The organism is Pseudomonas fluorescens (assembly GCF_001648775.1).
GTDB classification, from domain to species: domain Bacteria; phylum Pseudomonadota; class Gammaproteobacteria; order Pseudomonadales; family Pseudomonadaceae; genus Aquipseudomonas; species Aquipseudomonas fluorescens_M.
Window position 1 is genome coordinate 57,333 of sequence record NZ_LVEJ01000007.1, and the last position, 94,895, is coordinate 152,227.

The window sequence follows — 94,895 nt, forward strand, 5'->3', positions numbered from 1 at the left end:
GAAGAACACCTGATCCGTTTGCAGAAGCAACTCGAAGAGTATTCGTTTCAGGATGGCCTCACCGGCATCGCCAACCGACGCATGTTCGACACCGTTCTCGAACGCGAATGGCTCAGCGCCCAACGCACGGGATTGCCGCTGTCGCTGCTGATCCTCGATATCGACTACTTCAAGCAGTACAACGATCATTACGGCCACATCAAGGGCGATGAGTGCCTGCGACAGGTAGCCAAGACACTGTCACTGGCGGCCAATCGACCACGGGATTTCATTGCCCGGATTGGCGGTGAAGAGTTTGTCTGGCTACTGCCGGAAACCGATGCCGAATCGGCGCGTCTGGTGGCACGCAAGTGCCTGCACCTGATCCGCCAGCAGCAGATCGCCCATGCGCATTCAGCGGTGTCGTCACTGGTGAGTTTGAGCCTCGGCGTCGGCACCACCCAGGCCGGTGTCGAAGACGATCCGCTGCACTTCATCGAGCGCGTCGACAAATTGCTCTATCAGGCCAAGCACAACGGACGGATGCGCGCGGAGTTCGCTGATTTTCGCACTGAGCGTTAATCCCCTGAGCGGCGTAACATAGCGCCATTCACAATCGCGTCAGGGAGACGACATGCTGTACCGAATCGCAGCCGACGGGCTGGTGCTGTTTCATTTGTGCTTCATTCTGTTCGTGCTGTTTGGCGGGCTGCTGGTCCTCAAATGGCCACGGCTGATGTGGCTGCATTTGCCGGCCGCCGCTTGGGGCGTCGCGGTCGAGGTTTTGCACCTGACCTGTCCGCTGACCTACTGGGAAAACCTCATGCGCCACGCCGCCGGGCAAACCGATTACGCCGGCGGTTTCATCGAGCACTACATCTGGCCGATCATCTATCCGGCCGGGCTCACGCCACAGATTCAACTGGCACTCGGCAGCGTGGTGCTGGCGGTCAACTTGCTGGTTTATGGTCGTTTGATCCGTTCGTGGAAACTGCGTCGAGCGCTGTGATCAGCGCGACGTCTGCTTCACGGCGTCCAGCCAGGCCGGATCCAGGCGCGTCTGCTCGGTGTCGAGCCCCAGCGCCTGCATCCGCTGTTTATGCGCTTCGACTTCACGCCACAGTTGCCCATGATCGCTGGAGTTGCCGTCCAGTTCATGCATCTGTGTCAGCCCCAGATGATAGAAGCGCAAGATCTTCATGGCCGTCGGGTCGCCCTTCTCCACCGCCGCCGTGACTTGATGCATCACGTTGGTGACGCTCATCAAACTGCGCTTGAGCCGCCAGCTGTAAACGGCCGGCGCCATCCACGTCTGATGCCAGAAGCGCCCGCGCAATAATCCCGCCGTCAGCAGAAACGCGACGAACACCCCGCCGACATTGAAGCGCAGGTTGTCAGCCCCGGGCGCGCCGAACAGCGCCACCGCGACGCTGGAAAACAACATCGCCAGCACCAGAAACAGCACGGCGATGATGATCGTGCTGCGGCGGGTCTGCTGGCGAAAGCTGGCGGCGTCCATCGGCTGAATCTCGAACATCACAAATGACTTCCTTGAGCGACAAAAGGGCTTACTGAAAAAACCGGCCGGCGCATTATCGCCTCTACGGCGGATTTAGCTATGCTGGGGCTCCTTTTCATCTTTTCAGCGTCCAACGGGGACATGGCGGTACAGCGCAGATCGTGCCATCTTCATTCATGGATACACACTATTCGGATGCCATTCGCCTGGTTTTGGGATGACATCGTTTTAAGGATCATTGCATGACCCAACGACACGTAATCAATGCCTCGGTCAGCCCGAAAGGCAGCCTGGAAACCCTTTCTCAACGTGAAGTTCAGCAACTGAGCGAAGCCGGATCCGGCAGCACCTACACCCTCTTCCGCCAGTGCGCCCTGGCCATCCTCAACACCGGCGCCCATGTTGATAACGCCAAGACCATCCTCGAAGCCTACAAGGACTTCGAAATCCGCATTCACCAACAGGACCGGGGCGTGCGCCTGGAGCTGCTGAACGCGCCGGCCGACGCTTTCGTCGATGGCGAAATGATCGCCAGCACCCGTGAAATGCTTTTCAGCGCCCTGCGCGACATCGTCTACACCGAAAACGAACTCGACAGCCAGCGCATCGATCTGAGCACCTCGCAAGGCATCAGCGACTACGTTTTCCATCTGCTGCGCAACGCGCGCACCCTGCGCCCGGGCGTCGAGCCGAAAATCGTCGTCTGCTGGGGCGGCCACTCGATCAACACCGAAGAATACAAATACACCAAGAAAGTCGGCCACGAACTGGGCCTGCGCAGCCTCGACATCTGCACCGGTTGCGGCCCGGGCGTGATGAAAGGCCCGATGAAAGGCGCGACCATCGCCCACGCCAAACAGCGTATTCACGGCGGTCGTTATCTGGGTCTGACCGAGCCTGGCATCATCGCCGCCGAAGCGCCGAACCCGATCGTCAACGAGCTGGTGATCCTGCCGGACATCGAAAAACGTCTGGAAGCGTTCGTGCGCGTTGGCCACGGCATCATCATCTTCCCGGGCGGCGCTGGTACGGCGGAGGAATTCCTCTACCTGCTCGGCATCCTCATGCACCCGGACAATAAAGGGCTGCCGTTCCCGGTGATCCTTACCGGGCCGAAACATGCCGCGCCGTATCTGGAACAGCTCGACGCCTTCGTCACCGCCACCCTCGGCGAAGCGGCCAAGCAGCATTACGAAATCATCATTGACGACCCGGCCGAAGTGGCGCGGCAGATGACTCAGGGGCTGAAAGCGGTGAAGCAGTTCCGTCGCGAGCGCAACGATGCGTTCCACTTCAACTGGCTGTTGAAGATCGACGAAGGCTTCCAGCGCCCGTTCGATCCGACCCACGAAAACATGGCCAACCTCAAACTGCACCGCGACCAGCCACCGCACGAACTCGCGGCGAACCTGCGCCGGGCGTTCTCGGGCATCGTCGCCGGCAACGTCAAGGACAAGGGCATTCGCCTGATCGAAGAACACGGGCCGTACCAGATCCGCGGTGATGCGGCGATCATGCAACCGCTTGATGCGCTGCTCAAAGCCTTCGTCGCCCAGCACCGGATGAAACTGCCGGGTGGCGCGGCGTATGTGCCGTGTTATCGAGTGGTGGCGTAACTCTTTCGGTTACCACGCTACAAATGTAGCAGCGAGCTTGCTCGCGATAGCGGTGTATCAGTCACCTTGATTTCGACTGACACACCGATTTCGCGAGCAAGCTCGCTCCCACAGGTTCTGTTGTGTGGCGCAAATGGTATTTACAACCTGGGTCCCTGTGGGAGCGAGCTTGCTCGCGAAGAGGCCCGAAAGACCACCAAAGACCACCATCAACCTTATCCAACCAACCGCACCGCCAATGCCTTGGCCTGCAACGCCACATCCGTCACCGCAGTGCTCTCCCACCACATCCCGCGCAACGGCGGCCCCATCGCAAACAAGCGGTCAGCGGCACGCCCTTCGACATCCAGCACCGCGCCATCCACCGCCGCCGCAATCCCCAATGCCAATGGCCCCGGTTGTATCAGACCGCGTGCCAGTAGCTGCTGCGGCAACGGTCGCGCCACGCGGCGCCAGTCATATTCGATGCCACTGGAGTTGATCAGCGCGGCGCCCTGCACCACGCACGTTTGCGACTCACCGCGACGTCGAATGCGAATCCTGACGCCAGCCTCCGGACTAGGCTCAAGCGCTTTGAACGACGCTGCCTGAATCCGCAATCGACCTTCGCTGTGCAAGCGCTCGACCAACGCGGCACTCAGCGGTGGCGAACGGTGGTGATGACTCTCCCACCACGGCCGCACATGGCGGACGAATTGTCGACGCTGCGCGTCCGTCGCCTGACTCCACAACCGTGGGATGTGCATACGCACCGTGTCCAGTGGCGCCTGCCAGTCGATGCCTTGGGCGATAGCGTTGCGGCACTGCCGACGCAGTTGCCGCAGCAACTGTCGTGGCGTACGAATGCCATGATCGGCGCCGAGAAAGTCCGTCCATGCCGGCGGTTGGCGGCGCACGTGAGGTAACAGTCCGTGCCGGGAAAACACCTCAATCGGCCCGCGATGCCCGGCCTGCTGCAGCGACACCACGGCATCGACCATGGTCAGGCCGGAACCAATGATCAGCACGGTCGATTGCGGGTCAAGCTGGCGCATGGCCGCGACATCCCACGGATCGAGTGCGGCCGCATTGAGGCCGCTGGATTGTTTCTGTGGCGTTCTGGCGGCGGCAAACATGCCGGTGGCGAGCACCGAATACGCGCCCTTCAGTCGCTGACCATCGCTCAAGCTGAGTTGCACCGAATCGCCGTCAATCTGCAGATCAATAACCTCCGCGCAGATATGCTCGACGCTCGAACCGTGTCGCACCCCGACAGTTCGCGCCTCGGCCAGACGCTGCTGCACATACACACCAAACAACCCGCGCGGCGGGAACAGTTCGCTGACCGGCACATCCTGCTCGGCCGATTCCGGCCAGCCGCCGCCCGCGATGTGCGCGGTCAGCCACTGGGTCAAGTCATCAGGGTTATCCGGGTCAACGCTCATCCGCGCCGCATTGCCGTTGAGCGTATGGCCCAACTCGACAGCGCTGTACGCTTCGCCCCGACCCAGCTCGGCGCGAGGCTCGATGATAAAAATCTTGCGCTGGCCTGGCAGACGCAACAGTTGCACCGCCAGCATCGTGCCGCTGAGGCCACCGCCGATGATCAGGATGTCCGCGTTTTGACTCATTCAAATCACCACATTGCGTACGAAACGCGCCGCCACCTCGCCGTCATTGCGATAGCTATGCGGCTGGTTGCTGGCAAACATGAAAAACTCGCCCGTGGCGATTTGCTGGCGTTGCTCGCCGAGCATCAGCGTCAGGCATCCTTCGAAGACGTAGATTTGCTCGCTCCAGCCATCGGCATCCGGTTGCGAAGGATAGACTTCGCCCGGTTGCAGGCACCACTCCCATTGTTCGACTTCGCGGGTGGCCGTGGCTTTGGACAGCAACACGGCCCTGCTCCCGGGAATGCTCCCCGCCCAAGCCACTTCATTGATCCGGCTCGGATCACGCGCATCCGGCGCCTGGATCAAATCGCTGAACGCCACATCCAGCGCTTCGGCGACACGATCAAGAGTGGTCAGGCTGACGTTCTTCTCGCCCGCCTCGATCGCCACCAGCATGCGTCGGCTGACACCGGACTTTTCCGCCAGCGCGGTCTGGCTCAGGTCAGCGGCATGCCGCAGACGCCGGACGTTCTGGCTGACGTGTTGCAAAACGGAGGCCCGTTGCGTCGAATCTTTGTGCACTATATTGCTCACTCGCTGAGGTTGGGCAGTATACTGCGCAACGTTGGGCGCATTGTGCGTCCTCCTTTTTATAGTGCGCAAGGTCATGACGTCGCAGAACAGCTCCCCCACTTCTCTCCATTTCTCTCGTTTCAGCAAAGCCGAGTGCGTGCTGGTACTGATCACCATGGTCTGGGGCGTCACCTTCCTGCTGGTGCAGCATGCAATGACCGTCAGCGGGCCGATGTTTTTTGTCGGACTGCGTTTTGCGGCGGCGGCTTGTATCGTTGCACTGTTTTCCTGGCGTCATCTGCGCGAACTAACCCTTTTCGAACTCAAGGCTGGCACCTTCATCGGCGTGGCGATCATGCTCGGTTACGGTTTGCAGACGGTCGGGTTGCAAACGATTCCGAGCAGTCAATCGGCGTTCATTACTGCGCTGTATGTGCCATTTGTGCCGCTGCTGCAATGGCTGGTGCTTGGCCGGCGGCCAGGGTTGATGCCGAGCATCGGGATCATGCTGGCGTTTACCGGTTTGATGCTGCTGTCCGGGCCGTCCGGGGCTTCGCTGAATTTCAGTCCCGGTGAAATTGCCACGCTGATCAGCGCCATCGCTATTGCTGCGGAAATCATTCTGATCAGCACCTATGCCGGGCAAGTCGATGTGCGCCGGGTGACTGTGGTGCAACTGGCAACCACCTCCGTGTTGTCGTTTCTGTTGGTGGTGCCGACCGGTGAAATGCTTCCGGATTTTTCCTGGACCCTGCTGGTGACCGCGCTGGGGTTGGGCGCAGCGAGTGCAGCGATTCAGGTGGCGATGAACTGGGCGCAGAAGAGTGTTTCGCCGACTCGGGCAACGCTGATCTACGCCGGTGAGCCGGTGTGGGCCGGGATTGTCGGGCGGATTGCCGGCGAGCGATTGCCAGCGATTGCACTGGTGGGCGCGGGGTTGATTGTGGCGGCGGTGATTGTCAGCGAGTTGAAGACCAAGGGTAAGGTTGCAGAAGCTGAAGCTGAGTTGGAGCGAGAAGCGCAGGGTTAATCCGCAACATCTTCAGCGTCTGACCCGACGCTTTCGCGAGCAGGCTCGCTCCCACATTTTGAAATACATTCCAATGTGGGAGCGAGCCTGCTCGCGAAAGGGCCATCTGCCACAACATCATCGCCCTGAAACAATGCCAAACAGAAAATTCCAGACTACTTTGTAGGATTCTGAGACATCCTGGCGTTTGGTGATCGGGGAGCTGGCACGTATGATGCTTCACAAACTTCCGCAGATTAGAAGCCTATGTCCCTGATAGTTCTACTGCTTCTGCCATTCGTTGGCAGCTGTCTGGCAGCGGTGCTGCCACACAACGCGCGTAATACCGAATCCCTGTTGGCAGGTCTGGTCGCTTTGATCGGCACCGTCCAGGTCGCGCTGTTGTACCCGCAAATTGCCCACGGCGGCGTGATCCGCGAAGAGTTCATGTGGCTGCCCAGCCTCGGTCTGAACTTCGTTCTGCGCATGGACGGCTTCGCATGGCTGTTCTCGATGCTGGTGCTCGGCATCGGCACGCTCGTCTCCTTGTACGCCCGTTATTACATGTCGCCGGATGACCCGGTGCCGCGTTTCTTCGCGTTTTTCCTGGCGTTCATGGGCGCCATGCTCGGCCTGGTAATCTCCGGCAACCTGATTCAGATCGTGTTTTTCTGGGAGCTCACCAGTCTCTTCTCGTTCCTGTTGATCGGTTACTGGCACCACCGCGCCGACGCCCGTCGCGGTGCCTATATGGCGTTGATGGTCACCGGTGCCGGCGGGTTATGCCTGCTGGCGGGGGTCATGATTCTCGGCCATGTCGTCGGCAGCTATGACCTCGACAAGGTCTTGGCCGCCGGCGATCTGATTCGCGCAGATGCCCTCTACCCGATTCTCCTTCCTCTGATTCTCATCGGCGCCCTCAGCAAAAGCGCCCAGTTCCCTTTCCACTTCTGGCTGCCGCACGCCATGGCGGCGCCGACACCGGTGTCGGCGTATCTGCACTCGGCCACCATGGTCAAGGCCGGGGTGTTCCTGCTTGCGCGCCTGTGGCCGTCGCTGTCCGGCAGTGAAGAATGGTTCTACATCGTCAGCGGCGCCGGCGCGTGTACGCTATTGCTCGGCGCGTACTGCGCGATGTTCCAGAACGACCTCAAGGGTCTGTTGGCCTACTCGACCATCAGTCACCTCGGCCTGATTACCCTGCTGCTCGGCCTGAACAGTCCGCTGGCCGCCGTGGCTGCGGTGTTCCACATTCTCAACCACGCGACGTTCAAAGCCTCGCTGTTCATGGCCGCCGGCATCATCGACCACGAAAGCGGCACCCGCGATATCCGTAAACTCAGCGGCCTGATCAAACTGATTCCGTTCACCGCGACGCTGGCGATGGTTGCCAGTGCCTCGATGGCCGGGGTGCCGTTGCTCAACGGCTTCCTGTCCAAGGAAATGTTCTTCGCTGAAACCGTGTTCATCAATGCCACGGCATGGGTCGAAGCGGCGTTACCGATTGTGGCGACCATCGCCGGTACATTCAGCGTGGCCTACTCGCTGCGCTTTACTGTCGATGTGTTTTTCGGCCCGACGGCCACCGACTTGCCGCACACCCCGCACGAACCACCGCGCTGGATGCGCGCACCGGTCGAATTGCTGGTGTTCACTTGCCTGGTCGTCGGCATCTTCCCGGCACAAGTGGTCGGCCCGTTGCTCGCGGCGGCGGCACTGCCGGTGGTTGGCGGCACATTGCCGGAATACAGCCTGGCGATCTGGCACGGCCTCAATGCGCCGATGATCATGAGCCTGATCGCCATGTCCGGCGGGATCGTCGTCTATCTGCTGCTGCGCAATCAGCTCAAGCGCGGCCGCTTCAAATACCCGCCACTGATTGGCCGTTTCAACGGCAAGCGCCTGTTCGAGCGCAGTCTGGTGGTGATGATGCGCATGGCCCGCCGCGTCGAGCGGCGACTCGGCACCCGACGCCTGCAAATGCAATTGTTCCTGATGGTATTGGCAGCCGTGCTCGCCGGCCTGATCCCGATGCTGCACAGCAGCCTGAGCTGGGGCGACCGGCCGAAGATCCCCGGTTCGATCGTCTTCGTGACCCTGTGGTTGCTGGCAATCGCCTGCGCCCTCGGCGCTGCGTGGCAGGCCAAGTATCACCGTCTCGCGGCACTGACCATGGTCAGCGTCTGCGGCTTGATGACCTGCGTGACCTTCGTCTGGTTCTCCGCGCCGGATCTGGCCCTGACGCAACTCGCGGTCGAGGTGGTCACCACCGTGCTGATCCTGCTCGGCCTGCGCTGGTTGCCACGCCGTATCGAAGAAGTCTCGCCACTGCCAAGCAGCCTGCGCAAGGCACGCATCCGTCGTCTGCGCGACTTGCTGCTGTCGATTGCCGTCGGCGCTGGCATGGCGTTGCTGTCCTACGCGATGCTCACGCGGCAGACGCCGAACGACATCTCCTCGTTCTACCTCAGTCGCGCCATGCCCGAGGGCGGTGGCAGCAACGTGGTCAACGTGATGCTGGTGGATTTCCGTGGCTTCGACACCCTCGGCGAAATCACCGTGCTGGTCGCCGTGGCGCTGACCGTGTTCGCCCTGCTGCGGCGCTTCCGTCCACCGAAAGAAAGCCTGCAACTGCCTGCCCAGCAGCGCCTGCTGGCACCGGACGTGGTCACCGACCTGGTCAACCCGCGTTCGGCCAGCGACACCGCGCTCGGTTTCATGATGGTGCCGGCGGTGCTGGTGCGCCTGCTGCTGCCGATTGCGCTGGTGGTCTCGTTCTACCTGTTCATGCGCGGGCACAACCAACCGGGTGGCGGTTTCGTCGCCGGCCTGGTGATGTCGGTGGCGTTCATCCTGCAATACATGGTCGCCGGTACGCAGTGGGTCGAGGCGCAAATGAGCCTGCGCCCATTGCGCTGGATGGGCACCGGATTGCTCTTCGCCACTGCCACCGGGCTTGGTGCGATGGTCGTCGGCTACCCATTCCTGACCACGCACACCTGGCATTTCAGCCTGCCGCTGCTGGGTGACATCCATGTCGCCAGTGCGCTGTTCTTCGACATTGGCGTGTACGGCGTAGTGGTCGGTTCGACGCTGTTGATCCTCACCGCCCTCGCCCACCAATCGGTGCGGGGCCACAAGACCGCATCGCTGCCCAAGTCCGTCGCCAGCAAAGGAGCCGTCTGATGGAAGAAGTCATCGCAATCGCCATCGGCGTACTTGCCGCCTCCGGCGTCTGGCTGATCCTGCGCCCACGGACCTTTCAGGTGGTCATGGGCCTGTGCCTGCTGTCATACGCGGTCAACCTGTTCATCTTCAGCATGGGCAGCCTGTTCATCGGCAAAGAGCCGGTGATCAAGGACGGCGTCACCCAGGACCTGCTGCACTACACCGACCCGCTGCCACAGGCACTGGTCCTCACCGCGATCGTCATCAGCTTCGCCATGACCGCGTTGTTCCTCGTCGTTCTGCTCGCCTCGCGCGGCCTGACCGGCACCGACCACGTCGACGGCCGGGAGCCTAAAGAATGATGGCGATGACTCACCTGATCGCCGCACCGATCCTGCTGCCGCTGCTGACCGCTGCCATCATGCTGATGCTCGGCGAACGGCATCGGCCACTGAAGGCGAAGATCAACCTGTTCTCCAGCCTCGTCGGTCTGTTCATTTCGGTGATGTTGCTGCAATGGACACAGACCACGGGCGTGCCCGGTTCGATTGGCGTGTACCTGCCGGGCAACTGGCAGGCGCCGTTCGGCATCGTGCTGGTGGTCGATCGATTGTCAGCGCTGATGCTGGTGCTGACCGGGATCATCGGCGTCAGCGCCCTGCTCTTCGCCATGGCCCGTTGGGATGGTGCGGGTTCAAGCTTCCACGCCCTGTTCCAGATTCAGTTGATGGGTCTGTACGGCGCGTTCCTGACCGCCGACCTGTTCAACCTGTTTGTGTTCTTCGAAGTGCTGCTCGCCGCCTCTTATGGCCTGTTGCTGCACGGCTCCGGTCGGGCGCGGGTGTCTTCGGGGCTGCATTACATCTCGATCAACCTGCTCGCATCGTCGCTGTTCCTGATCGGTGCGGCACTGATCTACGGTGTCACCGGCACACTGAACATGGCCGATCTGGCGCTGAAGATTCCGCTGGTGCCGGAAGCCGATCGTGGTTTGCTGCACGCCGGTGCGGGGATTCTGGCAGTCGCGTTCCTGGCCAAGGCCGGTATGTGGCCGCTGAACTTCTGGCTGGTACCCGCCTATTCCTCGGCCAGTGCGCCGGTCGCGGCGATGTTCGCGATCATGACCAAGGTCGGCGTCTACACCCTGCTGCGCCTGTGGACCCTGTTGTTTTCCGGGCAGGCCGGTGCGTCGGCATTCTTCGGCGGCGACTGGCTGATCTACGGCGGCATGGCGACCATGGCGTGCGCGGCGCTGGCGATTCTCGCCGCGCAACGCCTGGAACGCATGGCCAGCCTGAGCATTCTGGTGTCGGCCGGCATTCTGCTGTCGGCGATCGGTTTCGCTCAGCCAAACCTGATCGGCGCGGCGCTGTTCTATGTGGTCAGCTCGACGCTGGCGTTGAGTGCGCTGTTCCTGCTGGCCGAGTTGATCGAACGTTCGCGCTCGGCCAACGAGATCCCGCTCGAAGACGAAAGCGAACTGCTGCCGCGCCCGCAGGAGTCGCTGCAACCGCCCAAAGGCATCAACCTCGACGACGAGCAGAAAGCGGTGGTCGGTCAGGTCATCCCGTGGACCATGGCGTTTCTCGGTTTGGGTTTCATCGCCTGCGCTCTGCTGATCATCGGCATGCCGCCGCTGTCCGGGTTCATCGGCAAACTCAGCCTGATCGGCGCCCTGCTCAATCCGCAGGGGCTGGGCACTGGCGCGCCGATTTCCATGGCGGCATGGGCGTTGCTGGCGCTGCTGATCCTCTCCGGGCTGGCGTCGCTGATGGCATTCTCGCGCCTCGGCATCCAGCGTTTCTGGACGCCCGAAGAGCGCCCTTCGCCGCTGCTGCGCAAACTCGAATGCGCGCCGATCTTCCTGCTGCTGGGGTTGAGCATCATCCTGACTTTCAAGGCCGAACCGCTGCTGCGCTACACCCAGGCCACCGCTGATGCGCTGAATAATCCGCAGCAATACGTCATGGCGGTGCTCGGCACCCGCGCGGTACCTAGTCCGGAAGCCAAAGCCGCGATGCTGGAGGTGCAGCCATGAAACGGGTGTTTCCTGCACCGTTGTTGTCGCTGGCACTGTGCGCCTTGTGGCTGACCCTGAACCTGTCGATCAGCCCGGGCAACCTGCTGCTCGGCGCGATACTGGGCTTTGCCGCACCGTTGATGATGCGCAAATTGCGCCCGAAACACGCCCGCATTCGCCGACCGGGGACGATCCTGCGCCTGTTCTTGATCGTGGGTCGTGACGTGGTGATGTCCAACCTGATCGTCGCCTGGGGCGTGCTCAACGCCGGCCGTCGCCCTCCGCGCTCAGGCTTCGTCAAAGTCCCGCTGGACCTGCGCGACGCCCACGGTCTGGCGACGCTGGCGATGATCTGCACGGTGGTCCCCGGTACGGTGTGGTCGGAGCTGGCGCTGGATCGCAGCATTCTGCTGCTGCACGTTTGGGATCTGGATGACGAAGCGCAATTCATCGAGCACTTCAAGAGCACCTACGAGCGGCCGTTGATGGAGATTTTCGAATGAGCCCATTACTGTCGAACGCGATTCTGCTGACGCTGTTCCTGTTCTCGCTGGCCATGGTGCTGACGCTGGTGCGCCTGTTCAAAGGCCCGTCGGCGCAGGATCGGGTCTTGGCGCTGGATTACCTGTACATCGTCGCCATGCTGATGATGCTGACCCTGGGCATTCGTTATGCCAGTGACACTTACTTCGAAGCGGCGCTGCTGATCGCGCTGTTCGGCTTCGTCGGCTCGTTTGCCCTGGCGAAATTCCTGCTGCGTGGCGAGGTGATCGAATGAATGCCGAATTGTCTCTGTGGGTCGAGATTCCGGTGGCGATCCTGCTGGTACTCAGCGGCCTGTTCGCGCTGATCGGCGCGGTCGGATTATTGCGCATGAAGGACTACTTTCAGCGCATGCACCCGCCGGCATTGGCGTCGACGCTGGGCGCATGGTGTGTGGCGCTGGCGTCGATCATCTGCTTTTCGGCGCTGAAGTCCGGGCCGGTCATACATGCCTGGCTGATCCCGATTTTGCTGGCGATTACCGTACCGGTGACCACATTGCTACTGGCGCGGGCGGCGTTGTTCCGCAAGCGCATGGCTGGGGATGATGTGCCGGCAGAGGTCAGTAGCCGACGCACCGAGAGTGGTAGCTAGTTCAGAGCCTTCAGCGTCCGGACCGGCCCCTTCGCGAGCAGGCTCGCTCCCACAGGGTTTTGGGTGAAGTCACATATCTGTGGACACCCTCAATCACTGTGGGAGCGAGCCTGCTCGCGAAGGAGCCGGCCGGGTCATCGCAAATTTCAAATCTGATCTCAAACCCAAGCCACCGCCAACAACCCCGCCCCCAGCACCGCACACAGCGGCGAATACACCCAGGTGTCCAGCCGCGCAAATCGCGAATCCTTCACTTCCTTGAAAAACCCGACCAGATTCGAATCGCCAATCGCCCGGGCAAACATCAACAGCGCAATCGCGCTGATCACCCACTGCAGCGCCTTGTGCGTCACCGCCGGCATGCCCCAGCCCACCCGCATGCACACCAACGCAGCAATCACCAGCAATGCCGCTGCCACAATCAACGTGAGCCAGCCTGAAGGCTTGAACGCCGGCCGCACCGTTGCGACAAATCCGCGCACCGGCACCTGCGGCACGACTACTGCCGCCGCCCATTGCCCACCCAACGCCCAATACACGTGCATCAAGGCGATTACCGCAAACGTTGTCACCAGCCATTGAGCCAACACAAAGGTCATGGTTGAAATCCTTGAAAGGGATTTGAACAAATCATCCTAGTCGCATTTTTTTCAAGTGCACGACCGATCAGCGGTACGGTAAAGTGCCGCCCCATGAAATTCTCCCGTTCCGATCGCTCACTGCTGGCCTGGATGCTCTATTGCTGCGTCCTGTTCAACGTGTTCGCCTGCAGCATCGGTCACGGACAAATGGTCGGCATGCAGCTCAACGGCATCGGCGGCCAGTTCTGTACAGTCGACCCGACTACTCAAGCGCCGCTCGCCAGCAACCCCACCGAAGAAAAACTGCCAACCCTGTCCAAAGCGTTCGGCTGCCCGCTGTGCTCGGTCGGTGGTGGCATGGGCCCGGCGTTCAACTCCAGCCTGACCCTGGCGATCCTGCCGGAGCAACACAGCCCGCCGCTGGCGCCCATCGTCAGTGCCGATCTCCCTGCCCGCTTCACCTGGCCTTCAGCCAACCCACGCGCCCCACCGCTCGCCTGAGTGTCTCTGCCTTTTTGATTTGTCAGCCCACTGTGCCCACGCGTGGCGTGCGCCCGTGCGCTGACTCCTAGACAAGCATTCAGGATTCAATGATGAAACAACTCACTCTGCTGGCGAGCCTGTGCGGCTGCCTGTCCGTTAACGTCTGGGCGCAATCCACCGTGGATCTGGCGCCGATCACCATCGATGGCGAATCCGGTGCCGAGCCGGGCCTGAGCCTCGACCAATCCAGTGGCATGGCCTCACGCCTCGGCCTGAGCGTGCGCGACACGCCCGCCTCGGTGGCGATAGCCAATCGCAACGACATCGAGCGCCACGGCGCACAGAACTTTCAGGACGCCGCCAACACCCTGCCCGGGGTCAACGCCAGCGCACCGCCGGGGTTTGGCGGTTTCGTCTCCTACCGTGGCTTCACCAGCAGCCAGATCACCCAGATGTTTAACGGCATCAACGTTTCCGGTGGCCTCGCGCGGCCGGTCGACTCGTGGATTTATGATCGAGTCGAACTGGTCGGTGGCCCGTCATCGCTGATCAACGGCGCGGGTTCGGTCGGCGGTTCGCTGAACTACGTGACCAAACTGGCGACCCGAGATGAGCAGGCAGTTGAAGGCCGGGTCAGCTACGGCACCTACGACACCACCGAAACCGCCTTCGGCCTCAACCACGCGCTGACCGAGCCGAGCGCCGACGTCCAGCACTACGCGCGCCTCGACGTCAGTCACAACACCAGCAACGGCTACATCGACCGCCAGGAACGCGATGCCTGGAGCGTGGCGTTCTCGCTGTTCAGCGACCTCACGCCGAATCTGTCGCACACCCTGGCGCTGGAATATCAGGACGAACACGAAGACAGTCCGTATTGGGGCACGCCGGTGCTCAACCCCAAGGCCGGCGAGTTGAAGATCGATAAACACAACCGCTTCAACAACTACAACGTCGAGGACGGCCGCTACGAACAGCGGACGATCTGGGTGCGTTCGATCATCGACTACCGGATCAACGACAGCACCACGCTACGCAACACGCTGTATCACCTCGATAGCCAACGTGATTACCGCAACCTCGAAACCTATCAGTACAACGCCGACAACACGGCGGTGAACCGTTCGACCGCGTATCAGGTGCGTCATCAGGGCGAGCAGAACGGCAACCAGTTCGAACTGCGTCACGACAACACGCTGTTCGGGCTCGAGACAACGTGGTCGGGTGGTTTCGAATACAAGGTCAACCAGACCACCAATTCACCACTGAACATCAAAGGCGCCAGCACGGTCGATCCGAACAACTTCCAGCCGGGGCACTTCTACGACATTCCGGGGACCAATCCGAAGTTGATCAGCGACAAGACCAACGAGGTCACCACCAAAGCTCTATTCGTTGAAAACCGCCTGGCGTTGACCGACAAACTGTCGTTGCTCACAGGTCTGCGTTACGACGATATCGACCTCGACGTCACCAACCATCGCACGGTGACCGCCGCCAACCCCAAACACCTCAAACGCAGTTGGGAGCCGGTCACCGGACGCGCCGGTTTGACCTACCAGTTCATTCCCTCAGCCAATGTCTACGTGCAGTACAGCACCGCCGCCGAGCAACCGAACGGCACACAGGACTTCGACGTCTCCACCGGCAAGCAATGGGAGATTGGCAGCAAATTCGACTATCTGAACGGCCGAGGATCAGCCACCGTCGCGGCTTACACCATCGAGCGCAAAGACTTCGCCGTGACCGATCCGCTGGACCCGACCAGCAGCATTCCGGTCGGTCAGCAGACGTCAAAAGGCATCGAGATCGCCAGCTCACTGCGAATCACCGACAAGCTTTTGGCCGAAGGCAATTTCGCCTGGGTCGATGCGCAGTACGACGATTTCACCGAGAAAAATGCCGCCGGTGTGGTGGTGTCGCGCAAGGGCAACACACCGACCAATGTGCCGGATCGGGTGGGCAATCTTTGGCTGACTTATGACTTTTCGCCGCAATGGCAAGGTGGCGTGGATGCGCGATATGTGGCGTCGGTGTATGCCGATACTGCCAACACCATGACCGTGCCGTCGTACACGCTGTTCGGCAGCTTCCTCAGCTACAAGGTGGATTCACACACGACCGTCACCGGACGCGTGCGTAACCTGACCAACGAGGTGTATGCCGAGTTTGCGCATGTTTCGCCGGCGTATTACCTGGGTACGCCGCGTACTTTTGAGTTGGCGGTGATGACGAAATTTTAAGAGCTTCGCGAGCAAGCTCGCTCCCACATTGTTGTGAACGACACATATACACTGTGGGAGCGAGCTTGCTCGCGAAGAGGCCGGGCACTACAGCCTCTATTTCAGATCAGCCGAAACCTTCTCCGCCACATCCTTCGGCAACCACGCCTGCCACACCTCCGGGTGTGCCTTCATGAAGGCCACCGCCGCCTCCCGCGGGGCGGTGTGCTTCTCGCTCATCTTCGCCAGCGCCTTGTTCAAAGGCTCGATCGGAAAGTCGACTTTGCTGAAGAACTCGGCAATCTGCGGATACTGTTTCTGAAACGGCGTAGACACGCCAATCGACAACTTCGACGCCAGCGAGCGGGTCGGTTTCGGATTGGGATTATCGGCATCGGTCAGCGTCTTCCACGCCTCGGCATCGAACGCCGGCTCTTCCAGCTGCACCAGTTTGAACTTGCCGAGCAACGGCGTAGGTGACCAGTAGTAGAACAACACCGGTTTGCCGCGACGAATCGAAGAGCTGATTTCGGCATCCAGCGCCGCGCCCGAGCCACTGCGGAAATTGGTGTAATCGTCCTGCAACCCATAAGCCGTCAACTTCTGCTTGTTGACCACTTCCGACGTCCAGCCAATCGGGCTGTTGAGGAAACGGCCCTTGCTCGGGTTCTCCGGATCCTTGAACACATCCTTGTATTTTTTCAGATCGCTGACACTGCGCAGGTCCGGTGCCAAAGGCTTGATGCCCTTGGCCGGGTCGCCCTTGATTACGTACTCCGGCACCCACCAGCCCTCGGTGGCGCCCTTGACCGTATCACCGAGGCTGACGACTTTGCCTTCGGCCTCGGCCTTGACCCACACCGGACTGCGCCCCGCCCACTCTTCGCCTATGACCTGAATGTCATTGTTGGCCAGGGCGGTTTCCAGGGTGATGGTGGTGCCGGGCAAGGTGTCCGTCGGCAAGCCATAGCCCTTTTCGACAATGATCCGCAGGACATCGGTGATCAGGCTGCCGCTTTCCCAGTTCAGGTCGGCGAAATGGATCGGCGTCTGCGCCGCCATCACCGAGGGTGCCGATGCCAACAAGCCGAATGCGGCCACGCTGGCGGCCAATAACCGTCGAAATCCGTTCATGCATTGCACCTCGTGCTGTTCACAGCAATAGCAGGATGGCCTGATGGAAGACCGCAAGCCTCTGAATACTCAGTCAACTGACTGTAGCCGAGGTTCCTGCTTTTTCCGGGCTCAGGCCCGGACGAGGTTACGAATCAGATTTTTCCTGCAAGCTTTGCAGCTCGCGTCTGACCATGCTGGCGTATTCCGCCGGACGCAGCATGTAGATCTGCGCAGCCACCCAATTCAACCAGGCGCCTTGTAGCTCGGCCTTGGCTGCGATCATTCGCCGGGCCTCCTCGCGCGCGGTGTCGAGGTTCTGCGAATGGAAATCCGAACGGCTCACTCGCTGGCCTTGAAGGTCACCAACTCACCCTTGCGCCATTTCGCGGCTTTGGCGGTGACGGCTTTCAGGGTTTTGGTCAGGCCTTCCTGCAGTTGCTGGTTGGCGGCGAACACGGTCACCACGCTATGGCCTTCCTTGAACAGGATCGCGTGACCGTCAGCGGTATCGACAAAGGCGTAATCGCCCAGGCCATAAACCGTCAGTTTGATTTCGCGAAAGCGGATATCCATCTTGCCGCCTTCACGGCTGGGCAAGACCGATGCGCTGAAATGATCGCCAACCTTGAGCTTGAGCCCCGGTTTGTCATCGACCACCAAGGCACTTTCTGTGTCGATTTCAGCGACGTAAACACCTTCAGCGTTTTGCTCGGTGATGTAAACGAAACGCGACTGGAACAACTTGACCAGCTTTGCGCGCAAATCACCCAGCACGAACAAAGCATGCATATCGAGGTTACTGACTGCCAAAGAAACATCCCCACATCTGGAAAAACCGAGCACGGAAAACGCGCACGGCAAAAAAAACGGCCAAGCCGACAGAACTGCCAGGTGACTCAAATAAAAGTTCGAAGTGAGCAGAGCGCTCATTCATCGCGAGGTGCGTAAGACTACTGGAATGTCACTCGCGAAACTTGCTCCGATGTCGCCAAAGCTTGCAGGAAAACTCCTCACTGGCGTTCCGAGAAAGCTGACTACGAACTTTAGGGAAAATTCTCACGAAAAAAAGCACTTTTCCGACATATCGCACGTGAAAAATTGCTTTAGATAAGCCCTGTCGTCAACAGGTACTGGCGATTCTAGAGCAGCGATGCTCATTACGACTACCCGAAACGGCCTGTAAATATCGGCCGACTGATGAAAAGGACTTCATATGTGCACTTTGACTCACTTTGCCATGCCCGCTGAGGCCAGACTTGAATCGACATTGGTCCTGCATGTCAGTGCGATGCCTGACCAGAGCCCACGCTTTCAAGTCGTGCCCGCGGGCAATGCGTTTTTCCACATCAGGGAAAAATCGACCGGTCGCGTAAGAGGTTTCCGCGAACACCATAACGAAGCCTGCGCCCTCGCCCGGTCACTTGAAGCACAAATCGAACTCCCGGCGAGCGGATGCCTCAGATAAGGAGAGTGATCAATCGCGCCCCTCGGCGCTAACCCAAGGAGCACACGATGGAACTGCCAGCATACAATCTGAAAACCCTGTTTGATCAACTGGGCCTGCCTTCGGAAGATACGGCAATCGACGACTTCATCGAAGAGCACCCATTGGACAAAGACACTAAGTTGATAGATGCCGACTTCTGGTCACCGCAACAGGCGCAATTGCTCAAGGAATGGTTGCGTGCCGACGGTGAAGAAGCCGTGATGGTCGATGAACTGAACGTGCGCCTGCATCGCGGCAAGTAACCCTGATCAGTGCAGGCTGTCACCCGGCTCCGATTGCAATTGCGCGAGCCACGCAGCCCTGCACTCCTCGGCTTCACCGCGACTGGCAAACGCGGTGCCGCGTCGTTCACCATTGAGTAGAACCACCCAGCAAACGCTTTGGCCCATTGCGCGCAACCCGGCGGGTACACCACTGCCGATCATCACGGCGACATCAACCCGGCACTGCATGCCGACCTCCTGAAATAATTAGCTGCCTAACTAAGTCGGCAGGTTAATGCTTTCTTTCAGGGGGAAACAGCAACGCCGGTGCACAGAACCCTTGCCGCAACGGTAACAATCAGCGCGGATTCTCGGGTTTGTAGCCCAAACGCAAACCGCCCCAGTGCCGGCCCTTGATCATGATCGGCACCGATAAATCGTGCATCAGCTCACCGGTGTCGCGCGTGTAAGTCTGCAACAGCACCGGTTGTTGATGGCTGCCGCAACGGATCCCGGTGCGATCGGCAAATTTGCGTTTGGTGCGGTTGTTCACCGCATCGACCTGCGCGTCCCCGGTCAACGGCTGACTGAACGCCTGATTATGCGTCGGCACATAACCCTGCTGCGTGCAGGCGATGGCAAACACCAAACCTTCGTGACGCGGTAGCAACGGCTCTTGAATCGCCGGCAGCACCTGATCGGTATAGCGGTCAAAACGGGTTTGATATTTCGCCGGCTGAGTCTTCGGGATCGGCTGATACTGACGGTCGAACAAGTCTTCGAGGCTGACCCGCCCCTGCTCGACATCCGCCTCGAACCGCGCCGCGATCTGGCTGGCACCTTCGCGCGCCAAGTCATAGATGCGCTGGTGATAGTCGTCCAGACCGACTTCGGCCAGACGCTCGCTGATGGTCTCGGCCTGGCCTTCCATCTGCACCGCCGCTTCGGCAAGGCGCCGGGTTTGCTGATCACTGATCGCCAGATCGCTGCGCATCTGCTCGATAGCCTTGAACAGGCTGTCGAGTTGCTCGCGATTGGTTTCGGCGCCGCGGGCGATTTCACCGACCTGACCTTCCACCCCAGCCGCCAATCGCGCGATGTTCTCCAGATGCTGACCGGTGTGCTCGACCTGCTCGACGCCGGTGTGCAGATCGCTGGACAGCTCGCGAATCTGCTCCACCACCTGCGCAGTACGTTGCTGAATATCGGCGACCATCTCACCGACCTCGCCGGTCGCCGACGCCGTGCGCGCCGCCAATCCGCGCACCTCATCCGCCACCACCGCAAAACCGCGCCCATGCTCACCGGCGCGCGCGGCTTCAATCGCAGCGTTGAGGGCGAGTAAATTGGTCTGGCTGGCGATCGACTGAATGACCAGAGTCACGCGCTGAATGTCATCACTGCGCAGGCTCAAGGCCTCGATCAGCTCGCGACTGGCATTGGCGCGCTGACTGAGTTGATGCATGCGTGCGATCGAATCGACCAGCTCAGTGCGCCCCGCCGCGCTGCTGTGATGCGCCTCGCTGGCAGCGGCGAGCGCTTCTCGGCTTAGCTGCGATGTCGCGTGTTCGGTGGCGATCATCACCTCGGCGTTGCTGACAATCCGTGCCGCCGCATCGAGCTGTGATTCGAGTTTGCTTGCCAGTTCCTTGACCGAAAACGCCACGCCGGCCGCCGACAACGCGTTGTGGCTGGTGGTGTAGGAAAGGTCTCGGGTCAATTCGGAAATGGCGCTGCCAGTGTCGGCAGGCTGTGCAGCGGGGACGGCTCGGGAGCGCAGGCGCGGCAACCAGACAATCAGCACCGCCAGCGGCATGCCAACGTAAAGCGACCACTCACCCAGCGTCATGCCGACCAACAACAGCATCAGGGCGATGCTTTGCAGGGTCGGTGCGATCCAGCGGTTTTTCGGCAAAAGCACTGGTGCAGGCAAAGCCCCAACCAGAGATCCATCTCTCGTCATATCAACACCCCACGCTTGTTCTCATTGTTGTGACTGCATTAAACGCCACTACAACGCCATTATCTATGGTCCGTTAGTCGTGGGGTCTGTGGCAGGTCAATGGAATGGCTCGGGCTTATTGCAGACGTGCAAAAACAAAGATCGCAGCCTTCAGCAGCTCTATATAGAAGCTGCCGAAGGCCGCGATCTTTTCGGGGCAACCCACATTCATGGGTTACCGCACAGAATCAGGCCTGACGCTGGTGCTTGTCGATCTGCTCGTGACGCTCTTGAGCTTCGATGCAGTACTTGGTGGTCGGGCTGATCAGCAGGCGTTTCAGGCCAATGGCCTCGCCGCTGTCGTCGCACCAGCCAAAGCTGTCTTCCTTGATGCGCTCAAGGGCTTGTTCCAGTTGCGGCAGCATGCGCTGGTCGCGATCGATCGCGTTCACCAGCCAAGTGCGCTCTTCTTCAACCGAAGCCGCGTCCGCCGGGTCAGCCGGGGTGTCCAGGCTTTCGATGGCGATACGATTTTGCTCAATGCGCTCGTGGGTTTCGACTTTCATGTTCTGCAACAGCTCAGTGAAGAAAGCGTGTTGCTCTGCATTCATGTAGTCATCTGCCGGCATGGCCAGCAACTTGTCCTTTGTCATTGATATCTCTATAAAAAAACGTGCATTAAGGCGAATTAGGGAGCGTTTCGGCGAACCGTGTCCGGTCGACGAAAAGGCATCGTTTATTGCAAACGCCACCCGGCACTCAATTTACGAGGGGCGGCAGTCTAAGGCCCGAATGAGGCCTCAGCAACTGTAAATACAGGGAATTTGTCCGACAAAGCCCGGAAAGTGCTCTGACACCGGAACCACAGCGGTTATCGGAGTGCGTTTATAGCAAGAAATTCAGTCGAGCGGAGGTATATAGAAGACAAACGGCTAACCGGGCGGCACGGCATCGGCATCTTTTCGCCCTTTAGTGCATCGTTTCAGCCAGGCAGAACAGCAAAAGCCCCCCTAATATCAGGCCCAAAGCATGATCAATCAGCCTGAAGGATAACTTATGCCCCGCCCCGATCTGCCGGCCACCGACGAGGTTTCACTCGCCAGCCCTCCGATCAATGCCGAGCGCCTGCTGCGACTGATCACCGACGAATACGATGCCCTGCCGCGCCAACTCAAACGCGTCGCCAGCTACATCAGCCAGCAGAGCGACCGGATCATGGTCGACCGCATCAGCGACATCGCCCGGGAATGCGAAGTCCACCCGTCCGCCATCGTCCGCTTCTCGCAGCGCTTCGGCTTCAGCGGCTTCAGCGAAATGCAGGCGCTGTTCCGTAGCGCCTACACCCACAAAGCCTCGCCGGTGCAGAACTACCAGCAACGCATCCGCAGCATGATCGCCAACCAGTCGCAGCAAGCCAGCGCCGGCGACCTCGCCCGCGAATGCATCGACGCCACGCGTTCAAGCATCGAACGTCTGGGCCGCGAGCTCGACGACACCGCATTCGAAACCGCCGTCGACCTGATCGTCAACGCCGACAACATCTACGTCGTCGGCGTGCGCCGCTCCTTCGCCGTCGCCGACTACCTCGTTTACAACTTGCAACACACTCACAAGCGCATTCACCTGGTCTCCGGACTTGGCGGCAGCTATCGCGAGCAAATGCGCAGCGTGCGCGCGAACGATCTGGTGATCGCCATCAGCTTCACGCCCTACGCCAAAGAAACCCAACACTGCCTGCGCTACGCCCGCCAGCAACAGGCCAACACCCTGATCCTTACCGACAGCCACCTCTCGCCACTGGCCAAACACGCAAACAGCGTATTGCTGGTCAACGAAGGCAGCGCCCTCGCCTTTCGTTCATTGAGTGCGACGTTGTGTCTGTGTCAGGCGTTGTTCGTGGCGGTGGCGTATCGGCTGGAACTGAATGTTGATGAGATTCACGAACAACCCGGCTTCGACGACTGACAATTGCCTCAGCGTCGGCTAGGTTATGCCTTCCCACCGGTTTGACTTGAAGGAACGCGTCATGAAACTGATCGGCATGCTGGACTCCCCTTACGTACGCCGCGTGGCGATCTCCGCCAAACGCTTAGGCATCGACCTCGAACACGAGTCAGTCTCGGTGTTCCGCCACTTCGAGCAATTCCAGCAAATCAACCCGGTGGTCAAAGCCCCGACACTGATCCTCGACGACGGCGTCGTCCTGATGGACTCAACGCTCATCCTCGACTACCTCGAAGCCAGCTCCGGCAAAAGCCTGCTGCCGACCGAATTAGGTCAGCGAGCCCAAACCCTGCGCCTGATCGGCCTCAGCCTCGCCGCCTGCGAAAAAGCCGTGCAGCTTTATTACGAACGCAACCTGCGCCCGGCCGACATTCAATACCAGCCGTGGGTCGAACGCGTCGAAGGCCAACTCGCCGCCGCCTTCACCGCCCTCGAGCAAGAACTGGAAAAAACCGGCCTGCCCACCGACGGCACCCTCACCCAGGCCGGCATCAGCCTCGCCGTCGCCTGGAGCTTCACCGACCTCGTCGTCCCTGACCAGATCGACACCCGCCGCTACCCCCACATCGCCCAATACACCGCCTACGCCGAAACCCTCGAAGCGTTCGTCAGCACCCCGATGACCTGACCATGAGCACCACCGACACCGCCGCCCCGGCGTTAAAGGAAATCTTCAACGCCGAGCGCCTGCAGCACATCGCCTGCGAAATGAGCGCCGTGTACCCGGCGTTCAAGGCCAAGGCGTTTCTCAAACATGCCCAGGACGGACTCGCTGAACTATCAGTGATGCAACGCATGGCGCGGGTTAGCGAAAGCCTGCACGCCGTGTTGCCGCTGGATTACCAAGATTCCCTAGAAGTGCTTTTCGAACTCGCGCCAAGGCTGAACAGTGGATTCGTCAGCATGTGCCTGCCGCACTACGTCGCGAGCTACGGCGGTCACGCGTTCGACACCTCCATGGACGCCCTGAAGTACTTCACCCCCTTCGGCTCCTCCGAATTCGCCATCCGCCACTTTTTGCGCAGCGACCTCGAGCGCTCGCTGGAACGAATGCACGACTGGACCCGCGACGAAAACCACCACGTTCGACGCCTCGCCAGCGAAGGCAGCCGCCCTCGCCTGCCTTGGTCGTTTCGGTTGGAAGCGGTGCAGGCGGATCCGAAGTTGGCCGCCGGGATACTCGATCGGTTGAAGGCGGATGAGAGTTTGTATGTACGCAAGTCCGTGGCGAATCATTTGAATGATGTGACGAAGGTGCATCCGGAGTGGGTGTTGGACACGATTGAAGGTTGGTCGTTGGAGAACAAGCACACGGCGTGGATTGCGAAGCATGCGTTGCGGAGTTTGATTAAGCAGGGGGATTTGCGGGCGCTGACGGTGATTGGTGCCGGGGCGAAGGCTGAGGTTGAATTGTTAGATGTGCGGGTTGAGCCGGCGGTGGTGCGGTTGGGGGAAGCGATTACGTTGTCGTTTGTGGTGAAGTCCACGGTGGCGCATGAGCAGCGATTGGTGATTGATTATGCGATTGACTATGTGAAGGCGAATGGCGGGGTTTCGGGGAAGGTTTTTAAGTTGAAGACTGTGGGGTTGGCGGGATTTGAGAGTGTGGTTGTGGGGAGGCGGCAGGTGATTAAGGATTTTACGACGCGGAAGCATTATAAGGGTCGACATTTGGTATACATCATTATAAACGGCGAACTAGTCGCAAACACAGAGTTTGAAATCACATCCTAAAGTCCGGCACTTCTTAACGTAGCCACAGACCGAAAGCAGTGTAATCAGCCTGCTTACCATGAGATCAATAACTCAGCCCAATAAAAACCAAGAAAACATTCTTCACTATTAAGGAAATACTATGAGCATAGATGAAAAGTTATTTGAAGAGGTTATGCACTCCCTTAAGCTAGCCCGTGATCTTCGAGAAGCACGAACGATAGATTCCGAAACCATTAGCGATGCCCTAGCCTTTAAACTTTCACATCATTTCGATCCTGAAGGCGATATAAAAGACCATTTAAGTGACCTCCTAGAGTCAGTAGATGAACAGTACGAGAATGCTATACAACGTTTTCTCGGCGTAAACCATACCGTAGCCGACTTCAAAAAAAAGATAAAACACAATCCGGAATTCAAAAAAATTATTGTTAGTGGAAAACAAGCAAGAAGCAGCATCGAAGCTGTAATTGAACACATCGAGGAAAACTATATAGATGATGACACAAGAGCCTTCGCCTCACTCTGCCTCAATGCCTTCACAGACATCAATTCAATGCTGCTAGAAAAAGATGTTGTGCCACTAATTAAGAGAGGAGTCTATTCCGAGGATCTGGCATCGGCCATTCAGGTTTGGCAAGATTCAGCAAATAAAAAATCAAAAGACGAAAACTTCTGGCAGCAGGAGTTATCGGCTAGAAAAGGAATATTAGAAAGACTCATCGGCGGATACGCATTATTTCTTCAGAGAGAATTTCACGTTGGAATTACAAATACGAAAGGAAAAGGAAGTAAGCGTTCTGACTTTGCGCTGATCGACAAACTATCCAACAACCTGACACTTATAGAAATAAAAACACCCGACACTAAATTATTAGGTTCTTCATACCGCGATACCTATCCACTTTCAAGAGAACTCTCTGGAACCATAAGTCAAGTCCTCAACCAAAGAAACGAACTAATCATGAATTTTTATTCAAAGCGACACGATTCCGAAAAGTCCTTTGAAGTCTTTTCACCGAAGTGTTTTATTATTGCAGGACACACTAAGTGCTTAGACGAAAAAACAGACAAGAAAAAAGCTTTTGAAGTTCAAAGACAAGCTGTAGCCGCCCATGTCACCATCGTAACTTTCGACGAGCTATATCATCAGTTCTCCACTTTCAATCAAATATAAAACCGATCTTACGCGCAACCCCTAAAGTCGATAAAACAATCTTAATACCCCCTCACCACCCAACTATGACAACGAACGTTTCGATAAATGCCACAGCCTTCAATCGATCCCTAAGATAAAGGTTAGGCAAGCCACCATAAAATAAAGGGTAAACACAATCGACACCCACAACTTCATCCGCACCAATTTTTAACCGCTAGGGCTTTTCGCTGACGGGATACAATTGGCGCCCTTGATTCTTAACTTGGCTAGGCCCTAGGCATGCATTTAATCTCTCCCTACGCTCTGGCCTGTGCTCTGGTGAGTTTTGATTTGAGAAACAGATTTATTCTTCATTTTGCCGTGAGACTATCGTTCGCCCTTCGGCTTTATTGTCAAGCACAACGCTCCGCCACAAACGACTTGAAAGCGCGCAAAATTCAGCTACAGTTTTAGCCGTACTTAACATCGATTTAAGCCACGAGCTTGATCAACACAAACAGAGCTGTACTTCAAGGAAGTAGTATGATTGATTTCGAACATATGCGCGGGGCGGATGACTTTAAGAAGCATGCATTACCTTATCTTCTCGGAGCCACCAAGCGTTTCTTTGGCGGGTCGGTGAAATTTGATCACAACCCCCTTAACACAATAAAACATCAATACGGCATCAACGTTCTCGAAAACCCAAAACGCGGAGTCTATATAATCAATAGTTCCTGCGCAGTTGTATTGGGACGGGTTCTTGATGGAAAAACTGTAGTCGCTGCATTTTCACTACAAATTACCAACACCATATTTACCGGACTAGAGAGACTGCTAAATGTCTTTGAAGGTGTCCTCGCCATTACGCTAAGCCATAGCGTGAAAGAGAAATTCTCTCTAAAACCACATCAATTTGGCGATGAACTGCTTGAGTTAACGATATCAAAATTCTTCAGTCGCGGCCACTATGACTACAGAAAATTCAAACAACTAATCGAACTCTTTCACAAACTCGCAAACACTCGATTCGAAGGTAGAAACTTTACTACAGGACTCGTTCTAACTCGATCATTTTACGCATACGCTAACATGCGCCAACATACAAGAGCAGGCACCCTACTACCCCTTAAAGAAACTCGAAAACTTTCCCCAATAGATCCTATAGATAAGCGTTTCTGGTACTTGGCAGATGGTCAAACGTCTTATTTTCTCGCAAATCCCGCATTAGAAATTGCGAACGCATTCCTTGCAAATTCCAGCAGGCAAGCGTTAGCGTCTTTTGTAGACGATTATACATTGAGCAAAACCATAAAAGGAGGAGACGCTCTTTTTCGGGTCACTAGCCAATCAGAGTATTCCATTACTGGCTCCGAAGGCATTGAATTCAACTTCAAAGAAGGGCAGTGGCGAATCCGTAGCCTCACACAAATAGCGGACTTGATAAGATCAACGCTTCACGTTAAGGAGAATTTCATTCAAAGCCTTCTTTACTATGTATTTTATCTGGCTCGCCGCAGATTGAGTTCAATTATATGGATCCCCTTGGACGCCACCAAATTTGACGAAATGCTACTATCAAAAAATTCGCTCACTACAACCCCTTTTTCATTACTTGACGAAAAACACACTCAAACACTTGTTAGACTTCTCTCTAGCGATGGAGCGTCTATTTTTAATACGGACGGCACCCTTTTGTCTTATGGCTCAGTCATCGACATTTCAAAGGTAGTCATAACTGGTGTAAAAGGGACGGGCGAATCAGTAGCATCTATACTCGCAAAAAATGGATTATCTATAAAGATATCCCAAGATGGCACAATCAAAATGTATTCTACGGATAACGCCAATCCCACCATAATATAAAAACATTAAAAAACGGGACGGACCACCATTAATTAGTACGGTATTCCCCGTCCCCCCTTATTTAATCGTCGCTTTACCAACTCCCATATGGAATACCGAATTTCTCGATATACTGCTTGGACTTTTCACTAATGGGATAAGCGTATCGCCCTTGGGTTTTCCCCTGACTCGGCCCCAGCGGTTCAATTTCGGCCTGCGCTTTCGCCACTTCGACCGGATGGTGACATGAATCTCTTACCCAAACCTGGATGGCACCGCCGGGAGCTAAACCCAGATAGATCGAAGATATATAGGTAGCTGTCTGGTCTGGAGTTTTCGCGCAGCGTTGATTCACCGATGTCAGTATCAGTTGTCTGGCTTCTTCGGGTATATCCACCCAGGCTCGATAGGTCTGAGGTTCTACGATGGACTGCCAGCGAACGAAGATCCGTTTCGGGAGATCAGCAACCACTACTGCTTTCGCGGAACTGCCCACACCGTGCCAACCTCGCGCCGACGCTGTTCCATCTTCTGGCTGCCCACCCGATGCGGATCCCTTTCCCGTACGAAGAAACGTCTTTCCTTTGATGTCTTCGACGGAAGTGTCTTCAACCCACACCTTCATGTAGTCAGGTTCGGTGAAGCCTAGCTCTCACCACGGAGTTTTTGGATCGTTTTTGACTGATAGTGAATTGCTTGACTGGCAACCGGTAATCAACAGGGCAACAAGTATCGTTATCAGCTGTTTCAACGGATGACGATTACCAACTCCCATAGGGAATGCCGTACTTGTCGATATACCGCTTGGCCTTTTCACTGATGGGATAAGCATATTGACCACCATTCTTACCCAACTCGGGCCCCAGCGGCTCCAACTCAGCTTGAGCACGAGCGACTTTCACTGGGCGCCGGCATAAATCTCTTACCCACACTTGCACCACACCACCCGGAGCGAGTCCCAAATAAACTGAGGCCATGAAGCGTGCTGTTTTCTCGGGGGTTTCCGGGCAGCGCTGATGGGTAGACGTCACCATCACTTGCCTGGCTTCTTCAGGGATATCTACCCACGCCCGGTAAGTTTTTTGCTCTGGAATCGATTGCCAGCGGACAAAGATCCGCTTAGGTAGCCCTGACCCAATAACCGGTTTGCCTGTACCACCAACACCTATCCAACCGCGCGCCGATTCTTTGTCGTCATTCGGCTCTGCACCGCTGGCGTTCCCTCCTCCGGCTCGCAGAAAGGTCTTACCGTCAATATCCTCCACGGAGCTGTCTTCAACCCACACGTTCATAAAATTGGGTTTGATGAACGCCAGCTCCCACCACGGGTATTTGGGATCATTTTCACCTGAGTTGGAGCTTGTTGCGTGACAGCCTGTGAAGGCCAAAACGCCCAATAGAGCTACGAGTATTCTCATTACCAAAGCTTCCAATCAGCTACGTGAGGATGCTGCACGCGAATGCCATCCTCCGTTGGTGCATTGATGTAAACGGCTCTCAAGCCGCTGCCGTCACGTCTCCCTTGCGGGTGATTCCAGTTGGCAGAGGTATGGATGTATTTCAGTTTCAGCAATTGCTCTTCTTCTGCGGTGGTGCTGTAGTCGCCGGCGATGAACCTGTCACAAAGCGATTGCAGTTCCTGGGGAACGGCATACTCGGTTCGTCCAGGAATGTCGGTGAACGGCACACCTTTTTCTTTGGCCAACTGATACATCACTCTCAAGTAAACCGTTGAGAGTTTGCCACTAACCGGGCGTTTGAGTTGTAGCCCAGCGTATACGCGTTTTTGCTTAGGCCCGAAACGATCTTGCGGATCGGCCGGCAAAGCAAGCGCAGCGGGCGTTACGATTTCCAACAGATGAGCAGGCCAGCCTTTGGCTACCCACTGACTTTTTACCCGAGCGGCATCCTGATAGATCGAGGTTGTTTTCACGTCAGTGTTGCTCCAAACATCAAGCGTTTGCATGGGACTGACCAAAACACACTCTTCGACTTCATCGAGGTAGCTGCCCCCGATATCCGAGTGGACACCTGGAAATGCGTATTCTGGATAGTCGGGTTTGACGTTACTGAGGGCGAAGTTGGCCCGACATTCGTCGCGAGCAACCAAGTGGACGACGTCCTTGAAAAAACGCGGATCAAGGTACAGTTTTATGCCCGGTGCTATGGGGCTTTTCACCCTGCCAAAATTCGTGAAGCCAGCAATTGACGGCACTGTATCGAACAGCCCAATGAAGCCCATTCGGATGCCGCCACCGTACTGGTCGACAAAGGTACGGGAGAAATTATTGGCGTAAGTGGCCAATAGATCCCTAAGCGGCCCCTGCTTACCTCTTACGATTTCATTTGAGAAATGGCGAGCTGCCGCTGCGCCTCGACTGAATCCGAAAGTATAAAAGGTGATCGATGTAATTTCACTGTTCGGATTCTCTTGAAGGGCATCCTCAAGGACTTGTTTGATGAAGGTAAACGAAGTCTGAACACGCCCTGCGACTCCAGTCTCTCCACGCCCCATGCCTTGACCGACCAAACTGTCTTCTTCATTGGATTGAGTGCCAATTCCTTCAATGTACAAAGGGCGGGATACTTGTTTTATCGAACCCTCTCCTTCAGCAATCGGAGCTTTGTAATACAGGTCGGCAAGCTTCTTTATGTTGGTCGCGCCAGCGCCATAACTGCTGTCCGGGTTCCCCATATAGGGCTGACAACTAGCAGGAATATCTTCCGGCGCAATCGGATGCTGCGCCCCACACAGCAATCCCGCCGCCGTGTTGTTCGCATTATTCCCAGTGCCATCAAAGAAAACCCCAATCCTCAACGCGATCCCGATTTTCTCAGGTTCGCGCGCAGGCTCTTTCCCATGCTTCTCATATTCCGCCCAACGCTGGGCGTGAATATCGACGGGTTTGGCTTCTTCGTAGCGGTAGTTTTTCGGGGGGTTGGGTACGTAGCCACTCATCCGTGATTCCTGGTTCTGATCCTTGAGAACGGCCCGAAGGGTGACAGGCGTGGATGGGGGGCGCAAGCCGTGGCCGTGTGCCAGCCAGGGTGTGACCGCGGGGTTCGACGAGGGTTTCCCCTCGTCGGGGTGGGATTGGTTAGCTAGCGATTTCGACGTTATCCAGCGCTTGGTTGACGGCGATTTCGCCGAGCATCACGACTTGGGCGATGCCCAGTGCGGTTTTGCGCTGGGAGGTGTCGAGCATGGCGGCGAAGTTGAGGAGCATTTCGCTGGCGGAGCCGAGGGTTTCGCTGGCGTTGGCGAGCAGGGATTCGCTGTTGTACTTCGGGTTGGCGAGGTACATCCGTTCGGGTTGTTGGGTGCTGGCCATGATTTGGCTGGCGGGTTTGAGGTAGTGGTCGAGGGCGCGTTCGGCGGCTTCGTGGAATCGCTTGGAGTCGGGGGTTTCGTAGGGGGATGTGGGGTCGGTTTCGGGTGGGTTGGGTGTTGGTTTGATCATTGATGAAGCTCCTACGTCAAAAAAAGGAGCCATCACTCTCGCTACCAAACGAGGGTGGCGGCCATGCGCAGGTTGGTAGACCGGGACGTAGAAAACCGGCGCGCCCGAAGACGCCCTGTGCATGACCACCATAAAAGCCGTGTCGAACAGACACTGCGAATGATGATGCTTATGCAATCTACGAAAACTCAGGGCTACCAAACCCGATCACTGTTTTTCAGCGACCGACAGACGATAGAACCCGCGACCTAGACGCACAAGCCGGCGGATTCTGGCTTAGTCGTAGGTAACGGCGCAAGGCGTTGTAGGGTTTCGGTGGTTACTTGAGGCTTCCTTTAAACAGTGGTGGTTTTTACTGTTTATTTCGGTCAGTGGTTGATGGGGTGACTGGGTGGGTGTCTTCGCGAGCAAGCTCGCTCCCACAGGGGATATGTGGTGGGTTTGGGGTTTGCGGTGACTGGGCTGGCGTCTTCGCTAGCAGGCTAGCTCCCACAGGGTTATGTGGTTGGATTGGGATTGGTGGTGGCTGGGCTGGCGTTATCGCGAGCAGGCTCACTCCTACAGGGGATCGTGGTCACTTGAGGTCGAGTTGGGTGTCTGGGAGGGTGCCGGAGAAAGTGGGTTCTACCGGGCCGCTCAGGGTTACGGAGCCTGAGCCATTCCAGTGGACGGTGACGGGGCCGCCGTCGCATTCGACGTTGACGGTGTGGTCGAGCAGGCCTCGGCGGATGCCGTTGACGGCCGCGCCACATGAGCATGAGCCGGAGCCGAGCGGGATGGCACCGTTGCGCTCCCAGATGCGCAGGCGGATGTGTTGGCGGTCGATGATCTGCACGAAGTGGACGTTGGTTTTGTGCGGAAACAATGGGTGGATTTCTAGACTCGGGCCGAGGGCGGCGATGTCGACGGTGCTTAGGTCGTCGACGAAATAGGTGCAGTGCGGATTGCCCATGTTGCAGGCGGTTGGGGCGCCGGCGAGCGGTAGAAAAAGTGTGTCGTGTTCTTGCGCCAGAGGGATGTCTTGCCAGTCGAACAACGGTTCGCCCATGTCGACGGCGATCAATCCGCTGGGCGTGCGTTCGCAGGTGAGCAAGCCACGGTTTGTGCGCAGGATGATCGATGTTCGGCTGGCTTCGCGCATCAACCTGTCCGCCACGCCACGGGTGGCGCTGCCGCACACATCGAGCGGCGAGCCGTCGGCGTTCCAGAACTCCACGCGCGCATCGGCGTCTGTGCAATCAAGGACCACGGCGAGTTGGTTGAAACCGATGCCGCGATGGCGATCGCCCAGGCGCCGGGCGAGTTGGCCGGTGACGGGGTTGGTGACGTTGCGTGAGTCGATCACGACGAAGTCATCGCCGTTGGCGTGCATCTTATGGAAGGTGAGTGGCATTCGCTGCGTCTCTGGTGTGCGTCATGTTGATCAGCGCTGAACGTTTGCCACCCGGTGCCGGGCGCTCTTCAATGGAGAACGGTACGAAGCCAAGTTTCGGGTAAAGCAGCAGGCCGGCGGTGTTTTCGTTGAAGCAAGACAGTTGCACTTCCTTGGCCTGGTACTTTTCGAAACCCAACGCGGTCATGGTTTCGACGATGTACCGCGCCACACCCTGACCTCGGGCATATGGCGCGACGATGACGTTGCCAATACAGCAGATGCCATCGTGCTCAGCGCGGTAGAAGTTGGCGAAGCCGACGAACTCGCCGTTGGCCAGAAAAGCCGTGGACTCGAAGCGTTGGCTGATTGCGCTGTGCATCTGTTCTTCCGTCAGCGGGAAGTTGGCTTTCGGGAACATGAAGAACAACTCTTGTTCGCCCTGGGGAAAGCTGCAGATCATTTTGACGTCGTCGGCCGTCACTGGCCGGTGGGTGAAATTCATCGCTGCCCTGCCCTCACTTTTTACCCGCCAGATGATGCGCAACCAAGGCGTTGGCATGACCGTGGCCCATGCCGTGTTCCTCCTTGAGCCACGCCACCAGTTCCATGTGTTTCTTGTCGCTGATGCCGGCGAGCAGGTTTAGCCAGTGATCGATGGGCTGGCCGTATTTCTTTTCGATGGAGGGAAAGTACGACGCCGGGCCTTTTACCTTGTTGTCTTCGCTCATGCTGCAAGCTCCCTGGGATCGCGACGGAGGGTCGGATAACGCTCCTTGTCGTCAGGGCATAGAGTGGCCGGGAAGTGGCGTTCCGGCAACCACTGCCGCTGCATCGGTGTCACCACCACGGGTGATGCCGATACTTGAGCAACCTGTTTCAGGGCACAACCGCTGGCGGTGAAATGCCTTGCAGCTCGCCGGGTTGCGCCGATGAACACGCCAAAGTTTCTGGCACCGTCAGCCACAACAGCATCAATGCAGCAGCCGCGACCGCCGCCAACGTCAGGAACGCCGCGCTGTACCCAGCCGCCTGCACCACAAACCCTGCAAGGCCGTTACTCAACGCCGCGCCCAATCCGAACACAGTCGACAGCGCCCCCAGGCTGATATTGAAGTGCCCGGTACCCAGCGTCAGATCTTTCACCACCACCGGAAACAACGCACCGAAAATCCCCGCGCCGATGCCGTCGAGCAACTGCACCGAGACCAGCCACCAAGGGTCGTTGGACAACACGTAAAGCACGCCACGCAATGGCAGGATCAGAAAGCCTGCGAGCAACAACGGCTTGCGTCCCCAGACGTCCGCTTTCGCCCCGACCAGCAACGCGACGGGCACCATGACCAGTTGCGCGGCAACAATGCAGGCGGAGGTCAGGGGCGTGGCCATCTGTAAATTGGCCTGCGCCAGTTTCTGGCTCACCAGCGGCAACATCGCGGCGTTCGCCAGGTGGAAGAGCGCGCAGCACACGGCAAACATCAGCAGCGGTCTGTTGGTGAGCAGTACTGACAAACCTGATGGTTGCGCGCCATGTCCGCTGCCGCCGGAGTCGAGGCCGCGCGCGAGATCATGGTCGATGGCTTTGGGTGAAACAAAGGAGACGGCGATAACGCTGGCAATCGCCATCGCCGCCATCAGATAGAACACGGCCACTGGGCCGAACAGGTAGGCAAACAGCCCGGCCAACAGCGCCGCGCAAGCATTGCCGGCGTGGTTGAAGGTTTCGTTGCGACCGGTGCGGCGGGTGAAGGCGCGCGGCCCGGTGATGCCCAAGGTGATCGCTGAAATGGCCGGAGCAAAAATCGACGCGGCGACGGCGCTCAGGGCTTGAGTCAACGCCACCAGACTGAATGACGTGACGAACGGCAGCAGCAGACAACTCCCGGTCACCAGCAGCGCGGCAATCGCGATCAGCGCGCGTTTGTAGCGGGTGTTGTCGACCAGAGCGCCCGCCGGTGTCTGGGTGATGAGCGCGGCGATCCCGGCAATGGTCATGACCAGACCGATGCTGGCCGGGTCCCAGTGGTGAACCGCCAACAGGTAAATCGCCAGATACGGGCCGAGCCCGTCCCGCACGTCGGCAAGGAAGAAATTCAGGCTATCGAGTGACAGGTTATTCCGGCGATCGAGGTGAGTGGCCACGGGCAGCGTCTTCAATGTTCGAGGTCGTGCGAATTGAATCAACCTCCGCAGATTGAGTGACCTGTCGCCCGTATATTTAGTTGCATGGAGCGGCTGCAATCAGCCGCCCGGCAACACGGCCAGTCGCGCTCAGATCGATCGCTGGTTGACCCGCGCCATCAATTGCTCGGCGCTTTCCTTGCGCTCGGAATAGCGGTCGACCAGATGCGCCTGTTGATCGCGCAGCAGCACGGTGAACTTCACCAACTCTTCCATCACATCAACCATGCGATCGTAGAACGGCGACGGCTTCATCCGCCCCGCTTCGTCGAATTCCATATAGGCCTTCGGCACCGAGGATTGGTTGGGGATGGTGAACATGCGCATCCAGCGCCCCAGCACGCGCAACTGATTGACCACGTTGAACGACTGCGAACCGCCGCAAACCTGCATCACGGCGAGGGTTTTGCCCTGGGTCGGACGCACCGCGCCGAGTTCCAGCGGGATCCAGTCGATCTGCGCCTTGAACACGGCCGACATCGCGCCATGGCGTTCCGGCGAGCACCAGACCTGGCCTTCCGACCACAGCACCAGATCACGCAGTTCCTGCACTTTGGGATGGTCGACTGGAGCGTCGTCGGGCAGTGGCAGACCGGACGGATTGAAGATGCGTGTTTCGGCACCGAAGTGTTCGAGCAGGCGCGCGGCCTCCTCTACCAGCAAACGGCTGAAGGAGCGTTCGCGGGTCGAGCCGTAGAGCAGCAAGATGCGTGGTTTGTGCGCGTCCGGTGGCGAAGGTTTGGCGTTATCGAACAGATTGAGATCGAGGTTGGGCAGTTCGGACATAAATCCTCCTTAAAGCGTGCCGATTCGGTCGAGCGCGGTTTTCAGTTCATCGCGGCTGAGGGTTTCAAAGGGCAGGTCGAGGAAGGCCTGGCAGCGTTGGCCGATGCGCGCCAATGTCGCGCGAAAGGCTGCGTCAATCGTGGACTCATCACCCGTCACATCGGAGGGATCTTCCAGCCCCCAGTGGGATTTGAGCGCCGGGCCGAAATACACCGGGCAGGCCTCGCCAGCGGCTTTGTCGCACACGGTGATGACGATGTCTGGCGGGTTGCTTTCGAAGGCGTCGTTGCCTTTGCTGTGCAACCCGTCGATGGCGATGCCATGCTTTTGCAGGATCAACAGGCTGCGCGGCAAGACTTGGCCTTTGGGAAAACTGCCGGCACTCACCGCTTCAAACCCGGCAGGCGCCAAGTGATTGAACATGGCTTCAGAGAGGATGCTGCGGCAGCTGTTGGCCGTGCACATGAAAAGAATTCGCATGGTTTTTGCTCCCTCAGCAACAGGCGGCTTCGCGAACCGGACGACCGTCCATGTTCTGCAGGCGCGCGGCGTTGTCTTTGAGCCAATCGGTGTTGGCTGTGGAGGTCACTTGCAGGATTTCCCGAACCCAATCGGGCAGGTCCGGATTGAGCCGGTAATAGACCCACTGCCCCTGACGGCGATCAAGCAGCAAACCATTGCTGCGCAGTTGCGCGAGGTGGCGACTGATTTTCGGCTGGCTGTCGCCGAGTGCGCACATCAACTCGCAGACGCAGAGTTCACCTTGATCGGCGATGAGCAGCATGGCGCGGACGCGGGTTTCGTCGGCGAGGCTCTTGAAGACGTCGGTAGGGGTGATCATGGGACGGGCTCAATACATATGGAAATTCGAATATACGGATATCCATATATAAATCAACCCGGAGATGACACACATCTCGCGAGATATACGCATACCCCTTGTGGGCGCGAGCCTGCTCGCGAAGGCGGTGGGTCAGGCGAGATTTGCGTATCAGATATACCGCTTTCGCGAGCAGGCTCGCTCCCACAGGGGATTTGGGTGCGCCTGGTTTAACCGCGTAAAAGCCCCTGCTCCGCCTCACACAACCCCACCACATAATCCCAAACCACCCGCAACCGCACCGACTTGTGCAACTCGCGCCGCGTGCTGATCCAGTAACTGCGCTCGATGCTTTCATCCGGCAGCAACGGCACCAGTGCAGGATCCGACTCGGCCATGTAGCAAGGCAGCACCGCAATGCCCAATCCCGACCGCGCCGCCTCCTGTTGCGCGATGACGCTGGTGCTGTGAAACACAACCCGAGGGCTGCGGCAGAAGCTGTTGAGAAACATCAATTCCTGGCTGAACAGCAAATCATCGACATAACCAATCCAGGCATGCCGCCCAAGGTCTTCGCGGCTGTGCAGGGGCGGAGCTTTATCGAGATAGCGTTGGCTGGCATAGAGCGCCAAGCGATAGTCCGTGAGCTTGCGCGTGACGAGCATGTCCGCCGCCGGGCGCTCCAGATGAATACTGATTTCCGCTTCACGGTTGAGGATGCTGACAAAGCGCGGCACCGCGACCAGTTCCACTTCCAATCCCGGATAACGCTCGAACAAGCCGATCATGCGGCTGGCCAGGAACTTGATGCCCAGCCCTTCCGTCACCCCCACGCGAATCTTGCCCAGTGGCGCGGTGGATTGAGTGATCTCTTCCTGCGCCAGCAGCGCAACGTTTTCCATCGCTTCAGCATGTTTAAGCAGCGCTTCCCCCGCCGGGGTCATTTCGTAGCCTTGCGCATGCTGGACGAACAGCGCGGTGCCGAGGCTCTTTTCAATGGCTTCGATGTGGCGGGCGACGGTGGCGTGGGTGGTGTTGAGGCGGCGGGCGGCGGTGAGCAGGCGGCCGCTGCGTTGCAGTTCGAGAAAAAACCGCAGGTCGTTCCAGTCGAACATGGCGTGTCCTTGTCAGCTATGGTCTATGCAGGCTGTTTGAAAACGCACAGCGGCTGCGCAAAAACTAACATTCTTTTAACGAAAGCTAACAACTAGAGTGTCCGACAATAAAAACAAAAAGCGAGGTCAGGGAATGCAGACTTCCCTTGATGAATACGACTACATCGTGGTCGGCGCCGGCCCTGCCGGGTGCTTGCTGGCCAATCGGCTGTCGGCGGATCCGCAGCAGCGCGTGCTGTTGCTCGAAGCCGGCGGGCGCGACAACTATGCGTGGATTCACATTCCGGTCGGCTACCTGTTCTGCATCGGTAACCCGCGCACCGACTGGTGTTTCAAGACCGAAGAACAAGCAGGCCTCAATGGCCGCGCGCTGAGTTATCCGCGTGGCAAAGTGCTGGGCGGCTGTTCTTCCATCAACGGCATGATCTACATGCGCGGCCAGGCCAACGACTACGACGGCTGGGCGGCCGAGGGCAACCCGGGCTGGGCCTGGAACGACGTGTTGCCGCTGTTCAAGCAAAGCGAAAATCATTTTGCCGGGGATGCTGAATTTCACGGCGCCAAGGGTGAATGGCGCGTCGAACAACAGCGCTTGTCGTGGCCAATTCTGGATGCCTTTCGCAGTGCCGCCGAGCAGAGTGGTATTGCCAGCATCGATGACTTCAATCAGGGCGATAACGAAGGTTGCGGCTACTTTCAGGTCAATCAGAAGGCCGGGGTGCGTTGGAACGCCGCCAAAGCGTTTTTGAAACCGGTGCGTAACCGCCCGAATCTGACGGTGCTGACCGGGGTTGAGGTGGATCGTGTTTTGCTCGAAGACGGTCGCGCTTCAAAAGTCAGTGCCCGTCATGAAGGTCAGGTCAAACAGTTCAAGGCGCGCAAAGAGATCGTCCTGTGCGCCGGCGCGGTCGGTTCGCCGAGCATTCTGCAACGTTCCGGGATTGGCCCACGGCCGCTGCTCGAACGCTTGGGCATCGGCGTGATTCATGAGCTGCCGGGCGTCGGCGGTAACCTGCAGGATCACCTGCAACTGCGCCTGATCTACAAGCTGGAAAATGCGCGCACGCTGAACCAGATCGCTGGCAGTGTGTGGGGCAAGATGGGCATGGGCCTGCGTTATCTGTATGACCGCAGCGGGCCGTTGTCGATGGCGCCGAGTCAGTTGGGCGCGTTTGCGCGGTCGGGGCCGGAGCAGACCTCGGCGAATCTTGAATACCATGTGCAGCCGCTGTCGCTGGAGCGTTTTGGCGAGCCGTTGCACAGCTTCCCAGCGTTCACCGCGTCGGTGTGCGATCTGCGTCCGCAGAGTCGTGGGCGGATTGAAATCCGTTCGGCGGATCCACAGGAAGCGCCGCTGATTCAACCCAACTATCTGAGCCATCCTGAAGACCTGCGCGTGGCGGCCGATGCGATTCGCCTGACTCGCCGTATCGTCAGCGCCCCTGCCCTGCACGCCTTTAAACCAGTGGAATATCTGCCCGGCGCCAACCTGCAAAGCGAAGAACAGTTACAGGAAGCAGCAGCGAAAATCGGCACGACTATTTTCCATCCGGTCGGCACCTGCCGCATGGGCAATGACAGTGACGCGGTGGTCGATGCACAACTGCGCGTACACGGCGTGCCCGGTTTGCGCATTGCCGATGCGTCAATCATGCCGCGCATCACCTCGGGCAATACGTGTTCGCCTACGCTGATGATTGCGGAAAAGGCTGCTCAACTGATCCTCAATTCCAAAGCTGTAAACACCGTACCTGTGGGAGCGAGCTTGCTCGCGAAAGCGGTAGATCATTCAACATAGAGGTTGACTGACAGGACGCCTTCGCGAGCAAGCTCGCTCCCACAGGGATTTGCATCCCATTCAAGGCATCGCGCATCACCCGGACACGCAACACCAGTGGAACAACAAAAACAATCACTGTGAGGGATACCGATATGTCAGAACACGTTCAGCCGCTGGACGCCGTGCGTAGCGCGGAGACCAGCCCGGATACACGCAAAGTCATCTTCGCTTCATCACTGGGGACGGTGTTCGAGTGGTATGACTTCTTCCTCTACGGCGCCCTCGCGGCGGTGATCAGCAAGCAGTTTTTCGCCGGGGTCAACGACACCACAGCGTTCATCTTCGCGCTGATGGCCTTCGCCGCAGGCTTTATCGTGCGGCCGTTCGGGGCGTTGGTGTTCGGTCGGTTGGGGGACATGATCGGGCGCAAATACACCTTCCTTGCGACGATCATTTTGATGGGCGTGGCGACGTTCTGCGTCGGTCTGCTGCCGACTTACGCCAGCATTGGCATCGCCGCGCCGATCATTCTGGTGCTGCTGCGCATGCTTCAGGGCCTGGCGCTTGGCGGCGAATACGGTGGCGCTGCGACTTATGTGGCAGAGCACGCGCCAATCGGCAAACGCGGCTTCCACACCAGCTGGATTCAGTCCACTGCGACCCTTGGCCTATTGCTGTCGCTGCTGGTGGTGCTGGGTTGCCGTTACTTCACCGGCGATCAGTTTGAAGTCTGGGGCTGGCGCATTCCGTTCCTGCTGTCGATTGTGCTGCTGGGCATTTCCACCTGGATCCGCCTGAGCCTGCACGAGTCGCCGGCGTACCTGAAGATGAAAGAGGAAGGCAAAACCTCGAAAGCACCGATCCGCGAATCCTTCGGCAAATGGGAAAACCTCAAAGTCGTGCTGATCGCCCTGTTCAGCATCAACGCCGGGCAAGCGGTGACCTTCTACGCGGCGCAATTCTACGTGCTGTTCTTCCTCACCCAGTTCCTGAAAATGGACCCGGCGGTGGCCAACACCTTGCTGATCATCAGCGTGGTGATCGGCGCACCGTTCTTCATCATTTTCGGCTGGCTGTCGGACAAGGTCGGGCGTAAACCGGTGCTGATGCTGGGCCTGTTGCTGGCCACGGCGCTGTACTTCCCGATCTTCAAATCGTTGGCGCACTATGCGAACCCGGCGATCGATCAGGCCAGCCGTCAGGCGCCGATCACCGTGCTGGCGGATCCCGCGACCTGCACCTTTCAGTTCGACCCGGTGGGCAAAGCCAAATTCGACAGCCCGTGCGACAAGGTCAAAACCTTCCTGGTCAAGCAAGGCCTGCCCTACTCCAGCGCCGCCGCGCCAGCCGGCAGTGGCGTGCAGATCAGCGTTGGCGACGTAAAACTCGATGGCTACGACGAAGCGGCGTTGCGCGGCGCAATCACCCTCGCCGGCTACCCGCAACAAGCGGATCTGCAGCAGATCAACAAACCGATGATCGTCGCCCTGATCGTCGCGCTGATCATCATCTCGGCCATGTGCTACGGCCCGCTGGCGGCGCTGATGGTCGAACTGTTCCCGACGCGCATTCGCTACACCTCGATGTCGCTGCCGTACCACATCGGCAACGGCTGGTTTGGCGGCTTCCTGCCGACGGTGTCGTTTGCGCTGGTGGTGTACACCGGGGACATCTTTTACGGGCTGTGGTATCCGGTGTTGATTACCGGCGTGAGCCTGGTGGTGGGAATGATCTGTTTGCGTGAGACGAAGAATATCGATCTCGACAAGAACTGAAACTCAACCAGATAACTATCGGCGAGGGCATTTACCCTCGCCGTTTTTTTTGCTCAGGCATCAGCCTTGATCACCTCGAACTTCACCTGATCCGGATAAAACGCCACGTAATCGCGAATTGGCGCTACTGACACTTTCGGATTCTCATACGTCCACACCGCATTCGCGCCTTCATGTCCTGGCACCTGCAAGCTGAAGTAGTTGGCGTCGCCCTTGTACGGGCAGTAACTGGTGTGGTCGGTGCGGGCGAAATACTTTTCGTCGATGTCTTCGCGGGGGACGTAATAGACCGGCGGGTAGTTGGCTTCGTTGAGGATCAATACGTGGGAGGACGCGGCGACCTGGATGCCGTGGAATTTCACCAGCAAGCAGCCGGCAAGTTGTTCGAGGGCAATGACGGGACTGGGGCCGGAGGTTTTCATGGGGTTCTCCTGAATACGGCGAAGAGACCGGTTCAGGTATAGCCCATCAGTTCTGGTTGGGGTGGATTTACAGCCGAACGGCCCTTTAACCTCAAAAGCCCCTCACCCTAGCCCTCTCCCGGAGGGAGAGGGGACCGATTGGGGGATATTGGCGAGATTTACCGACTTGAACGATTGGCTCTGAATCCATAATCGACTCGATTTTTCAGGTCGATAGATTTCGCCAGACAACTCGGTCAGTCCCCTCTCCCTCGGGGAGAGGGTTAGGGTGAGGGCCGTTCTTCAGGCATCACGCAACAATATCAGTCGCCACCGCCTGCCCCACCACACCCACAGCAAAGTCCACCGAACCCTGCCCCGTCAGGTCAACCATCAGGCTGGTCTGATTGGTCTGCGCGAAGTAAGTCAAAATCGCATCACCCGCATGCCCAGTGAAACCGCTGACAAAGTTCAGCGACGCCGCACCGCTCGCAAACCCGGCGATCCCCGACAAGTCGATCTTGTCCAGACCACTGGTGAAATCCATGATCCAGTCTGGCGCGGTCATGGTCGAATCACTGGCAGCACCGAACACAAAGGTGTCTGCACCGGCACCGCCCCACAAGGTATCGCCACCGCCACCACCGTAAATGATGTCATTACCGGCACCGCCAAACAGGTCGTTGGCGGCCGCATTGCCGATCAGCAGGTCATTGCCCGAACCGCCCAGCGCATTCTCCACGGTCACACCGTAAGCAATCGACACGTTGCCGACCAGGCCACCGACATCAGAGAACGAACCTTCATTGAGGTTGATCTTCTGGTTCTGGCTGAAACCGGAGAAATCCAGGGTGTCGTTACCGCCGCCATCCCACACTGAGAACACCACTTTCGATGCCGCCGAGGTGGCGCTGTAAAAGTCGCGCTCGGCGTTGGAGTTAAAACCGTAGGTGGTGTCATCGGCGCGGGTCGCGTAGTTGGCGCCATAGAGTTTTTGCACCGCGACGATGTCGTCCAGCAACGGCGCCGAGGCGTATGCGCCACTGCCGTCCTTGCTGAAGTTCTGGTCGGTGTTGGCTTCACTCCAGTAGCTCATCAGGCTGTAGCCACGGGTGTCTTCAGCGTATTTGGCGTCGTTGTAGGTCGGGTTGCCGTTACCGGCGTTGTACGCGCCCGGGTGCGACAGGCCGAGGGTATGGCCGATTTCGTGGGTCAGGGTCTGGCGCCCGTAGTTGTTGGTGTCCGGGGTTTTGTTGACCTGATATTGATCGTTGATCAGATACCACGACTGGCCGTCGTAGCTGCCGCCGCTCGGCAGATAGGCGAACGCCGCGCCACCGGTGCTGACGTCATAGTTGCCGAAGGTCATGTGGCCATCGCCGCCCTTGCCTTCCGTGAAGGTGACGTTGGCAACGTCGGCCCAGGATTGCATGGCCAGCACGGCCTGAGCTTTTTGCTGGGCGCTGAATTCGCCGAAGTTGCCCAGTTTGACGTTGTAGTTCGCCGGTTTCTCGGTCAGGAAGGTATAGCTGAGGTCGATCTTGCCATCCGCGTTCTTGTCGCCCCACGACAGGTTTTTGCGCAGGATTTCATCAGCTGCCTGGTCGGCAGTGAACGACGGTTTGCCGTTGACCAGGCCGTTGCCGCGGTCATACAGGTGGCTGAACGTATTGATTTCGTCGAAGGCGCTGCTGGTTTTGGATTTGGCTTGAGCCATGGTGGACTTCCTTGTTTCTGAGTAGTCAGTGTCGACAGACCACGGCGACCTTCTGGCGAGATCGTCCTGTCACTCGCGTGTTTGCATCGGCGAAAAACCTGACACAGGCGCCAACCGGGCGCTAATCAATTTCTCGATAGCCCTGCCTGCGTCCCTGTATTACCCGTCACCTGCTGCAATGCTTTTTATCTGTATATCCATACAGATAAAAGTTGCCCCTGACGCCAAGTCCGGCCATTCTGTGCACCTGTTCCGACCTTGATCGACGATGGTGGTTATGCGGCTCTACCTCTGTGAAAAACCCTCCCAGGCCAAAGATATTGCGGCCGTGCTCGGCGCCAAGCGTCGGGGCGACGGCTGCTGGCTGGGAACGGACGTCACGGTGACCTGGTGCATTGGCCATTTGCTCGAAACCGCGCCGCCGGATGCCTATGACGCGCGCTACAAGCGCTGGGTGCTGGCTGATCTGCCGATCATCCCGGACAAGTGGAAAATGACCGTCAAGCCGCGCACCGCCAGCCAGTACAAAGCGGTCAAGCGCCTGCTCGGCGAGGCCAGCGAACTGATCATCGCCACCGACGCCGACCGTGAGGGCGAGATGATCGCCCGGGAACTGGTCGAGCATTGTCGTTATCGCGGGCCAATCCGCCGTTTGTGGCTGTCGGCACTGGACGAAGCGTCAATCCGCAAGGCCTTGGCCGCGTTGAAGCCGGGGGCCGAGACGTTCAGCCTGTATCACTCGGCGCTGGGCCGCTCGCGGGCCGACTGGCTGATCGGCATGAACATGAGCCGCCTGTTCACGCTGCTCGGTCGCCAATCGGGTTATCAAGGCGTGTTGCCGGTAGGCCGGGTACAGACGCCGACCCTGCGGCTGGTGGTCGATCGCGACCGCAGCATCGCCGATTTCGTGCCGGTGCCGTATTGGGCGATCGATGTCGAGTTACTGCACAACGGCACGCCGTTCACTGCACAGTGGCGCGCGCCGTCGGATGCCTGTGATGATCAGGATCGCTGCCTGAATCAGGCGTTGGCCCAGCAAGCCGCGACTGCGATGAAAAGCGCTGCCAGTGCCCGGGTGATCAAGCTGAAAACCGAGCGCATGCGTGAAGTGGCGCCCCTGCCCTTCGATCTCGGCACCTTGCAGGAAGTCTGCTCGAAGAAACTCGGCCTCGGCGCGCAGGACACCCTCGACATCGCCCAGGCACTCTACGAAACCTACAAAGTCATCACCTACCCGCGCAGCGATTGCGGTTATCTGCCGCTGAGCCAGCACAGTGAGGCGCCGGGGATTCTTGCGGCATTGCGTCAGGCAGATCCGGGCCTTGAAGCGCTCAACGGGTTTCTGGAGCCGCAACGCAAATCCAGAGCCTGGAACGACGCCAAAGTCAGTGCGCACCACGGCATTATTCCTACCGCCGCTGCGAAGAATCTTGAACGCCTGAGCGGCAAGCACCGCTCGGTCTACACGCTGATTCGTGCACGCTATCTGGCGCAGTTTCTGCCCAACCACGAATACGATCGCACCCAGGCTGATTTCGATTGTGCTGGCGAAGCACTGCGCGCGGTCGGTAAGCAGATCATCGAGGCGGGCTGGAAGCGTGCGCTGCCAGAGGCGCTCGCACCGGCCAAAGGTCGCGAGGCACCGGCACCGCAAACCTTGCCGTCGCTGAGCCAAGGCATCGACTGCTCGGTGTCTGACGTCAGGTTCAAGGACCTGTGGACGCAACCGCCCAAGCCCTACACCGAGGGCGATCTGATCAAGGCGATGAAGAACGTCGCCAAACTGGTGGAAGATCCGCTGCTCAAACAGAAACTCAAGGACACCACCGGCATCGGCACCGAAGCCACCCGCGCCTCGATCATTCAGGGTTTGCTCGACCGTGGTTATCTGGTGAAAAACGGCAAGGCCCTCGCCGCCACCCCTGCCGCGTTCAGTTTGATCGACGCCGTACCCCGCGCAATTGCCGACCCTGGCACCACAGCGATCTGGGAACAAGCACTGGACATGGTGCAAAGTGGTGAAATGAGCCTGGAAGAGTTCGTCACCAAACAGGCGGCGTGGATGAGCAAACAGGTGACACGCTGTTCTGGCCTGAGCCTGACCATAAGCGGCCCGCCCCCTGCCGGCAAAGCCGCGGCACCGTGGAAAAAGAAACGCAAATCGACCCGCAGCAAATCCGCAGGCACCACCAAACGCACGGCGAAACCGGCGAGCAAATAAAACCCGCTAGTGTTTCTGCAAGGCTCATCACTTTCAGGAACCCGGCGCATGGCCAATATCGAATTGCATCCAGCTCAGCGCGATGAGCTGGAGACCATCGAAAACCTCATGCAGTTCTACATGTACGACTTCAGCGAATGGCTGCCGCTGAAACTCGCCGAGCATGGTTTTTTCTCCATCCAGCCGAAAACCGGCTACTGGCGCCATCCGGCCACCCAAGCATTTTTGATTCTCGTCGACGGTGAACTCGCCGGTTTCGTGACCGTCGATAACGAAACCCATCTCACAGGCGCCGAACACAACATCGGCTACTTCTTCATCGCCCGGCGCTTTCGTGGCCAAGGCGTCGCGCAGTTTGTCGTCTCTGCCCTCTTGAGCCGGATACCCGGTCAATGGCAGATTTTCCATATCGACGCCAACGTGCCGGCCCAGCGCTTCTGGGCCAGGCTGATACCTGTATTGACCGGCGGCGATTTCACCCTGCAGCAGCGCGAAGTGGACGGCTATGCCTGCACGTTCTACCGCCTGTGCACGCCTTTTTCCGTTGCCTGAACGGTTTCTTTCTCATTCCAAAACAGCTTTGTCCGACAATATGTAGTGAACAAAAATAATCACTACAAAACCGTTGACGGCGTCGTTTTGCTTTTGCATGATGAAGACGTTCCCCGATCGGGAACACGAGTAACACGCTTGAGCAAACTCGTCTGACCGCCGAGTTGTTTTTTCCGGATACACGCTGCCCACAAGGCAGATTGAAGAAGCTGACCTGGCCTGAACGTCCAGTACAAGGACGAGAAGCGCTGGCGAAAATTCTCAAGACGCTTGTGGTCGACACGGTAAATGTCGTCAAGGAGCCTCCCGGTTTTCGCTGCTTCTCCTCGTTGTGACGCTATTGCGTAGCAGTTATTCAACACGACTACATGCAACAGATGCACGACCCCGTACTTCACACGGGCGAGCGCTGACGTCCTGGTTTCGGTGCCAGGGATCAACTAACCGATGGGCTACCTGTATTAGCGAATCAACTTTGAAAGATCACCAGACTGGTCAAGGGGCAATATCATGAATCTGAACAATCAACCTACTATCGAAGAACTGGCTCGTATGTTCGCTGCGCAGAAAGACAGCCACGACAGCCATATTCTGTGGATCAGCAAGTCGGGGCAGGTGCATATCGACTGCCTGGCGACCCATGCTGACGAAGACGAGTTCGACCGCAACCATCAGAACCTGCTGGCCCGCCTGAAGATGTACCGCCGCGGCCACGGTTATGTTGGCAAGAAAGCCGCGGCCGACAAGGACTTCATCGGTAATGTGCTGCAAACGCTGAAACAGGCGTGGGACTCGATGCAGAACAGCAACGGTGTTCGGGTGATTGATCGGTTCTACTAAGCCACACGTTAAATAATCAAAAGGCCTGCTTCTCATAAAGAAGCAGGCCTTTTTTGTTTCCGGCGGGATTTGTGTGGTGCCATTTGGATCTTACCCCCTCACCCCAGCCCTCTCCCCCAAGGGGTAGAGGGGGAAAGGGGGCCGATTTGCATGCGTTTGAAAACCTGAGTTCGACTCAAACATTTCAGGTCGGCGCAACTCGCGCAAACACCTCGGTCAGTCCCCTCTCCCTCTGGGAGAGGGGCTTCCCATGTCCAACACCATTTCAGCAAACGCCACCGCCGCCGCACTGTGATAATTATTACGCCGTCGCAACAACGCCGCCCCACGCTGCGGCGCATCACTCTCGACCCGCAACCTGCGCAACGCCCGATCCTCGGTGGCAATCGCTTCCGGCAACATGGTTGCTATCGGCGAATGACGCACCACCTCCAGCAACGTACTCACCGAATTCACCTCGATGCGCACCTGCGGCGTAATCCCGTGCTGCCGAAAATACTCATCAACCGATAACCGCGTAATGAAGTCCGGCGCCAACAGAGCAAAGTCCAGTGCAGCGATATCCTCCGGTGTCAGCACTGAGCGACTGTCATACAGCGGATGCTCACGCCCGACCATGATCCCCAACGTTTCGGTAAACGCCGGAATGCATTCGATCTCCGGACTGCGCACCGGGGTAAACGCAATAGCGATATCCAGCGAGTCATCCGCCAGCCCCGCTTCAATGTCGTCCATCGACAACTCGAAGATCTGCAGATGAATCCCCGGATACCGCGCCGCAAAATCACGCACCAACGGCCCGACCAGATAGGCCATGAACGTCGGCGTCATCGCCAGACGTAACGTCCCCCGGGACAAGTCCTTGACGTCATGCAACGCGCGCTTGCCCGCCTCCAACTCAACCAGCACGCGCCGTGCGCACTCAATGTAAGCCTCGCCGGCGTCCGTCGGTTTGACCGTGCGTGAGGTGCGATCGAACAGGCTCACCCCCAGGGTTTCTTCCAGTTGGCGAATCTGCTGCGAGAGGGTCGGCTGCGACACATGCAGTGCCTCGGCAGCACGGGTGAAGCCGCCGTGATCGGCAACGGCCAGCAGATAACGCAAATGTCGCAGCAGCATGAGAAACACCATCTATAGGCAGGGCTTATGCAAAGGATTGTATATCGGTCTTGGACGCTATTGGTCAATCGGCAGAAAATCAACCCCACACAGCAAGCCAACCCCTGAAAGGAGTGACACCATGCAACAGTCCCACGCCTACAACGACAACAGCCTGGCCCTGACCACCCGCGTTCTCGACGCCAAGGCACGCAAAGATCTGTCGTGGCAGGATCTTGCCGACGGCACCGGTCTGAGCCTGGCGTACGTCACCGCCGCCCTGCTCGGCCAACACCCGCTGCCGGAAAACGCCGCCCAAGTGGTCGGCGACAAGTTGGAGCTGAGCGCCGAAGACGTCGCCGCGATGCAGATCATCCCGCTGCGTGGCAGCCTCAGCGGCGTGCCGACCGACCCGACCATCTACCGCTTCCACGAGATGATCCAGATCTACGGCACCACCCTCAAAGCCCTGGTTCACGAGCAGTTCGGCGACGGCATCATCAGCGCGATCAACTTCAAACTCGACATCAAGAAAGTCGAAGACCCGGAAGGCGGCTCCCGCGCCGTGGTCACCCTCGACGGCAAGTTCCTGCCCCTGCGTCCGTTCTGATCCGCACCGGCCCGCACCCTGTGTGCGGGCCACCCCCCCTCGAATGGCTACCCGTCATCCAACACATCTGGAGGCTGCCCCATGCAAAAAATTCTGTTGATTCTGGCCCTGCTCGGCGGTTTCTCCGCCCAGGCATTTGCCGCTGACGAAGCCGTCGCCTACCGCTACGGCATGCAGTTGGACATCGCCCAAGTGCTGAGCATTACCCCGGTTGCCGATGTGTGTGGCGTGGTGCCGGTAGCCATGACGTATCTGGACAGCCACGGCGACAAACACATTCTTCAATACAGCGAATTCGGCAGCGGTTGCTCGAACTAAAAGGACAACACCATGAAAAACCTGATTGATGGCTTCCTGAAATTCCAGAACGAAGCGTTTCCGCAACGCACCGAACTGTTCAAACACCTGGCGACCACGCAACACCCAGGCACCCTGTTCATCACCTGTTCCGACAGCCGTGTCGTGCCGGAACTGTTGACCCAGCAAGAACCCGGCGAGCTGTTTGTAATCCGCAACGCCGGCAATATCGTGCCGTCCTACAGCCCGCATCCGGGCGGGGTTTCGGCGACAGTGGAATACGCGGTGGCGGTGCTCGGAGTGACCGACATTGTGATCTGCGGGCACTCGGACTGCGGCGCAATGACCGCGATTGCCCAGTGCAAATGCATGGATCATCTGCCCGCCGTCAGCGGCTGGCTGCAGCATGCCGAGTCGGCGAAAGTGGTGAATGAAGCGCGGCCGCATGCCAATGACGCGGCGAAATTGAGCTCGATGGTGCGCGAGAATGTGATTGCGCAATTGGCGAACATTCAGACCCACCCAAGTGTGCGTCTGGCCCAGGAGAAAGGCCTGCTGAATCTGCATGGCTGGGTGTATGACATCGAAACCGGCTCGATCGATGCGCTGTCCTCGGACCGCCGCACGTTTGTGCCGCTGGCTGAGCAACCGGCGACTTGCGCGGTTCATGCGCAAACCACGCACGCCGCCTGAAGGATCAGTTGAGCCAACACCGACCCTGTGGCGAGGGAACTTGCTCCCTCGCCACAGGGTCGGTGTGGATCAACCATCTTCAGCGTTTTACGGTGAGATCGATCTGGCTCATGCGGCTACGAACAGTGAACACACCATCCCCCGAAAGAATCGCACTGCGCGCAAACAACCTCCCGCTCTCCCAGTTCGAAAGACCCAACTCCGGCTTGTTCAACGCATACTGCCCATCGACCCAACGGGTGATGCCATTACCCACGAACGGCGCATTCACCGCGTTGTAGAAACGCTCTTGTACGGCGGCATCCTCACTGATCAGCGACACAGTGAACTGCGGGCTGTAGCGATTGAACAGCGCAACCGCCTGATCCAGATCGTCGACGATCATCAGGCTGACTTCCGGGGTTTCTTCCCATTCCCACTCGCGGCCCAATTCGGGCTCTGCCAAGGGTTCTGCCAGTGCTTCGGTCTGATAACCCTCGGCGCGATAGACCTCGACCGACGCGTTCTGCCACTCGCTCGGCAGACAATTTTCACTGCCTTCGACGATGTGCAATTTGCAGCCCTGACCACGCGCACTACCAGCCTGCTGCAGTGCGTCGAGAAACAACGGCACCAGCTCAGTCGCGCGATCACGCTGGATCAGGCACACGTTTAGGGTGTTACACACCTTGCGATCCAGCGAGTTGCGCACCACGGCGGCGAAACGTGTGGCATCGGCAGCACGATCGGCGATCAACCATGCGCCACCCGTGCCGTGCAGGCTGACGGCGGTGCCGGCCTGCTGGGCAATGCTGCCCAACTGACTGACCGCGCGACCCGAACCACGCGCCACCGCCAGCGACAAACGCCGATCAGCGAACATCGCCCAACCGGCGGCATGATTGACACTTTCCACCAGCGACACCGCACCGGCCGGCAGCCCGGCGTCAGCCAGTGCCGGGTTCAAGGCGTGCGTGACGATGGCTTGCGCGGTGCCTAGCGCATCGCTGCCAATGCGCAGCACGGCGGTGTTGCCGGTGCGCAAGACACCGGCCGCGTCGGCGAACACGTTCGGGCGACCTTCGAAGACAAACGCAACGATGCCCAATGGCGAGACGACTTGCTCGACCTTCCAGCCGTCGTGCTCGACGCTGCTGATGACTTTGCCGCGCGTGGCGGCGGCATCACGCCAGGCGCGCAGGCCGGCGATCATGTCGCGGCGCATGCGCTCATCGGCGAACAGTCGCGTGGTGGAACGGCCGCGCGCCTTGGCCCGCTCGATGTCGGCGAGGTTGGCGGATTCGATCTGCGCCCAGCACTCGGGGGTTTCCAGTCGTTGCGCGAACAGATCAAAAAACTGACTGATCGCCACGTCGGATACCGCCGACAGTGCAGTGAATGCCGCCGCCGCACGTTCGATCGCCACAGACGCTGCTTGTTGATCGGCCACGGGGATCAGCAGCAACTCGCCACTGACCTGCTCCACCAACAGGTGGTCACCGGGCTGAAAGCGCGCGGCCAGTTCGGGGCTGACCACGGTGACGCGGTTACCAGCGAAAGGGATCGGCGTGCCAGCGACTAGACGTTCGAGCGCAAGAGACATGAAGCGGATTCACCATGCAGGGAGCGGCCGGAAAATGTATAGGAACACAATCCTCCAAAGCAACCGCTAACCCTGTGGGAGCGAGCCTGCTCGCGAAAGCGGTGGGTCTGATACATCAATGTTGGCTGACCTGACGCCTTCGCGAGCAGGCTCGCTCCCACAGGGTTTTGTGGTGGTTGTGTGGTCGGATCAGAACACCGACCAACCAATCCGCGAACTGAGCATCTCCAGCGCCGCCATCCCCGCCAGCGAATTCCCCGCTGCATTCAACTCCGGCGACCACACGCACACCGTGAATTGCCCCGGCACCACCGCGACAATCCCGCCACCGACGCCGCTCTTGCCGGGCAAGCCGACGCGATAGGCGAAGTTGCCCGCCTCGTCATACAGCCCGCTGGTGGCCATGATCGAATTGACCTGCTGGGTCTGGCGCCGGGTGAGGATCTGTTCGCCGCTGTGTTTGCAGAAACCGTCGTTGGCCAGAAAGCAAAAGGCCCGCGCCAGATCGATGCAACTCATGCGCAAAGCGCAGTGGCTGAAATAGCTGCGTAGCACCGCCTCAACGTCGTTGTGGAAGTTGCCAAACGATTGCATCAGGTAGGCCATCGCCGCGTTGCGCGCACGGTGCTGGTATTCGGAGTCGGCGACTTTGCCGTCGATCATGATCTGCGGATTGCCCGACAGGCGTCGGACAAAGTCGCGCATCGACAGGGTTGGTGCGGCAAAGCGCGATTGGTTGATGTCGCAGATCACCAGTGCACCGGCATTGATGAACGGGTTGCGCGGGCGACCGCGTTCAAACTCCAGTTGCACCAGCGAATTGAACGGCTGGCCGGACGGCTCATGGCCGAGGCGTTCCCAGATCGCTTCGCCAGAGTGCTCAATCGCCTGCACCAGACTGAACACCTTGGAAATACTCTGCACCGAGAACAGCGTCTCGGCGTCACCGGCGCAGTGCATTTCGCCGTCGTTGCCGTACACGGCGATGCCCAATTGATTGGCCGGCACGGTGCCGAGGGCAGGAATGTAGTCAGCCACCTTGCCCTGCCCGATCAAAGGGCGGACAGCGTCAAGGATCTCGTTCAACAGCGCTTGCATGCCGGGTTCCGAAGTCTCGCCCCGTGGGATTGCGGGGACACTGGGGCTAGACGCTGCGCCCGCCCGTCGAATCACACCGGCCGGCATCGCGCAGAATGTTCTAGGCTCAAGCGCACATTCAAAAACGGGAGAGCAACCATGCATCTCGAAGGCTCCTGCCATTGCGGCGAGGTCTCGTTCAGCCTTACCAGCGCCCACCCCTACCCTTATCAACGTTGCTATTGCTCGATCTGCCGCAAGACCCAGGGCGGTGGCGGCTATGCGATCAACCTCGGCGGCGACGCGACCAGCCTCAAGGTTCGCGGGCGCAAACACATCAGCATTTACCACGCGAAGATGAAAGACGCAGGCGACAAACGCGCCCATCGCAGCAGCGCCGAGCGGCATTTCTGTTCACTGTGTGGCAGCGGCTTGTGGCTGTTCAGCCCGGAGTGGCCGGAGTTGATTCACCCGTTTGCCTCGGCCATCGACACGCCGTTGCCAGTGCCGCCGGAACACACGCATTTGATGCTCGGCTCGAAAGCGCCGTGGGTCGAAGTCGACGCCAAAGCCAAAGACCAACAGTTCGACGTCTACCCCGAAGAGTCCATCGCCCAATGGCATCAACGCCTTGGATTGACCCGATAGATCCACGGCAAACACAAATCCCTGTGGGAGCGAGCCTGCTCGCGAAGGCGGCGTTTCAGTCAGTATTTGCGTCGACTGACACAGCGCCTTCGCGAGCAAGCTCGCTCCCACATTGCCAACTCCATAGGGCATTAAATCTTTGAACTGTTCAGTTCCCTTTTCCCGCACTCGTTCGGTTAACCCCTCAGAAGCACTTCAACTACCGATCGATTCGATGCAAAGGGATCTCCATGTCGCACGTCCGTTTCGCCCTGTGCCCGCTGGCACTGGCACTGCTGAGCATTTCTGCCAACGCCGCTGAAAAAACCGACCAGACCTTGCAACTGGGCGCCACCAACATTTCCGCGCAGGGCCTCGGCGCGACCACCGAAGGCAGCCATGCCTACACCACCGGCGCCATGTCTTCAGCCACCGGCCTGCCGCTATCGATCCGCGAAACTCCGCAGTCGGTAACGGTCATCACTCGCCAGCAAATGGACGATCACGGCGTGCAAAGTGTCGGCGATGCGTTGCGCAATACGCCCGGCATTTCCACGCAGAAGTACGACAGCGACCGCACCGAGTTTTCCGCCCGTGGCCTGGCGATCACCAACTTTCAGTACGACGGCATCAACATTCCCTACGACGGCGTTTACGGCGAGAACCCGAACAACGGTGACGACGCCGCGAGCCTCGACCGCATTGAAATCATCAAGGGTGCGACCGGCCTGATGACCGGTTCTGGCGACCCGTCGGCCACCGTCAACCTGATCCGCAAAAAGCCGACCAAGGCATTCAAAGCCTCGATCAGTGGCACCGTTGGTTCGTGGGATGCCTATCGCACGGTCGGCGATATTTCCGGTTCGCTGACTGATTCAGGCAACGTGCGCGGGCGTTTTGTCGGCGCGTATTCCGATCAGAATTCCTATCTCGATCACTACAGCCAGCGCAAAGACCTGTTCTACGGCATCCTCGAAGCCGACCTCAGCGACGACACCCTGCTGACCTTCGGCATCGACAAATCCAGCACGACGCCACGCGGCTCGTCCTGGACCGGCAACCCGGTGTATTTCGCCGATGGCGGGCGCACAGATTTCGGGCGGCACTTCAACTCCGCTGCGGACTGGAGTCGCCGCGATTTCGACAACATCACCTACTTCGCCTCCCTGGAACAGGCGCTGGCCAATGACTGGAAATTCAAGGTCAGCCTCGACCAGAAAACCACCGATCACGACACGCGCCTGGCCTCGGCCAGCGGTGGCAACCCGAATCGCGCCACCGGCGAAGGCATGTTCATGTACTGGGGGCGCTGGGAAGGTCACCGCGTGCAGAACACCGCGGACGTCAACGTCTCCGGCCCTTTCACTTTGGGCGGTCGCGAGCATGAACTGATCGCCGGGGTGATGACCTCGCACTCGCGCCAGACCGGCGCGACCTACGACACCCGTGCGTTTTCCGAAGTACCGGGGAGCATTTATGACTGGGACGGCAACCTGCCAAAACAGGACTTCCCGAAGAACGGCAAGTACGAGCGCACCCAAAGCCAGAACGGCATTTACCTGGCCACGCGCCTGCGTCCGACCGACGACTTGTCGGTGATCCTCGGCAGCCGCTTGAGCACCTTCAAATACAATGAAGATTACCGCTACAACCCCGGCGCCGGTCTCGACGACACCCACACCAGTTACAAGGAACATGGGGTGGTCACGCCTTACGCCGGGGTGATCTATGACCTCGACGACACCTACTCGCTGTATGCCAGTTACACCAGCATTTACCAGCCGCAGACCAACAAGGACGCCAACGGCTCGACCCTCGCCCCGGTCGAGGGCGACAGCTATGAAGCCGGTCTGAAAGCGGCGTATTTCGACGGTCGTTTGAATGCCAGCCTGGCGTTCTTTCGCATCGAGCAGGATGGCGTCGCCGAATCGATCGGCACCAACGCGGTGACCAACGAAGGCATCTACAAAGCCACCGATGGCGCCACCACCAAAGGCGTGGAACTGGAACTGGCCGGCGAACTGGCCGAAGGCTGGAACCTCTCCACGGGCTATACCTACGCACGCACCCGCGATGCCGATGAGCAGCGCATGTACGGTTATCCGTTGTCGACCACCAAGCCCGAGCACACCGTGCGCACCTTCACCACTTACCGCTTGCCCGGCGTGCTGGACAAGGTCACCGTCGGCGGCGGCGTGAGCTGGCAGAGCGCGTTCTACGGCAAGATCTACAGCGCCCCGGCCGGCGATTACACGCGCATCAAACAGGGCGGCTACACCCTGGTCGACCTGATGAGCCGTTATCAGTACAACGAGCACCTGAGCTTCACGGTCAATGCCAACAACGTGTTCGACAAGCGCTACCTCACCGGACTGGGCAACTTCGACACCACGTTCTATGGTGAGCCGCGCAATGTGATGCTGACCACCCAGTGGGATTTCTGATTCTGGGCTGAAATAAATAGCGCCATGGACGCCGCCTTCGCGAGCAGGCTCGCTCCCACACTGGATTTGTGAACGCCGCAGATCACTGTGGGAGCGAGCCTGCTCGCGAAGGGGCCGGCACAGGCCAGCGCATTCAATCCAGATGCGCCCAGGTCATCCGGAACGACGCCCCACCCCACACCGAATCACCCACTTCAACCTGCCCGCCATGGGACTGCGACACCCGGCGCACCAACGCCAAACCCAGACCAAACCCACCCGTACGCCGATCCCGGCTCGCATCCAGCCGCGAGAACGGTTCAAAGATTTTCTCGCGCCCGTCCGCCGGCACACCCGGCCCGTCGTCGTTGACGCGCACTTCGTAGTAATCACCGTGACGCACCAGCGTCACTTCGACCCGCTGCTCGGCGTAGCGAATCGCGTTGCGCAACAGATTGATTACCGCGCGCGCCATGAAGCGCGGTTCGATGCGCACCGTGTCGAGCTGGCAATCGCCCATGAGCAACTGCACCCCCGCCGCTTCCGCCTCCAGCGCCACACTGCCCACCACGCTGTCCAGCCAATTGGCGGCTTGAATGTTCTCGCGTTTGATCACCGTCGCGCCGCGTTCAAGGCTGGCGTAGGTCAGCAGTTCGGAAACCATCTCCTCCAGCTCGCCGAGGTCGGCGTACATGTCGGCAATCAGTTCGCGGTTCTGACTCGCATCCGGCTGCTGCTTGAGCTGATCAAGCTCAAATGAAAGCCGCGCAATCGGCGTGCGCAGCTCATGGGACACCGCGTTGGTCAATTTACGCTGATTGGCGATCAGCCCCTCGATGCGCGCCGCCATCAGGTTGAAGTGCTCCGCCAGATCACGAATGTTCGAACGCTTGGAGAGCTGAATGCGCGCCGCCAGATCGTTATCGCCAAAACGTTCGGCGGCCATGCGCAGTTTCTCCAGGTCACGCCAGTGCGGGCGCACCCAGAAGAACAGGACGATGCCGATCAGCACCGCCAACATCACGTAGGCCCCCGCGATGTAAAACGGCATCAGACTCGGCTCCGGCGGCAGCTTGATGCTGAGCAACTGCGAACCGCCGTCAATGTTGCTGATGAACTGTGTGTAGTCGTCGCGGATGACCAGCAGATTCTGCGCCAGTTGGGCCTTTTCCTCAGGGTTGAGGGCCAATTGATCGGCCTCGACCAGACTCAGCGACAGGCCGTAATGCGGACGCAAATTCTCTAGTTGCCGCTCACGATCCGCGCCCTGGCGCCCTTGCAGGTGATCGACCAGCGACCACGCCTGACCGCGCACGGCCTCACGGTTGTAAGCCTGCATCTGATTGTCGAGCAATGCGTTAAAGGTGTGTTCGACGGTTTGCAGCGCCAATACCAGCCCCACCGTCATGACCAGAAACAGCCCGAGAAATAACCGCAGCATCTACAGCTCCCACGCGAACGGATTGAACAGATAGCCCTTGCCCCACACGGTCTTGATGCACACCGGTTCACGGGGGTTGTCCTTGAGTTTGTTGCGCAATTTGCTGATGTACACGTCAACGCTGCGGTTGAGCCCGTCGAAGGCAATCCCGCGCATGCGGTTGAGGATGTCATCGCGCGAAAGAATCTTGCCTGCGGCGCTGGCCAGCAACCACAACAGCTCGAATTCCATGGTGGTCATTTCGATGATTTCCCCGGCCAGGCGCACTTCGCGACAGCTGCGATCAATGCTCAAGTGGCCGAACTCCATGAAACTGACCACGCTGCTGTCCGGCACTTGCCGTCGTTGCAGCGCGCGCAAGCGGGCCAGCAACACCGGCGGTTTGATCGGTTTGATCACGTAATCATCGGCGCCGGACTCCAGCCCGAGGATATGGTCGAGGTCATCTTCCTTGGCCGTCAGGATGACGATCGGCGTGTCCGACACGCTACGGATCTCACGGCACACATGCAGACCGCTCTGCCCCGGCAGCATCAGGTCGAGCACGACGACTTTCGGCTTGAATTCCAGAAACGCCGCCACGGCCAGATCGCCACGCAGCACCGTGCGCACCTCGTAGCCGTGTTGCTCGAGGAAGTGCGCGATCAACGCGGCGAGACGCTCATCGTCCTCCACCAGCAGGACTTTGCCAAAACCCAGGTTATCCATAACGCCCATCTGCCAGCCATGTGTGAAGTGGTCGACATTATGGCGGCAATCACCGGTTCGGCGTTTGCTTCAGGCAGCAAAAACCGGCCACTGCGGCCGGTTTTCGGTGATGTTTCATACTCTTAAGAGTTTTTAACAATCTTACGCAGGCACGCCGCTGTGAAAGCGGAATTCGTCGTCCGGCGACTCGATCAGCTCTTGCTCGGCGGCGCGAACCCTCTCGATGACCTGAGCAATATCCTTGGCGTCGCCGTATTGATAGGCCAGTTTCAAGTAACCCTGAAAATGCCGCGCCTCGCTCTTCAGCAGGCCAAAATAGAACTTGCCGAGTTCTTCGTCCAGGTGCGGCACCAGGGCTTCGAACCGCTCGCAACTGCGCGCTTCGATAAACGCGCCGACCACCAGCGTATCGACCAGTTTCACCGGTTCATGGCTGCGCACCACTTTGCGCAGGCTCGACGCGTAGCGCCCGGCATGCAGCTGGCGCAGTTCGATCTTGCGCCGTTTCATGATGCGCATGACCTGCTCGTGGTGCACCAGTTCTTCCCGGGCCAGACGCGACATCATGTTGATCAGGTCGACGTGGGAATGGTACTTGGCTATCAGGCTCAGCGCGGTGCTGGCGGCCTTGAACTCGCAGTTCTTGTGGTCGATCAGCAGGGTTTCCTGATCGGCCAGTGCAGCCTGAACCCAGGCGTCGGGGGTGTGGCAGCCAAGGAATTCGTGGATTTCGGGAAGGATCATGGGGCTCACGGTAAAAGGTGTTCGAGCGAAGGGCGCCGATTATACCGGCCTGCCCGCAGACCACCAGCCACCACCGTTGATATGCATCAAGTCGCAGCCTGATGGACAGCAACTATAGTTGTGCAACGCCGTGCCTTTTCTTTGCTGGAGACTCCGCTCATGCAAGCCATTCGCAGCATTCTGGTGGTCATCGAACCCGAACATTCGGAAAGCCTGGCGCTCAAGCGCGCCAAGTTGATCGCCGGCGTGACCCAGGCCCATCTGCACCTGTTGGTGTGCGACAAGAAGCACGACCACGCCGGCATGCTTGGCGTGCTCAAAGCCGCGTTGCTGGCCGACGGTTACAGCGTGACCACCGAACAGGCGTGGAACGAAAGCCTGCACGAAACCATCATCGATGTGCAGCAGGCCGAAGGTTGCGGGCTGGTGATCAAACAGCATTTCCCTGACAGCTCGCTGAAAAAAGCCCTGCTGACCCCGGCGGACTGGAAACTCCTGCGCCACTGCCCGACCCCGGTACTGCTGGTGAAAACCGCCGGTTCGTGGAAAGACAAGGTGGTTCTGGCGGCGGTGGATGTCGGCAATGCCGATGGCGAGCACCGGCATCTGCACACGACGATCATTGATCACGGCTATGACATTGCCAGCCTGGCCAAGGCGCATCTGCATGTGATCGCGGCGCATCCATCGCCGATGCTCTCGGCAGCCGATCCGACGCTGCAACTGAGCGAAACCATCGAGGCGCGCTATCGCGAGCAATGCCGGGCGTTTCAGGCGGAATTCGATGTCGATGACGCCCATCTGCACATCGAGGAAGGCCCGGCGGACGTGTTGATCCCGTTCATGGCGCACAAGCTGCAGGCAGCGGTGACAGTGATTGGCACGGTGGCGCGCACCGGGTTGTCAGGGGCGTTGATTGGCAATACCGCGGAAGTGGTGCTGGATGCGCTGGAAAGCGATGTGCTGGTGCTCAAACCGCAGGAGGTTGAGGATCATTTGCTGGAGCTGGCGGTGAAACACTGAGACTTGTGCTGTATTTGATGGCCCCTTCGCGAGCAAGCTCGCTCCCACATTTGGAATGCATTCTCCTGTGGGAGCGAGCTTGCTCGCGAAGCTTTCAGGCGCCGAAGGCGTCTTTCAAAAAGCCCGGGGCGATGTAGCGTTGATAGTGCGCTTCCGACAGCAGGAAAAATTCCCGATCAATGGCATCGCGCAATTCCGGCAGGTTCCAGTCGCGAAACTCCGGCAGCAGCACCATGCCGTAAGCCTCGAGATTAATGATCACCCGCGCGCCGCGCGCAATCAGCTGATACGCCCAGCAATATTCCGATTGATGCGGTACGAAGCGGATCTTGCGCTGTTCGAGCTGCTCGCGCAGGCGCGCCGAATCGAAAATCTCGACCTTGGCCGCCATCACTTGTGACAGCAATTGCTCCAGCCGCAACCACACCGCGCGCTTTTCCTCCTCGTTGTAACCGTTCCAGTGGATCACTTCGTGGTGGAAACGCTTGCAGCCACGGCACACCAGATCACCGTAAACAGTGGAGCAGAGGCCGACGCAGGGAGTCTTGATGGTCTGATTGGGCATAAGATAGGCAAAACACTGAAACGCGGAACAGGTCGGCATGTTAGCCCTTTGTCGGGCATTGATCACCCCTCAAACATCAGGGGCAACGTCTGGCGCAGCGTTCCACCCGCGCACAGACAACGCCACCAAAGTCCAATAGAGCCCGACTTACCTTTAAATTTTTTTTGCCGTAGAATCAGCCAGCCTTTTAAGGCGCCAATGTCCGTTAGAAGCTGTTTTCAAAGCGTCACGAGCACAGTCGTTCCTTCAGAGCGGTGTTGGCGAGGGGTTTTTCCAGCGGGGAAAAATCCAGCGCCAACCCTCATCAGCTCCCCGTTCTGCAGGCGTAAAACTTTGAAAGCAGCTTCTGTAAGGAATGCCCGGTAATTCTGGCTAAGTGGCCCACAACGCCACGCAGCGCATGAGTACGTGCATTTCGCGACGAGCGTCCCGGACAGCCATTTGGGACCACTGATGAGGGTAATAACTGTGCTTGAAGCCTACCGCAAACATATCGAAGAGCGTGCAGCACTGGGTATCGTTCCCCAGCCGCTTAACGCCGAACAAACCGCAGGCCTGGTCGAGCTGCTGAAGAACCCTCCGGCTGGCGAAGAAGCTTTCCTCGTTGACCTGATCACCAATCGCATTCCACCAGGCGTGGACGAAGCGGCCTATGTAAAAGCCGGCTTCCTGTCTGCACTGGCCAAGGGCGAAGTCTCCTCCCCTCTGCTCGACAAAAAGCGCGCTGTAGAACTGCTCGGCACCATGCAGGGCGGCTACAACATCGTCACTCTGGTTGACCTGCTGGACGACGCCGAGCTGGCGCCAGTCGCTGCCGCGCAACTCAAGCACACCCTGCTGATGTTCGATGCGTTCCACGACGTCGCCGAAAAAGCCAAGAACGGTAACGTTCACGCTAAAGCCGTGCTGCAATCCTGGGCTGACGGCGAGTGGTTCAAAAACCGTCCGACCCTGGCCGACAAGATCAGCCTGCGCGTATTCAAGGTTACCGGCGAAACCAACACCGACGACCTGTCCCCTGCTCCAGATGCCTGGTCGCGTCCAGATATCCCGCTGCACGCCCTGGCCATGCTGAAAATGGCCCGTGACGGCATCGTTCCTGATCAGCAGGGCGCCATCGGCCCGATGAAGCAGATCGAAGAAATGCGCGGTCAAGGCTTCCCGATCGCCTACGTCGGTGACGTGGTCGGTACCGGTTCGTCGCGTAAATCCGCTACCAACTCGGTGCTGTGGTTCTTCGGTGACGACGTTCCTTACGTGCCGAACAAGCGTGCTGGCGGTTTCTGCTTCGGCAGCAAAATCGCTCCGATCTTCTACAACACCATGGAAGATGCCGGCGCACTGCCAATCGAGTTCGACGTTTCCAACATGAACATGGGCGACGTGATCGACCTGTACCCGCATGCTGGCAAAGTCTGCAAACACGGCACCGACGAAGTCCTGACCACCTTCGAAATGAAGACCCCGGTGCTGTTGGACGAAGTCCGCGCCGGCGGCCGTATCCCGCTGATCATCGGCCGTGGCCTGACCGAGAAGGCTCGCGCCGAGCTGGGTCTGCCAGCGTTCGACCTGTTCAAAAAGCCTGATGCACCGATCGAAAGCACCAAGGGTTATACCCTGGCGCAGAAAATGGTCGGCAAGGCTTGCGGTCTGGCAGAAGGCAAAGGCATCCGTCCTGGCACCTACTGCGAACCGAAGATGACCACCGTAGGTTCTCAGGACACCACCGGTCCAATGACCCGTGACGAACTGAAAGACCTGGCGTGTCTGGGCTTCTCCGCTGACCTGGTAATGCAGTCGTTCTGCCACACCGCGGCCTATCCAAAGCCGATCGACGTGACCACCCACCACACCCTGCCTGACTTCATCATGACCCGCGGCGGCGTTTCCCTGCGTCCGGGCGACGGCATCATCCACTCGTGGCTGAACCGCATGCTGCTGCCAGACACCGTCGGTACCGGTGGTGACTCGCACACCCGTTTCCCGATGGGCATCTCGTTCCCGGCCGGTTCCGGTCTGGTCGCGTTCGCCGCAGCCACCGGCGTTATGCCGCTGGACATGCCGGAATCGATCCTGGTGCGCTTCAAAGGCAAAATGAAACCTGGCATCACCCTGCGTGACCTGGTTCATGCGATTCCGTACTTCGCCATCCAGAACGGTCTGCTGACCGTCGAGAAGAAAGGCAAGAAAAACGCCTTCTCCGGCCGCATTCTGGAAATCGAAGGTCTGGAAGGTCTGACCCTGGAGCAGGCGTTCGAACTGTCCGACGCCTCGGCCGAACGTTCGGCTGCCGGTTGCACCATCAAGCTGTCGAAAGAGTCGATCACCGAGTACCTGAACTCCAACATCACCCTGCTGCGCTGGATGATCGGCGAAGGCTACGGCGATGCGCGTACCCTGGAACGCCGTGCGCAAGCGATGGAAGCCTGGGTGGCCAACCCGGAACTGATGGAAGCCGATGCCGACGCCGAATACGCCGAAGTCATCGAAATCGATCTGGCCGACATCAGCGAGCCGGTACTGTGCGCGCCGAACGATCCGGACGACGCCCGTCTGCTGTCCAGCGTTGCTGGCGAGAAGATCGACGAAGTGTTCATCGGTTCGTGCATGACCAACATCGGTCACTTCCGCGCTGCCGGTAAGTTGCTGGATCAGGTCAAGGGTCAGCTGCCAACCCGTCTGTGGCTGTCGCCGCCGACCAAAATGGACGCTCACCAACTGACCGAAGAAGGCTACTACGGCATCTACGGCAAGGCTGGCGCGCGCATGGAAATGCCAGGCTGCTCCCTGTGCATGGGTAACCAGGCACGTGTAGAGCCGAACGCGACTGTTGTGTCGACGTCGACCCGTAACTTCCCGAACCGTCTGGGCGACGGCGCGAACGTCTACCTGGCTTCGGCTGAGCTGGCGTCCGTGGCTTCGATCCTGGGTCGCCTGCCGACCGTCGAGGAGTACATGGAATACGCTGGCAAGATCGACAGCATGGCGGCCGATATCTACCGCTACCTGTCCTTCGACCAGATTGCCGAGTTCCGTGAAGCTGCTGCGAACGCCAACATCCCGGTCGTTCAAGCCTAACGCTGCAACGCAATGAAAAACGCCGCCCATCGTCAGATGAGCGGCGTTTTTTTATGCCTTACACCTGGACCCTGTGGGAGCGAGCCTGCTCGCGAAGGCAATTCATCAGCCAATAGTCACATCGACTGACACACCGCTTTCGCGAGCAGGCTCGCTCCCACCTTTAATTCCTGCCAGACAAGAGAATTGCATTTTCCCCATAGGGTTATGGGTTGAGCTTGAGGGCTTTCTGTACAGCGCCATCCACGCTCAAACCGCTGAGGATCACACCATTGGCCTGCACTTGCGGCAAGGCGTCCAACACCGTCAGCGCTTCATGCTTGAGCCGCGCCAGAATCAGCCGTTTGCCCTCCTGATGCACCCGCAAGAAAAACTCCTGCATCGCCTCGATGCTGGTGCCATCCAGATCCGGCGTCTCCTCAAGGCTCAGAATCACCGTGTGCAGCGGCACCTCTGTATGACGGATCAGCCGTAACGCCGCCCCGAGAATGCGTTCAACGTTGGCGAAGAACAATGCCTCACTCGGTCGAATGATCAGTACGCCCGGCTCCGTCTGCGCAATCGGATGACGCTGCACATCGACAAAATCATGCCCGCCATCGATCCGCCCCAATACCTGAATGTCCGCCGCCGACATCTGTTTGAGCATCAGCAACACACTGATCGCCACCGCCACCAGCAAGCCATCCAGCACGCCAAGCACGAGCACCGCCGCAACGGCACAAATCACCAACACCCGATCCCGGCGCCAGATGAAATACCGGCCCAGCGGCTGCAAACTCAAGCCACGCCCCAACGCATGCATGACAATCGCGGCGAGGATCGGCTCCGGCGTGAGGGCAATCCACGGCAGCACCGTCAGCACGATGATCAGCACCACCAGCGCCGCCACCCCGCCGGCCCAGCGTGACGTCGCCCCTGCCGCTTCATTCGCCGAGGTCGCCGAATACCCGGCGCCTGCCGGCATGCCATGAAACAACCCGCAAAGCAGGTTCGACGCACCCAGCGCCAGCAGATCGCGGTTTGAGTTGACGCGGTCGCCATGCTTGAGCGCATACGCACTGATCGAGCCATACGACTCTGCATACAGAATCATCACCAGGGCAAACCCTACCTCGCCCAAGCGCAGCCAATCGGCGAACGGCAGCACTGGCAAATTGGGCACTTCCAGGCTGAGGTCGATCATGCCGATCATCTTTACGCCGTACGTCGGCAGGTTCAGCCATTGCCCGGCGGCGATGCCGATCACCACCACCAGCAAGCCTGCGGGCACCCGCGGGAATCGCGAAAACACACCGAGCAGCACCAGCGCGACGGCAGCGACAGCGGCAGCCGGCCAGTTCCATTGCGGCAGCTGTTCAAGCAGTTGCGGGGCGAAGCGCACCAGATTGGCATCGGTCAGATGCACGCCGACCACGCTGGCGACCTGCTTGAGAATGATCGTCAGCGCCAGGCCGAAGGCAAATCCGCGTAAAACCGGTTTGGCGATGAACGACGTGACGCTGCCGAGGCGAAAGATCCCGGCCAGCAAAAACAACCCACCCGTGACCAACACCAGGCCGACCGCCAGGGTCGAGCGCAACTGCGGGTCACCATTGGCCAGCGTCGCCGTCGCCGCTGCCAGCACAGCCGCCGAAGAAGACGTCGCCGACACAATCGCAAAACGACTGGTGCCGAACACCCCATAACACAGCAACCCGGCAAACAGCGCGATCACCCCGGCCTGAGGCGCCAGTGCTGCGATGGTCGAATACGCCACCGCTTCGGGCAGCAAGAGGCCTGCGATGGACAGACCCGCAAGCACATCCTGCCAGCGGTTGATGGGTGCAACAGGTTGCGCGAGGCTCGACAATCCACTGTCTCCAGACGAAAAAAAACCGCTGTGCATCGGTGATGCGCAGCGGCGTACTGTAGCTCAAAAGCAAAAGATCACAGCCTTGTGCAGCGCCTGCCCAAGGATTCAGGCAATGGCTGCCGCAGGCTGCGATCTATTGATCCGGCTTTACATCGTCAGTTTGTAAACCAGTGCCGAAATCGCCACCAGACCCACTGCCGTGACAAACACGTTCGATGCCTGACCGCGATAACGCGCCATCGCCGGAATCTTGCGAATCGCGTACATCGGCATCAGGAACAGAATCGCCGCAATCACCGGGCCGCCGACGGTTTCGATCATACCCAGAATGCTCGGGTTCAGAGTCGCGATGATCCAGCAGATCACCAGCATGAACGCCGCCACGATGCGATCCAGTGCCTTGGCACTCGGACGCTTGCCGCTCTTCACGATCAAGCCTTTCAGGCCTTCGCTGGCACCGATGTAGTGACCGAGGAACGATTTCGAGATCGCCACGAACGCAATCAGCGGTGCAGCGAACTCGATGGTCGGATTGTTGAAGTGGTTGGCCAGGTACGACAGGATCGACAGGTTCTGCTCTTTGGCTTCAGCCAGTTGCTCTGGTGACAATGTCAGGACGCAACTGAAGACGAAGAACAGCACCATCAGCACCATCAGCGCATGGGCGCGGAACAGGATCTGCGAGCTGCGCTCATCGGCATGCACGCCGTACTGTCGCTTCTGATCCACCGCAAACGCCGAAATGATTGGCGAGTGGTTGAACGAGAACACCATCACCGGAATCGCCAGCCACAACGTGTGCAGCAGCGCCGACGGTGGTGGCACCTGCGAAACGGTGGTCAGAATGCCGCCGTTCCAGTGGGGAATCAGGTACACCGCCAGAAACAGCAGCGCAACGATAAACGGATACACCATCAGGCTCATCGCCTTGACGATCGCCTCTTGGCCGCAACGCACCACAGCGAGCAAACCAAGAATCAGCACGAACGACAGCAGCGCACGAGGCGGCGGAGTGATGTGCAATTGATGCTCAAGGAAACTGGCGACGGTGTTGGTCAGGCCAACGCTGTAGATCAACAGGATCGGGAAGATCGCAAAGAAGTACAACAGCGTGATCAGCGCACCGGCCTTGATGCCGAAATGCTGTTCGACCACTTCAGTGATATCGGCGCCTTCGCGACCGGACAGCACAAAACGGGTCAGACCACGGTGCGCGTAGAACGTCATCGGGAACGCCAACAGCGCGAGAACGACCAGCGGCCAGAAGCCACCCAAGCCTGCGTTGATCGGCAAATACAGGGTACCGGCGCCAATGGCCGTCCCGAACAACCCCAACATCCAGGTGGTGTCCTGGCGATTCCAGCTCGAAAGTTCAGCGGGTGCTGCTGCATCAAAGCGCTCTTCGACGCTATTGGCCTGATCATTCATCCGGTCGGATCTCCGCATTCCGGTCACTTGCCACTCGGTCAGGACGCGTCGGAAAAAACCGACAGACATGCTCCGGCCGAAACAGGGGCGCGATTCTCCGCGATAAATGAGCAGAAGCAAAGACTTAGCTGAGGAATGGTTGTGCGGAGCAGATCAGTGGGGTGTCGTTTTTGCGAAAATACCTGTCGTACACAGGCATTCAGACTGTCGTTAACAGGCATGTGCAAGGGTGCTCAGATGGCTCGGGCCAACACCATCACGAAAGCGATCCCCGCCGCGCCCATCAACATTCCAAGGCTGAATAGCAAAACCGTTTCACGCCTTTCGGCTTTGCGAAAAGGCTTCATGGCTTCTCTGAACTCAAACTCCTCTTGATACAGTCGGTCTATCCTGGCTCTGCTTTCCTCTGTGCTCATACTGCCCCTTTTTCTTTTTTAATGCTCTGAGTCAACGCGTATGCGCTACGGCAACCTGCTGCGCGCTCTTACAGCTTCATATAAAGCCCTACGGCGGTGGCAATTGCAGTTAATGCCCCAGCCCCCACCACAACGGGATACAAAAAAGTCTCAAGTTTCAGTTTTGCTTCCTCCGCCAAAAACTTGCGCCTCTCCGCACCAAGCTTTTGGGTTTCCGTTTGTAGCCTTTCGAGCTCTACATTTTTGTGGTCATCAAGATGCATGAGCCTTCCTTGGCTGCTGGCAGTTAACGTTGGGGAAGCTTTTCCATCCTGACCACCTCCCATTACTGCCCCATGATTTCGCGTTAACCGCCGGCCCGATAGCAGATGAATCTGCCAAATTCGTAGGCAGAATCCGCGAATTTCGTAGGCCACCTCGTACCGAAACAACGCCAAAATCAACATCCCGCTGGCACTGGGCGACGCGCCAAACCTGTGGGAGCGAGCCTGCTCGCGAAGGCGTCCGAGCAAACAGCGAAATACTTTCAATTTGACCCAGATCATCTAGCGTCAATGAGTCCCCTGCCCCCCCGGAGTCTCCACCCATGCCCCTCGTCCGCGTCGACATCAAACAACACACCGACCCCACCTTCGCCAAACGCATCGGCGAGCAGATCTACGCCGCCATGCGCAGCACCATCAACGTGCCGGAACACGACAATTTCCAGATCCTCAACGAACACGACGGCGAGCATTTCATCTTCGACCCGCAATACCTCGGCATTCAGCGCAGCGAGCATCTGGTGATCATCCAGATCACCCTTAACGAAGGCCGAACGCTGGAGCAGAAAAAAGCCCTGTACCAGACCATCGCCGACAACCTGAACACGCAACTGGGTATCCGCCTCGAAGACGTGTTCATCAACCTGGTGGAAGTGAAAAAAGAAAACTGGTCCTTCGGCAACGGCATCGCCCAGTACGCCAGTTGACAGCGGCGCAACGCCCCCAGCATGATCGGCCCATGAACCTTCGCTCGCTGTACCTCACCCGCACCACCACGACCGCCACCGGCGGGTCGTGGTGTTTCTGCGTGAGGTAAGCCCAGCGCAGCAAACCCAAGGCCCCGCCAGCAATGGACGGGGCCTTGTTGTTTCTCCCGTCCGTGCGGCTGCTGTTGCAAACCAGTAAGTCCTCAAGGAGAAACACCATGTCCGCAGCACTGTTGATCATCGATATGCAGGTCGGCCTGTTCCAAGGCCCGGAACAACCTCACGACGGCGAACGGATACTCGCCAACATCCAGCGCCTGATCGCACAGGCCCGACAACAACAGGTACCGATCTTCGCCGTGCGCCACACCGGCCCGCAAGGTTCGCCGATTGCTGTCGACAGTCCATTCTGGCAATTGCTGCCGGCGCTTGAACTGGACGCTGAAATCGACACCCTGTTCAACAAATCCCGCCCCAATGCTTTCCACGGCACCGAACTGGCGCAACAGCTCAAATATAGAAAAGTCGAGAATCTCTACATCGTCGGCATGAAGACTCAGTTCTGCGTCGACAGCACTTGTCGCGCAGCTGTCGACCTGGGTTTCAAAGCGTTGCTGGTGGCCGACGCCCACACCTGCATGGACACTCCCGCGCTGTCGGCCGAAGCAATCATCAAACACCACAACGCAACCCTCGGTGCTGCCTTCGCAGGGTTAATCGACAGTGCGCAGGTAATGTTCTAAACAAACGATCTGTGAAATTGACGCAGCCTCACTTGCTGCGGCTGCGTCAATCAGAGTTTTGTAACCCTATCTTCCGTCCTACAACACCGCGCAGCCAGTTAATATAACTAGCGACATTAATTACAGAAATAACCAACAAACAAGCTAATAACTGATCAACACTTAAGAATATTCCTACAACAAAAAACACCCAAAACAATCAAGACAAAATATTACCCATAAACCAAACAACAGCCCTTTGTTACAAGCAACTACGGAGCCATTGAACAATCTTCCACATCACGTCTATATTTTTCACGCCCCGAAGCAGGAATGTTTAATAGCACACGACCTTCGAAGTTTGATGAAGAGGACTCAGCATGCAAAAACACACGATGATCGGCCTGTTGTTGGCAGCGCTGCTTTCCCCGCTCGCCAGCGCCGACGTCGGCGAACTGGCCTCCTCGCCCCGATGGCTGACCACCAAGGTTTACATCGACGGCGCCACTGAAACGGACGTCAAAGCGCAGTACCCCGGCGTCGTGGGTATATCGACCTGGAATCCCGAACGTAATCGATATGAATTCTTTGACACCGACACAGGCGAGTCACAGTACAACAACGGTGGCGGCGGTTATTTCTTTGTTACCGGCGATCAGAAACAGCACATCCTTGTACCCGACATCGGCCCCACCAAAACGATTGTCCGACGCTTGGAAACTTTGAATAGCAGTGAATTCACCTACTCTCGCGAAGTGCCGCGCGACATGGTGGAAAACAATCCTCTCGTGCGTATTCATGTCGTTCACGCACCTTATACCGGAACCGTAGAAACCAAATCCGTCATCAAACAATAACGCCAGGAATCAATATGCAAAAGACACTTAAAACCCTGCTGATGTCGACGTTATTTGTCTCCTCGGTCTATTGCGCCGGGGTCAGCGCGCAGGCCGCCACCCAACCCCTAAAAAAAACCGTCGCCACTGCCGACAATGCCATGATGCTGACCGTTTTTCTCAAGCATGATCAGACCCGCCCATTGAGCGAACTCAAAGCCCAGCTCACGCAACAAGGCTTCTACAAAACCTTTCCCCCGGCCGGGGTCGAAGTGGTGAGCTGGAACATCATGATGGGCATTGGCCAAGTGGTGACCGTGCGCTTCCCCGCCTCGCGGTTGGCAGAAGTGAACCTCGCTCTGGAAAGCACCGCGTGGGGCAGTTACCGCACCGAGTTTTATCCAACCTACGATTTCCAGCCGATTGCCCTGGCTGAACAAAGCAAAGCTCGCGCCGCCCAATGATGCTCACAGCACACCGGATCACCGGTGTGCTGCCAGCCTTGCTTCTTGCCTGAAGCCGTCCAGAATCAAAGCACACTGCGTGAATGACAATGATTGCCAAACCGCTCTGGAATCAGCACTCTGACACGACTTTCGCGACCGACACGCCATTGATCACAGGAGCCGCGCAATGCCCGCCACCGTTCTGGTACTGGTTGAAACCATCAATGACTATCTGCCGATTCTCGAGCATCAGGGCTTTCACCTGATCCTCGCACCGACACCGGCCGAACGGGCACAAGCCATCGCCAGCCACGGCAGTCGTATCGATGCGGTGCTGACCCGCGGCCCGCTGGGCCTGACCGCCGACGAAATCGCCGCCCTGCCCGCGCTGAAAATCATCACCGTGATCGGTGCCGGTTACGAACAGGTCGACCTGCAAGCCGCCAGCGATCGCGGGATCACCGTGACCAATGGCGCCGGGGTCAATGCCTCGTCGGTGGCCGACCACGCAATGGCCATGTTGTTGGCATTGGTGCGCGATATTCCACGCTGCGACGCGGCGGTGCGCCGGGGCGAATGGCCAAAAATCATGCGTCCGTCGCTGGCCGGCAAACGTCTGGGCATTCTCGGCCTCGGCGCGGTGGGCATGGCGATTGCCAAACGGGCGAACCTCGGTTTCGATATGCAGATCAGCTATCACAGCCGCCAGTTGCGCACTGATGTGCCCTACGCGTTCTGCTCGACACCAACCGATCTGGCGCGGGCCTCGGACTTTTTGATCGTCGCCACGCCCGGCGGCATCGGCACGCAGCATCTGGTCACGCGAGCGGTGCTCGATGCGCTCGGGCCGAAAGGTTTTATCGTCAATATTGCGCGCGCCAGTGTGATCGCCACGGCAGACCTGATCACCGCGCTGGAACAACGGCGCATCGCCGGCGCCGCACTCGACGTGTTCGACCACGAACCGCAAGTGCCGGATGCCCTGAAGACCCTGAGCAACGTGCTGCTCACCCCGCACGTTGCCGGTCTGTCACCGGAAGCGACTCAAGGCACGGTCGAGTTGGTGGGGAAAAACCTCGTGGCGTTTTTCTCCGGGCAACCGGTGCTGACGCCCATCGCGTTGCCGCCGAAACGCAACAACCAGCGGGTGCACTAAAGCACGCCGAGCAACGTCCACAACCGCCGCGACTCGGCATCGGCCGAAATCAACTCACCGAGCAATTCACTCAACGGCTTGTTACCCCACTCGACCCCGCGCCGTATCAGGTACGGCACCGGGCTGTGGGGTTCGGTGCGGGCCAGGTATTCGGCGATCAGCAATAACTGCCGATAGGCTTCTTCACGACTGGCCGGCTCGCGAAACACCTGCGCGACCGGCGCCGCTTCCGCAGGCGGCGACACGGCGACAGCGGCTTCGACCACGGGCGCGGGTGGCGCCGGTTGTTGTGGGTGCATGGCAATGAACTCCTGAACCAGTGTCAGCAGCGCTTGAAGGGTGTCCTGCAACGGCCGCAATCCCGGGCCTTGATCGCCCAGATAGGCCTCACTCCAGCGGTCGAGTCGTTGCAGATGTTGCAGGCTCAACAGCAGATTGCCTTGGTTGCGCAGCCAGAATGCCAACGGCGTGGCGCGGATCTGGTCGTTGAGTTTCTTCTGTTCGTTGCGCGCGGTTTCCGCCGAGGTCTTGGCGTTCTTGCTGTCGTTGGCCTGCACCTGTTGAATCTGCAAGCGGCGCCAGACTTCCAGCGTATAAGCCTCGAAAGCACTGTTGCGCGTGCCGAACAGCGGCACCCGCGTAAGTAATATTTCGCTGTAACGGCGCACCAGCCATTCCAGTGGAATCACCCGCCATGACTGATCGCCCTCCTCGGCTTGCGGGTGCAAATGCTCGGGAAAGCGCTCACACAGACCGGCGATCAGCGCCAGACTACCGGGCAAGCCATCCAGCGCCTGCAAGTGCAACCAGGCCTCGCCGAGCCAGGCGCTGAGCATCAAGTCCTTGCTGCGTTCGAGCAATAACGTGGTGGTGAGCTTCTCCACGTCCGGCCAGTTCGCCCGCTTCAGCGTCGACTGCCAGACCCCGGTCGGCAGGCTCGCATCGTCTTCGCGGCGCAAGTCGCGCAACTGGTCGAACTCGCGTTCATAACGCAGATCGACGCCACACGGCGCGTCTGCGCTGATCGGTTCGAGCAACTGCTCAATCAGCTCTGGCAACGGGGTCGATGGCAGGCTCACAGGTTCTCCTTCGGCGATTCGATGGCGGCCGTGGTGCCGGTGAACTGGAACGGCGAGCGTGGCGCGCGGGTCGGCAACGGCGCAATCGACAACGGCAGTTTCGAGCCCTGGCTCATCAGCGACAGGCGCACGAACATCCGCGTGAATTCACTGGTGACGCTGTCGGTCGATGCGGTCACCGGCAAGCGCAAGGTCAACGGGAAATCGGTGTAATCCATGCTCGGCTGGCGCTGCACCGAGAAATGCGCGCGCATCATCCGCAGCAATGACCACGGCCCACCGTATTCCCAACCGGCCTCCAGATCGCGCACCACCAGGTTCGGTTGTTGCGGATCGTTGACCGGCCGTTCCTTGCCATTGCGCGCCCAGCGCAAGGTCAGGCGAATCGGCTGGCCGACCATCCAGCGCAGGTTCGGTTGCTCGGCTGCGGGGTAGTTGATCTGCTGACTGCCGGCGAGCAAGCTCCAGGCAATCACCTGATCGGCGCCCTTCTCGTCATCGCGATCGGTGCGCCAGCGCACATCCAGTTCGACGCCGAGGATGCCGCTCTTGTCGCGCACGAACAGCGGTGTCAGCCAAGTGCTGGCCTGTTTCAAACGGTTGAGAAAATCCGCCGCGGCCAAGCGTTCCGGGGTCTGGTTTGTGGCAAGGCCGGCCTGTGCGACCGGCAGTTTTTTGTCGATCAGTTGTAGAAAATATTCAACCCGGGCCGGATCGGCGTCCTGCATCTGCACGCCGTTGGCGAACGGAAAGCGATCCGCCAGATATTGATTGAAGTAGTTGGCCAGCTCATTCCACGCCGCAGCGGCCTGTTGCACTTGCAGCATCTGGCAACGCTGTGTGGCCTCCTGTTGCAACTCGATCGCGCGCATCGCCAGGGTGCCTCGGCCGCCGCCGAGGTTGGCGGTCTGCAACATCTGCAGGCAGGAATTGACGTCCATTTCGATAAAATCGCGACTGACCAGTTGCTCGATCTGCGCCGGTGAACTAGCCGGGTTGGCCTCCTTGTATTTGCGCAACTCGTCGTTGAGTGCACTGAACTGCGTCACGCGTTCGTAATCCAGTGCCGAAAGACTGGCTTGCTGCGTCGTCAACCACTGCAACGACGACGTGCGCCGTTCCGTGATGCCGAGCATGGTATTGAACTGCTGCTTGAGGCTCAGTTTCAGGTCCTGCACATCGCTGGCGCCGAACAATTGCAGACCGAGGTTTTTCCCGCCGTCCCACTGGCTGATTTCAGCACGACCGCCGAACAGCGGTTGTGCGGTGATTTCATCCAGCCCGCCGATAATCTGCGCCATGGCGCGGCGGTTGAGCGCCGTTTGCAGGCGCGTGGCGAGGTCCGCACGGTGTACCTCGACAAAGGCCTTTTGCAGGGCCATGGCTTGCTCGGCCTGTACGTTGAACACGGCGTAAGGCTGCGTCTGGTCGTTGTGATCCTTGAGGCTCAACCACATTGCCTGGGCGGCGGCGCGCTCGGCGGTTTTCAGCAGTGCCACGCGATAGTCCGGCGGAATCCGTGGCAGCTCTTCAGCGATGTAGCTGTTGTAGTCGGCGAAATACTTCAGCGATTCATTGAGGTCATCACCGTCCACCGTCTGACCTTGCATATTGACGTTGTCTTCGCTGGCACGCAGGGCGACCGACACGAAGTCACGCTTGAACAGCGCCTGTACCGCGTTATCCAGCTTGACCACTTGCTCCTGCAAGGCCAGTTGCCCGCTGACTTGCTGCACCAGCAAGTTGTCCCGCGATCCGATCTGGGCGATCCATTGATCGCGAAAGCTCTGCTGCAGCCGTGACGCTTGTGTGTCGAGGTCCTGCTCGACCTGCGTGCCCAACAACGTACTCTTGGCCACCTTGCCGAGGAAGTCGCGATAACCCGGCACCAGTTCCTGGCCCTTGCCGCGACTCCACGTCGAGTTGGTCAGGGCAATCGCCGCTTGCAGATCATCGACCAGCGCAGTCAGGTCTTCGAGCTCCCGCAGGCTGTTGCCATTGCCCGATTGCAGTTGATCCAGGTGCAATTTGAGATAGCCGGCCTTGCTGACAAAGTTATCGGCGAGGAAATACTGATCGAGCCAGCGCTGCATCAGCCCGGAAAAATTGCTCACGATCAGCGGGCGCTCGACACTCAGATCAAGCGCTTGCAAGTGGCCGTCTTGCCCTGCGACGAGCAGCCGATTGTAAAAAGCCGCGTAGGGCAAGGTGCCCGTGTTGAGGTTCAGCGCCAGCGCGTTGTTGCTCAGTTGCACCAGATCGTCCAGCGGTGCGCGCGGGTTGTTTTGCACCTGATTGAACCACTGGTTCTGTTGTTCCAGACGCAATGCACGCTCCACCAGATCATTCGCCTTCAGGTAATTCTGCCACTGCGCCGGGTCGTCACTTTCGACACTGCTGCGTCGATCAGTACTGCGGATCGCCTTGAGCTGCGCCAGTTCGGCGCTCAGCAGATCATGCAGCGGCACCACCATATGGCGCTCAGTGGACTGCAACACTTGCTGCTCCAACTGGTTGTCGAGCGAGGAAAACCACGACGTCGGGAACACCAGCGAGACATAGTTCCAGTGCGGGGCTCGCTCCAGTACTCGCCAGAAGGTCTGCACGTTGCGCCGGGTCGAGTCGAGCCGCTGCGCCTCATCACTGACGGCCACGTAGCCCTTCTGCGCGCCCTGCATCTGCCGCGCCAGCTCATGGGCATCCTTGACCGACGCGTGCCAGATCCACAGCATCGCCACCGCCCAGACCACCCCCACGACCAGCGCAACCCCGGCGGTGAGACGTTGCCAACGCTGACGCAGACGCAACAGGCGCGGCACGCCATGCGCCAGCCCCCGCTCGCCGACCAGCCGCTGGCGCCACAACTGCCGGACAAACGCGCTGCGCTGCAGGCCGCTGTCGTCCACGGAAAAACCGTCTTGCGCGTCTTCCCCGGCGACATTGGCAGTGAAATACACACCGCGAAAACACGGTGCCTCGCCTTGAGCATTACCTTGAAACACCGGCTCCAGCACGTTCTGCAACCCGCGCCGCAACGTCTCCAGACGATCCGGCAAGGCATACAGATCGGCACTCAACTGCCCGGACAATGTGCCAATTTCAATCACCGCTTCAGCCACCGCCCGGTGCAGACGATCCACCGCCTGATCGCTCCATTGGCCTTGCCAGAGGGCATCGCGAGGATAGGGAGATGACCAGCCTAATGTGGCTTCGCGGGCCTCTGGCGGCAAGGCGCTGATCAGATCCTGAAAACCCGGCAATTCCTCAAGTCCGGTGACCACGACATACACCGGGACGCTGAGCCCAAAGCGTTGCAGCAGGTCGATGAAGCGCCGGCGCGCGGCGACGCCCAACTGAGTCGCCTGTTCAAGATTGCTCAGGCGATTGACCGGCACCGTCCAGATCACCGCGTCCAGCGGCCGCTTGCTGCGCAGCCGCAGGATCAACCCCAGCAACCGCCACCAACTGCCGCGTTGCAAATGCATGCCGTCGTCCGGCAGAAACAGCGCTTGCGGCACCACCAGCACCGCGCCCTCGGGGTCCGACCACCAGCGCCCGAACCACGCCGGTCTGTCGGTCGGTTGCAGGCGCCATTCCGTCACCAGTTGCGTGCCCTGGACTTCGTCGCCGAGCATCAGCAACCAGGGCAACTGATAGCGACCGAGATTGCCCTGGTCGCGCTCCATATGGCGCACGGAGGCATAGAAACTGCGGATCGCCGCGCCGCTCTGGGTGCGTAACCACCACACCGCCATCGCGATGATCGCCAGCAACAACAGCAGGGCAACGATCCACGCAACGATCGTCAGCGGGCTCATGAGTCTTGCCCCGGCGCATTCGATACCTCACCGCTTTGCAGGACCGGCGCCAGCTCCTGGCCGATGTCCCGCCATAACCAATGCCCGAGCGCGGTCAGCAACAGCAGCATCGCCAGAATCCCCAGCGCCAGCCGAAAGCCATCCGGCAACGCCGTGCGCACCGGCATTTGCAACGGCGTGGCCAGCGAGGGCTGCACCAGACGCTGGCTGACACCGGCATCACTGGCCTCGTCCTGCCAGGCAAAATTGAACAATGCCAAACGCCACTTGGCCAATTGCGCCTGACTGTGCTCGCCGCGCAAGCGCCCGTGGAAACCGAGAATCAGGCACTGCAAATACACGTTGGCCAGATCGCGGGTGGTCGGTTGTTGCTCATCGAGCAGGGTTTGAATCGCCGCTGGCACCTGCTCACCGGCCTGACGACTGGAATACAGACGCGACTCCAGTGGCTTGCCCTGCCACGCCGCTTGCCCGGGCCACGGGGTAAACAGCAGAGTTTCATCGATCAGGGCGACGAACGCATAGACCAGCGCCTTGACCTGTTCGGTCGCCGAATCACCGACCCGTGAATACGCCGTGCGCCACAATCGCTGCGACGCCTGGGTCGACAGTTCGACCACGGTCTCGACCAGCGCCGCTTCGTCCTCGCTGTCCTTGGGCAACTGCACCCAATCCTGCTGCCATTGTTGCCACGTCTCGCGGAACGCGCTGCTCAACGGTGCGTCCTGCAACCCAAGGCTTGCGGCACTTCCTTGCGACATACGGCGTTCCTTGTGTGATCAGGCACTTTCACTGTTCTGGGCGACAAACAGCACCACTTGCCACGGGCTGCTGGTGAGCTTGGCGGCCGGCGCGGCGATCATCAGCGGCAGTTGCGCGTCGAACCACGCGCCTTCGGCCGTCACGACAAACAGCCGCGTGTCTTCGCCGACGCTGTAGGCCACTTGCTCGCTGCGGCTCATGACCTGATGGCCCAAACCGCTCATGCGCTGACGACTGAGCAAGGCGATGTGCGGTGCCGAAGCGATGATCGCGCCTCGTAACCAGTCAATGGCCGCTTGTTCGCTGGCACCGTTGGGCATGCGCAGGCCGATGACCAGGCGCTGGCTCGGTTGTTCGTCCGGCAACTGAATCGAAAAGCTCTGCTCACCGCGTTCGAACGGCAGGCTGCGATAGCCGGCGCGAATCAGTTCGAGGGTGGTTTCCAGCCATTGCAGGACGGCGTCATAACCGCGCTGCAACTCGACAAAATCCAGCGCCGCGAACGCCGGTACACCGGCCAGCGGCTCGAGCGCCGACCACGCGCCGGCCAGTCCGAGCAAGTGCACATAGAGGGTTTGCGGCTGGGCGATGCGGCTGTTGAGCAAGCCCTCGACTTCCGGCAGACGCGCCCACAGCGCGGTCAACTGGCGGCGAATCTCCAGCGCATCGTCCTGATTGCCGGCCTGTTGCGCCTGGCGCAAACGGCCACCGAGAAACAGACACTTCTCCCGCGCCCGTGCGCAGAGCCCGGCAATGCGTCGCCCAAGGGGTGACTCCGGTAGCAGGATGGGCGTGGGTGGCGTATAGGACAGCGGCAGAAAACCGCCGCCCTCCTTGCGAATTTTCAACAAAGGCAGGCAGATCGAATCGGCCTTGTTCAGTTGCGTGCACAACCGTGGATTGGGCCGCCACACCGTGATCGACTCAGGGAACTCGCCGCTGGTGAGGTCCGGCAGCGCCTCGCCGACCACCGACTGCAAACGGCCCTTGAGCGGCAGCAATTGCCCGGCCCGCCACATCGGACTGATCGCCAGGTATACGGTGACGGTGGCATCGTCAGTGGAATTGATCGCGGCGCTGACATCCAGCTCCAGTGTCGGGCCGATGCCGGCCTGCAGATCCACCGGCAAACCGTCGGGCATTGTCCCCTGCAACGACAACACCCGGACCACGCCGGCACTCAGCGCCGACGGGTCGAATTCCATATGACTGACGCCCCAGAACCACGGGTTGCACGCCTGCGCCAGATGCGCGCCGAGTGCTTCGGCCCGCAGCCCTTGCAACTGAAAATGCTGCGGCAGCAATTGCATGCCTTCGTGCCAGCAAACCGCGTCAGGTAGCAGACTCATACGACTCCCTTCGACCAAGCCGCGATCCGGCGGCAGCGGTGGTATTTCAGTGCTCGGTGGGGTTGACCAGACTCATCTCGCGACTGTCGAATTTCAGCCACGCTTCGCTCTGATCATCGAGGCGCAATCGGTGCGCTCCGGGAGTGTTATAGCTGGCGAAGACTAAAAGTCCAGCGGCCTTCTTGCCCCCCAACGGGAAGGGTTGGCGGTCGATGAATTGCCCCGGCACCAGCTCCAGTCCCCACACGCTCATCAACTGACGATAGTCGCGTTGGTACTGTTCGCGCCCGGCAAACCACTGACTGGCACTGATGCCCGACAGTTGCTTGAGCAGATCGGGGTCGGCGACCGCAATGAAATCCACGGCGATCGGCGTGTCGTCATTGGCTTTGGGCGCGACATCGAGGGTCAGGCTGTCGAGATCCACCTTCGGCCCGAAGAAGGAACAACCGGCCAGCAGCACAAACACAATCGCTACAAAAAAACGTCCGCACAAAATGAATTTTCCTTTTCCCGAACCTGTCCAAAAATGTTTTTGCTTGCATTTTTATAGACCTGTTCTAGCGTCTTGGGTAGTTCGGCAGCTACCGCCGAATGAGGAAGGTTTGTCAAAGGAACGACAGGTCATCTGCTCCCCTTTCTAACCTACGGTCCAGTAAGGGAAAGCGATGAACGGGCCTCCCCGATGCATTGCGCCCGCCCATCGCATCGGAGTCCGCCGTCATGGCAGAAAGTACTCAGCACAAGCTCGACCGGGTGCGTCCGCCCCGTGTACAAATCACCTACGACGTCGAAATCGGCAACGCCATCGAGAAAAAAGAATTGCCACTGGTGGTCGGGATCCTCGCCGACCTCTCAGGCAAGCCGCTCGAACCATTGGCAAAACTGACTGAGCGGCGTTTCACCGAAATCGACCGTGACAACTTCAACGAGGTGCTCGCCTCGATCGGCCCGCGCGCCACGCTGCAGGTCAACAACACCCTGAGCGGCGACGACAGCAAGCTCAACATCGAACTCAATTTCAAACACATCGACGACTTCGACCCGGTCAAGGTGGTGGAGCAAGTCACGCCGCTGCGGCGCCTGTTCGAGGCCCGCCAGCGCCTGCGCGATCTGCTGACCAAACTCGACGGCAACGATGACCTGGACAAGCTGCTGCGCGACGTCATCGCCAACACCGAAGGCTTGCAGGAAATCAAATCGGCCCGCCCGGACACCGCTACCCCGGCAGCTGATGCCGAGGCGCCGGCCGAACCGCAAGCCTGATCGTCCACCTAATCGAGGGGAGAATTCGCCATGCCCGCTTCAGCTCAGAAACAAGCCAGCGACAGTACGACCGAGACACTTTCCCTGCTCGACCAGATCATTCTCGACGGCCGCATGGCCCACGATGACAGTCAGCAGGATTACGCCCGCGACATGCTCGCGGAATTCGCCACCCAGGTGCTCGACGAAGGCATGGCCATCGACAAGGACACGGTGGCGATGATCAACGACCGCATCAGCCAGATCGACGAGCTGATCAGCGCCCAACTCAACGAGGTGCTGCACCACCCCGACCTGCAAAAACTCGAAGCCTCGTGGCGCGGTCTGCACATGCTGGTGCAGAACACCGAAACCAGCACGCGGCTGAAACTGCGCCTGCTCAACGTCACGCAGAAAGAGCTGCAGAACGATCTGGAAAAAGCCGTCGAATTCGACCAGAGCGCGCTGTTCAAGAAGATCTATGAAGAGGAGTACGGCACCTTCGGTGGCCACCCTTTCAGCTTGCTGGTCGGTGACTACACCTTCGGCCGGCATCCGCAGGACATCGGCCTGCTGGAGAAACTGTCGAACGTCGCTGCCGCTGCGCACGCTCCGTTCATTGCCGCTGCCAGCCCGCGCCTGTTCGACATGAACAGCTTCACCGAACTGGCGGTGCCGCGTGACCTGTCGAAGGTGTTCGAAAGTCAGGAGCTGATCAAGTGGCGCTCGTTCCGCGAGAGCGAAGATTCGCGCTACGTCTCGCTGGTGCTGCCGCACTTTCTGCTGCGTCTGCCGTATGGCCCGGACACTGCGCCGGTGGAAGGCATCAATTACGTCGAAGACGTCAACGGCACCGACCACAGCAAATACCTCTGGGGCAATGCCGCATGGGCACTGTCGCAACGCATCACCGAAGCCTTCGCCAAGTACGGCTGGTGCGCGGCGATTCGTGGCGCTGAAGGCGGTGGCGCGGTCGAGGGTTTGCCGGCGCACACCTTCCGCACCAGTTCCGGCGACCTGTCGCTGAAATGCCCGACCGAAGTGGCGATCACCGACCGCCGCGAGAAGGAACTCAACGACCTCGGCTTCATCGCCCTGTGCCACAAGAAAAACAGCGACGTCGCGGTGTTCTTCGGCGGCCAGACCACCAACAAATCCAAGGTCTACAACACCAACGAGGCCAACGCCAACGCGCGCATCTCGGCGATGTTGCCGTACGTGCTCGCAGCCTCGCGTTTCGCTCATTACCTGAAGGTGATCATGCGCGACAAGGTCGGCAGCTTCATGACCCGCGACAACGTGCAGACCTACCTCAACAACTGGATCGCCGACTACGTGCTGATCAACGACAACGCGCCGCAGGAAATCAAGGCGCAATACCCGTTGCGTGAAGCGCGAGTGGACGTTACCGAAGTCGCCGGCAAGCCCGGCGCCTACCGGGCGACGGTGTTTCTGCGGCCGCACTTCCAGCTTGAGGAACTGACTGCATCGATCCGCCTGGTGGCGACATTGCCGCCGCCGGTGGCCGCCTGACGAAAGCAATTTTCTGAACCAGTGAAAAAACCTGTGGCGAGGGAGCTTGCTCCCTCGCCACCGGTTCAATGCTCAGCCCATTTGCCTAATGTGATTTTCTTCAGGAGTTTCAAGCGATGGATGCAATCATTCTCGACCTCGGCGGCGACATCAAAGGCGACAGTCTGCTCGAAGGTTTTGCGGACAAGATCGAAGTCATGTCCTACAGCCACAACGTCGCCATGCAAGTCACCAACGACGTCAGCAACTCGGAGCGCACCTCCGGTAAACCGCATATCGGCGAGTTCACCCTGACCAAGTTCGTCGACAGCTCGACACCGTCACTCAACGAGTACTGCTGTGCCGGTAAACCGATCCCTGAAGCCACGATCACCATCGGTCGCAACGCCGCCGAAGGCAGTGGACAGCTGATGCCCTTCATCGTCTACACCCTGACCAACGTGGTGATTTCCAACGTCAGCGTCAGTGGCGGCACCGGCGGCAAACCGGTGGAAACCCTGTCGCTGAACTTCACCAAGATCAAATGGGAGCTCACCGCACAAAAAGACGACGGCACCAAGGAAGGCACGGCCGCATCGACCTGGGACATGGCCGCCAACAAGCTTGTCAGCTAAGCCGGCGTCGCGGCCATGGCAGGCACCGGCATGCTTCCCCCGCTGTTCGAACGCCTCGCATCAAGCGAGGCCGACGGCGCACGGGCGTTCGATCGGCAGGACTTGCTCGACTCGGTGCATGCCGAGCTCGGGCGCCTGTTCAACACCCGGCGTGGCCCGCGCACACTGACCCAGCCACCCAGCGTGATCGACTACGGCATCGCTGACTGGAGCGCTTTGCAACAACAGCGCAGCGATGACCGTCGTCGCCTGGCGCGGGATATTCGCGAAGCCATCACCTATTTCGAACCGCGTCTGAAACTCGGCGAAGTTCAGGTCAATCCCCTGCCCGATCATCCCCAGCGCATGAGCATTCGTCTGCTCGGCGAGTTGCGCAGTGGCCAGCAACACTGGCCAGTGGCGTTTGTCATCGAGCCCGGCGGCCAAGGGCTGGAGGTGCGCCATGAGCGACTCGATTGACGCGCAACTGCTCGACTATTACCAACGCGAATTGACCTGGCTGCGGCATGCCGGCAGCCAGTTTGCCGAGCGTTATCCGAAAGTGGCGCGGCGTCTGGAATTGTCCCCCGGAGAATGCCCCGACCCGCATGTCGAGCGTTTGCTGGAAGGTTTTGCACTGCTGGCGGCGCGCCTGCAACGACGCCTGGACGACGACTACGCCGAGTTCAGCGATGCACTGCTCGAACAGCTTTACCCGCTGGCCATGCGGCCGTTGCCCTCCTGCGCCATCGTCCAGTTCGAACCGGACCCGAGCAAAGGCAACCTCGACGCGGGCTACCCGCTGCCCCGCGATACGCCGTTGTTTGTCACCACCGACAAGGGCCAGAGCATTCATTTTCGCACCACGGCCGCCGTGCAGTTGTGGCCGATTGAAGTGACCGAGGCGTTGTTGCTCGGCAGTGATGAAGCACAAGCACTGACCGGTGTCGCGCAGTCTCGCTCGGCCCTGCGCTTGAGCCTGCGTTGCCTCGGTGAAAGCCAATGGGCAAACCTGGGCATCGAGCAGTTGCGCATTCACCTGGCCGCCTCGCCGGTAATCAATGCCTGCCTCTACGACTTGCTTGGCGCCCATGCAGTGCAGGTGCTGGCCGGTTCCCCCGGCAGTGTGCCGACGGCGCTCAAAGGTCTGCCACAGATTGTCGGTTTCAGTGATGATGAAGCGCTGCTGCCCGACGAAGACGGCGTGCACCCGGGCATGCGCCTGCTGGCCGAATACTTTGCCTTCCCGGACAAGTTTCACTTCTTCGATCTGCCCTTGCGCGGCGTGAGCAGTGACAGCCAGACGCTGTACCTGTACATCGTTTTCGACCGCGCTCCGGGCAATCGCCTGCACTTGCAGGCCAGCGACATCACCCTCGGTTGCGCGCCAGTCATCAATCTGTTCCCACGGACCTCCGAGCCGCTACGCCCGGACGGCACCCGCAGCGAGTATCGCTTGATCGCCGACAGCCACCGCGAGAACAGCGTCGAAATTCACAGCATTCGCGGCATGCGCGCCAGTTCCAGCGCCGGCGTGCAGCGCTTGCCGGCCTATTACGGCAGTCAGCACAGCGGCGGCGATCAGCAGCGCTACTGGCACGCGCGGCGGGTCAGGGGGATGACGCCGAACCGGCTCGGCAGCGACTTGCTGGTGAGCGTGGTCGACACCCGTTTCGAGCCGCAGACCGATCTGCCCGATTACAGCCTGACCGCCGAACTGCTGTGCACCAATCGTCATCTGGCGCAGAGCTTGCCGGCGGGCACACCATTGGGTTTCGAACGCCCCGGCCCGGTCGCCTGGGCACGCCTGCGCAACCCGCCAAGCGCGCAGAGTCTGCCGCGTCTGGACGGCGCTTCGCGCTGGCGGCTGGTGTCGCAACTGACCCTCAATCACCTGTCGCTGGTCGAGGGACCACAGGCGCTTGATGCGTTGAAAGAGATTTTGCAGCTGCACAATCTGCGCGATGAGGCCAGTGCTCTGCGGCAGATCGACGGCCTGCTGAGCCTCAGTTGCGAACGCGTCATCGGCCATGTCGGCGCCGATGCCTGGCGCGGTTGGCGCAATGGGCTTGAGGTGCAGTTGCAGCTTGATCCGCAGCATTTTGTCGGCAGCAGCGCGGTGCTGTTTTCCGCCGTGCTGGCGCAGTTCTTCTCCTTGTACGCCACGGCTAATCGCTTTGTGCGCACGGTCTTGATGCAGTCCGACAAGGAGGTCAAGGCATGGCAACCCCAAGCCGGCATGCCCCTGTCGCTCTGACGCTGAGCCAACGCCTGCGCCGCGATCCGCAGGCGTTCGAGTTGTTGCAGGCGCTGTTGCTGCTGGAACGTGAACAGCCGCAAGCCGAATCCCTGGGCAGCGGCACCTCGCCGCAGGCCGAAGCGCTGAAGTTGCGTGGGCCGTTGACGCCGATGTTCGCCGCCAGCCAGATCGAGGCGCTGCACGAAGAACCGGGCGAGCCACTGACTATCGATACGCCGGTGTTCGGCCTCGGCGGGCCCGACGGCCCCCTGCCCTACGCCTATCAGGAATGGCTGCAGCAACGGGCACGGGCGAAAGATCACGCGCCGGCCGAGTTCCTCGACCTGTTCCAGCATCGCCTGCTCAGCCTGCTGTACAAGGTGATGCGCAAACACCGCATCGCCCTGGGTTTCGTGACACCCGGTGCATCACCGGTGCAAGCGCAACTGCGGGCGTTAACCGGGCTGTTGCCCAAGGCACTGCAGGAACGCCAGGCCGTGCCGGATTGCGCGGTGCTGGCCAATACCGCGTTGTTTGCCGACGGTCGCCGTTCACTGGCCGGGTTCGCGGCGATCGTGCGCGGGCAGTTTGCCGTGCCGGTCGCGTTGAGTGCCTATGAAGGGGCCTGGCGCGATATTCCCCCGGCCAGTCGCAGCCTGATGAAACCCGGCGGGCGCAATTTGCAGCTCGGGCGCAGCGCCGTAGCGGGTAAGCGAGTCTGGGATGAACACGCCGGCATTCGTTTGACCCTCGGGCCATTGCCTTCGGCGCAGGCCGCCCGGTTTCTGCCCGATGGCGAAAAACATCCGGCGCTGGCCAGCCTTGCCGCGTTGTATTTCGGCCCGGACCTGGACGTCAAACTGGTGCTGTTGGTGCGCGGTGCCGGACCGATGAAACTCGGCCGTCAGACGCCAGCGCTGCTTAGCTGGAACGGCGGTTTGCAACGTCAGGCCAGCCTTGCGGTGCAAACCATTGAAACCCGTCTTCGTCAGCTGGAGATCACCTGAACATGGAACTGGCCAGCCTGATCGGACGCCTCAACCCGGACAACCGTCGCGCCCTCGAACGCGCCGCACAACGCTGCTTGCAACGCGGGCATCACTTTGTCGAGATCGAGCACTTGCTGCTGGAACTGCTGGATATCGAGGGCGGCGACTTTGCCTTTCTGCTGCCGCGCTTCGGACTGGAACGTGATGCGCTGACCGCCGAGATTAACAAGGCGCTGGACCTGTTCAAGGCTGGCAGTACGCGCACACCGGCACTGTCTTCGCACACGTTGGGACTGCTCGAAGATGCGGTGGTGCAGGCCAGTGTGCTCGGGCTCGATAGCATTCGTTCCGGGCTGTTGTTGTTGGCGTTGATTGATCGCGATGAGCGTCGCAGTTTGTTGCTCAATAGTGCCTCGTCGTTGCTGCGGATTCCCAAGGAAGCGCTGCGGGCGAATTTGCTGGAGTGGACTGAGAACTCCCGTGAGCACGTTGGGCCGCGTTCCGCAGCGTCCTCCGTAAATCCCGCGCCACACCAGAATTCGGTGCTGGATCAATACACCCAGGACCTGACCGCCGACGCCCACGCCGGGCGCATCGACCCCATCGTCGGTCGCGATGGCGAGATTCGCCAATGCATCGACATTCTCTTGCGGCGGCGGCAGAACAACCCGATTCTGGTCGGCGCACCCGGCGTGGGTAAAACGGCGGTGGTCGAAGGTCTGGCCCTGCGCATCGCCGCCGGGGACGTGCCGCCGTCATTGCAGGAGGTCAGTCTGCGCGTGCTCGATCTTGGCTTGTTGCAAGCCGGCGCCGGGGTCAAAGGCGAATTCGAACAACGCCTCAAAGGCGTGATCGACGCAGTACGCAGCGCCGACAAACCGATCATCCTGTTCATCGACGAAGCCCACACGCTGATCGGCGCCGGCGGTGCCGAGGGCGGCAGCGATGCGGCCAACCTGCTCAAACCGGCGCTGGCCCGGGGCGAACTGCGCACCCTCGCCGCCACCACGTGGATGGAATATAAAAAATACTTCGAGAAAGACCCGGCCCTCGCCCGCCGCTTTCAACTGGTGCAGGTGGAGGAGCCAGACGAAATCACCGCCGTGGAAATGCTCCGTGGCGTCGCCGCGAAACTTGAACAACACCACGGCGTGCAAGTGCTCGACGCGGCGATCCACGAGGCGGTGAAACTCTCGCATCGTTATATCTCCGGTCGCCAGTTACCAGACAAAGCCATCAGCGTGCTCGACACTGCCTGCGCCCGCGTCGCCCTCGGCCAACACGACGTGCCGCCACCGCTGGAGAGCCTGCGCCACCGGCAAAACAGCCTCAAGGATGAGGTCGAACGTCTGCGCCGCGAACAGGCCACCGGCCTCGATCACCGTGAGCGCATCACCCTGCTGGAAGATGAATCGAAAACCAATGTACAAGCCATCCGCGAACTGCAAACCCGCTGGGGTGAAGAACGCGTGGCCGTGCGCGAACTGCTCGAAACCCGCCGCGAATTACTCGATTTAAGCGAACGCGCCGACGGCGACAAACCCGATGAAGCCACCGACAGTCGCATCGATCATCTGGCTGGCGAACTGCTGCGCCTGGAGGCCGGACTGGACGCGATTCGCCAGGACGATCCCTTGGTGCCCGAACAGGTCGACGCGAAAACCGTGGCCGCCGTCATCGCCGGCTGGACCGGCATCCCGGTCGGCAAAATGCTCGCTGACGAAGCCCACGCCGTGCGCACCCTCGGCACGCGCATGGGCCAACGGGTGATGGGCCAGAGCACCGCGCTCAACACCATCGCCCAACGCTTGCAGGCCTACCGCGCCGGCCTTACCGATCCGCAAAAACCGGTCGGCGTGTTCCTGCTGGTCGGCCCTACGGGGGTTGGCAAAACCGAAACCGCGTATGCGCTGGCCGATGCGTTGTATGGCGGCGAACGCAACCTGATCAGCATCAACCTCTCCGAATATCAGGAAGCCCACACCGTCAGCCAACTCAAAGGCGCGCCACCCGGCTATGTCGGTTACGGCAGCGGCGGCGTGCTGACCGAAGCGGTGCGGCGCAAACCTTATTCGGTGGTGTTGCTGGATGAGATCGAGAAGGCGCATCCCGATGTGCTGGAGGCGTTTTACAACGTCTTCGACAAAGGCTTGATGGAGGACGGCACCGGGTTGGTGGTGGACTTCAAGAACACCGTGATGTTGGCCACCAGCAATGTCGGCGCTGAACTGTTGCTCGATACGCCCGTTGCGCAACTCGGCTCGGATGCCTTCAACGAAGCCCTGCACAAAGTCCTCCTGCAAGCCTTCCGCCCGGCGTTTCTGGCACGCATGACCGTGGTCGCGTATCGGCCGCTGGATGAGGCGACGCTGGAAGGGATTGTGTTGGCCAAGCTTGAGAAGTTGCGCGGCCGCTACAAGGCGGCAACCGGCAAGCAGTTCGAGTTCGACTCGGGAATTGTCAAAGCGGTGCTCGCCAAGTGCAGCGCGGCGGGAGCGCGGGATGTCGAGAATGTGTTGATGACCCAGGTGACAGGGAAATTGGCGGAGTGGGTGTTGGAGTAGAGCGGCCATTCAACTTCAGACCATGTCTTCAAGATTCACACTGCAGGGAGCGCACGAATGACCAAACACTATGTTTTCCCGCTCAATGGCACAACCATACTGTTGTCGGTAAAGAGCCCATTGAATCCTCGTACCCATGCTGCCAACTTCATGGCATCGCTTCCCAACCCCATTGGAGGCAATAGCCAAGGAACAAAGTTACAAACACTTCAAGCAGAAGCGGCGGAAGAGACCCGGAGCAAAGTCGTCATCAATGGAGCTGATACCTCGTTCTTTGAATCTGCAAACATGTACTTTTACACCTCCGTCGCATTTACTTATACCCCGGCCCAAGCCTTGGGCGCAGCGCAGTTGCTGGCTATAAGTACGGCCACGGACGAATGGGATAATGCGTTTGACATGTCATGCAAGGGCGATTGCGCGGTACCCGATAGAGCCGCGTGTCGGTACTGCAGCTATCTTGACGATCATAAACAGGCGCTGACGTTCCTCGAAAATACCGGAGAAGTAGCCTCACTCGATTTGATGCTCGTCGACCCCACCAACGAAACGACAACTGCGCAGAGTGTTCATGATCGCGTGCAAGGTATTGCAGAGCTGAGCGCGGTCACAGATGAATTCACCACCTCAAAATCCTTGGCGGCGATTCGCAAACTGGCAGCATGGACCAAGTTTCGAGTTCATTTCAATACGTTGAAAGCCGAAGTTGCCCAGGCGTTGGTACATGCCACCGGTAGACTCGCCCCACCACACGCACCCACCGCGCTAGCAGCATTGGGCAACTTCTCCGCTGCCATGGGTCAGGTTCAAATCAAGTCAGGCAATATCGCAGGCTCTATCCTCCTCAATTACCCGACGCTACCCGTCAATGTCATAGCGCTAGTCGGTGATGCAACAGAAGCTCCCGTATTACAACAGCAGTTGGCAACCTATCGTGCAACGAACATCCTTGCCCCTGCCCCGGGAGCGCGCTTTGGTAGACACGCCTATCTCAAGGATGTCGCGGAGTTAATCAAGCAATTGCATATCGCTGAAAGCTTGCGGGTTTGATCCCCTTGCGCAAGAAAAGACGTGAACCATTGACTCGCTAATGAACCCCGGAGAGATCACATGTCGCGCTGGATCAATCAATACGGGTCTGTCTCGCCAGATATGACTGTTTTCATGCTCGGGGCAGCTCAATACGGGCCGATTTATCAAATACATGGCAAGTCCATGGGTGCCACTTGGGCCCACTGCATATTAGGGCCGGACATTGCGGCTCCCGGTGGTATTCAGGTCAACAACCAACCCAGTATTGGAGGAGAAGGCTGGAATACGCCTTGGGTGGGTATGGGTTTTCCGGCACATACACTCGTTCAGGATAGCGAGAGTTGGAAGCGTGCCCACCTCATTAACGGCGAGTGGGGTGGCCCCGGAAACAACTGGCAGAACCTTACAATTTTGACCGCCCAAGCCAATCGCTGGCACACAGGTATAGAAAATCACATTCGGAATTTCCTGTATGCGGCCCGTAATTTCGATTTACAAAACCCCATGCCCAACTATTGGATCGGGGTGGAGTACCAAGTGGTCAGGTCGCTCGATACGTTTTCTGTTCCACCTTCAAACGCCAATGATCTTTACACATTCGTACCATCCCATATGGTCGTCAGATGGAGAGCCGTTGCATTGCCGAAAATAGCTGGGGCAATCCATATCGTTATCGCCAATGCCGTCGCCAATCGCGCAGCGCTGGCCATTCTACCGCCTGGATTCGGTGGATTCCCTGCCTATAACGTACCGGCAGGATTAATCGCCCATCAAAACACAGGTAACTACATCGCAGGAGCCCCGGCACTGTACGGTCCCAACGCCAATACTTTCGATCGAGACGTAGAAGTCCATAACGTCTGACTGACAGGGTCGCAAATCGAAATACTTCGAGGTCCTCCGATGCCCCGTTCCACCGACAGCAACACCACGCTCTCCCTCACCGCCACTTCGCTGTCGACGCTTTATCCTGAGTCGCTGTCCGGTGAAGAAGCGCTCAATTGGCTCGGTTCGCAAATCCTCAATGGCCTCAACGACGGCGCCTCGCTCACCCTGACCAGCGCCGTCGCCAGCCACGTCACCACGAGTTTTCACAACGACGCGCAACTGCGCCCCTTCGACGCCTTGGTCGCCGAGATTCGCCAACTGCCCGCCGATGCCACCGCCGAACGCTATCAGCTGGTATTAAGACCATGGCTCTGGTGGCTGACCCTCGCGAGCAACAACCGCGTGTTCCAGAACCTCGCCACGTCCGACATCGTCACGACGATCTTCAAGGCCCACGGCTTCAGCGATTTCAAACTGTCGCTGACCGGCAGCTACACGCCGCGCGAATATTGCGTGCAGTACGGCGAGACCGATTTCGCCTTCGTCTCGCGACTGCTGGAGGAAGAAGGCATCTTCTGGTTTTTCACCCACGACGACGGCCAGCACACGCTGGTGCTCGGCGACAGTAATGACGCGTTTGTGCCGATCCCCAACGGGCCGAAGGTCAAGTATCTGGGACAGCAACTAGGCGAGCGGGAGTTGCACGGTATTCGTTCCGGGCAAGTGTGCTTGCAGGCGGTGGCCGGGGTGTATCGGGCGACGGATTACGAGTTCACCACGCCGACCACGTCACTGTACGGCCAGGCCGAAGCGGTCGCCGGGCCGCGTTCCATTTATGAGCATCCGGGTGGTTACAACGCCAAGGCTCGCGGCGATGCGTTGACCAAGCAACGCGTCGATGGTTTGCGCAGCGAGGAAAAGCGTTTTGTCGGCGAAAGCGACTGCCGCTGGCTGGTTCCGGGGCACTGGTTCACCCTCGGCGGTCACGACGATGCGAGCCTGAATATCGACTGGGTGGTGACGCGGGTCACCCATGACGTCAGCCACGAAAGCTATCGCAACCGCTTCGAAGCGATCCCCAAAGCCACGCCGTTTCGCCCACCACGGGTCACGCCAAAACCGCGCATGCACCCGCAAACAGCGATCGTGGTCGGTAAGTCCGGCGAGGAAATCTGGACTGACGAATACGGCCGGATCAAGTTGCAGTTCCCCTGGGATCGCGACGGCAAGAACGATGAAACCAGCTCCTGCTGGGTGCGCGTGGTGCTGCCGTGGAGCGGCAAGGGTTTCGGCATGCAGTTCATCCCGCGCATCGGCCAGGAAGTCATCGTGACCTTTATCGACGGCGATCCGGATCGGCCACTGGTGACCGGTTGCGTCTACAACGGCGACAACGCCCTGCCCTATGCACTGCCGGCCAACCAGACCCAGTCGGGGATCAAGACCCAATCTTCGAAGGGTGGCGGCGGTTTCAACGAGCTGCGTTTCGAGGACAAGAAGGACGCGGAAGAGGTGTTTTTGCAGGCGCAGAAGGACCTGAAGATCAACGTGCTCAACGACACCACCGCCACCGTCGGCCATGACGAAACCCTCACCGTGCAGAACGCGCGCACCCGCACGGTCAAGGATGGCGACGAGACCGTGACATTAGAGAAAGGCAAACGCAGCGTGACGATTCAGACCGGCAGCGACAGCCTCGATGTGAAAGACAGCCGCACGGTAAAAGTCGGCGCCGATCAGAACCACAGCACCGGCGGCAACTACACCGATAAAGTCACCGGCGATTACAGCCTGACCGTGGACGGCAACCTGACCATCAAGGTCAGCGGCACCCTAACCCTGCAAAGCGGCGGCAGCTTCACGATCAAGAGCGGCGCCGATCTGGCGACCTCGGCCAGCACCTCGATCACGCACAAGGCCGGCACCGCGCTGACCAATCAGGCCGGTACGTCACTGGACAACAAGGCCGGAACGACGTTGACCAACGACGCCGGCATCAGCCTGACCAACAAGGGCGCCGCCTCGCAGACCGTCGATGGCGGCGGCATGCTGACCATCAAGGGCGGACTGGTGCAGGTCAACTGACAAGGACAAGCCATGGCGATCACACCACTGGATCTGCAGCAGGATGACAAGCAACTCAAGGGGCGTTTGCAGGACGGTCAGCTTGATGGGCCGCTGAACATCAAGGATGACGGGCGCAAGCAGGCGGACCTGAATTACAGCCAGGGTGAATTGCAGGGCACATCGCTGCTCTATCACCCCAACGGCAAGGTCTCGGCGCAGATGCCATTTGTGCGCGACAAGCTGCAGGGCGTGGCGAGTTTTTATGCCCCTGAGGGTTTTTTACAGCGCAAGGCGACGTATCGGCGCGGGTTACTGCATGGCGAAGCGTTCAATTACTTCCCGGATGGGCAAGTGGCGGAGGCCGAGTTTTATCGCGATGGCGTGCGGGAGGGGCGTTATCAGCGTTTCCATCCCAATGGCAAACCGGCGCTGGAAGCGCGCTATGTGAACGGACAATTGCTGGAGCCGGAGCAAGGGTTTGCCGAGGATGGACGGCCGCTGGGCGCGGATGGCAAGCCGATTTCGCGGGTGCGTTGGTGGTATCGGCAGTGGGCGGATCCGCAGCAGGCCTGAAAACCCCGGAAGAGCCCCTCACCCTAGCCCTCTCCCAGAGGGAGAGGGGACTGATCGCGGGATATTGGCGAGTTACGCCGACATGGAAGACTTGCGGTGAATCCATAATCGACTCAGTCTTTCAGGTCGATGCACATCGCAAGACACCTCGGTCGGCTCCCTCTCCCTCCGGGAGAGGGCTGGGGTGAGGGTTAGCGGTTCAAGGAATGAGCATCTGCATCTGCCCCGGCATCGCAATCTTGATCACCCCCGCCCAGTTGCACATCAACGTCGAGTTGGCATCGATCGCCGGCATCCCGCCCAACAACAACGTCGGCGCCCCGCCAGGGATCCACGGCGTGGCCGTCGCCGGAATGCATGGCATCGGCGTCAACACCCCCAACGCCGCAGCCGTCGCGGCGGCGACCATCGGGTTGGCCATGCTCATGCACACGCCAAACGGCAGGATGTTGACCAGTGGAATGTGATCCATGATGTTCGCCGCCGGCATCCCGCCGGTCAGCGTGCGATTGACCGGCAGCACATTGAGCATCGACGGCGCGGCGCCGAAGCTGCATTGCAACGTGGCCGTGGCACAGACTTGCGGACAGCCCATTTTCAAAGCTCCTTTTGGCCCATGGCATACCCGCTAAACCTTAGTCTGCGGCCGCCCTTCGCGCACATTCTCAAAGGTGATTATCCGGCAACACGCTAACCTATAAGACCGACCCGCGCTTGTGGCGACCTGAGCGCGCCATTAGATTAGCCAATGATGTCTGGCCTCCAAAATAAGCAGAAGGGATAAGCATGGCGCTTACTGACCAGTCCACCCGTATCCGCTCTGGCGAAGAACTCGATGCCAGCCTGATCGATCCGTACCTCAAGGCGCACATTCCAGGCCTGAGCGGCGCACCTGCGATCAGCCAGTTCCCCGGCGGTGCGTCGAACCTGACCTATCTGCTGGAATACCCGGAACAGGAATTCGTCCTGCGCCGTCCGCCGTTCGGCCACAAGGCCAAATCCGCCCACGACATGGGCCGCGAATTCCGCATTCTCAATCAATTGCGCGACGGTTTCCCGTATTGCCCGAAAGCCTACGTGCACTGCACCGACGAATCGGTGATCGGCGCCGAGTTCTACGTGATGGAGCGGGTCAACGGTATCATCCTGCGCTCGGAACTGCCGCCGGAACTGGGCCTCGATTCGGCTAAAACCGAAGCGCTGTGCAAGAGCTTTATCGACCGCTTCGTCGAACTGCACCGCGTCGACTACAACGCCTGCGGGCTCGGCGATCTGGGCAAACCGGAGGGCTACGTTGCCCGCCAGATCAAAGGCTGGAGCGAGCGCTACGAAAAAGCCCTGACGCCCGACGCGCCACACTGGGAAAAAGTCAAAGCCTGGCTCAACGACAAGATGCCCGCCGACCACCCGACGTCGAGCATCGTCCACAACGACTACCGCTTCGACAACGTCATCCTCGACCCGCACAACCCGATGCAGATCATCGGCGTGCTCGACTGGGAACTGACCACCCTCGGCGACCCGCTGATGGATCTGGGCAACACCCTCGCCTATTGGATTCAGGCCGATGACCCGGCGCCGGTGCAACTGATGCGTCGCCAGCCGAGCCACGCGCCGGGCATGCTCACCCGCCGTGAGTTCGTCGATTACTACGCCGAACGTTCGGGCCTCCAGATCGACAATTTCGACTTCTACTACACCTACGGCCTGTTCCGTCTGGCCGGCATCGTGCAGCAGATCTACTACCGCTTCTATCACGGCCAGACCCAGGACAAACGCTTCGCGCAGTTCATTCACATGAACAAACTGCTGGAGCAGATGAGCTTGCAGGTCATTGCGAAATCGAGCCTCTGACGGCCCACACAAAGGAACCCTTATGTCCAAGACTCAGTTGTTCGACCTTGACGGCAAAATCGCTTTCGTCTCCGGCGCCAGCCGTGGCATCGGCGAAGCCATCGCCAAACTGCTGGCCCAGCAAGGCGCCCACGTGATCGTTTCGAGCCGCAAACTCGACGGCTGCCAGCACGTCGCCGACGCGATCATCGCCGCTGGCGGCAAGGCAACAGCCGTGGCCTGCCACATCGGTGAGATGGAGCAGATTGCCCAGGTATTCGCCGGGATCAAGGAACAGTTCGGCCGCCTCGACATTCTGGTCAACAACGCCGCGACCAACCCGCAGTTCTGCAACGTGCTGGACACCGATCTGAGCGCGTTCCAGAAGACCGTCGACGTGAACATTCGCGGCTACTTCTTCATGTCGGTGGAAGCCGGCAAGCTGATGCGCGAGAACGGTGGCGGCAGCATCATCAACGTGGCGTCGATCAACGGCATTTCGCCGGGAATCTTCCAGGGCATCTACTCGGTAACCAAGGCCGCGGTGATCAACATGACCAAGGTCTTCGCCAAGGAATGCGCGCAGTTCGGCATCCGCTGCAACGCCCTGCTGCCGGGCCTGACCGACACCAAGTTCGCCTCGGCACTGGTCAAGAACGACGCGATTCTCAAGCAAGCGCTGACGCAGATCCCGCTCAAGCGTGTGGCTGATCCGAGCGAAATGGCTGGCGCGGTGTTGTACCTGGCGAGTGATGCGTCGAGCTACACCACCGGTGTAGCGCTGAATGTGGACGGCGGTTTCCTGTCCTGATCCGCAAGGCAAATGATTAACCCTGTGGGAGCGAGCTTGCTCGCGAATGCGGTATGCCATTCAACAAATATGTTGGCTGACATGGCCCCTTCGCGAGCAAGCTCGCTCCCACAAGGGTTATGTATCAGGCAATGACTTTCGGTAATTGCCAGCCGTAGTGCACCGACAACAAACGCAACATCAGACACGCCGCCCCCGCCAGCAACGCCGCCGCCACCGGCGACACGCCCAGCCTGCGCGCGATGATCAACACCGCCGCACCGACAAACGCCGAACTGGCATACAAATCCGCCTGCAACACCAGTGGAATCCGCGCCAGCACGATGTCACGAATCACCCCGCCACCGACGCCCGTGATGGTGCCCATCAGCATCGCCACAAACGGCGTAATGCCGAAGTTCAACGCCTTCTGCGCGCCGGCCACGGCGAACAGCGCCAGCCCCGCCGCATCCAGCACAATCAGCGTCGAGCCAGACCAGCCCAGCACTTGCTCATGACAGACAAACGCCAGTCCACCCATGAAAAACGCCAACGCCGGATAGCGCCAATCCGCGACGGCTTTAGGCGGCGTGGCACCGATCAACACGTCACGGGTCACCCCGCCGCCAAGCGCGACGATAAACGCAATCACCATCACCCCGAGCAAGTCGAGCTGACTGAGCATCGCCGCAATAGCGCCTTCGACAGCAAACACCGCCGTGCCGACCAGATCGGCCACCAGCACAATCCGCTCAACCCGGGACTGACGCCCCGCCGGCGCTACTGCGTGACGCAACGGGTGGTGGTGATGTGTCGAGTGACCTGCCCGTCGACGTACACATCACCGGCGACTTCAGTATTTTCCAGCACCTGACACGTGCGCTCCGGCGGTGGCGGCGGCGCGACCGGCGGAGGGGGTGGAGGACTGGCACAACCGCCCAGCAACACAGCAAAAAAAGCCAACGGCAACACGCGTTTCCCAAGATTGTTCATAGGACGACCCGCGACAAATGGAAGAGCCACTCCCACGACCTCACCGGTCGCGGAAGACCTGACCACTCATTCTTTATAGCCGAGGCCCCCGCAAGCGCCAGTGAATCGGCCGTATCAGAGGTTTATGGCTGTCGATTTTGCGTTGGGATTCGAGCGGATTGGCAGATTGGAATATGCATTGCCAGACAAGGCCTCTTCGCGAGCAGGCTCGCTCCCACAGTGGAATTGAGTGCAGCCAGCAAAAGATTGGTCGGCTGTCAGACCGCCTTCGCGAGCAAGCTCGCTCCCACAGTGGAACTGAGTACACCTGCAAAAAACAGGTCGGCTGTCAGGCCGCCTTCGCGAGCAGGCTCGCTCCCACAGTGGAATTGAGTGCACCCAGCAAAAGATTGGTCGGCTGTCAGATCGCCTTCGCGAGCAAGCTC

General features: G+C 59.3%; 90 protein-coding genes and 1 pseudogene (1 of these 91 only partly in view). 49 read left to right on the forward strand and 42 right to left on the reverse strand.

Annotation, left to right across the window (positions count from 1 at the left end):
* Together A8O26_RS08285 and A8O26_RS08290 are read left to right on the forward strand one after the other, a co-directional pair.
* Nucleotides 1–561, forward strand: the 3' portion of a protein-coding gene (locus tag A8O26_RS08285; RefSeq protein WP_064117567.1) for a GGDEF domain-containing protein. Its footprint begins 375 nt before the window's first position; only the last 561 of its 936 coding nucleotides appear in the window; the start codon falls outside the window, past its left edge; it ends in the stop codon at nt 559–561.
* A gap of 52 nt (nt 562–613) precedes the next feature.
* A complete protein-coding gene (locus A8O26_RS08290) occupies nt 614–988 on the forward strand; it encodes a DUF2784 domain-containing protein (RefSeq protein ID WP_064117568.1) in 375 nt (124 codons plus the stop codon).
* On the opposite strand, the gene A8O26_RS08295 is transcribed toward A8O26_RS08290, so the two are convergent.
* Nucleotides 989–1,516 carry a DUF3087 domain-containing protein gene (locus tag A8O26_RS08295; RefSeq protein WP_064117569.1) on the reverse strand — a complete coding sequence of 176 codons (528 nt, stop codon included), beginning with the start codon at nt 1,514–1,516 and terminating at the stop codon, nt 989–991.
* A 224-nt stretch (nt 1,517–1,740) separates the two neighbouring features.
* Here A8O26_RS08295 and ppnN point away from each other — a divergent pair, with 224 nt between their 5' ends.
* The gene (ppnN, locus tag A8O26_RS08300; protein WP_034152412.1) at nt 1,741–3,114 is read left to right on the forward strand and encodes a nucleotide 5'-monophosphate nucleosidase PpnN; all 1,374 of its coding nucleotides are present in this window, start codon (nt 1,741–1,743) and stop codon (nt 3,112–3,114) included.
* A 215-nt stretch (nt 3,115–3,329) separates the two neighbouring features.
* Here the strand turns inward: ppnN and A8O26_RS08305 are convergent, their stop codons facing one another.
* The gene (locus A8O26_RS08305) at nt 3,330–4,724 is read right to left on the reverse strand and encodes an FAD/NAD(P)-binding protein (protein WP_064117570.1); all 1,395 of its coding nucleotides are present in this window, start codon (nt 4,722–4,724) and stop codon (nt 3,330–3,332) included.
* Nucleotides 4,725–5,288 (reverse strand): helix-turn-helix domain-containing protein, encoded by a 564-nt coding sequence (locus A8O26_RS08310; RefSeq protein ID WP_064117571.1) that lies wholly within the window; start codon nt 5,286–5,288, stop codon nt 4,725–4,727.
* A gap of 85 nt (nt 5,289–5,373) precedes the next feature.
* Here A8O26_RS08310 and A8O26_RS08315 point away from each other — a divergent pair, with 85 nt between their 5' ends.
* From A8O26_RS08315 to A8O26_RS08345, 7 genes are all read left to right on the forward strand, one after another.
* Nucleotides 5,374–6,309, forward strand: a complete 936-nt coding sequence (locus A8O26_RS08315; protein ID WP_064117572.1) for a DMT family transporter — start codon at nt 5,374–5,376, stop codon at nt 6,307–6,309.
* A gap of 246 nt (nt 6,310–6,555) precedes the next feature.
* Nucleotides 6,556–9,474: a monovalent cation/H+ antiporter subunit A gene (locus A8O26_RS08320; RefSeq protein WP_064117573.1), complete on the forward strand. Its 2,919-nt coding sequence runs from the start codon at nt 6,556–6,558 to the stop codon at nt 9,472–9,474.
* A complete protein-coding gene (locus A8O26_RS08325; protein WP_008085854.1) occupies nt 9,474–9,818 on the forward strand; it encodes a Na+/H+ antiporter subunit C in 345 nt (114 codons plus the stop codon). The genes A8O26_RS08320 and A8O26_RS08325 overlap by 1 nt, the downstream gene beginning before the upstream one ends.
* Nucleotides 9,815–11,494, forward strand: a complete 1,680-nt coding sequence (locus A8O26_RS08330) for a monovalent cation/H+ antiporter subunit D (RefSeq protein ID WP_064117574.1) — start codon at nt 9,815–9,817, stop codon at nt 11,492–11,494. Before A8O26_RS08325 ends, A8O26_RS08330 begins: the two co-directional genes overlap by 4 nt.
* The gene (locus tag A8O26_RS08335) at nt 11,491–11,979 is read left to right on the forward strand and encodes a Na+/H+ antiporter subunit E (RefSeq protein ID WP_064117575.1); all 489 of its coding nucleotides are present in this window, start codon (nt 11,491–11,493) and stop codon (nt 11,977–11,979) included. The genes A8O26_RS08330 and A8O26_RS08335 overlap by 4 nt, the downstream gene beginning before the upstream one ends.
* Nucleotides 11,976–12,254 carry a K+/H+ antiporter subunit F gene (locus A8O26_RS08340; RefSeq protein ID WP_011334688.1) on the forward strand — a complete coding sequence of 93 codons (279 nt, stop codon included), beginning with the start codon at nt 11,976–11,978 and terminating at the stop codon, nt 12,252–12,254. The genes A8O26_RS08335 and A8O26_RS08340 overlap by 4 nt, the downstream gene beginning before the upstream one ends.
* Nucleotides 12,251–12,613 carry a Na+/H+ antiporter subunit G gene (locus tag A8O26_RS08345; protein WP_064117576.1) on the forward strand — a complete coding sequence of 121 codons (363 nt, stop codon included), beginning with the start codon at nt 12,251–12,253 and terminating at the stop codon, nt 12,611–12,613. The genes A8O26_RS08340 and A8O26_RS08345 overlap by 4 nt, the downstream gene beginning before the upstream one ends.
* 158 nt (nt 12,614–12,771) lie before the next feature.
* Here the strand turns inward: A8O26_RS08345 and A8O26_RS08350 are convergent, their stop codons facing one another.
* Complete coding sequence (locus A8O26_RS08350; RefSeq protein ID WP_007910751.1) at nt 12,772–13,212, reverse strand: DUF3995 domain-containing protein; 441 nt, start codon at nt 13,210–13,212, stop codon at nt 12,772–12,774.
* A 93-nt stretch (nt 13,213–13,305) separates the two neighbouring features.
* Between A8O26_RS08350 and A8O26_RS08355 the strand changes: the two genes are divergently transcribed.
* A complete protein-coding gene (locus A8O26_RS08355) occupies nt 13,306–13,695 on the forward strand; it encodes a DUF2946 domain-containing protein (RefSeq protein ID WP_064117577.1) in 390 nt (129 codons plus the stop codon).
* Between the two features lie 92 nt (nt 13,696–13,787).
* On the forward strand, nt 13,788–15,920 hold the full coding sequence (locus A8O26_RS08360) for a TonB-dependent receptor (RefSeq protein ID WP_064117578.1): 2,133 nt from the start codon (nt 13,788–13,790) through the stop codon (nt 15,918–15,920).
* A gap of 96 nt (nt 15,921–16,016) precedes the next feature.
* Here A8O26_RS08360 and A8O26_RS08365 read toward each other — a convergent pair whose 3' ends face one another.
* From A8O26_RS08365 to A8O26_RS08375, 3 genes are all read right to left on the reverse strand, one after another.
* A complete protein-coding gene (locus A8O26_RS08365; protein ID WP_064117579.1) occupies nt 16,017–17,033 on the reverse strand; it encodes an ABC transporter substrate-binding protein in 1,017 nt (338 codons plus the stop codon).
* Between the two features lie 127 nt (nt 17,034–17,160).
* Nucleotides 17,161–17,358 carry a hypothetical protein gene (locus tag A8O26_RS08370; RefSeq protein ID WP_064117580.1) on the reverse strand — a complete coding sequence of 66 codons (198 nt, stop codon included), beginning with the start codon at nt 17,356–17,358 and terminating at the stop codon, nt 17,161–17,163.
* Nucleotides 17,355–17,825 carry a hypothetical protein gene (locus A8O26_RS08375; RefSeq protein ID WP_081265169.1) on the reverse strand — a complete coding sequence of 157 codons (471 nt, stop codon included), beginning with the start codon at nt 17,823–17,825 and terminating at the stop codon, nt 17,355–17,357. The genes A8O26_RS08370 and A8O26_RS08375 overlap by 4 nt, the downstream gene beginning before the upstream one ends.
* A gap of 403 nt (nt 17,826–18,228) precedes the next feature.
* On the opposite strand from A8O26_RS08375, the gene A8O26_RS30155 reads away from it, so the two are divergent.
* Together A8O26_RS30155 and A8O26_RS08385 are read left to right on the forward strand one after the other, a co-directional pair.
* Nucleotides 18,229–18,480: a hypothetical protein gene (locus A8O26_RS30155; RefSeq protein ID WP_064117582.1), complete on the forward strand. Its 252-nt coding sequence runs from the start codon at nt 18,229–18,231 to the stop codon at nt 18,478–18,480.
* Between the two features lie 47 nt (nt 18,481–18,527).
* The gene (locus tag A8O26_RS08385; RefSeq protein WP_064117583.1) at nt 18,528–18,764 is read left to right on the forward strand and encodes a DUF2789 family protein; all 237 of its coding nucleotides are present in this window, start codon (nt 18,528–18,530) and stop codon (nt 18,762–18,764) included.
* A 6-nt stretch (nt 18,765–18,770) separates the two neighbouring features.
* On the opposite strand, the gene A8O26_RS08390 is transcribed toward A8O26_RS08385, so the two are convergent.
* The 3 genes from A8O26_RS08390 to A8O26_RS08400 all read right to left on the reverse strand — a co-directional run bounded on the left by A8O26_RS08390 (nt 18,771) and on the right by A8O26_RS08400 (nt 21,320).
* A complete protein-coding gene (locus tag A8O26_RS08390; protein WP_064117584.1) occupies nt 18,771–18,974 on the reverse strand; it encodes a hypothetical protein in 204 nt (67 codons plus the stop codon).
* 109 nt (nt 18,975–19,083) lie between these two features.
* On the reverse strand, nt 19,084–20,688 hold the full coding sequence (locus A8O26_RS08395; RefSeq protein WP_064117585.1) for a methyl-accepting chemotaxis protein: 1,605 nt from the start codon (nt 20,686–20,688) through the stop codon (nt 19,084–19,086).
* Between the two features lie 227 nt (nt 20,689–20,915).
* Nucleotides 20,916–21,320 carry a TraR/DksA family transcriptional regulator gene (locus A8O26_RS08400; protein ID WP_003225981.1) on the reverse strand — a complete coding sequence of 135 codons (405 nt, stop codon included), beginning with the start codon at nt 21,318–21,320 and terminating at the stop codon, nt 20,916–20,918.
* A 403-nt stretch (nt 21,321–21,723) separates the two neighbouring features.
* Here A8O26_RS08400 and A8O26_RS08405 point away from each other — a divergent pair, with 403 nt between their 5' ends.
* From A8O26_RS08405 to A8O26_RS08425, 5 genes are all read left to right on the forward strand, one after another.
* Entirely contained in the window at nt 21,724–22,632 is a 909-nt protein-coding gene (locus A8O26_RS08405) for a MurR/RpiR family transcriptional regulator (RefSeq protein WP_064117586.1), read from the forward strand.
* 61 nt (nt 22,633–22,693) lie between these two features.
* Nucleotides 22,694–23,299: a glutathione S-transferase gene (locus tag A8O26_RS08410; protein WP_064117587.1), complete on the forward strand. Its 606-nt coding sequence runs from the start codon at nt 22,694–22,696 to the stop codon at nt 23,297–23,299.
* A 2-nt stretch (nt 23,300–23,301) separates the two neighbouring features.
* Nucleotides 23,302–24,405 carry a DNA alkylation repair protein gene (locus A8O26_RS08415; protein WP_064117588.1) on the forward strand — a complete coding sequence of 368 codons (1,104 nt, stop codon included), beginning with the start codon at nt 23,302–23,304 and terminating at the stop codon, nt 24,403–24,405.
* 121 nt (nt 24,406–24,526) lie between these two features.
* Nucleotides 24,527–25,561 (forward strand): Shedu immune nuclease family protein, encoded by a 1,035-nt coding sequence (locus A8O26_RS08420; protein WP_064117589.1) that lies wholly within the window; start codon nt 24,527–24,529, stop codon nt 25,559–25,561.
* Nucleotides 25,562–26,065: 504 nt separating this feature from the next.
* Entirely contained in the window at nt 26,066–27,388 is a 1,323-nt protein-coding gene (locus tag A8O26_RS08425) for a hypothetical protein (protein WP_064117590.1), read from the forward strand.
* Between the two features lie 73 nt (nt 27,389–27,461).
* Here the strand turns inward: A8O26_RS08425 and A8O26_RS08430 are convergent.
* The 12 genes and pseudogenes from A8O26_RS08430 to A8O26_RS08485 form a co-directional block, all read right to left on the reverse strand.
* Nucleotides 27,462–28,142: pseudogene (locus A8O26_RS08430) on the reverse strand (DUF2931 family protein).
* On the reverse strand, nt 28,129–28,785 hold the full coding sequence (locus tag A8O26_RS08435) for a DUF2931 family protein (RefSeq protein ID WP_064117591.1): 657 nt from the start codon (nt 28,783–28,785) through the stop codon (nt 28,129–28,131). The pseudogene A8O26_RS08430 and the gene A8O26_RS08435 overlap by 14 nt, the downstream one beginning before the upstream one ends.
* Nucleotides 28,785–30,326, reverse strand: coding sequence for a phospholipase effector Tle1 domain-containing protein (locus A8O26_RS08440; RefSeq protein WP_064117592.1), 1,542 nt, complete (start codon nt 30,324–30,326; stop codon nt 28,785–28,787). The genes A8O26_RS08435 and A8O26_RS08440 overlap by 1 nt, the downstream gene beginning before the upstream one ends.
* Nucleotides 30,327–30,465: 139 nt before the next feature.
* Nucleotides 30,466–30,828, reverse strand: coding sequence for a DUF6124 family protein (locus tag A8O26_RS08445; protein ID WP_064117593.1), 363 nt, complete (start codon nt 30,826–30,828; stop codon nt 30,466–30,468).
* A 574-nt stretch (nt 30,829–31,402) separates the two neighbouring features.
* Complete coding sequence (gene dapF, locus A8O26_RS08450) at nt 31,403–32,221, reverse strand: diaminopimelate epimerase (protein ID WP_064117594.1); 819 nt, start codon at nt 32,219–32,221, stop codon at nt 31,403–31,405.
* Nucleotides 32,202–32,705, reverse strand: coding sequence for a GNAT family N-acetyltransferase (locus tag A8O26_RS08455; protein WP_064117595.1), 504 nt, complete (start codon nt 32,703–32,705; stop codon nt 32,202–32,204). The genes dapF and A8O26_RS08455 overlap by 20 nt, the downstream gene beginning before the upstream one ends.
* 13 nt (nt 32,706–32,718) lie before the next feature.
* Nucleotides 32,719–32,931, reverse strand: coding sequence for a DUF4287 domain-containing protein (locus A8O26_RS08460; protein ID WP_034152439.1), 213 nt, complete (start codon nt 32,929–32,931; stop codon nt 32,719–32,721).
* A gap of 148 nt (nt 32,932–33,079) precedes the next feature.
* Nucleotides 33,080–34,342, reverse strand: coding sequence for an MFS transporter (locus A8O26_RS08465; RefSeq protein ID WP_064117649.1), 1,263 nt, complete (start codon nt 34,340–34,342; stop codon nt 33,080–33,082).
* Nucleotides 34,343–34,471: 129 nt separating this feature from the next.
* Nucleotides 34,472–35,167 (reverse strand): arsenical resistance protein ArsH, encoded by a 696-nt coding sequence (gene arsH / locus A8O26_RS08470; RefSeq protein ID WP_064117596.1) that lies wholly within the window; start codon nt 35,165–35,167, stop codon nt 34,472–34,474.
* Between the two features lie 9 nt (nt 35,168–35,176).
* Entirely contained in the window at nt 35,177–35,647 is a 471-nt protein-coding gene (locus A8O26_RS08475; protein WP_064117597.1) for an arsenate reductase ArsC, read from the reverse strand.
* A 13-nt stretch (nt 35,648–35,660) separates the two neighbouring features.
* On the reverse strand, nt 35,661–36,008 hold the full coding sequence (locus tag A8O26_RS08480) for a metalloregulator ArsR/SmtB family transcription factor (protein WP_064117598.1): 348 nt from the start codon (nt 36,006–36,008) through the stop codon (nt 35,661–35,663).
* A gap of 209 nt (nt 36,009–36,217) precedes the next feature.
* On the reverse strand, nt 36,218–37,102 hold the full coding sequence (locus tag A8O26_RS08485) for a LysR family transcriptional regulator (RefSeq protein WP_064117599.1): 885 nt from the start codon (nt 37,100–37,102) through the stop codon (nt 36,218–36,220).
* A gap of 133 nt (nt 37,103–37,235) precedes the next feature.
* Here A8O26_RS08485 and A8O26_RS08490 point away from each other — a divergent pair, with 133 nt between their 5' ends.
* Nucleotides 37,236–38,900: a GMC family oxidoreductase gene (locus A8O26_RS08490; protein WP_064117600.1), complete on the forward strand. Its 1,665-nt coding sequence runs from the start codon at nt 37,236–37,238 to the stop codon at nt 38,898–38,900.
* A 134-nt stretch (nt 38,901–39,034) separates the two neighbouring features.
* Nucleotides 39,035–40,657 (forward strand): MFS transporter, encoded by a 1,623-nt coding sequence (locus tag A8O26_RS08495; protein ID WP_064117601.1) that lies wholly within the window; start codon nt 39,035–39,037, stop codon nt 40,655–40,657.
* 53 nt (nt 40,658–40,710) lie between these two features.
* Here the strand turns inward: A8O26_RS08495 and A8O26_RS08500 are convergent, their stop codons facing one another.
* Both A8O26_RS08500 and A8O26_RS08505 read right to left on the reverse strand, forming a co-directional pair.
* Nucleotides 40,711–41,079 (reverse strand): DUF427 domain-containing protein, encoded by a 369-nt coding sequence (locus tag A8O26_RS08500; protein ID WP_064117602.1) that lies wholly within the window; start codon nt 41,077–41,079, stop codon nt 40,711–40,713.
* A gap of 289 nt (nt 41,080–41,368) precedes the next feature.
* A complete protein-coding gene (locus A8O26_RS08505; protein ID WP_064117603.1) occupies nt 41,369–42,775 on the reverse strand; it encodes a serralysin family metalloprotease in 1,407 nt (468 codons plus the stop codon).
* A 277-nt stretch (nt 42,776–43,052) separates the two neighbouring features.
* Between A8O26_RS08505 and A8O26_RS08510 the strand changes: the two genes are divergently transcribed.
* From A8O26_RS08510 to A8O26_RS08520, 3 genes are all read left to right on the forward strand, one after another.
* Entirely contained in the window at nt 43,053–44,996 is a 1,944-nt protein-coding gene (locus A8O26_RS08510) for a DNA topoisomerase III (RefSeq protein WP_064117604.1), read from the forward strand.
* Between the two features lie 48 nt (nt 44,997–45,044).
* Nucleotides 45,045–45,548: a GNAT family N-acetyltransferase gene (locus tag A8O26_RS08515; RefSeq protein ID WP_064117605.1), complete on the forward strand. Its 504-nt coding sequence runs from the start codon at nt 45,045–45,047 to the stop codon at nt 45,546–45,548.
* A 510-nt stretch (nt 45,549–46,058) separates the two neighbouring features.
* The gene (locus tag A8O26_RS08520; RefSeq protein ID WP_064117606.1) at nt 46,059–46,388 is read left to right on the forward strand and encodes a hypothetical protein; all 330 of its coding nucleotides are present in this window, start codon (nt 46,059–46,061) and stop codon (nt 46,386–46,388) included.
* Nucleotides 46,389–46,604: 216 nt separating this feature from the next.
* Here A8O26_RS08520 and cynR read toward each other — a convergent pair whose 3' ends face one another.
* Nucleotides 46,605–47,507: a transcriptional regulator CynR gene (gene cynR, locus A8O26_RS08525; protein ID WP_064117607.1), complete on the reverse strand. Its 903-nt coding sequence runs from the start codon at nt 47,505–47,507 to the stop codon at nt 46,605–46,607.
* Nucleotides 47,508–47,628: 121 nt separating this feature from the next.
* Between cynR and cynS the strand changes: the two genes are divergently transcribed.
* The 3 genes from cynS (at nt 47,629) to A8O26_RS08540 (ending at nt 49,086) form a co-directional block, all read left to right on the forward strand.
* Nucleotides 47,629–48,096 carry a cyanase gene (cynS, locus tag A8O26_RS08530; RefSeq protein ID WP_064117608.1) on the forward strand — a complete coding sequence of 156 codons (468 nt, stop codon included), beginning with the start codon at nt 47,629–47,631 and terminating at the stop codon, nt 48,094–48,096.
* Between the two features lie 81 nt (nt 48,097–48,177).
* Nucleotides 48,178–48,414 (forward strand): DUF2790 domain-containing protein, encoded by a 237-nt coding sequence (locus tag A8O26_RS08535; protein ID WP_038366306.1) that lies wholly within the window; start codon nt 48,178–48,180, stop codon nt 48,412–48,414.
* Nucleotides 48,415–48,426: 12 nt separating this feature from the next.
* Nucleotides 48,427–49,086, forward strand: coding sequence for a carbonic anhydrase (locus A8O26_RS08540; RefSeq protein WP_064117609.1), 660 nt, complete (start codon nt 48,427–48,429; stop codon nt 49,084–49,086).
* A 79-nt stretch (nt 49,087–49,165) separates the two neighbouring features.
* Here A8O26_RS08540 and A8O26_RS08545 read toward each other — a convergent pair whose 3' ends face one another.
* Both A8O26_RS08545 and glsB read right to left on the reverse strand, forming a co-directional pair.
* A complete protein-coding gene (locus A8O26_RS08545; RefSeq protein ID WP_064117610.1) occupies nt 49,166–50,668 on the reverse strand; it encodes an aldehyde dehydrogenase family protein in 1,503 nt (500 codons plus the stop codon).
* A gap of 189 nt (nt 50,669–50,857) precedes the next feature.
* On the reverse strand, nt 50,858–51,766 hold the full coding sequence (gene glsB, locus A8O26_RS08550) for a glutaminase B (protein ID WP_064117611.1): 909 nt from the start codon (nt 51,764–51,766) through the stop codon (nt 50,858–50,860).
* A 138-nt stretch (nt 51,767–51,904) separates the two neighbouring features.
* Here glsB and A8O26_RS08555 point away from each other — a divergent pair, with 138 nt between their 5' ends.
* Together A8O26_RS08555 and A8O26_RS08560 are read left to right on the forward strand one after the other, a co-directional pair.
* The gene (locus A8O26_RS08555; protein WP_064117612.1) at nt 51,905–52,393 is read left to right on the forward strand and encodes a GFA family protein; all 489 of its coding nucleotides are present in this window, start codon (nt 51,905–51,907) and stop codon (nt 52,391–52,393) included.
* 230 nt (nt 52,394–52,623) lie between these two features.
* Nucleotides 52,624–54,816: a TonB-dependent siderophore receptor gene (locus A8O26_RS08560; protein ID WP_064117613.1), complete on the forward strand. Its 2,193-nt coding sequence runs from the start codon at nt 52,624–52,626 to the stop codon at nt 54,814–54,816.
* Between the two features lie 133 nt (nt 54,817–54,949).
* Here A8O26_RS08560 and A8O26_RS08565 read toward each other — a convergent pair whose 3' ends face one another.
* The 3 genes from A8O26_RS08565 to A8O26_RS08575 form a co-directional block, all read right to left on the reverse strand.
* Nucleotides 54,950–56,236 carry an ATP-binding protein gene (locus A8O26_RS08565; RefSeq protein WP_064117614.1) on the reverse strand — a complete coding sequence of 429 codons (1,287 nt, stop codon included), beginning with the start codon at nt 56,234–56,236 and terminating at the stop codon, nt 54,950–54,952.
* Nucleotides 56,237–56,944 carry a response regulator gene (locus A8O26_RS08570; protein ID WP_064117615.1) on the reverse strand — a complete coding sequence of 236 codons (708 nt, stop codon included), beginning with the start codon at nt 56,942–56,944 and terminating at the stop codon, nt 56,237–56,239. It lies immediately after the preceding gene.
* A gap of 141 nt (nt 56,945–57,085) precedes the next feature.
* Nucleotides 57,086–57,688 carry a tRNA-(ms[2]io[6]A)-hydroxylase gene (locus tag A8O26_RS08575; RefSeq protein WP_064117616.1) on the reverse strand — a complete coding sequence of 201 codons (603 nt, stop codon included), beginning with the start codon at nt 57,686–57,688 and terminating at the stop codon, nt 57,086–57,088.
* 159 nt (nt 57,689–57,847) lie between these two features.
* Here A8O26_RS08575 and A8O26_RS08580 point away from each other — a divergent pair, with 159 nt between their 5' ends.
* Nucleotides 57,848–58,711 carry a universal stress protein gene (locus A8O26_RS08580; protein ID WP_064117617.1) on the forward strand — a complete coding sequence of 288 codons (864 nt, stop codon included), beginning with the start codon at nt 57,848–57,850 and terminating at the stop codon, nt 58,709–58,711.
* A gap of 94 nt (nt 58,712–58,805) precedes the next feature.
* Here the strand turns inward: A8O26_RS08580 and A8O26_RS08585 are convergent, their stop codons facing one another.
* Entirely contained in the window at nt 58,806–59,276 is a 471-nt protein-coding gene (locus A8O26_RS08585) for a DUF1289 domain-containing protein (RefSeq protein ID WP_064117650.1), read from the reverse strand.
* Nucleotides 59,277–59,744: 468 nt separating this feature from the next.
* Between A8O26_RS08585 and acnB the strand changes: the two genes are divergently transcribed.
* Nucleotides 59,745–62,354 (forward strand): bifunctional aconitate hydratase 2/2-methylisocitrate dehydratase, encoded by a 2,610-nt coding sequence (gene acnB / locus A8O26_RS08590; RefSeq protein WP_064117618.1) that lies wholly within the window; start codon nt 59,745–59,747, stop codon nt 62,352–62,354.
* 205 nt (nt 62,355–62,559) lie between these two features.
* Here acnB and A8O26_RS08595 read toward each other — a convergent pair whose 3' ends face one another.
* The 3 genes from A8O26_RS08595 to A8O26_RS08610 form a co-directional block, all read right to left on the reverse strand.
* Nucleotides 62,560–64,206, reverse strand: coding sequence for a SulP family inorganic anion transporter (locus A8O26_RS08595; RefSeq protein ID WP_064117619.1), 1,647 nt, complete (start codon nt 64,204–64,206; stop codon nt 62,560–62,562).
* A 150-nt stretch (nt 64,207–64,356) separates the two neighbouring features.
* Nucleotides 64,357–65,637: an HAAAP family serine/threonine permease gene (locus tag A8O26_RS08600; protein ID WP_064117620.1), complete on the reverse strand. Its 1,281-nt coding sequence runs from the start codon at nt 65,635–65,637 to the stop codon at nt 64,357–64,359.
* A gap of 484 nt (nt 65,638–66,121) precedes the next feature.
* The gene (locus A8O26_RS08610) at nt 66,122–66,316 is read right to left on the reverse strand and encodes a hypothetical protein (RefSeq protein WP_064117622.1); all 195 of its coding nucleotides are present in this window, start codon (nt 66,314–66,316) and stop codon (nt 66,122–66,124) included.
* Nucleotides 66,317–66,639: 323 nt separating this feature from the next.
* Between A8O26_RS08610 and A8O26_RS08615 the strand changes: the two genes are divergently transcribed.
* From A8O26_RS08615 to A8O26_RS08635, 5 genes are all read left to right on the forward strand, one after another.
* Nucleotides 66,640–67,023 carry a tautomerase family protein gene (locus A8O26_RS08615; RefSeq protein ID WP_064117623.1) on the forward strand — a complete coding sequence of 128 codons (384 nt, stop codon included), beginning with the start codon at nt 66,640–66,642 and terminating at the stop codon, nt 67,021–67,023.
* Between the two features lie 218 nt (nt 67,024–67,241).
* Entirely contained in the window at nt 67,242–67,766 is a 525-nt protein-coding gene (locus A8O26_RS08620) for a cysteine hydrolase family protein (protein WP_064117624.1), read from the forward strand.
* Between the two features lie 359 nt (nt 67,767–68,125).
* Nucleotides 68,126–68,602 (forward strand): DUF4822 domain-containing protein, encoded by a 477-nt coding sequence (locus A8O26_RS08625; RefSeq protein WP_064117625.1) that lies wholly within the window; start codon nt 68,126–68,128, stop codon nt 68,600–68,602.
* A gap of 14 nt (nt 68,603–68,616) precedes the next feature.
* Nucleotides 68,617–69,045: a hypothetical protein gene (locus A8O26_RS08630; protein WP_064117626.1), complete on the forward strand. Its 429-nt coding sequence runs from the start codon at nt 68,617–68,619 to the stop codon at nt 69,043–69,045.
* 169 nt (nt 69,046–69,214) lie between these two features.
* A complete protein-coding gene (locus A8O26_RS08635) occupies nt 69,215–70,183 on the forward strand; it encodes a 2-hydroxyacid dehydrogenase (RefSeq protein WP_064117627.1) in 969 nt (322 codons plus the stop codon).
* Here the strand turns inward: A8O26_RS08635 and tssA are convergent.
* The 5 genes from tssA to A8O26_RS08660 are packed head-to-tail and all read right to left on the reverse strand — an operon-like array spanning nt 70,180 to nt 77,687.
* Nucleotides 70,180–71,262, reverse strand: coding sequence for a type VI secretion system protein TssA (gene tssA, locus A8O26_RS08640; protein WP_064117628.1), 1,083 nt, complete (start codon nt 71,260–71,262; stop codon nt 70,180–70,182). The genes A8O26_RS08635 and tssA overlap by 4 nt on opposite strands.
* Entirely contained in the window at nt 71,259–75,080 is a 3,822-nt protein-coding gene (locus A8O26_RS08645) for a type VI secretion system protein (protein WP_064117629.1), read from the reverse strand. The genes tssA and A8O26_RS08645 overlap by 4 nt, the downstream gene beginning before the upstream one ends.
* Nucleotides 75,077–75,841 carry a DotU/TssL family secretion system protein gene (locus A8O26_RS08650; RefSeq protein WP_064117630.1) on the reverse strand — a complete coding sequence of 255 codons (765 nt, stop codon included), beginning with the start codon at nt 75,839–75,841 and terminating at the stop codon, nt 75,077–75,079. The genes A8O26_RS08645 and A8O26_RS08650 overlap by 4 nt, the downstream gene beginning before the upstream one ends.
* 18 nt (nt 75,842–75,859) lie before the next feature.
* Nucleotides 75,860–77,191: a type VI secretion system baseplate subunit TssK gene (gene tssK, locus A8O26_RS08655; RefSeq protein ID WP_064117631.1), complete on the reverse strand. Its 1,332-nt coding sequence runs from the start codon at nt 77,189–77,191 to the stop codon at nt 75,860–75,862.
* A gap of 46 nt (nt 77,192–77,237) precedes the next feature.
* Nucleotides 77,238–77,687, reverse strand: coding sequence for a hypothetical protein (locus A8O26_RS08660; protein ID WP_064117632.1), 450 nt, complete (start codon nt 77,685–77,687; stop codon nt 77,238–77,240).
* 227 nt (nt 77,688–77,914) lie between these two features.
* Here A8O26_RS08660 and tssB point away from each other — a divergent pair, with 227 nt between their 5' ends.
* The 11 genes from tssB (at nt 77,915) to A8O26_RS08715 (ending at nt 90,854) form a co-directional block, all read left to right on the forward strand.
* On the forward strand, nt 77,915–78,457 hold the full coding sequence (gene tssB, locus A8O26_RS08665) for a type VI secretion system contractile sheath small subunit (protein WP_064117633.1): 543 nt from the start codon (nt 77,915–77,917) through the stop codon (nt 78,455–78,457).
* A 30-nt stretch (nt 78,458–78,487) separates the two neighbouring features.
* Nucleotides 78,488–79,969 (forward strand): type VI secretion system contractile sheath large subunit, encoded by a 1,482-nt coding sequence (gene tssC / locus A8O26_RS08670; protein WP_064117634.1) that lies wholly within the window; start codon nt 78,488–78,490, stop codon nt 79,967–79,969.
* Between the two features lie 116 nt (nt 79,970–80,085).
* The gene (locus A8O26_RS08675) at nt 80,086–80,583 is read left to right on the forward strand and encodes an Hcp family type VI secretion system effector (RefSeq protein WP_008083964.1); all 498 of its coding nucleotides are present in this window, start codon (nt 80,086–80,088) and stop codon (nt 80,581–80,583) included.
* Between the two features lie 15 nt (nt 80,584–80,598).
* Nucleotides 80,599–81,042 (forward strand): type VI secretion system baseplate subunit TssE, encoded by a 444-nt coding sequence (gene tssE / locus A8O26_RS08680; protein WP_064117635.1) that lies wholly within the window; start codon nt 80,599–80,601, stop codon nt 81,040–81,042.
* The gene (tssF, locus tag A8O26_RS08685; RefSeq protein WP_064117636.1) at nt 81,026–82,819 is read left to right on the forward strand and encodes a type VI secretion system baseplate subunit TssF; all 1,794 of its coding nucleotides are present in this window, start codon (nt 81,026–81,028) and stop codon (nt 82,817–82,819) included. Before tssE ends, tssF begins: the two co-directional genes overlap by 17 nt.
* Entirely contained in the window at nt 82,783–83,808 is a 1,026-nt protein-coding gene (gene tssG, locus A8O26_RS08690; RefSeq protein ID WP_064117637.1) for a type VI secretion system baseplate subunit TssG, read from the forward strand. Before tssF ends, tssG begins: the two co-directional genes overlap by 37 nt.
* A gap of 2 nt (nt 83,809–83,810) precedes the next feature.
* The gene (gene tssH / locus A8O26_RS08695; RefSeq protein ID WP_064117638.1) at nt 83,811–86,354 is read left to right on the forward strand and encodes a type VI secretion system ATPase TssH; all 2,544 of its coding nucleotides are present in this window, start codon (nt 83,811–83,813) and stop codon (nt 86,352–86,354) included.
* Between the two features lie 57 nt (nt 86,355–86,411).
* Nucleotides 86,412–87,404 carry a hypothetical protein gene (locus tag A8O26_RS08700; RefSeq protein WP_064117639.1) on the forward strand — a complete coding sequence of 331 codons (993 nt, stop codon included), beginning with the start codon at nt 86,412–86,414 and terminating at the stop codon, nt 87,402–87,404.
* A 60-nt stretch (nt 87,405–87,464) separates the two neighbouring features.
* Nucleotides 87,465–88,250: a hypothetical protein gene (locus A8O26_RS08705; RefSeq protein ID WP_064117640.1), complete on the forward strand. Its 786-nt coding sequence runs from the start codon at nt 87,465–87,467 to the stop codon at nt 88,248–88,250.
* A gap of 39 nt (nt 88,251–88,289) precedes the next feature.
* Complete coding sequence (gene tssI, locus A8O26_RS08710; protein ID WP_064117641.1) at nt 88,290–90,299, forward strand: type VI secretion system Vgr family protein; 2,010 nt, start codon at nt 88,290–88,292, stop codon at nt 90,297–90,299.
* A 12-nt stretch (nt 90,300–90,311) separates the two neighbouring features.
* Nucleotides 90,312–90,854 (forward strand): toxin-antitoxin system YwqK family antitoxin, encoded by a 543-nt coding sequence (locus A8O26_RS08715; RefSeq protein WP_064117642.1) that lies wholly within the window; start codon nt 90,312–90,314, stop codon nt 90,852–90,854.
* 199 nt (nt 90,855–91,053) lie between these two features.
* Here A8O26_RS08715 and A8O26_RS08720 read toward each other — a convergent pair whose 3' ends face one another.
* Nucleotides 91,054–91,449 carry a DUF4280 domain-containing protein gene (locus A8O26_RS08720; RefSeq protein WP_008083980.1) on the reverse strand — a complete coding sequence of 132 codons (396 nt, stop codon included), beginning with the start codon at nt 91,447–91,449 and terminating at the stop codon, nt 91,054–91,056.
* A gap of 191 nt (nt 91,450–91,640) precedes the next feature.
* On the opposite strand from A8O26_RS08720, the gene A8O26_RS08725 reads away from it, so the two are divergent.
* Both A8O26_RS08725 and A8O26_RS08730 read left to right on the forward strand, forming a co-directional pair.
* A complete protein-coding gene (locus A8O26_RS08725; RefSeq protein WP_064117643.1) occupies nt 91,641–92,708 on the forward strand; it encodes a phosphotransferase family protein in 1,068 nt (355 codons plus the stop codon).
* Nucleotides 92,709–92,730: 22 nt separating this feature from the next.
* Nucleotides 92,731–93,498: an SDR family oxidoreductase gene (locus A8O26_RS08730; RefSeq protein ID WP_016985259.1), complete on the forward strand. Its 768-nt coding sequence runs from the start codon at nt 92,731–92,733 to the stop codon at nt 93,496–93,498.
* A gap of 124 nt (nt 93,499–93,622) precedes the next feature.
* On the opposite strand, the gene A8O26_RS08735 is transcribed toward A8O26_RS08730, so the two are convergent.
* Together A8O26_RS08735 and A8O26_RS08740 are read right to left on the reverse strand one after the other, a co-directional pair.
* Complete coding sequence (locus tag A8O26_RS08735; protein WP_253756767.1) at nt 93,623–94,273, reverse strand: trimeric intracellular cation channel family protein; 651 nt, start codon at nt 94,271–94,273, stop codon at nt 93,623–93,625.
* A complete protein-coding gene (locus A8O26_RS08740) occupies nt 94,258–94,470 on the reverse strand; it encodes a hypothetical protein (protein WP_064117645.1) in 213 nt (70 codons plus the stop codon). The genes A8O26_RS08735 and A8O26_RS08740 overlap by 16 nt, the downstream gene beginning before the upstream one ends.
* Between the last annotated feature and the right edge of the window lie 425 nt (nt 94,471–94,895).

Bases quoted from the DNA above. Each gene is read 5' to 3' on its own strand.
- A8O26_RS08290 (WP_064117568.1), top strand. From the start codon at position 614: ATGCTGTACCGAATCGCAGCCGACGGGCTGGTGCTGTTTCATTTGTGC.
- A8O26_RS08295 (WP_064117569.1), bottom strand. From the start codon at position 1,516: ATGTTCGAGATTCAGCCGATGGACGCCGCCAGCTTTCGCCAGCAGACC.
- ppnN (WP_034152412.1), top strand. From the start codon at position 1,741: ATGACCCAACGACACGTAATCAATGCCTCGGTCAGCCCGAAAGGCAGC.
- A8O26_RS08305 (WP_064117570.1), bottom strand. From the start codon at position 4,724: ATGAGTCAAAACGCGGACATCCTGATCATCGGCGGTGGCCTCAGCGGC.
- A8O26_RS08315 (WP_064117572.1), top strand. From the start codon at position 5,374: ATGACGTCGCAGAACAGCTCCCCCACTTCTCTCCATTTCTCTCGTTTC.
- A8O26_RS08320 (WP_064117573.1), top strand. From the start codon at position 6,556: ATGTCCCTGATAGTTCTACTGCTTCTGCCATTCGTTGGCAGCTGTCTG.
- A8O26_RS08325 (WP_008085854.1), top strand. From the start codon at position 9,474: ATGGAAGAAGTCATCGCAATCGCCATCGGCGTACTTGCCGCCTCCGGC.
- A8O26_RS08330 (WP_064117574.1), top strand. From the start codon at position 9,815: ATGATGGCGATGACTCACCTGATCGCCGCACCGATCCTGCTGCCGCTG.
- A8O26_RS08335 (WP_064117575.1), top strand. From the start codon at position 11,491: ATGAAACGGGTGTTTCCTGCACCGTTGTTGTCGCTGGCACTGTGCGCC.
- A8O26_RS08340 (WP_011334688.1), top strand. From the start codon at position 11,976: ATGAGCCCATTACTGTCGAACGCGATTCTGCTGACGCTGTTCCTGTTC.
- A8O26_RS08345 (WP_064117576.1), top strand. From the start codon at position 12,251: ATGAATGCCGAATTGTCTCTGTGGGTCGAGATTCCGGTGGCGATCCTG.
- A8O26_RS08350 (WP_007910751.1), bottom strand. From the start codon at position 13,212: ATGACCTTTGTGTTGGCTCAATGGCTGGTGACAACGTTTGCGGTAATC.
- A8O26_RS08355 (WP_064117577.1), top strand. From the start codon at position 13,306: ATGAAATTCTCCCGTTCCGATCGCTCACTGCTGGCCTGGATGCTCTAT.
- A8O26_RS08360 (WP_064117578.1), top strand. From the start codon at position 13,788: ATGAAACAACTCACTCTGCTGGCGAGCCTGTGCGGCTGCCTGTCCGTT.
- A8O26_RS08365 (WP_064117579.1), bottom strand. From the start codon at position 17,033: ATGAACGGATTTCGACGGTTATTGGCCGCCAGCGTGGCCGCATTCGGC.
- A8O26_RS30155 (WP_064117582.1), top strand. From the start codon at position 18,229: ATGTGCACTTTGACTCACTTTGCCATGCCCGCTGAGGCCAGACTTGAA.
- A8O26_RS08385 (WP_064117583.1), top strand. From the start codon at position 18,528: ATGGAACTGCCAGCATACAATCTGAAAACCCTGTTTGATCAACTGGGC.
- A8O26_RS08390 (WP_064117584.1), bottom strand. From the start codon at position 18,974: ATGCAGTGCCGGGTTGATGTCGCCGTGATGATCGGCAGTGGTGTACCC.
- A8O26_RS08395 (WP_064117585.1), bottom strand. From the start codon at position 20,688: ATGACGAGAGATGGATCTCTGGTTGGGGCTTTGCCTGCACCAGTGCTT.
- A8O26_RS08400 (WP_003225981.1), bottom strand. From the start codon at position 21,320: ATGACAAAGGACAAGTTGCTGGCCATGCCGGCAGATGACTACATGAAT.
- A8O26_RS08405 (WP_064117586.1), top strand. From the start codon at position 21,724: ATGCCCCGCCCCGATCTGCCGGCCACCGACGAGGTTTCACTCGCCAGC.
- A8O26_RS08410 (WP_064117587.1), top strand. From the start codon at position 22,694: ATGAAACTGATCGGCATGCTGGACTCCCCTTACGTACGCCGCGTGGCG.
- A8O26_RS08415 (WP_064117588.1), top strand. From the start codon at position 23,302: ATGAGCACCACCGACACCGCCGCCCCGGCGTTAAAGGAAATCTTCAAC.
- A8O26_RS08420 (WP_064117589.1), top strand. From the start codon at position 24,527: ATGAGCATAGATGAAAAGTTATTTGAAGAGGTTATGCACTCCCTTAAG.
- A8O26_RS08425 (WP_064117590.1), top strand. From the start codon at position 26,066: ATGATTGATTTCGAACATATGCGCGGGGCGGATGACTTTAAGAAGCAT.
- A8O26_RS08435 (WP_064117591.1), bottom strand. From the start codon at position 28,785: ATGAGAATACTCGTAGCTCTATTGGGCGTTTTGGCCTTCACAGGCTGT.
- A8O26_RS08440 (WP_064117592.1), bottom strand. From the start codon at position 30,326: ATGAGTGGCTACGTACCCAACCCCCCGAAAAACTACCGCTACGAAGAA.
- A8O26_RS08445 (WP_064117593.1), bottom strand. From the start codon at position 30,828: ATGATCAAACCAACACCCAACCCACCCGAAACCGACCCCACATCCCCC.
- dapF (WP_064117594.1), bottom strand. From the start codon at position 32,221: ATGCCACTCACCTTCCATAAGATGCACGCCAACGGCGATGACTTCGTC.
- A8O26_RS08455 (WP_064117595.1), bottom strand. From the start codon at position 32,705: ATGAATTTCACCCACCGGCCAGTGACGGCCGACGACGTCAAAATGATC.
- A8O26_RS08460 (WP_034152439.1), bottom strand. From the start codon at position 32,931: ATGAGCGAAGACAACAAGGTAAAAGGCCCGGCGTCGTACTTTCCCTCC.
- arsH (WP_064117596.1), bottom strand. From the start codon at position 35,167: ATGTCCGAACTGCCCAACCTCGATCTCAATCTGTTCGATAACGCCAAA.
- A8O26_RS08475 (WP_064117597.1), bottom strand. From the start codon at position 35,647: ATGCGAATTCTTTTCATGTGCACGGCCAACAGCTGCCGCAGCATCCTC.
- A8O26_RS08480 (WP_064117598.1), bottom strand. From the start codon at position 36,008: ATGATCACCCCTACCGACGTCTTCAAGAGCCTCGCCGACGAAACCCGC.
- A8O26_RS08485 (WP_064117599.1), bottom strand. From the start codon at position 37,102: ATGTTCGACTGGAACGACCTGCGGTTTTTTCTCGAACTGCAACGCAGC.
- A8O26_RS08490 (WP_064117600.1), top strand. From the start codon at position 37,236: ATGCAGACTTCCCTTGATGAATACGACTACATCGTGGTCGGCGCCGGC.
- A8O26_RS08495 (WP_064117601.1), top strand. From the start codon at position 39,035: ATGTCAGAACACGTTCAGCCGCTGGACGCCGTGCGTAGCGCGGAGACC.
- A8O26_RS08500 (WP_064117602.1), bottom strand. From the start codon at position 41,079: ATGAAAACCTCCGGCCCCAGTCCCGTCATTGCCCTCGAACAACTTGCC.
- A8O26_RS08505 (WP_064117603.1), bottom strand. From the start codon at position 42,775: ATGGCTCAAGCCAAATCCAAAACCAGCAGCGCCTTCGACGAAATCAAT.
- A8O26_RS08510 (WP_064117604.1), top strand. From the start codon at position 43,053: ATGCGGCTCTACCTCTGTGAAAAACCCTCCCAGGCCAAAGATATTGCG.
- A8O26_RS08515 (WP_064117605.1), top strand. From the start codon at position 45,045: ATGGCCAATATCGAATTGCATCCAGCTCAGCGCGATGAGCTGGAGACC.
- A8O26_RS08520 (WP_064117606.1), top strand. From the start codon at position 46,059: ATGAATCTGAACAATCAACCTACTATCGAAGAACTGGCTCGTATGTTC.
- cynR (WP_064117607.1), bottom strand. From the start codon at position 47,507: ATGCTGCTGCGACATTTGCGTTATCTGCTGGCCGTTGCCGATCACGGC.
- cynS (WP_064117608.1), top strand. From the start codon at position 47,629: ATGCAACAGTCCCACGCCTACAACGACAACAGCCTGGCCCTGACCACC.
- A8O26_RS08535 (WP_038366306.1), top strand. From the start codon at position 48,178: ATGCAAAAAATTCTGTTGATTCTGGCCCTGCTCGGCGGTTTCTCCGCC.
- A8O26_RS08540 (WP_064117609.1), top strand. From the start codon at position 48,427: ATGAAAAACCTGATTGATGGCTTCCTGAAATTCCAGAACGAAGCGTTT.
- A8O26_RS08545 (WP_064117610.1), bottom strand. From the start codon at position 50,668: ATGTCTCTTGCGCTCGAACGTCTAGTCGCTGGCACGCCGATCCCTTTC.
- glsB (WP_064117611.1), bottom strand. From the start codon at position 51,766: ATGCAAGCGCTGTTGAACGAGATCCTTGACGCTGTCCGCCCTTTGATC.
- A8O26_RS08555 (WP_064117612.1), top strand. From the start codon at position 51,905: ATGCATCTCGAAGGCTCCTGCCATTGCGGCGAGGTCTCGTTCAGCCTT.
- A8O26_RS08560 (WP_064117613.1), top strand. From the start codon at position 52,624: ATGTCGCACGTCCGTTTCGCCCTGTGCCCGCTGGCACTGGCACTGCTG.
- A8O26_RS08565 (WP_064117614.1), bottom strand. From the start codon at position 56,236: ATGCTGCGGTTATTTCTCGGGCTGTTTCTGGTCATGACGGTGGGGCTG.
- A8O26_RS08570 (WP_064117615.1), bottom strand. From the start codon at position 56,944: ATGGATAACCTGGGTTTTGGCAAAGTCCTGCTGGTGGAGGACGATGAG.
- A8O26_RS08575 (WP_064117616.1), bottom strand. From the start codon at position 57,688: ATGATCCTTCCCGAAATCCACGAATTCCTTGGCTGCCACACCCCCGAC.
- A8O26_RS08580 (WP_064117617.1), top strand. From the start codon at position 57,848: ATGCAAGCCATTCGCAGCATTCTGGTGGTCATCGAACCCGAACATTCG.
- A8O26_RS08585 (WP_064117650.1), bottom strand. From the start codon at position 59,276: ATGCCCAATCAGACCATCAAGACTCCCTGCGTCGGCCTCTGCTCCACT.
- A8O26_RS08600 (WP_064117620.1), bottom strand. From the start codon at position 65,637: ATGAATGATCAGGCCAATAGCGTCGAAGAGCGCTTTGATGCAGCAGCA.
- A8O26_RS08610 (WP_064117622.1), bottom strand. From the start codon at position 66,316: ATGCATCTTGATGACCACAAAAATGTAGAGCTCGAAAGGCTACAAACG.
- A8O26_RS08615 (WP_064117623.1), top strand. From the start codon at position 66,640: ATGCCCCTCGTCCGCGTCGACATCAAACAACACACCGACCCCACCTTC.
- A8O26_RS08620 (WP_064117624.1), top strand. From the start codon at position 67,242: ATGTCCGCAGCACTGTTGATCATCGATATGCAGGTCGGCCTGTTCCAA.
- A8O26_RS08625 (WP_064117625.1), top strand. From the start codon at position 68,126: ATGCAAAAACACACGATGATCGGCCTGTTGTTGGCAGCGCTGCTTTCC.
- A8O26_RS08630 (WP_064117626.1), top strand. From the start codon at position 68,617: ATGCAAAAGACACTTAAAACCCTGCTGATGTCGACGTTATTTGTCTCC.
- A8O26_RS08635 (WP_064117627.1), top strand. From the start codon at position 69,215: ATGCCCGCCACCGTTCTGGTACTGGTTGAAACCATCAATGACTATCTG.
- A8O26_RS08645 (WP_064117629.1), bottom strand. From the start codon at position 75,080: ATGAGCCCGCTGACGATCGTTGCGTGGATCGTTGCCCTGCTGTTGTTG.
- A8O26_RS08650 (WP_064117630.1), bottom strand. From the start codon at position 75,841: ATGTCGCAAGGAAGTGCCGCAAGCCTTGGGTTGCAGGACGCACCGTTG.
- tssK (WP_064117631.1), bottom strand. From the start codon at position 77,191: ATGAGTCTGCTACCTGACGCGGTTTGCTGGCACGAAGGCATGCAATTG.
- tssB (WP_064117633.1), top strand. From the start codon at position 77,915: ATGGCAGAAAGTACTCAGCACAAGCTCGACCGGGTGCGTCCGCCCCGT.
- tssC (WP_064117634.1), top strand. From the start codon at position 78,488: ATGCCCGCTTCAGCTCAGAAACAAGCCAGCGACAGTACGACCGAGACA.
- A8O26_RS08675 (WP_008083964.1), top strand. From the start codon at position 80,086: ATGGATGCAATCATTCTCGACCTCGGCGGCGACATCAAAGGCGACAGT.
- tssE (WP_064117635.1), top strand. From the start codon at position 80,599: ATGGCAGGCACCGGCATGCTTCCCCCGCTGTTCGAACGCCTCGCATCA.
- tssF (WP_064117636.1), top strand. From the start codon at position 81,026: ATGAGCGACTCGATTGACGCGCAACTGCTCGACTATTACCAACGCGAA.
- tssG (WP_064117637.1), top strand. From the start codon at position 82,783: ATGGCAACCCCAAGCCGGCATGCCCCTGTCGCTCTGACGCTGAGCCAA.
- tssH (WP_064117638.1), top strand. From the start codon at position 83,811: ATGGAACTGGCCAGCCTGATCGGACGCCTCAACCCGGACAACCGTCGC.
- A8O26_RS08700 (WP_064117639.1), top strand. From the start codon at position 86,412: ATGACCAAACACTATGTTTTCCCGCTCAATGGCACAACCATACTGTTG.
- A8O26_RS08705 (WP_064117640.1), top strand. From the start codon at position 87,465: ATGTCGCGCTGGATCAATCAATACGGGTCTGTCTCGCCAGATATGACT.
- tssI (WP_064117641.1), top strand. From the start codon at position 88,290: ATGCCCCGTTCCACCGACAGCAACACCACGCTCTCCCTCACCGCCACT.
- A8O26_RS08715 (WP_064117642.1), top strand. From the start codon at position 90,312: ATGGCGATCACACCACTGGATCTGCAGCAGGATGACAAGCAACTCAAG.
- A8O26_RS08720 (WP_008083980.1), bottom strand. From the start codon at position 91,449: ATGGGCTGTCCGCAAGTCTGTGCCACGGCCACGTTGCAATGCAGCTTC.
- A8O26_RS08725 (WP_064117643.1), top strand. From the start codon at position 91,641: ATGGCGCTTACTGACCAGTCCACCCGTATCCGCTCTGGCGAAGAACTC.
- A8O26_RS08730 (WP_016985259.1), top strand. From the start codon at position 92,731: ATGTCCAAGACTCAGTTGTTCGACCTTGACGGCAAAATCGCTTTCGTC.
- A8O26_RS08740 (WP_064117645.1), bottom strand. From the start codon at position 94,470: ATGAACAATCTTGGGAAACGCGTGTTGCCGTTGGCTTTTTTTGCTGTG.